The sequence below is a fragment of the Lentibacillus jeotgali genome (genome assembly GCF_000224785.1).
GTDB classification, from domain to species: Bacteria; Bacillota; Bacilli; order Bacillales; family Amphibacillaceae; genus Lentibacillus; species Lentibacillus jeotgali.
Map to the genome: position 1 here is coordinate 288,358 of NZ_AGAV01000005.1, position 115,343 is coordinate 403,700.

114 protein-coding genes, 1 tRNA gene, 1 other RNA gene and 1 riboswitch (2 of these 117 only partly in view) are annotated in these 115,343 nt (G+C 42.6%); of the genes, 80 read left to right on the plus strand and 36 right to left on the minus strand.

From position 1 onward, the window contains the following. Positions 1-548: the 3' portion of a cytochrome c oxidase assembly protein gene (locus ON01_RS04200; RefSeq protein ID WP_010529748.1), read on the plus strand. 331 nt of this gene lie to the left of the window's left edge; only the last 548 of its 879 coding nucleotides appear in the window; the start codon falls outside the window, past its left edge; it ends in the stop codon at positions 546-548. 49 nt (positions 549-597) lie between these two features. On the opposite strand, the gene ON01_RS04205 is transcribed toward ON01_RS04200, so the two are convergent. Beyond that, positions 598-1,704, minus strand: a complete 1,107-nt coding sequence (locus ON01_RS04205) for a 5-methyltetrahydropteroyltriglutamate--homocysteine S-methyltransferase (RefSeq protein ID WP_010529749.1) — start codon at positions 1,702-1,704, stop codon at positions 598-600. A gap of 104 nt (positions 1,705-1,808) precedes the next feature. Continuing rightward, positions 1,809-1,909, minus strand: a riboswitch (SAM riboswitch). A gap of 193 nt (positions 1,910-2,102) precedes the next feature. Between ON01_RS04205 and ON01_RS04210 the strand changes: the two genes are divergently transcribed. Beyond that, positions 2,103-3,029: a DMT family transporter gene (locus ON01_RS04210; protein ID WP_010529750.1), complete on the plus strand. Its 927-nt coding sequence runs from the start codon at positions 2,103-2,105 to the stop codon at positions 3,027-3,029. A 57-nt stretch (positions 3,030-3,086) separates the two neighbouring features. Further along, positions 3,087-3,356, plus strand: a complete 270-nt coding sequence (locus ON01_RS04215) for a hypothetical protein (RefSeq protein WP_010529751.1) — start codon at positions 3,087-3,089, stop codon at positions 3,354-3,356. Positions 3,357-3,364: 8 nt separating this feature from the next. Here the strand turns inward: ON01_RS04215 and ON01_RS19840 are convergent, their stop codons facing one another. After that, complete coding sequence (locus tag ON01_RS19840) at positions 3,365-3,697, minus strand: aspartyl-phosphate phosphatase Spo0E family protein (RefSeq protein ID WP_245544974.1); 333 nt, start codon at positions 3,695-3,697, stop codon at positions 3,365-3,367. A 34-nt stretch (positions 3,698-3,731) separates the two neighbouring features. Continuing rightward, positions 3,732-4,433, minus strand: a complete 702-nt coding sequence (locus tag ON01_RS04225; protein WP_010529753.1) for an NAD-dependent protein deacylase — start codon at positions 4,431-4,433, stop codon at positions 3,732-3,734. A gap of 194 nt (positions 4,434-4,627) precedes the next feature. Between ON01_RS04225 and ON01_RS20025 the strand changes: the two genes are divergently transcribed. Further along, on the plus strand, positions 4,628-4,762 hold the full coding sequence (locus tag ON01_RS20025) for a hypothetical protein (RefSeq protein WP_280990976.1): 135 nt from the start codon (positions 4,628-4,630) through the stop codon (positions 4,760-4,762). Positions 4,763-4,894: 132 nt separating this feature from the next. Here ON01_RS20025 and ON01_RS19450 read toward each other — a convergent pair whose 3' ends face one another. Together ON01_RS19450 and ON01_RS04230 are read right to left on the minus strand one after the other, a co-directional pair. Beyond that, a complete protein-coding gene (locus ON01_RS19450; RefSeq protein WP_175284926.1) occupies positions 4,895-5,056 on the minus strand; it encodes a hypothetical protein in 162 nt (53 codons plus the stop codon). Between the two features lie 505 nt (positions 5,057-5,561). Then, entirely contained in the window at positions 5,562-6,749 is a 1,188-nt protein-coding gene (locus ON01_RS04230; RefSeq protein ID WP_010529754.1) for a cation:proton antiporter, read from the minus strand. Positions 6,750-6,937: 188 nt separating this feature from the next. On the opposite strand from ON01_RS04230, the gene ON01_RS04235 reads away from it, so the two are divergent. From ON01_RS04235 to ON01_RS04245, 3 genes are all read left to right on the plus strand, one after another. Continuing rightward, on the plus strand, positions 6,938-8,347 hold the full coding sequence (locus ON01_RS04235) for a hypothetical protein (RefSeq protein ID WP_010529755.1): 1,410 nt from the start codon (positions 6,938-6,940) through the stop codon (positions 8,345-8,347). A gap of 40 nt (positions 8,348-8,387) precedes the next feature. Beyond that, positions 8,388-8,879: a metallophosphoesterase family protein gene (locus ON01_RS04240; RefSeq protein WP_010529756.1), complete on the plus strand. Its 492-nt coding sequence runs from the start codon at positions 8,388-8,390 to the stop codon at positions 8,877-8,879. Positions 8,880-9,052: 173 nt separating this feature from the next. Then, on the plus strand, positions 9,053-9,343 hold the full coding sequence (locus ON01_RS04245) for a hypothetical protein (RefSeq protein WP_010529757.1): 291 nt from the start codon (positions 9,053-9,055) through the stop codon (positions 9,341-9,343). Between the two features lie 62 nt (positions 9,344-9,405). Here ON01_RS04245 and qoxD read toward each other — a convergent pair whose 3' ends face one another. From qoxD to ON01_RS04285, 8 genes are all read right to left on the minus strand, one after another. Next, on the minus strand, positions 9,406-9,768 hold the full coding sequence (gene qoxD, locus ON01_RS04250) for a cytochrome aa3 quinol oxidase subunit IV (RefSeq protein ID WP_010529758.1): 363 nt from the start codon (positions 9,766-9,768) through the stop codon (positions 9,406-9,408). A gap of 1 nt (position 9,769) precedes the next feature. Continuing rightward, positions 9,770-10,375, minus strand: a complete 606-nt coding sequence (gene qoxC, locus ON01_RS04255) for a cytochrome aa3 quinol oxidase subunit III (protein WP_010529759.1) — start codon at positions 10,373-10,375, stop codon at positions 9,770-9,772. A gap of 1 nt (position 10,376) precedes the next feature. Then, the gene (gene qoxB / locus ON01_RS04260) at positions 10,377-12,311 is read right to left on the minus strand and encodes a cytochrome aa3 quinol oxidase subunit I (protein WP_010529760.1); all 1,935 of its coding nucleotides are present in this window, start codon (positions 12,309-12,311) and stop codon (positions 10,377-10,379) included. Between the two features lie 22 nt (positions 12,312-12,333). After that, positions 12,334-13,266, minus strand: coding sequence for a cytochrome aa3 quinol oxidase subunit II (qoxA, locus tag ON01_RS04265; RefSeq protein ID WP_010529761.1), 933 nt, complete (start codon positions 13,264-13,266; stop codon positions 12,334-12,336). A gap of 311 nt (positions 13,267-13,577) precedes the next feature. Beyond that, positions 13,578-14,273 carry an ABC transporter permease gene (locus ON01_RS04270; protein ID WP_010529762.1) on the minus strand — a complete coding sequence of 232 codons (696 nt, stop codon included), beginning with the start codon at positions 14,271-14,273 and terminating at the stop codon, positions 13,578-13,580. Further along, the gene (locus ON01_RS04275; RefSeq protein WP_010529763.1) at positions 14,273-15,121 is read right to left on the minus strand and encodes an ABC transporter ATP-binding protein; all 849 of its coding nucleotides are present in this window, start codon (positions 15,119-15,121) and stop codon (positions 14,273-14,275) included. Before ON01_RS04275 ends, ON01_RS04270 begins: the two co-directional genes overlap by 1 nt. Before the next feature lie 254 nt (positions 15,122-15,375). Then, positions 15,376-16,326 (minus strand): response regulator transcription factor, encoded by a 951-nt coding sequence (locus ON01_RS04280; RefSeq protein WP_010529764.1) that lies wholly within the window; start codon positions 16,324-16,326, stop codon positions 15,376-15,378. 265 nt (positions 16,327-16,591) lie between these two features. Further along, positions 16,592-17,212: a DUF3298 and DUF4163 domain-containing protein gene (locus ON01_RS04285; RefSeq protein WP_010529765.1), complete on the minus strand. Its 621-nt coding sequence runs from the start codon at positions 17,210-17,212 to the stop codon at positions 16,592-16,594. Positions 17,213-17,435: 223 nt separating this feature from the next. On the opposite strand from ON01_RS04285, the gene ON01_RS04290 reads away from it, so the two are divergent. Further along, a complete protein-coding gene (locus ON01_RS04290) occupies positions 17,436-17,741 on the plus strand; it encodes a PadR family transcriptional regulator (RefSeq protein ID WP_010529766.1) in 306 nt (101 codons plus the stop codon). Between the two features lie 12 nt (positions 17,742-17,753). Next, positions 17,754-18,944, plus strand: coding sequence for a chromate efflux transporter (chrA, locus tag ON01_RS04295; protein ID WP_010529767.1), 1,191 nt, complete (start codon positions 17,754-17,756; stop codon positions 18,942-18,944). A gap of 200 nt (positions 18,945-19,144) precedes the next feature. On the opposite strand, the gene ON01_RS04300 is transcribed toward chrA, so the two are convergent. Further along, a complete protein-coding gene (locus ON01_RS04300; protein WP_010529768.1) occupies positions 19,145-19,918 on the minus strand; it encodes a FixH family protein in 774 nt (257 codons plus the stop codon). A gap of 279 nt (positions 19,919-20,197) precedes the next feature. Between ON01_RS04300 and ON01_RS04305 the strand changes: the two genes are divergently transcribed. Continuing rightward, entirely contained in the window at positions 20,198-21,184 is a 987-nt protein-coding gene (locus ON01_RS04305) for an acrylyl-CoA reductase family protein (protein ID WP_010529769.1), read from the plus strand. A 142-nt stretch (positions 21,185-21,326) separates the two neighbouring features. Here ON01_RS04305 and ON01_RS04310 read toward each other — a convergent pair whose 3' ends face one another. Further along, positions 21,327-21,554: a YuzC family spore coat inner layer protein gene (locus ON01_RS04310; protein WP_050901098.1), complete on the minus strand. Its 228-nt coding sequence runs from the start codon at positions 21,552-21,554 to the stop codon at positions 21,327-21,329. A 38-nt stretch (positions 21,555-21,592) separates the two neighbouring features. On the opposite strand from ON01_RS04310, the gene ON01_RS20030 reads away from it, so the two are divergent. Further along, positions 21,593-21,721, plus strand: coding sequence for a hypothetical protein (locus ON01_RS20030; RefSeq protein ID WP_280990977.1), 129 nt, complete (start codon positions 21,593-21,595; stop codon positions 21,719-21,721). Positions 21,722-21,868: 147 nt separating this feature from the next. Here ON01_RS20030 and ON01_RS04315 read toward each other — a convergent pair whose 3' ends face one another. Continuing rightward, positions 21,869-23,287 (minus strand): dipeptidase, encoded by a 1,419-nt coding sequence (locus tag ON01_RS04315; protein WP_010529771.1) that lies wholly within the window; start codon positions 23,285-23,287, stop codon positions 21,869-21,871. A 377-nt stretch (positions 23,288-23,664) separates the two neighbouring features. Between ON01_RS04315 and ON01_RS04320 the strand changes: the two genes are divergently transcribed. The 3 genes from ON01_RS04320 (at position 23,665) to ON01_RS04330 (ending at position 26,248) form a co-directional block, all read left to right on the plus strand. After that, on the plus strand, positions 23,665-25,239 hold the full coding sequence (locus ON01_RS04320) for a BCCT family transporter (protein ID WP_010529772.1): 1,575 nt from the start codon (positions 23,665-23,667) through the stop codon (positions 25,237-25,239). Positions 25,240-25,427: 188 nt separating this feature from the next. Continuing rightward, the gene (locus tag ON01_RS04325; RefSeq protein WP_010529773.1) at positions 25,428-25,631 is read left to right on the plus strand and encodes a YwbE family protein; all 204 of its coding nucleotides are present in this window, start codon (positions 25,428-25,430) and stop codon (positions 25,629-25,631) included. A gap of 101 nt (positions 25,632-25,732) precedes the next feature. Further along, positions 25,733-26,248 carry a MerR family transcriptional regulator gene (locus tag ON01_RS04330; protein ID WP_010529774.1) on the plus strand — a complete coding sequence of 172 codons (516 nt, stop codon included), beginning with the start codon at positions 25,733-25,735 and terminating at the stop codon, positions 26,246-26,248. Positions 26,249-26,486: 238 nt separating this feature from the next. Here ON01_RS04330 and ON01_RS04335 read toward each other — a convergent pair whose 3' ends face one another. Together ON01_RS04335 and ON01_RS04340 are read right to left on the minus strand one after the other, a co-directional pair. Then, positions 26,487-27,419, minus strand: a complete 933-nt coding sequence (locus tag ON01_RS04335; RefSeq protein ID WP_010529775.1) for a glycine betaine ABC transporter substrate-binding protein — start codon at positions 27,417-27,419, stop codon at positions 26,487-26,489. 336 nt (positions 27,420-27,755) lie between these two features. Then, positions 27,756-28,616, minus strand: coding sequence for an SDR family oxidoreductase (locus tag ON01_RS04340; protein WP_010529776.1), 861 nt, complete (start codon positions 28,614-28,616; stop codon positions 27,756-27,758). Between the two features lie 580 nt (positions 28,617-29,196). Here ON01_RS04340 and ON01_RS04345 point away from each other — a divergent pair. The 4 genes from ON01_RS04345 to ON01_RS04355 all read left to right on the plus strand — a co-directional run bounded on the left by ON01_RS04345 (position 29,197) and on the right by ON01_RS04355 (position 32,493). Then, positions 29,197-29,613, plus strand: coding sequence for a helix-turn-helix domain-containing protein (locus ON01_RS04345; protein WP_010529777.1), 417 nt, complete (start codon positions 29,197-29,199; stop codon positions 29,611-29,613). A 192-nt stretch (positions 29,614-29,805) separates the two neighbouring features. Further along, complete coding sequence (locus ON01_RS20180) at positions 29,806-29,886, plus strand: putative holin-like toxin (RefSeq protein WP_425357498.1); 81 nt, start codon at positions 29,806-29,808, stop codon at positions 29,884-29,886. Positions 29,887-29,996: 110 nt separating this feature from the next. After that, positions 29,997-30,674, plus strand: coding sequence for a serine/threonine protein kinase (locus ON01_RS04350; RefSeq protein WP_010529778.1), 678 nt, complete (start codon positions 29,997-29,999; stop codon positions 30,672-30,674). A gap of 238 nt (positions 30,675-30,912) precedes the next feature. Continuing rightward, complete coding sequence (locus tag ON01_RS04355; protein ID WP_010529779.1) at positions 30,913-32,493, plus strand: BCCT family transporter; 1,581 nt, start codon at positions 30,913-30,915, stop codon at positions 32,491-32,493. Between the two features lie 59 nt (positions 32,494-32,552). Here the strand turns inward: ON01_RS04355 and ON01_RS04360 are convergent, their stop codons facing one another. Beyond that, the gene (locus tag ON01_RS04360; protein WP_010529780.1) at positions 32,553-33,956 is read right to left on the minus strand and encodes a sodium/glutamate symporter; all 1,404 of its coding nucleotides are present in this window, start codon (positions 33,954-33,956) and stop codon (positions 32,553-32,555) included. 487 nt (positions 33,957-34,443) lie between these two features. Here ON01_RS04360 and ON01_RS04370 point away from each other — a divergent pair, with 487 nt between their 5' ends. From ON01_RS04370 to ON01_RS20185, 11 genes are all read left to right on the plus strand, one after another. Further along, complete coding sequence (locus ON01_RS04370) at positions 34,444-34,878, plus strand: universal stress protein (RefSeq protein WP_010529782.1); 435 nt, start codon at positions 34,444-34,446, stop codon at positions 34,876-34,878. Then, entirely contained in the window at positions 34,854-35,117 is a 264-nt protein-coding gene (locus ON01_RS20035; protein ID WP_083838343.1) for a DUF3231 family protein, read from the plus strand. Before ON01_RS04370 ends, ON01_RS20035 begins: the two co-directional genes overlap by 25 nt. A gap of 79 nt (positions 35,118-35,196) precedes the next feature. Continuing rightward, positions 35,197-35,586 (plus strand): hypothetical protein, encoded by a 390-nt coding sequence (locus ON01_RS04375; RefSeq protein ID WP_010529784.1) that lies wholly within the window; start codon positions 35,197-35,199, stop codon positions 35,584-35,586. Positions 35,587-35,751: 165 nt separating this feature from the next. Beyond that, positions 35,752-36,735, plus strand: coding sequence for a ring-cleaving dioxygenase (locus ON01_RS04380; protein ID WP_010529785.1), 984 nt, complete (start codon positions 35,752-35,754; stop codon positions 36,733-36,735). Between the two features lie 418 nt (positions 36,736-37,153). Beyond that, positions 37,154-38,749 carry an ATP-binding protein gene (locus ON01_RS04385; RefSeq protein WP_010529786.1) on the plus strand — a complete coding sequence of 532 codons (1,596 nt, stop codon included), beginning with the start codon at positions 37,154-37,156 and terminating at the stop codon, positions 38,747-38,749. Between the two features lie 12 nt (positions 38,750-38,761). Beyond that, the gene (locus tag ON01_RS04390; RefSeq protein WP_010529787.1) at positions 38,762-39,439 is read left to right on the plus strand and encodes a response regulator; all 678 of its coding nucleotides are present in this window, start codon (positions 38,762-38,764) and stop codon (positions 39,437-39,439) included. Positions 39,440-39,566: 127 nt separating this feature from the next. Beyond that, entirely contained in the window at positions 39,567-40,547 is a 981-nt protein-coding gene (locus tag ON01_RS04395; protein ID WP_010529788.1) for a tripartite tricarboxylate transporter substrate binding protein, read from the plus strand. 64 nt (positions 40,548-40,611) lie between these two features. Further along, positions 40,612-41,055, plus strand: a complete 444-nt coding sequence (locus ON01_RS04400; protein WP_010529789.1) for a tripartite tricarboxylate transporter TctB family protein — start codon at positions 40,612-40,614, stop codon at positions 41,053-41,055. Between the two features lie 15 nt (positions 41,056-41,070). Next, positions 41,071-42,570: a tripartite tricarboxylate transporter permease gene (locus ON01_RS04405; protein ID WP_010529790.1), complete on the plus strand. Its 1,500-nt coding sequence runs from the start codon at positions 41,071-41,073 to the stop codon at positions 42,568-42,570. A 32-nt stretch (positions 42,571-42,602) separates the two neighbouring features. Further along, entirely contained in the window at positions 42,603-43,973 is a 1,371-nt protein-coding gene (locus ON01_RS04410) for an SLC13 family permease (RefSeq protein WP_010529791.1), read from the plus strand. Between the two features lie 220 nt (positions 43,974-44,193). Further along, complete coding sequence (locus tag ON01_RS20185; protein ID WP_425357499.1) at positions 44,194-44,607, plus strand: helix-turn-helix domain-containing protein; 414 nt, start codon at positions 44,194-44,196, stop codon at positions 44,605-44,607. Here ON01_RS20185 and ON01_RS04415 read toward each other — a convergent pair. Then, positions 44,521-45,486, minus strand: a complete 966-nt coding sequence (locus tag ON01_RS04415) for a S8 family peptidase (RefSeq protein WP_010529792.1) — start codon at positions 45,484-45,486, stop codon at positions 44,521-44,523. The genes ON01_RS20185 and ON01_RS04415 overlap by 87 nt on opposite strands. 364 nt (positions 45,487-45,850) lie before the next feature. Between ON01_RS04415 and ON01_RS04420 the strand changes: the two genes are divergently transcribed. The 3 genes from ON01_RS04420 to nagE all read left to right on the plus strand — a co-directional run bounded on the left by ON01_RS04420 (position 45,851) and on the right by nagE (position 48,775). Then, on the plus strand, positions 45,851-46,345 hold the full coding sequence (locus tag ON01_RS04420; RefSeq protein ID WP_010529793.1) for a PTS sugar transporter subunit IIA: 495 nt from the start codon (positions 45,851-45,853) through the stop codon (positions 46,343-46,345). Between the two features lie 29 nt (positions 46,346-46,374). Beyond that, positions 46,375-47,196: a PRD domain-containing protein gene (locus ON01_RS04425; protein ID WP_010529794.1), complete on the plus strand. Its 822-nt coding sequence runs from the start codon at positions 46,375-46,377 to the stop codon at positions 47,194-47,196. 100 nt (positions 47,197-47,296) lie between these two features. Continuing rightward, the gene (gene nagE, locus ON01_RS04430; RefSeq protein WP_010529795.1) at positions 47,297-48,775 is read left to right on the plus strand and encodes an N-acetylglucosamine-specific PTS transporter subunit IIBC; all 1,479 of its coding nucleotides are present in this window, start codon (positions 47,297-47,299) and stop codon (positions 48,773-48,775) included. A 71-nt stretch (positions 48,776-48,846) separates the two neighbouring features. On the opposite strand, the gene ON01_RS04435 is transcribed toward nagE, so the two are convergent. Both ON01_RS04435 and ON01_RS04440 read right to left on the minus strand, forming a co-directional pair. Then, complete coding sequence (locus ON01_RS04435; RefSeq protein WP_010529796.1) at positions 48,847-49,617, minus strand: NRDE family protein; 771 nt, start codon at positions 49,615-49,617, stop codon at positions 48,847-48,849. A gap of 276 nt (positions 49,618-49,893) precedes the next feature. Beyond that, positions 49,894-50,319 (minus strand): general stress protein, encoded by a 426-nt coding sequence (locus ON01_RS04440; protein ID WP_010529797.1) that lies wholly within the window; start codon positions 50,317-50,319, stop codon positions 49,894-49,896. 351 nt (positions 50,320-50,670) lie between these two features. On the opposite strand from ON01_RS04440, the gene ON01_RS04445 reads away from it, so the two are divergent. The 6 genes from ON01_RS04445 to ON01_RS04470 all read left to right on the plus strand — a co-directional run bounded on the left by ON01_RS04445 (position 50,671) and on the right by ON01_RS04470 (position 55,334). Then, complete coding sequence (locus tag ON01_RS04445) at positions 50,671-52,092, plus strand: MDR family MFS transporter (protein WP_010529798.1); 1,422 nt, start codon at positions 50,671-50,673, stop codon at positions 52,090-52,092. 150 nt (positions 52,093-52,242) lie between these two features. After that, positions 52,243-52,857 carry a 3'-5' exonuclease gene (locus ON01_RS04450; RefSeq protein WP_029328983.1) on the plus strand — a complete coding sequence of 205 codons (615 nt, stop codon included), beginning with the start codon at positions 52,243-52,245 and terminating at the stop codon, positions 52,855-52,857. Between the two features lie 24 nt (positions 52,858-52,881). Beyond that, on the plus strand, positions 52,882-53,481 hold the full coding sequence (locus tag ON01_RS04455) for a short chain dehydrogenase (RefSeq protein WP_010529800.1): 600 nt from the start codon (positions 52,882-52,884) through the stop codon (positions 53,479-53,481). Between the two features lie 58 nt (positions 53,482-53,539). After that, the gene (locus ON01_RS04460; RefSeq protein WP_010529801.1) at positions 53,540-53,761 is read left to right on the plus strand and encodes a YdbC family protein; all 222 of its coding nucleotides are present in this window, start codon (positions 53,540-53,542) and stop codon (positions 53,759-53,761) included. Between the two features lie 94 nt (positions 53,762-53,855). Beyond that, on the plus strand, positions 53,856-54,851 hold the full coding sequence (gene sppA / locus ON01_RS04465; protein ID WP_010529802.1) for a signal peptide peptidase SppA: 996 nt from the start codon (positions 53,856-53,858) through the stop codon (positions 54,849-54,851). A gap of 12 nt (positions 54,852-54,863) precedes the next feature. After that, positions 54,864-55,334, plus strand: a complete 471-nt coding sequence (locus ON01_RS04470) for an RDD family protein (protein ID WP_010529803.1) — start codon at positions 54,864-54,866, stop codon at positions 55,332-55,334. 249 nt (positions 55,335-55,583) lie between these two features. Here ON01_RS04470 and ON01_RS04475 read toward each other — a convergent pair whose 3' ends face one another. Next, positions 55,584-56,675, minus strand: a complete 1,092-nt coding sequence (locus ON01_RS04475; protein WP_010529804.1) for an NADH:flavin oxidoreductase — start codon at positions 56,673-56,675, stop codon at positions 55,584-55,586. A gap of 212 nt (positions 56,676-56,887) precedes the next feature. On the opposite strand from ON01_RS04475, the gene ON01_RS19160 reads away from it, so the two are divergent. The 5 genes from ON01_RS19160 to ON01_RS04490 all read left to right on the plus strand — a co-directional run bounded on the left by ON01_RS19160 (position 56,888) and on the right by ON01_RS04490 (position 59,996). Then, a complete protein-coding gene (locus tag ON01_RS19160) occupies positions 56,888-57,028 on the plus strand; it encodes a small, acid-soluble spore protein L (protein WP_138919725.1) in 141 nt (46 codons plus the stop codon). A gap of 25 nt (positions 57,029-57,053) precedes the next feature. Continuing rightward, on the plus strand, positions 57,054-57,311 hold the full coding sequence (locus ON01_RS04480) for a sporulation protein (protein WP_280990978.1): 258 nt from the start codon (positions 57,054-57,056) through the stop codon (positions 57,309-57,311). Between the two features lie 81 nt (positions 57,312-57,392). Next, positions 57,393-57,579, plus strand: a non-coding RNA gene (ssrS, locus tag ON01_RS18805) — 6S RNA. 138 nt (positions 57,580-57,717) lie between these two features. Beyond that, positions 57,718-58,863, plus strand: coding sequence for an AI-2E family transporter (locus ON01_RS04485; RefSeq protein ID WP_010529806.1), 1,146 nt, complete (start codon positions 57,718-57,720; stop codon positions 58,861-58,863). A gap of 128 nt (positions 58,864-58,991) precedes the next feature. Next, a complete protein-coding gene (locus ON01_RS04490; RefSeq protein WP_010529807.1) occupies positions 58,992-59,996 on the plus strand; it encodes a phosphotransferase enzyme family protein in 1,005 nt (334 codons plus the stop codon). 97 nt (positions 59,997-60,093) lie between these two features. Here ON01_RS04490 and ON01_RS04495 read toward each other — a convergent pair whose 3' ends face one another. After that, complete coding sequence (locus ON01_RS04495; RefSeq protein WP_010529808.1) at positions 60,094-61,029, minus strand: NADP-dependent oxidoreductase; 936 nt, start codon at positions 61,027-61,029, stop codon at positions 60,094-60,096. 168 nt (positions 61,030-61,197) lie between these two features. Here ON01_RS04495 and ON01_RS04500 point away from each other — a divergent pair, with 168 nt between their 5' ends. Next, entirely contained in the window at positions 61,198-61,692 is a 495-nt protein-coding gene (locus tag ON01_RS04500; RefSeq protein WP_010529809.1) for a DNA-deoxyinosine glycosylase, read from the plus strand. A gap of 747 nt (positions 61,693-62,439) precedes the next feature. Continuing rightward, the gene (locus ON01_RS04505; protein WP_010529810.1) at positions 62,440-63,399 is read left to right on the plus strand and encodes an alpha/beta hydrolase; all 960 of its coding nucleotides are present in this window, start codon (positions 62,440-62,442) and stop codon (positions 63,397-63,399) included. 130 nt (positions 63,400-63,529) lie between these two features. On the opposite strand, the gene ON01_RS04510 is transcribed toward ON01_RS04505, so the two are convergent. Both ON01_RS04510 and dat read right to left on the minus strand, forming a co-directional pair. Next, positions 63,530-65,527: a S9 family peptidase gene (locus tag ON01_RS04510; protein ID WP_010529811.1), complete on the minus strand. Its 1,998-nt coding sequence runs from the start codon at positions 65,525-65,527 to the stop codon at positions 63,530-63,532. A 110-nt stretch (positions 65,528-65,637) separates the two neighbouring features. Then, the gene (gene dat / locus ON01_RS04515; RefSeq protein WP_010529812.1) at positions 65,638-66,501 is read right to left on the minus strand and encodes a D-amino-acid transaminase; all 864 of its coding nucleotides are present in this window, start codon (positions 66,499-66,501) and stop codon (positions 65,638-65,640) included. A 137-nt stretch (positions 66,502-66,638) separates the two neighbouring features. On the opposite strand from dat, the gene ON01_RS04520 reads away from it, so the two are divergent. The 9 genes from ON01_RS04520 to odhB all read left to right on the plus strand — a co-directional run bounded on the left by ON01_RS04520 (position 66,639) and on the right by odhB (position 78,235). Further along, positions 66,639-67,328 (plus strand): Crp/Fnr family transcriptional regulator, encoded by a 690-nt coding sequence (locus ON01_RS04520; protein WP_010529813.1) that lies wholly within the window; start codon positions 66,639-66,641, stop codon positions 67,326-67,328. Positions 67,329-67,547: 219 nt separating this feature from the next. Continuing rightward, a tRNA-Gly gene (locus tag ON01_RS04525) sits at positions 67,548-67,621 on the plus strand. Positions 67,622-68,004: 383 nt separating this feature from the next. Further along, positions 68,005-69,711: an ABC-ATPase domain-containing protein gene (locus ON01_RS04530; protein ID WP_010529814.1), complete on the plus strand. Its 1,707-nt coding sequence runs from the start codon at positions 68,005-68,007 to the stop codon at positions 69,709-69,711. Between the two features lie 21 nt (positions 69,712-69,732). After that, a complete protein-coding gene (queG, locus tag ON01_RS04535) occupies positions 69,733-70,872 on the plus strand; it encodes a tRNA epoxyqueuosine(34) reductase QueG (protein WP_010529815.1) in 1,140 nt (379 codons plus the stop codon). Between the two features lie 503 nt (positions 70,873-71,375). Then, on the plus strand, positions 71,376-71,882 hold the full coding sequence (locus ON01_RS04540; protein WP_010529816.1) for a methylated-DNA--[protein]-cysteine S-methyltransferase: 507 nt from the start codon (positions 71,376-71,378) through the stop codon (positions 71,880-71,882). A gap of 52 nt (positions 71,883-71,934) precedes the next feature. Then, on the plus strand, positions 71,935-72,780 hold the full coding sequence (locus tag ON01_RS04545; RefSeq protein ID WP_010529817.1) for an amidase domain-containing protein: 846 nt from the start codon (positions 71,935-71,937) through the stop codon (positions 72,778-72,780). A gap of 234 nt (positions 72,781-73,014) precedes the next feature. Beyond that, complete coding sequence (locus tag ON01_RS04550) at positions 73,015-73,488, plus strand: tRNA (cytidine(34)-2'-O)-methyltransferase (protein ID WP_010529818.1); 474 nt, start codon at positions 73,015-73,017, stop codon at positions 73,486-73,488. A 594-nt stretch (positions 73,489-74,082) separates the two neighbouring features. Continuing rightward, positions 74,083-76,944: a 2-oxoglutarate dehydrogenase E1 component gene (locus ON01_RS04555; protein ID WP_010529820.1), complete on the plus strand. Its 2,862-nt coding sequence runs from the start codon at positions 74,083-74,085 to the stop codon at positions 76,942-76,944. Beyond that, on the plus strand, positions 76,937-78,235 hold the full coding sequence (gene odhB, locus ON01_RS04560) for a 2-oxoglutarate dehydrogenase complex dihydrolipoyllysine-residue succinyltransferase (RefSeq protein ID WP_010529821.1): 1,299 nt from the start codon (positions 76,937-76,939) through the stop codon (positions 78,233-78,235). The genes ON01_RS04555 and odhB overlap by 8 nt, the downstream gene beginning before the upstream one ends. A 101-nt stretch (positions 78,236-78,336) precedes the next feature. Here odhB and ON01_RS18505 read toward each other — a convergent pair whose 3' ends face one another. Further along, the gene (locus ON01_RS18505; protein WP_010529822.1) at positions 78,337-78,834 is read right to left on the minus strand and encodes a hypothetical protein; all 498 of its coding nucleotides are present in this window, start codon (positions 78,832-78,834) and stop codon (positions 78,337-78,339) included. A gap of 345 nt (positions 78,835-79,179) precedes the next feature. Between ON01_RS18505 and ON01_RS04570 the strand changes: the two genes are divergently transcribed. The 3 genes from ON01_RS04570 to ON01_RS04580 all read left to right on the plus strand — a co-directional run bounded on the left by ON01_RS04570 (position 79,180) and on the right by ON01_RS04580 (position 83,995). Further along, positions 79,180-80,370, plus strand: coding sequence for a NupC/NupG family nucleoside CNT transporter (locus tag ON01_RS04570; RefSeq protein WP_010529823.1), 1,191 nt, complete (start codon positions 79,180-79,182; stop codon positions 80,368-80,370). 304 nt (positions 80,371-80,674) lie between these two features. Next, positions 80,675-81,757, plus strand: coding sequence for an undecaprenyldiphospho-muramoylpentapeptide beta-N-acetylglucosaminyltransferase (locus tag ON01_RS04575; RefSeq protein WP_010529824.1), 1,083 nt, complete (start codon positions 80,675-80,677; stop codon positions 81,755-81,757). A gap of 624 nt (positions 81,758-82,381) precedes the next feature. Continuing rightward, on the plus strand, positions 82,382-83,995 hold the full coding sequence (locus ON01_RS04580) for a BCCT family transporter (protein WP_010529825.1): 1,614 nt from the start codon (positions 82,382-82,384) through the stop codon (positions 83,993-83,995). Between the two features lie 173 nt (positions 83,996-84,168). Here ON01_RS04580 and ON01_RS04585 read toward each other — a convergent pair whose 3' ends face one another. Then, positions 84,169-84,720 carry a beta-class carbonic anhydrase gene (locus ON01_RS04585; protein ID WP_029328985.1) on the minus strand — a complete coding sequence of 184 codons (552 nt, stop codon included), beginning with the start codon at positions 84,718-84,720 and terminating at the stop codon, positions 84,169-84,171. Positions 84,721-84,726: 6 nt separating this feature from the next. Then, complete coding sequence (locus ON01_RS04590) at positions 84,727-85,788, minus strand: TDT family transporter (protein WP_010529827.1); 1,062 nt, start codon at positions 85,786-85,788, stop codon at positions 84,727-84,729. A gap of 246 nt (positions 85,789-86,034) precedes the next feature. Between ON01_RS04590 and ON01_RS04595 the strand changes: the two genes are divergently transcribed. The 4 genes from ON01_RS04595 (at position 86,035) to ON01_RS04610 (ending at position 89,959) form a co-directional block, all read left to right on the plus strand. After that, positions 86,035-86,850, plus strand: a complete 816-nt coding sequence (locus ON01_RS04595; protein WP_010529828.1) for a S1C family serine protease — start codon at positions 86,035-86,037, stop codon at positions 86,848-86,850. Between the two features lie 82 nt (positions 86,851-86,932). Continuing rightward, on the plus strand, positions 86,933-87,637 hold the full coding sequence (locus ON01_RS04600; protein ID WP_010529829.1) for a PRC-barrel domain-containing protein: 705 nt from the start codon (positions 86,933-86,935) through the stop codon (positions 87,635-87,637). Between the two features lie 325 nt (positions 87,638-87,962). After that, positions 87,963-88,691 carry an RNA polymerase sigma factor SigI gene (gene sigI, locus ON01_RS04605; protein WP_010529830.1) on the plus strand — a complete coding sequence of 243 codons (729 nt, stop codon included), beginning with the start codon at positions 87,963-87,965 and terminating at the stop codon, positions 88,689-88,691. Beyond that, positions 88,691-89,959 carry an anti-sigma-I factor RsgI family protein gene (locus ON01_RS04610; protein ID WP_010529831.1) on the plus strand — a complete coding sequence of 423 codons (1,269 nt, stop codon included), beginning with the start codon at positions 88,691-88,693 and terminating at the stop codon, positions 89,957-89,959. Before sigI ends, ON01_RS04610 begins: the two co-directional genes overlap by 1 nt. Before the next feature lie 54 nt (positions 89,960-90,013). Here the strand turns inward: ON01_RS04610 and ON01_RS04615 are convergent, their stop codons facing one another. After that, positions 90,014-90,250, minus strand: a complete 237-nt coding sequence (locus ON01_RS04615) for a YhdB family protein (RefSeq protein ID WP_010529832.1) — start codon at positions 90,248-90,250, stop codon at positions 90,014-90,016. A 163-nt stretch (positions 90,251-90,413) separates the two neighbouring features. Between ON01_RS04615 and ON01_RS04620 the strand changes: the two genes are divergently transcribed. The 6 genes from ON01_RS04620 to ON01_RS04645 all read left to right on the plus strand — a co-directional run bounded on the left by ON01_RS04620 (position 90,414) and on the right by ON01_RS04645 (position 95,965). After that, a complete protein-coding gene (locus ON01_RS04620; RefSeq protein ID WP_010529833.1) occupies positions 90,414-91,097 on the plus strand; it encodes a YhcN/YlaJ family sporulation lipoprotein in 684 nt (227 codons plus the stop codon). Between the two features lie 221 nt (positions 91,098-91,318). Continuing rightward, on the plus strand, positions 91,319-91,786 hold the full coding sequence (locus ON01_RS04625; protein WP_010529834.1) for an S-ribosylhomocysteine lyase: 468 nt from the start codon (positions 91,319-91,321) through the stop codon (positions 91,784-91,786). A gap of 198 nt (positions 91,787-91,984) precedes the next feature. Beyond that, a complete protein-coding gene (locus ON01_RS04630) occupies positions 91,985-93,352 on the plus strand; it encodes a dipeptidase (protein WP_010529835.1) in 1,368 nt (455 codons plus the stop codon). Positions 93,353-93,486: 134 nt separating this feature from the next. Next, positions 93,487-94,245, plus strand: a complete 759-nt coding sequence (locus tag ON01_RS04635) for a (S)-benzoin forming benzil reductase (RefSeq protein ID WP_010529836.1) — start codon at positions 93,487-93,489, stop codon at positions 94,243-94,245. Between the two features lie 155 nt (positions 94,246-94,400). Next, complete coding sequence (gene map, locus ON01_RS04640) at positions 94,401-95,159, plus strand: type I methionyl aminopeptidase (RefSeq protein WP_010529837.1); 759 nt, start codon at positions 94,401-94,403, stop codon at positions 95,157-95,159. Positions 95,160-95,200: 41 nt separating this feature from the next. Next, positions 95,201-95,965, plus strand: coding sequence for a cobalamin-binding protein (locus ON01_RS04645; protein ID WP_010529838.1), 765 nt, complete (start codon positions 95,201-95,203; stop codon positions 95,963-95,965). Between the two features lie 190 nt (positions 95,966-96,155). Here the strand turns inward: ON01_RS04645 and nhaC are convergent, their stop codons facing one another. After that, on the minus strand, positions 96,156-97,520 hold the full coding sequence (nhaC, locus tag ON01_RS04650; protein ID WP_010529839.1) for a Na+/H+ antiporter NhaC: 1,365 nt from the start codon (positions 97,518-97,520) through the stop codon (positions 96,156-96,158). Between the two features lie 425 nt (positions 97,521-97,945). Between nhaC and ON01_RS04655 the strand changes: the two genes are divergently transcribed. Then, a complete protein-coding gene (locus tag ON01_RS04655; protein WP_010529840.1) occupies positions 97,946-98,674 on the plus strand; it encodes an AzlC family ABC transporter permease in 729 nt (242 codons plus the stop codon). Next, the gene (locus ON01_RS04660; RefSeq protein ID WP_010529841.1) at positions 98,671-98,964 is read left to right on the plus strand and encodes an AzlD domain-containing protein; all 294 of its coding nucleotides are present in this window, start codon (positions 98,671-98,673) and stop codon (positions 98,962-98,964) included. The genes ON01_RS04655 and ON01_RS04660 overlap by 4 nt, the downstream gene beginning before the upstream one ends. Positions 98,965-99,061: 97 nt before the next feature. Here the strand turns inward: ON01_RS04660 and ON01_RS04665 are convergent, their stop codons facing one another. Then, positions 99,062-99,928: a cation diffusion facilitator family transporter gene (locus ON01_RS04665; RefSeq protein WP_010529842.1), complete on the minus strand. Its 867-nt coding sequence runs from the start codon at positions 99,926-99,928 to the stop codon at positions 99,062-99,064. Between the two features lie 224 nt (positions 99,929-100,152). Between ON01_RS04665 and ON01_RS04670 the strand changes: the two genes are divergently transcribed. The 3 genes from ON01_RS04670 (at position 100,153) to ON01_RS04680 (ending at position 103,175) form a co-directional block, all read left to right on the plus strand. Then, the gene (locus ON01_RS04670; protein ID WP_010529843.1) at positions 100,153-101,352 is read left to right on the plus strand and encodes an MFS transporter; all 1,200 of its coding nucleotides are present in this window, start codon (positions 100,153-100,155) and stop codon (positions 101,350-101,352) included. Positions 101,353-101,450: 98 nt separating this feature from the next. Next, positions 101,451-101,684 (plus strand): IDEAL domain-containing protein, encoded by a 234-nt coding sequence (locus ON01_RS04675; RefSeq protein WP_010529844.1) that lies wholly within the window; start codon positions 101,451-101,453, stop codon positions 101,682-101,684. 219 nt (positions 101,685-101,903) lie between these two features. Beyond that, the gene (locus ON01_RS04680) at positions 101,904-103,175 is read left to right on the plus strand and encodes an MFS transporter (protein WP_010529845.1); all 1,272 of its coding nucleotides are present in this window, start codon (positions 101,904-101,906) and stop codon (positions 103,173-103,175) included. A gap of 255 nt (positions 103,176-103,430) precedes the next feature. On the opposite strand, the gene ON01_RS04685 is transcribed toward ON01_RS04680, so the two are convergent. After that, positions 103,431-104,345 (minus strand): zinc dependent phospholipase C family protein, encoded by a 915-nt coding sequence (locus ON01_RS04685; RefSeq protein ID WP_010529846.1) that lies wholly within the window; start codon positions 104,343-104,345, stop codon positions 103,431-103,433. Positions 104,346-104,527: 182 nt separating this feature from the next. On the opposite strand from ON01_RS04685, the gene ON01_RS04690 reads away from it, so the two are divergent. From ON01_RS04690 to ON01_RS04715, 6 genes are all read left to right on the plus strand, one after another. Beyond that, positions 104,528-105,235: a response regulator transcription factor gene (locus ON01_RS04690; RefSeq protein WP_010529847.1), complete on the plus strand. Its 708-nt coding sequence runs from the start codon at positions 104,528-104,530 to the stop codon at positions 105,233-105,235. Beyond that, positions 105,232-106,233, plus strand: a complete 1,002-nt coding sequence (locus tag ON01_RS04695) for a sensor histidine kinase (protein WP_010529848.1) — start codon at positions 105,232-105,234, stop codon at positions 106,231-106,233. The genes ON01_RS04690 and ON01_RS04695 overlap by 4 nt, the downstream gene beginning before the upstream one ends. Before the next feature lie 105 nt (positions 106,234-106,338). Beyond that, entirely contained in the window at positions 106,339-107,103 is a 765-nt protein-coding gene (locus ON01_RS04700; protein ID WP_010529849.1) for an ABC transporter ATP-binding protein, read from the plus strand. Further along, the gene (locus ON01_RS04705; RefSeq protein WP_010529850.1) at positions 107,078-108,973 is read left to right on the plus strand and encodes an FtsX-like permease family protein; all 1,896 of its coding nucleotides are present in this window, start codon (positions 107,078-107,080) and stop codon (positions 108,971-108,973) included. Before ON01_RS04700 ends, ON01_RS04705 begins: the two co-directional genes overlap by 26 nt. Before the next feature lie 552 nt (positions 108,974-109,525). Further along, a complete protein-coding gene (gene fumC, locus ON01_RS04710; protein ID WP_010529851.1) occupies positions 109,526-110,911 on the plus strand; it encodes a class II fumarate hydratase in 1,386 nt (461 codons plus the stop codon). A 143-nt stretch (positions 110,912-111,054) separates the two neighbouring features. Continuing rightward, entirely contained in the window at positions 111,055-111,258 is a 204-nt protein-coding gene (locus ON01_RS04715) for an alpha/beta-type small acid-soluble spore protein (RefSeq protein WP_010529852.1), read from the plus strand. 137 nt (positions 111,259-111,395) lie between these two features. Here ON01_RS04715 and ON01_RS04720 read toward each other — a convergent pair whose 3' ends face one another. Both ON01_RS04720 and ON01_RS04725 read right to left on the minus strand, forming a co-directional pair. Continuing rightward, a complete protein-coding gene (locus ON01_RS04720; protein ID WP_010529853.1) occupies positions 111,396-112,493 on the minus strand; it encodes an ABC transporter ATP-binding protein in 1,098 nt (365 codons plus the stop codon). Positions 112,494-112,616: 123 nt separating this feature from the next. Then, on the minus strand, positions 112,617-113,489 hold the full coding sequence (locus ON01_RS04725) for a PucR family transcriptional regulator (protein WP_029328986.1): 873 nt from the start codon (positions 113,487-113,489) through the stop codon (positions 112,617-112,619). A gap of 155 nt (positions 113,490-113,644) precedes the next feature. Between ON01_RS04725 and ON01_RS04730 the strand changes: the two genes are divergently transcribed. Continuing rightward, positions 113,645-114,007, plus strand: coding sequence for a YlbF/YmcA family competence regulator (locus ON01_RS04730; RefSeq protein WP_010529855.1), 363 nt, complete (start codon positions 113,645-113,647; stop codon positions 114,005-114,007). Positions 114,008-114,315: 308 nt separating this feature from the next. Here ON01_RS04730 and ON01_RS04735 read toward each other — a convergent pair whose 3' ends face one another. Then, complete coding sequence (locus ON01_RS04735) at positions 114,316-114,501, minus strand: YhzD family protein (RefSeq protein WP_010529857.1); 186 nt, start codon at positions 114,499-114,501, stop codon at positions 114,316-114,318. Between the two features lie 160 nt (positions 114,502-114,661). On the opposite strand from ON01_RS04735, the gene ON01_RS04740 reads away from it, so the two are divergent. Continuing rightward, a protein-coding gene (locus tag ON01_RS04740) for a metallophosphoesterase family protein (protein ID WP_010529858.1) crosses the window boundary here: on the plus strand, positions 114,662-115,343 show its 5' portion. 548 nt of this gene lie beyond the right edge of the window; 682 of the gene's 1,230 nt are visible here — the first part of the coding sequence; it begins with the start codon at positions 114,662-114,664; its stop codon lies off the right edge, out of view.

Below are 115,343 nucleotides of genomic sequence, written 5' to 3' on the forward strand. Positions count from 1 at the left end.
TAGTTGCCAGATTTCTGTTTGCGCATCCATGGCCGCTGGCAGTCATCTTTAATGGCCTGGTCACGGTTTTCCTTATCCCATCAGTTTTTAATGTCATTACCGGAAATGCGCTGTTGCAGTTTCTTTATGAAGTGCTACTGGTGATGTTCGCCCTTCTCACATGGTGGATAATCATTCAGCCGTCCAGGGAAATAGCCGATCACAGCTATTTCTTGCGCGTTGCCTATGTATTTTTTACTGCATTGTTTTTGATGCCGATTGGTATTTTTATGCTGGTCATACAGGATCCGATGTATACTTCCTACACAGCTGCTTCAGGCGAGCTGATTCCTGTGCTGACGGCTGTTTATGACCAGCAGCTGGCAGGAGGCGTTCTGAAATTCGTGCAGTTGTCCAGCTACTCGGTCGCTCTGTTTTATCTACTTAAAATGTGGGGATTGCATGAGGAAGAAAATGAAGGCAAAGTTGATGATAATACGCGGGTGGTTCAAGGTGTTGTCATTAAATTGAATGAGCACAATAGACGAAATAAAGGAAAAAAACGATAAAGCAAACAAAAAAAGCTTGCAGAACAATCATCTGCAAGCTGTTTTGTCATTATCCCCAGACTTCTTTTGCCGTATCTACTACGAATTTCAGTTTACTCCATTGCTGTTCTTCAGTGAGCTCGTTACCGTGATGAGTGGAAGCGAATCCGCATTGCGGGCTCAGGCACAGCTGATTAAGCGGAACATATTCTGATGCCTTGTTGATGCGGGCCACCACGTCATTTTTGTTTTCCAATTTACCCGATTTAGATGTTACCACACCGAGTACAACGCGCGGTCCATCTTCCGGTATGTAATTGAGTGGATTGAATCCGCCTGAACGCTCATCATCATACTCTAGGAAAAATCCATCCACATTCCCTTTGGCAAACAGTTTTGGGGCAATACGATCGTAACTGCCCTCAAATGCCCAGGTCGAGCGGTAGTTGCCGCGGCATAGGTGCACTGTAATAGTTAGATCGTCCGGTTTCTTTGCCAGGCTCTCATTCAGGACACGGACGGCCAGATCAATCAGATAATCACGTTCATCACCTGTGTCTTCATTCCACGGGACACTGTCGGCTGCAAGCCCTGCAATGTATACATCATCAAACTGCAGATAGCGCAGGCCCGCGTCGTAAAATGCCTGGACTGCTTCTTGGTATGTTTGAATAATATCTTCTGCATACTTCTCCAGGTCCTGGTAAATGTCAGGGTTTCTAATTCCATCATTAAAAAACATATTCGGACTTGGGATGGCAAATTTTATGGCAGATCGTCCGTCCACGATATCAATCAGATCTTTAACATCCTTGAGAAACGGATGGTCCGAATTAAAGGAAATGTCACCTGAATTCCTGACGTTATATTTTTCCGCCTCTCTGCCTTTAAAGGCATAACCATGTTCAGGGACATAGCCTTCAAACCCATTCAGATGCTCCATGAAATCAAGATGGAACCATGTGCGGCGAAACTCACCATCCGAAACTGCCTGCAGGCCCGCTTCAATCTGCTTGTCGACAATCCGTTTGATTTCTTCATTTTCCACGTCACGTAACTGGTCAGCAGAAATAGTGCCATTTTTAAATTCATCTATCGTCTCATGCAGCCGGTCAGGACGCAGCAGGCTTCCAACGTGGTCGGCGCGAAATGGTGCTTTTGTTACAGTTTTAGTCATTTTCATTCCCTCTTTCTTTTAAAATTTCAAGATTACTGAATCAATACCAGAACGTAAAAAACCTCTTCATATAAGAAGAGGTTTGAAATTCACGCTCATCGCTCTTCTTATCTGTAAGCATTATGCTTTCTGGAATTAGCACAGCCAGTCATAGACCGATGCTGAGGCTTCTAAGGGCCAGTCCCTCCACCTCTCTGGATAAGAATGTTTTAATTCAGTTTATGAGTTTAGTATATAGAATACACTTTTTATTATTGAATGTCAAGGGGGAATTTTCAAAAAAGTAAGTTGGGTTGTTATGTTACAATAATTGAGACTACTTTCGATACAAATGAGTGGATACATTTAATTTAAAATTGTTCATGTGTTTTGAGTGTTATAAAAAAAGGGGGGGTTCCATGTTCTATGCTTACATCATGATGCTTTTCGTGGTGATTTTTTATGCGGGGAATATTCTGACTGGAAGGGCTATTAATGAATTGCCGCCATTCACGATTGCGTTTTTCCGTCTCGTGGTGGCGTTTATTGTAATGCTACCTTTTGGGCTGCGTAGCGGGTGGCAATATCGCCATAAGTTTTTGGAATATAAAAAGCCGTTTATGATTATGACATTGACGGGGATTACGTTTTTCAACACGTTTATTTATGGTGCACTACAGTTTACAACGTCAACGAATGTGTCGGTACTTGAAACAGTTATTCCCGTTGTGACAGTTGTGCTAAGTGCCATCCTTTTAAAAGAGAGACTCCGAAACGTGCAATTACTCGGCGTGCTCATATCGCTATTGGGAGCTGTCTGGGTCGTTCTGGGCGGCAACGTTTTTTCGCTTGCCAGCATGGACTGGAATATTGGTGATGCCATTATGATTGGTGCAATCGGATCGTGGGCGGTTTATTCAATTTTGGTGAAAAAATATATGCATTTGTTTCCGCAATTTGGGGCTCTTTTCGTGATGAGCGGAATTTCCGTTGCCATGCTGCTTCCTATTGTGATAGTGGAATGGTTCATCACAGGAATGCCGAATGAACTAGCCACATTGGGGAACTTGGCAGGAATTGCTTATCTCGGAATTTTCCCATCGTTTATCGCGCTTATTTTTTATAATCGTGCTGTCGGGGAGCTGGGTGCTTCGCAAACTTCAATATTTTTAAACCTCCTGCCAGTGGTTACGATGATCGGAGCATACTTTTGGCTTGATGAAACCATCACACTGATGAAAATTGGCGGGGCTTTGGCTGTCATTTTTGGAGTCATACTGACAACAAAAAAGCGTAGAGCATCTGCCGTGACAAACATGCGGCAAACCGCTGAAAATGTGGATTAGATCTGTCCAAATTGCTTAAACTATTAGAACGATTATGAGTGACAGAGGAGTGAAATCATGGCGTTAAATGGACAGATTTTAAGTGGTGAGTTTGACCCGAAAGCTGAAGCATTTATATTGCAAAAGGTGAAGCATTTATCTACCGAAACGATCCTTAACGAAAACCAGCTGAACGCGCTTCTCGATTATTTGACTAAAAGTAGACGAGAAAAAGATGGACAAGTCCTGACATTATATGATCAAGTACTTGTCCGTTTAAATCGTAACGAAGTTGAGCAATTTATAAGTGATCTTGATACAATCAAGTCCCGGCTTCAGTATGTCTGATTCAATTATCACCCGGTAAGCTTAAAATCTCCGGTGCTTTTATACATGTTTAAAAGTTTGTCAAGTTGTTGACTGCACTTTATTGTCTTTTGATCTGTTAATCCATATGTCAATCCCGTTTCAATCATTTCTCTTTTTTTGATAAGTATTGCCATTTCCAACCCCGATTGTTTTGCTTCAAAAGCTTCCATCCTACTATTTCCACCTTTCAAAAAATGTAAAATTATCGGGACCTTTGACTTAAAACGCGCACAAAAACTATTATGCCCATTGCTGATATGAAACGCAACAGTTTCTACAAAGAAAGTCATAATATTACATAATACGACATAACTTATCATCGGGGGAAAGCCCCCCACTGATAAAAGCTTCATTTCAGGTGTCCCACTCCTCCAGTACGCCACCGATTTCTCTTGAATGGATGACCTCATCAGCAAATTTGTCAGATTCAGTCGGATCTCGGTTGACAATTACCAGCCTGGCGCCATTTTCCTTGGCAATCAGCGGGAATTGATTGGCCGGTGTGACACTTAATGAAGACCCCAATACAATAAACAGGTCGGCTTTCTCGGACTCGGCAAGTGCCAATTGGAAAGCATCCTGTGGCAGCATTTCTCCGAACAGTGTGATGGAAGGCCGTAAAATACCGCCGCATGCGCAGTAGTATTCCTGATCCACATATTCTTCGCTCCTATATTCGTCCCCGCACGATTGGCAGTGTAATTTTGTCAATGTACCATGAAGTTCGGCAACATTTTGACTGCCAGCCTCCTGATGAAAACCATCGACATTTTGCGTAATGATCGACTGGATGAGCCCTTGGTTTTCCCAATCTGCTAAAATATGGTGTCCTTTATGCGGTTTATAATCCTTTACATTAAGTACTCGCGTCCGGTAAAACTCGATAAATTCATCTACATTATTGTTTAAAGCCTCAGTGCTGGCAATCTTGCTTGGATCTTTTTGGTTCCACAATCCCTGGTTGGCTGAGCGAAAATCGGGTAGACCGCTTTCCGTCGACATGCCTGCACCGGTGAAAACAACCGCATGATTCGATTCGTTTAGCCAATGTTTCATGATCGTCATACCTCCTTCATTGACCCTTATGGAAAATGTATCACTTGTTTCGATCGTTCACAATTGATTTATCCCTGGTTAGGCTGACGATGTAATTTTCGACGTGCAGCGTTTAGCTTCTCTTTATACCTGTAATCGTAACAAATCCCGTTTTGGAGGCATGGTAAAAAATATTTTTTCAGGGTGTCCCCTTTTTGAATATTGATACGATTATAATAGTAGAAGGAGTATTAATCGAAGGCGACCCGCAGCTGACATTCCAGTCCTCACCGGATGGTCAAGAATTCGCTAACGATCATGATGATCTTATCTATTTTAATGTGCTGTAATTGCATGTAGTTGACATAATCTTTAGCGGATTTATTGAGAACTTTAGCGAAACCAATGTGAACTTTATCATTTCCGCACTAAACTTCATCAAATTCATTGTGAACTTTAGCATTTTGTTAAGAACGAGCCCACTACTCATCATCATGTTTCCAATACGTTTCCTTGTTGCTGACAGGGCAAACAGGGAAATCATCCTTTTCACTCAGCTTCGCCTTTGCACCTGATTGACAGATGTATGTTCCTTCTGCAGGTACGCCCTGTCCTGTTCTGTACTCACGATAATCTTTACTCAATTTAATGCACCTCCATTTAAATTCCGTGTTTATCCTGCATTAACTGGCATTCATCCATGAATTTAAGGTGAAAACAGCTTTTCATGGCAGTAAGACTCCGCTTCTGGATTGAAGTTTCACTTTATTGTTGCCTTGTTTTGTTTGCTTCATTCAATTCAGTCTGAAGTGTCAGATCGGGGCGGTTATGTTGTTAAAAGCTCAACTTCATTGATGAAAATAATATAGCTAACTCAAGCGAGGAAGATTTAAACACGTGGAATCAGCAGTGGAAGTTCTCCAGTTCTGTTGATATTAGCTGTGATTGGTGCCGCAGTTTTCTGTATGAGCAGAAGGCGGGGGAAGGACGGACTAGTAAAGTTATGTCTTCCGCTCTAACTGGCTATAATGAAGTTTCCTTTTGACTATAGCGATTCCGACGTCATCTGTAGCGCTTAATACCAAATAATGTAAGACACCCATCTACCATCCTTTGCCTCCCACCTGATTCACAATCAGGGCGCTGCAGTCATTTAGCAAGCCACTTAGAAAGCGGGGAAACGCCGAGGCTCTGAATTACAAGTGAAATCAGCACAGCTGCGAATGATAACGATATGATCATGTTGTGGTCGCCGGAACTTTTGGCTTGCAGTTCCAGAATCAGGTAAAAGGACATTGAGCCTTTTAAGCCGGACCACGAAATCAGCCCTGATTCGCGCCAGTTTATCCGTTGGCGCCACTCTTTGAAAACCTGTGTCGTTCCCATAATGATGGCAAAGCGTACAGCTAATGAAAGAATGAAAATAACGAACGCGAAGACCCAAGCATTAAATTGCAAAAATTTGGCTGCTTCAATTCCGATTAATAAAAACAGCAGCGACAATAAAGAAAGTTCAGCTATGCTCCAGAAGCCATTCAATGTATCTTTAAAATGTTCTTCCCGAACGCTTCGGCCGTATTCAAAGGAAAGCATAATACCGGCAAAAACAGTCGCCAATACGCCCGATACGCCAATAAGCTCAGCCAGATTGAACGAACCGTAAGCAATCACGATACTCAGCATGACCTGGTACTCTCTATGATGCGTGTAATGGACCGCTTTGCTCATTAACCAGCCAAAAGCGACCCCAAGTGCTGCACCGCCAAAAGAAACGACCAGGAAATCAGTTATAAAATTCATGACAGTGAAGGACTTGCTTTGGGTCAGCATACCGGCAAGAAATGAAAAAATCACAATACTTGTCCCGTCATTGATCAGCGATTCACCTTCGACAACGCTGGAGATTTTTTTGCTGTCGGCGGATTCCTCAAGTATCGACACAACTGACACAGGATCGGTTGGCGTCAAAATTGAGGCAATGGTCAGCGCTCCGATAAACGATATTGATACAAACGGACCACTCACAGTAAAAATCACCGAGCCAAGGATAACGACAGTCACCATAATCCCAATCGTAGCCAGGAAAGTGATGATGCCAGCGTTTTTCCTGAAATTGTCCGATGAAAAGCTGTAAGCGGATGTGAAAAGGATCGCCGGCAGAAAGGCATGATAAATCATTTTGGCTGTTACATTAATGGACGAAAAGTAGGGGATAAATGACAGACCGATTCCAAGCACCACAAGCAAAACAGGAACCGGCAAATAACCTTGTTTTTTGTCAAATGTAAACATGAGATAGCCGATTAACAGCAATAAAATAACCTGAGTTGAAGACATAATGATTCTCCTTGTTCATTACTCCTTAGCAATTCCCCTGTAGGTGGAAAAATAAACGCTGTAGGGGGCCTGAGCGGGCGTCATCAATCAGCGATTCTGTTCGATCCATCATGTGTTGTTCTATTGTCTTTTATCCTCGTCTATGCTTAAAATGAGTAATAGACTAATATTTTGAGAGGAACATCATAATGAGTGTCACCACAAAGGCACTAAGGTTTGTCATCTTTCTTTATGCCCTGCTGTATTTCATTACATATTTTCTGGAAATTGAACTATTAATGGGATTACATGCAATTCTTGGTTTATTCATGCTGCTGTTGGCAGTGATCCAATTAAAAATACATCGTTTCAAACTTCCGCTGTTTCTTTTCTTGACCGGATTAGCGGTTATGCTGCTGTTTGCAGACGGATCTTTTTTTGAAAATATGCAAAGCGGTCTGCTGCAAATGAGTAATATTATTGGCCTTTTGGCTGTTGTCCCAATGATCAGCTGGGTATTGCGGTCTGAACCATATATTGAGGAAATCATTGGTTTTGCACATAATTTTCTTGATACGAGTCGCAAATTTTATACCGGTGTCATGTTCTTTACACATATCATTTCATATTTCTTGCTGTTTGGTGCCATTCCAATGATGTATCACTTTGTTAATGATATATTAAAAAATCAACAGGGAGAGGAATGGGAAAAATATAAAGGAACGGCATTGTTGCGTGCGTTTGCACTCTCGACCTTATGGGTGATCAGCATACCGAGCTTTGCGTTTGCAGTGGAGGCATTGAATGCCTCACTTTCTGCCACGATTTTACAAGGCTTTATAGTGACAGTAGCAGCGATGGTTGTGGCAATTATTTTTTCTTATTTTGAAGAAAAACGTTACAGTATTGATCTGACAGCTGAAATCAAAACGGAAATCGATACAGTGCTTGAGAAGTCATCAAACAAGAAGCAACAGAAGCGTAAGACGCTGGAATTTGGTTTTCTGTTCATCACATTGTTCGGGACGATTTTTCTGGTGTATGAAGTGCTTAATGTTAAACTGATGATACTGATCCCAATTGTCATAATCATCTGGTCCGGCATTTATTTTCTGGTCAAGAAACGACCCAAAAGGCTGCTTTCGGAAATGCAAGAATACTATCTGAATGGGCTGTCATCACGGGCTTATCAATTCAGTGTGCTGACATCGGCGGGTGTCATGATATTCAGCTTAAATCAGACGGGGATTGGAACAGTGATTGTCGAGGGCATTTATTCGCTTCAGGATATTGTACCATTCATCAACATATTATACTTTCTGCCACTGATTGTTATTGTGCTTGGCTTTATGGGGCTTGGGCCGCTTACGGTAATGGTTCTCGTGGCCGGTATTTTTGAAAGTATTTCATTGCCTTATCCGCCTGAACTTATTGTTTTGGCGGTAACATCCGGAAGTGCCATTTCGATTCTTCTGTCACCGCTGATCATGCCAGTCATTGTACTGAGCGGCACGAACGGATTGAGTCCATTAAAAAACGGCCTCAAATTCAATTATAAGTATGCGGTTGTCCTGTACGTAATGGTTCAGGTTTATGTCCAGTGGATGGTTTATGTTTAAAAAGTTAGCATAAACATGCTTAATAAAGGGGATTCTATACATGAAAATCGTTGTAATAGCGGACACGCATTTAAAAGAAGGAAAGCTGCCATCCAGGCTCACTGACGAACTTCAAGCGGCTGATTTAGTCGTTCATGCCGGGGATTGGAAGACGGAAAGCGTCTATAAGGATCTTGGCCAATATGGAAAGGTGGCAGGCGTCTATGGAAATATTGACGGGGAGGAGATACGGAAGCTATTGCCGGCGAAGGAAGTCCTAAACGTGCAAGGCTTCACAATTGGTGTAGTCCATGGACACGGTGATAAAAAGTCGACCGAAAAGCGGGCCATCGAAGCGTTCAGCGATGATCAGCCGGATGTCATCATTTTTGGCCATTCGCACATTCCCATGATCCAGTATTTCAAAAAACAGCTGCTGATCAATCCGGGCTCACCGACAGACAAACGAACACTTCCATATTATTCATTTGCAATACTTGAAATCGGCGAAGAAATCCATGCAGAGCTTATATTTTTTAGTGATAAAAACTGAACTTCATGTTGAGTGGTTGGCTGTCATAACATTGAACATCCAAAGAAAATAGTGGCATAAATCCGATGTCAAAATTTTTTTAGCAAAAATGTGAACTATGTGTGACAAAAATGAGGAGAATTTGTTACAATATAAGTAAGAATCCGTTTACATTTTAATTGGAGATGATTGAAATGGGTATTACCTTAATGTTTATGTTGCTGTCAACGGTCACACCATTTATTTTCTTTCGTTTGGAAAAGAAAATTTTTGCGGGTGTGCAGTCAGTGCTTATTTTAGGTATGTGGGTTTATTTTATACAAGTCATGTTTGTTGCAGTACCAGCTATCTTTTCGATTACCTGGCTAATGTTCTATGGAAGTCTGATTTTAGCTGAAGTGGCATGGATAATGCTTATAATTGATGCAGTAAAAATCGCGGATAAGTATAGAAAAAGCTACTTGAAAAAAGAAATTTTCAACTGATTTGAACGTAAATTTTAGCAAAAAACCTCTTTCCATAGTGGGAAAGAGGTTTTTTAATGGCTTTAATTATCGTGCTGCTGTTCATGCTGTTCCTGCTGGTGCTGTCCGTGACTGCCTCCGCCATGATCATGGCTAAACCCGAATGACATGGTGAACAGCGAACCGGCGACCAGAATTACAGCGACTACAGCTCCGTGGAACATCATGTTCCATGGGGCGTTTCCAGCTCCTCGTTCAGTGATATGCATGAACATAAACAACTGGATAGCCGCCTGAATAACGGCCATGGCGAGGATTGCGATTATAATCCACATGACCGGCAGGTTGGAACGGATGGCCGTCCATGCCGCCAGCAATGTCAAAGTAATCGACAGAATAAAGCCTATAATGTGTTGATACGGAATTTTTTTGGATTGATTTGCCATATTATAACACCATCCCAATCAGATAGACGCCTGTGAAAATAAAGATCCAGACGACGTCTAAAAAGTGCCAGTACAAACCAAAGATAAAGATTTTCCTGCTTGTGATGGGCGTGATTCCCCGCTGCGCTGTCTGAATCAAAAGCAGGATTGCCCAGCCGATACCGAGTGACACGTGTACGCCATGTGTCCCCGCCAGCACAAAGAAGGCTGACCAGAATGCACTCGATTGAAGAGTTGCACCTTCATGCGCGTAATGTATAAACTCATAGATCTCCAGGCTGATAAAGCTTAGGCCGAGGGCGAGCGTGATAATCAGCCAGGTCATGACACCTTTTACCGAGCCGCGGCGCATCTCATGAATGGCAATCCCGCATGTAAAACTGCTTGTCAGTAGGATAAAGGTCATGATTAGCACAGTGCCCGGTTCGAACAGTTCAGCGGGAGCCGGTGCATCTGCTGTACGACCGAACAAGACAGCATATGTGGCAAACAGTGTGCCAAATAATGCGATTTCTGCTGCCAGAAAGACCCAGAAGCCGATAATGCTCATTTCACCTTGCTCTGTCTGGTATTCGAGCGGTTTAGCGTTTGATTCTTCTGTACTCATGCTATAACCCCCTTGCTGAGCGTTCAGTCTCTATGATTTCCTCCGAGCTGATATGATAACCCTCGTCATAATCAAATGAACGGATGATCATCATAACTATGCCGCCAATCAGACCAGCTAGTGCAAGCCATATCCACTCAAAGACAAGGAAGAAGCTGGCTAGCGTGAATATTCCCATCATGATGAATGGTTGGCTGGTATTATTCGGCATGTGAATCGGTTCGACCTTGGATTCATCATATGGTGATTCACCGCGCTCTTTCATGGCCCAGAAGGCATCAAGTGAATCAACATGTGGCACGACGGCAAAATTGTACTCAGGAACAGGAATCGGTGTTGCCCACTCAAGCGTCCTGGCATTCCATGGATCACCGGTTGTTTCACGTTCGCTGTACCGGTAGCTGTAATAAATGTTGTAAACAAACACAGCGAAGCCAATTCCCATGCCAAATGCGCCGACAGTTGAAATGACGTTCAGGTTAAACCATTCAGGAACGATATGGAATACCCGGCGTGGCATGCCGTCCAGTCCCAGGAAGTATTGCGGAAAGAAACAGACGTGAAAACCGATAACGAAAAACCAGAAAGCGATTTTTCCAATCCGCTCATTCATTCTGTGACCAAACATTTTTGGATACCAGAATATTAGACCTGCAAATGAGGCAAATACGGTTCCTGCAATCAGCACATAGTGGAAGTGCGCAATCAGGAAGTATGAGTTATGGAATTGATAATCGGCTGCGGCCATGCCCAGCATGACACCTGTGACACCGCCAATTACAAAACTTGGAATAAACGCCAGTGACCACATCATCGGTACGGTAATCTGTATTTTCGACTTATAAAGTGTTGCCAGCCAGTTAAATATTTTCACACCTGTTGGAATAGCGATCGCCATTGTCGAAACCGAAAAGACGGAGTTGACGAACGCTCCAGCACCCATCGTAAAGAAGTGGTGCACCCAGACAAGAAAGCTCAGCCCGGCAATTAAAATGATTGACCAGACCATGACACTGTAGCCGAATAGTTGCTTCCGCGCGAATGTCGCGATGATTTCGGAAAAAATCCCGAATGCCGGAAGGATAACGATGTACACTTCAGGATGTCCCCACATCCAGAATAGGTTTGCCCACATCATCGGAAGCCCCTCACCGGTTAATGTGAAGAACTGTGATCCAAATATCCGGTCGATCGTCAACAATGCCAGTGCAACAGTCAGTATCGGAAAGGCAAACACGATGATGAACATGGTAATTAGCGAGGACCAGGTGAAAATCGGCATTTTAAACAATGTCATGCCTGGAGCACGCATTTTCAAGATCGTGACCATTAAGTTGACCCCTGTTGCCAGGGTTCCAATCCCGGATAACTGGAGACCCATCAGGTAAAAGTTTTGTCCGGGCCCTGGACTCATCGCGGCGCCGGCAAGCGGTGTGTAGCTCGTCCATCCTGCATCGGGAGAGCCCCCGATGACGAACGAGATGTTAAATAACATCGCCCCGAAAAAGAACGCCCAAAAACTTAAGGCATTTACGAATGGAAACGCAAAGTCGCGTGCCCCGATCTGCTGTGGAACAACGATGTTCATAAGGCCTATTAGAAACGGCATCGCCATAAAAATAATCATGACGGTTCCGTGTGTTGTAAAAATTTCATTATAGTGTTGTGCGTTAAGAAAGTTCATATCCGGAAAGGCAAGCTGTGTCCGCATCATCAATGCGTCGGCACCCCCGCGGAACAGCATCGCCAATGCACTCAGAATATACATAATACCAATTTTTTTATGATCAACAGTTGTCAACCATTCACGCCACAGCCATGTCCACTTTTTAAAGTAAGTGAGCAGGAAAATGATGGCACTTGTTACGAGTACAATGGCAACCATGCCTGCGTATATGAGTGGTTCCCCGGTTACAAAAAATTCATCTAGCTGCATATTGTCCACCCTCTTTCCTCATTCAATCGTGACTATGGTTCTTGCCATTTTTGAGATGGAGTTTATCGCCGTAATCATCCCAGAAGCGGTTGATGGCGTAATCCATACCATTGCTGGTGCCATGGTTGACCCATTGCAGATGTGTGGATGAAAACTCCTTAGTGCTGTTTAAAATGCCTGGTTTCAATAAACTGTCATATTTACTCTGTGTCAGCTTAGGCGCAGTATTTTGGGTTTGTTCTACCCAATTGTTGAACTCACTGCTGGATTCAGCATAAACCTCGAAGGTTTGTGCCGCAAAACCTTCCCCGTTAAAGTTCGAATTGCGCCCCTCGTATACGCCGGTTTCATCTGCTTGCAGGTAGAGCGTTGTCTGCATGCCGGCCATATTGTATTTTTGCCCCCCAAGTGCAGGGATCCAGAGGGCCGACATCGAATCCGCCGATGACAGACGGAATTCTACTGCACGGTCAGTTGGAATATGCAGGTAGTCCACCGTTTCAATTCCCTGTTCCGGATAGCTGAAAAACCATTTCCAGTCAGCTGCCGTCGCATAAATCACAAGCGGCTCTTGTTCAGCAGATGATTCCGGCGGTTTTTCCAGGTCAAATAGTGTGTTGACCGTCGGGATGGAAAGACATATAACAATAATGACCGGAATGATGGTCCAAATTGTCTCAATGGTTTTATTTCCATGCATGTTGGGTTTGTAATCTTTCGGGTCCCGGCCTGGTTTGTCACGGTATTTGATTACCATAAAGGCAAATAGGACAAAAACGACTACGATGATGCCCAGCATAAAGTAAAGTGAGTAAACGATCAGATCTTTTTGCTGCTCCCCGACCGGTCCTTTAGGATCCATGACGGTCAGTTCACTGCATCCGGTGAGCAGCAATATAAGTCCAATGAGTATAAAGACAAGCCATTTGCTCAGATGCTTCCGTGTATGTCTCATGAAGCAACACCTCTGCTATTCGTAAGTGATATGTTTTTACTATGAAGCTAGTGCAAACCTATGAACAATTGTAACAGAAGGTTTCCCATTTTTTTAGCTTGTCAATCATTCGTTGAAAATTGGTCAAGAAATTGTGATATTTTGTTTGAAAAATACTACTATTAAAGGGTTGACAAAGAGAAAAGGAGAAGGGGCGAGAGCCGATAAACTTCAGTCGAGAGTAGAAACTTCAGTCCCGATAAACTCATCACACGGGTTGAATCAGGACATAAAAAAGCCGCATCCCTATTAGAAATGCGGCAACAATGAAATTAGTCGTCGGTCATGGTCTTTTTAAAACAAACGTACATAAAAATTGCTGCTGCAAGAACCCAAATTGTGATAATGCCGAGCGGGAGCCAGGAGGCTGAATCGTGCATTTCGATTGCCTGCATAATCGGAAATGTGTCAGCAATTGTAATGGCTATACTGTCTTCAGCTAACCCGAGCAATCGAATCATTGGTGTGAAACCAAAAAGAAACATGACTGGCATCAGGTAAGCAGATGTTGCAGCAATCGAATTTGAAAACAGACCGATACCGATGCCAAGGAACAGAAAGAACAAGAACATCAAAACGAGTCCAAGGATAGCCCTGATGCTAAAGAACGGCTCAATCCCTATGATAACCAGCGACACTGCAAGTGATATTAGGGTTATGAGCCCGGTTACCAGGCTTTTTCCGACCATGATATCCAGAAAGGAGGCTGGTGACAGAATCAGTCCGCGCAGTGTTTTCTTTTCATTTTCTTCAGCCATCATTGTCATCATACAGCTTGACGTTACCGCTGAAAACGTAACGCCGACTACCAAATAAATGAGAAATATGGGAAGCTCTTCATCTCCGCCAATTCGGGTGTACATGAGTGATAATACGATTGGAATCAGCGGCATCATCAAAAGCATCATATTTTTCATGAAGTCTTTTATGTCTTTTTCAAAAATGGCACTTATACGCTGAACATTCATTATACCAGCTCCTTCCCGGTCACTTTTAAAAAGATTTGGCCAAGCGTTGGATTGTCCGTGTGGATGGCTTTTACCTGACCGTTTCCAATAAGCTCTTTGATTTGATCGGCATTTTCCGGTTCATTGTCAATGACCAGCCGGTCGCCGGCAAATGTCTCGACATGAAATGCATGGGTGGAGTATTTGTAGCGTAGCGCAGCCGGGCTGTCCAGCTCCTGCAGCTCACCATTATGCAGAAACGCCACACGGTCACACAGTTCAGTCGCTTCTTCCATATTATGGGTTGTTAAGAAAATCGTTGTTCCAGCTTCATTGAGTTTTTGCAGCCCGCGGTGGATCTGTGCCATATTACCCGGATCCAGAGCAGATGTCGGTTCATCCAGAAAGACGAGATCAGGTTTATGCATGAGCGCCTTTGCCAGCAAAACGCGCTGCTTCATCCCTTTTGATAGTTTTGAGACGGTTTTGTTCCGCTCGCTTTCCATATTCACTTCCCGGAGTATCGCGTCAAGATGATCCAGAGGTGCACCATAAAGCCTGCAGAACAGTTTTAAATTGTCATAGACACTCAGCCGTTCGTAGAGTGAACTATTATCGGATAATATCCCGATTCTGGATTTGAAATCAGCCGTTCCAAACCGCTCCGAGTCAATCCCAAGCACGTTCACCTCGCCGGCTGTCTGTCCAAGCTCTCCGGTGAGAATTTTAATAGTAGTTGTTTTGCCAGATCCGCTTGGTCCAAGCAGTCCGAAAATCTCACCCTTTTTTACGTTGAAACTGGCATCCTTGATCGCTGGATTTTGGCCAAAAACTTTTCGCATTCCCTTTACCTCAATTGTATTTTCCAACTGAAAACCTCCCCGCAGATTCTGCATTTATCGTACTCATTTTGACAAATGGATGCAGTCATATTTGACCGGAATGTACCGTCGGGAGGGTGGAATGTACCGGATCAACGGTGGAACAATACTTGCCAAAAGCTGCTTGCCGGAGCGGTTTTCAATGGCAGTTAAGAAAGTATAAATACTTTCTTACTGCATAAGGGCAACTAAGGCTTTCGCCATAAAAGCTTGGCGATAAGCCAAGTTTTCTAAAAATGTACCTATTTCAGGCTGAATTTTTCCTGGATATCCTGAATTTTGGTCCGTGACAGTGGGATGGTCGACTGCGATTTATTGTCTATTCTGAGAGAGTAGGTGTTTTTCGACCATGTGATGATTTCGCGCACCTTTTGCAGGTTCACGATGTAGGACCGATGGCAGCGGTAAAATCCATAAACTTCCAATCGCTTTTCGATTTCCGCAAGGGTCGAATCCATTGCGTATGACTCGTCATTGATGACAATCATGGCTTTTCCATCCTGACTTTCTATGTAATCAATTTCAGGGGGATCAAACAAAATCATTTTGTCATCCACTTTTGCAGGAATCTTAAATAATTTTGCGGTTGTTGGTGCGCCAGGAGTTTCAACTTCAGGTGTTTCGTCTTCACTGTCATCGACTTCAATTGGTTCCAGGCCTTTTTCCTGGAGTTTGTACGCGACATCACCAAGAAGCAGCGCGTGCTCCATGTTGGAAACTAAGACGAGAACCGGTATATGATGATCCTTGAGTTTTTGCATCATATTGATAAACGTATTGATTGTCCTGATATCTACACCATGAATGGGCTCACGGAATAACATTGGATTTACGCCACTCATAAAATATTTGGCAAAATGGACCCGGCGGAATTCAGAGGCCGAGCACTTATGCAGCGGGGTTTTGGCACAGCCTTGCAGTTCAAACAGCACAAGAATCTCAGGCGTCGGTATTGGACAGCCGAACCATTTATGGTAAAAGGCGACATTGGCTTCTACTGTCAATCGCTGATACAAGCCATCTTCCAAATCGAAAACAGGAGTCCTACTATTGTTTTGCAGGACCCTCACCACTTCAGCCTGAATATCTGTATCACTGTATATAGCTGCGGCATACAAATCTTCGACGGTAAGGGAAAACGCAGGAAGCAACTCGCTATCTATAAAGTTATTGTCAATTTTAAAATGTGTCATTCGTCCGTTCTCCTGTTCAGATAAATCGTTAAACTTAGATTAGTATAACATGAAGAGGTTCGTCCGGTATTTAATAGTGAAAAATTTTTAGGTTATGTCTACAGCCCAAATTTACATTTTTACAAATAACAGCCGTTTATCCACCCGGGGGACAAGCCCGGGCTGAACGAGGGCCATGATTATCCCTCTCCGGAACAGGCTGCAAAAAAGCATTAGAATGGATTAGACAGCAATTAAATCAAATATCGCGGGTAAAGTTGGTCTGTCAATCATTCACCGCCATCCGGCCAAGCGGTCCATCTTCATTGATTATATCCGCAATATCATAGACGGATATCGGAAACATCGGAAACCCAAACACATACGGCGTTATGTCGTACAATTGAAAATAAATGACGAGCGCTTTATCAGCGATATAAAAATCCTGTTCAGCCTGAATCCCAACATGTTCATCGAAAGTCTGTATATCGCGCTGTTCAATCTGCTCATTAACCAGCTCATTCAGCCGTTCGATATAATTGCTCCCCGGTTTAAACAGGTCACTCAAACTGCACCGCTTTTGGTTCTGGAGATCGAATGTTAACGAACGGATATAGGTCATGCCATGGGCAGCCTGGTAATGATAGGCATAATTGGACAGCGACAAACTGAGAACGTTCCGCTGGTTGTTTTTGATTTCAAATGAGCCATCCATTTCGATGAGGGAACTAGGCATCTCATCGATTTGCATATTGATAAGCTGCTGTGTTTCATGGGCGATTGACTGGTTGATGAATTGTTCCATTTCCTGGAGTCGCATACCGAATACTACGGGATAGATAACGTTTAATTCCGGCCTGCCGCTGATTCTAGCTGGCTCAATCTTTACAGGCAATGGTTTCGGCATATTTGTCACCTTCTTCTGGTTTTGTGTCTAGTGTATTCAACGAGAATAAAGATTGTGCCTTCTGAAAAGGGATCTATAAAGCTGTTCTGTCTTTTAAATGCTCTCTTTATTATGAGAAGTTAATTCACCTGTTGTATTCACTATTAGAATAGTATACAATCAAAATAGAAATTCGATATCGTTATTCGATATTGTATATCGATTATGGAAGAGGGGGCTGTCATTGGATAATAAAGTGTTACGAAAGCTTTTTCTCGGCTTTATACAGATTCACATCCTGTATCACGCCAAGGAAGAACCGATATATGGGTCATGGATGCTGGAAGAGTTGCACGAGCACGGCTATGAAATCAGTGCCGGAACGCTTTATCCGATTCTTCATGGAATGCAGGAAGATGAACTGCTCGAGAAAAAAGACGTGAATGTTAATGGCAAGGTCAGGAAGTATTATCGGATTACGGATAAAGGTGACGAGGTACTTAATGAAGCAAGAGCAAAAGCTTATGAACTGTTTAAAGAGATCAAATAGGGAGGTTATGCTGTGCCTGGAAAAAATAAAATCCGGACGCTCATCGAAATTTTATTAACATCAACCAAATTGGGCCTGACGTCATTCGGTGGGCCGGTTGCGCATCTTGCTTATTTTAAAGACGAATACATTGACCGCCGCAAATGGCTTGACGACAAGACATATGCAGATATCATCGCGCTATGCCAATTCTTGCCCGGCCCGGCAAGCAGTCAGGTAGGCATATCAATCGGAATCATGCGTGGCGGTTTGCTCGGCGGACTCATTTCGTGGTTCGGTTTTACCATTCCGTCGGTTATTGTGCTCGTTGTATTCGCGATGATGTATCAGGCATTTTCACTGGCCGATGCAGGGTTCATACATAGCTTAAAAATCGTTGCAGCAGCGGTAGTCCTGCATGCGCTGATAGGTCTGGGTAAAAAGCTGACACCCGATAAATCGCGGCTGGCGATAGCTGTCGCAGCGGCTGCTGTCATGTTATTGTATCCGTCTGCCTGGATGCAGATTTTAATCATTTTAGTGGCTGGTCTATTGGGTCTAACTTTCTTTAAAGATAAAGCCGAGTCAAACGTTCAGCCATTCTCAATCAATATTTCAAAAAAGCTTGGTTTGACGTCTTTAGGCATTTTAATCAGTATGCTTATTATATTGCCGCTGTTAAACAGCACTTCCAATAATCCGCTGCTTAACATTTTTGATATCTTTTTCAGGGTTGGTTCGCTGGTATTTGGCGGTGGCCATGTTGTATTGCCGATGATTGAGCGGGAAGTCGTCCCCACAGGCTTATTGTCAGCAAATGAATTTTTAGCCGGTTATGGTATGGCACAAGCTGTACCGGGACCGCTATTTACATTCTCCAGTTACCTTGGCACGATGATGGAAGGCATCATTGGAGCTGTTGTTGCTACACTCGGGATCTTCCTTCCTTCATTTCTGTTCATTATTGCAGCGCTGCCGTTTTTGAACGAACTGCGTAAAAGGGCCTCTTTTCAAGGTGTATTAATGGGTGTGAATGCGAGTGTGGTCGGAATTTTACTGGCTGCCTTCTATGATCCGGTGATTAGTAGCTCGATTGCCAGTACGACTGATTTTGCCCTGGGTGTCATCTTATTTGCACTGGTAAATATATGGAAAGTTCCAGCCTGGTTAATTGTTATCATAGGTGTTTTAGGCGGTTATGTTTTACAGTTTATAACGTTCTAGGTCCATTTCTTACTATAAAAAACGCTTGAAGGCTTAGCTCCAAGCGTTTTTTATTCGGATAACCATACGAAAATCGATCGACCTCAAGCTTGCGAGGTAAAGCCAAAGGGGATAGTCGCGAACCAATTTGCCAGTAAAATGTTCGACTGACATCAGCCGAAACTGAATTGGGAGTTTCACTAACAGGCAAATTGGAACACTCAGTTAACCTCAACTTCATGCTCTTCATGCTCATGCAATCCGTCCTTATTTTTAACATGAACCGTAATCGTATATGTTCCGGCTTCATCAAAGGTGTGAGAGGCATTGTATTCACCAGCTTCACTTTCCTCTGTCTCAACCCATTCGGTATTTCCTGAATCACTCTTAACTTCATATTGAACATTGGCCGATTCAAGCGGCTTTTCGTCCATCTGCAGTTGAACTGTTAAATTGGTTTCCTGACCTGTTTTCATATTATCGAGCTGAGCAAAATCCATGCTGAAGCCGTCCGCGCTGCCATGTTTATGACTGCTTTCATCCTGGCTCTCATCACCATTTTCCGTTTCCTGGTTGCCGCCGTCACCAACGGTTATAGACTTTTTGGGCATTGTGTGCATACCCCGGGCTGTTGTATGGGCATACAGTTCATATACACCATCGTTATCAAATGAAATTTCCGCAGTGTAGGTACCATCACCATTATTATCCGCTTCAACCTTTGTACTGTTGTCTTCATTTCCTTTTTTCCAGTACTCAAATGTGACTTCATCGGCGTCACTGACCAGTTCATCACCGTATGTAACGGTTGCCTTTGGTTCAATTGTTTCACCGGCATTAGCTGTTTCAGGCAAATCAAATTCAACTTCAAGCACGGCTGGTTCTTCATTTCCGGAATTCTCCCCTGCAGTTCCTTCATTGTTACTACTGCCGCATGCACTGATAAATAATAGCATGGCGCCAACAATCAGAACGATCCAAACGCGTTTTCTCATTTTATGCCTCCATTTATTGGAAAATCTCTAAATTCCATTATAATATTAAATTGCCCATTTAACTTTATCGTATAGAATGTCCATTTGGATATCAATTGATTTTGTGTGAACTAAATGTGAATTGTTTGTGACTATCAAAGTCATCGGCTAAAAAGCCAGTAATATCGCTATGAGACTGACAATCTCTAACATTTTGATAAAATAGCAGTGATGGTTTTATGAACAGTATTCCAGGTAATAATCTGTATAAATACTTCATGAAAGGAGTTTCTATAACTCATGGATACATTTCAGGCGTTGGTACTTGAAAAAACGGAAGATGAAGCTGATTTAAACATCAAACAATTGCACATGGAGGATTTGCCGGAAGGGGACTTGACGATTCGTGTTGCTTATTCCAGTGTGAATTTCAAGGATGGTATGGTGGCTATTAATCACCAGCTTGTCGAATCTTTTCCTTTAATACCGGGCATCGATTTAGCCGGCACAGTTATTGATTCACAGGACGATCGGTTTGAAGCGGGTGATGAGATCATTGTGACAAGCTACCAATTAGGCACCGGCCATTCCGGGGGATTTAGCGAAGTGGCGCGCGTACCTGCAGATTGGGCGGTTCCTCTTCCGGAAGGCTTATCTCTAAAAGAAGCGATGATTCTCGGGACAGCAGGCTTCACCGCAGGATTATCCGTGAAAAGGCTTGAAGATAACGGTTTAGAACCAGACAAAGGTCCTGTCCTGGTGGCAGGTGCTACAGGCGGTGTGGGCAGTCTTGCCGTCAATATGTTGGCCAAGCGAGGCTACGATGTTACAGCCAGTACAGGCAAATCCAGTGAAATGGACTATTTAAAACGGCTAGGGGCAAAAGATGTCATTGACCGCGGTGAGGTCGAGGATACTGAACACAAACCAGTTCGCCGTAAAATGTGGGCCGGTGCTGTTGATCCCGTAGGCGGGATGACACTCCAATATATTTTGAGTACGTTAAAGTATGATGGATCTGTTGCAACGAGCGGCCTCACAGGTGGTACAGAGGTTGCAACATCCGTACTTCCTTTCATTTCAAGAGGGATTAACTGGCTTGGTATCGACTCAGTTAAATGTCCGATGGAAAAAAGATTGAAAGTCTGGGAACGTCTAACGGCCGATTTTAAACCGGACATGCATGAAGAGCTGGTTAATGAGATTTCATTGGAAGAGCTGCCGGATGTCCTAAAAGATATCCTGGATAGCAAAGTGCGCGGCAGGACGATTGTCAAGCTTTCCTAGGCAGTTAAGAAAGTATAAATTCTTTCTTACTGCATAAGTGCAACTAAGGCTTTCGCCATTAATGCTAGGCGATAAGCCAAGTTTTCTAACTTATTTTTCAGCCCTGGTTCAAAGAGCAGGACCTCATCCTGCTCTTACAACATCACATTCCCCATTTAAGTGTCATCGTTAAGTTACAGCAATTAGCGCCTTGATTTGCAGCAGGTGATTCAAGGTCAAAAATAACGCCTGTTGGTGTATAGGTTGTTTGAGTCGATACGTATAACCCATTGATTGAATGAACTAAACGATCTACCTCAGACTGGTTTCCTTGCTGTGCAGCCTGCATGAGCTTTCGGGAAAATTCGGTGTCATCCAATTTATTTAACAACACTCCCCCTTGCTGGATTAAAATCTGAAATTCATGAAGTGATTGAGAAAGTATTTCTGTATCTACCGGGGGATATTGGCGTGCAGGCGGAAAATGGCTATAGAAATCATTCGGATGATATTGATTTTGATGATATGCGGGAGGTTTATATGGGCGGAAGAACATGACTTAAGCACCCTTTCTTTTATTAACGATTACATATCATCATATGCCTAAAGGTCTAAAAAGTTTGTTTGTTCATTAGAATTACTATGTTAAGGCAAAAAAAGAGCAGGATTTTCGGCTCAATCCTGCTCTTTTTTCGTTTTAAACTTTTACGAATCACCAATATAAAATATCCGTGTCTCCCTAGTGATTTTTCCCGCTTTATTTGCTACTTCAAAAGTAACCACATGGAAACGTTCCTGCAGTTCCTCGTTAAGCTGTAATGACAATGTTGATGTTTCTTCATCATACTCAGGTTCGTAGGTGACACCATTTACAATAATCTTGAAACTGTCTTCATCAACAGCAGGGCCTCTTTTTGTTTCGATGTCCGCCTCAAGAAGTGGTGTTCTGCTGTCAATGATTTCACCCATTTCATAATCCGGCTCTACAACAGGGCTTACGCCACGCTTGGAAGAGTCGTTTTCTGCAGCTTTTGCGACTTCTTCAAGAACACGCAGCGCATTTCCTCCAAGTAGTTTTTCAATTTCCTGCTTCGAATAGCCTCTGCTTGCTAATTCCTTGGTAATATTCGGCATTTCTGATGCATTTGGCAGGTCTTCAGGCATGGAAGCACCGTCAAAATCAGAGCCCAACCCGACATGATCAATACCGATCAGATCAACGGCATATTCAATATGATCAATAACATCTTCAACATAACCTTTCTCGTCGTCTGTCAAAAATGCAGGATAGAAAACGATATTGATCAGCCCGCCATTTTCTTCAAGTGCCAGCAGCTGTTCATCCGTCAAATTTCGCTGGTGTTCTTTCATACCACTCACACCCGAATGCGAGGCTATGACGGGAGCTTCAGTGATATTCATGACTTCCCAGAATGTATTTCGGGACATATGCGAGACATCAATCGCCATACCAATATCATTCATTTCCCGCGCGACCTCAGCACCTAATTCTGTCAGACCACCTTCAGAAGGCGTTCTTTCCGGATCGCCATATACGCGATCAGCACCTTCACCCAGGGCATTCGAATAATTCCAGTTAAAGCCAAGAACTTTAACACCAAGGTCATGGTATTGGTGGAGGAGGCCCTTTGCATTATGCTCCTGCAAAGAATAGGCACCTTCAATAGTCGGGATAGCTGCAATTTTATTATTTTTCACAGTCTGTCTGATTTCTTTGGTCGTGGAAGAGATCTTGAACTCGTCCGGATTTTGGTCTTCCGTCCAGTAGAGAGCATTAATCAAAGCTAGTGTTCTGCTTATACTGCGCGGGTTATTGTCGTAATACCCCGACGTATAGGCTGCAAAGAAAGGCGCGTCGATACCGCCTTCCTGGAGTTTGGGAATATCAAGCTGAAACGAAGTCTCTTCACCGATGTCGGTTTCAGGAAGCCATGTTTCTTCATCAATCACCTTCATCATCGTGTCATTGTGGCCGTCGACAACGGTCGAATTGAAGTGAATAGATTCGGCGTCCTGTACTTGAACAGGTTTAGCCAGGACTGAAGTAGAGGTGAAGGCCAGGAATAGAATAGTTACTACTAGATACAAGAAGTTCCTCTGCACAAAAATTCCTCCCCATAATAGTGTTAAGAATTATTTTACTATTTAGTGTGATATAGACAATAGAGCAAATGTAGCGTTTTCATTCTAGTCCAAAAGAGTGATGTATCTAAAAACATGGTTCGAAAATTGTACGATTCCGAAATAATTTGTCTAGGATAATATAAATGACCCATATAAAAATAACGGGGCAGAAAACGGGGAGGAGATTCATGTTGAGTGACCGCAGCATGTTGTTAATGTGCGTTGTCAAAAAGTTAAGTTGCCACAGAACTGACTAAGTGAGTAATCAAAGCTAAGGTTAATTTTTTATTGATGTATTATTGTGATAAAATAACAACGTCTTTTAAAAATAACACAAAAGAGGATGAAACTTTATCATGCATCAGACGAACAAGAAATTCTCCAGTGTATTCACTTACGCGTCATTAATAGTCGGAATACTAGTACTTCTTGGATCTGTGTTTCCTGATCAATTTGGCAAGACTTCAAGTGCTATTGGTGCATGGATTACGGAAGCTTTCGGCTGGTATTATATGACGATATTTACTTTGATTTTATTTTTCTGTATATTTCTAGGGGTTAGTCCAATAGGTAAACTCAAACTGGGAAAACCAACTGAAAAACCTGAATTTAAAACGATATCATGGTTAGCAATGCTGTTTAGTGCTGGTATGGGGATTGGTTTAGTGTTTTATGGCTCGTCTGAACCAATATCACATTATTTAGCTCCTCCTACTGCCGATCCTGAAACGAAAGCTGCTCTGGCTGAAGCAATGCGATCAACATTCCTGCATTATGGGTTTCATCCATGGGCTGTCTACGGTATTGTGGCAATGGCGTTAGCCTATTCACAGTTTAGAAAAAATGAAGTTGGTTTGATATCAAAAACATTGCGTCCCATTTTAGGAGACAAGGTAGATGGCCCTGTCGGTAATGTCGTTGATGTTTTATCAGTATTTGCAACAATTATCGGTGTTGCAGTGTCTTTAGGTGTTGGAGCAATGCAGATCAATGGCGGGTTAAACTATCTCTTTGACATCCCCAACAACAAGCTGGTCCAAGGGATTATTATCGCTATCGTTACCGTATTGTTCCTATATAGCGCCTGGAGTGGATTAAGCAAAGGAATTCAGTATTTGAGTAATTTAAATATGGCATTAGCGGGCTTATTGTTCATTGCAATCTTAATTCTGGGCCCAACTTTATTCATTCTCAATATGATGACGAGCAGCACTGGCGATTACTTAAATTCATTGCTATACAATAGCTTGGATGTAGCTCCATTAAACCAACAAAAACATGAATGGATGCAATCCTGGACGATATATTATTGGGGCTGGTGGATGAGTTGGAGTCCATTTGTAGGTATATTTATCGCCAGAATTTCAAGAGGCCGGTCAATCCGAGAATTTGTCATTGCGGTATTACTTGTGCCAACCATCGTCAGTATCCTTTGGTTCAGTGCTTTTGGTCTGACAGGTGTGGAAGTGGGACAAAATGTACCGCAAATTTTTGAAATGTCGTCTGAAACCCAGTTGTTTGGTATATTCAATGAACTGCCAATGGGTGCTGTCTTATCTATTATTGCGTTGATGCTCATTTCGTCTTTTTTCATTACTTCAGCCGATTCTGCAACATTTGTGTTAGGAATGCAAACTGCTTTTGGAACATTGCGCCCGGCAGGTTTTGTGAAAGTCGTATGGGGACTGGCATTATCAGCAATTGCATATGTGTTGCTTTTATCGGGCGGAGAAACCGGGTTAAATGCATTGCAATCTGCAGCGATTATATCAGCACTGCCATTTAGTATAGTCGTCATATTGATGACGGTGTCGTTCTACAAAGACGCAAATAATGAAAGAAAGTATTTAGGTTTGACACTTACACCCAATAAGAAAAGAATGAAAGAGTATATGGAGAAAACTGAGCGTGATCAAGATGAAAAAATCTAGGAGTTAAGTCCAGTGGTTTTTCCTTACAGTGAGGGTTTAAATTATTCAGAACCTGATCGACTGGACGCAACATCTTAATCATGATGCTTTACCCAGAAAAAATAGCGGCTAAGTTTCTTTCAACAAGGATAGCGTCATTTACACAAAATTATTGACACACCCAAGCTAACAAAGGAGTTAAATTCAATATGACCAGAATCAGAAGAGAAGATATAAAGTTTGGACAAAAAGTGCGTGTTGTACAGAAAAAGGATCAGCGCTCCGGAAAATTGACGGAAGGTATCGTGTCAAAAGTACTGACGAATTCTGCTGCACATCCTCATGGCATCAAGGTCATGTTGGAAGATGGCATTGTAGGCAGGGTGAAAGAAATAGTGAAGGCAAAACAGTAATTCATCACTCATTTTTTCTACATTTATTACATATTTGTTCCAAATTCATTTTTTACCATGAGTATGAAAAGGATAAATGGTAAAAGGGAGACGATGAAACATTGGAATTTTTAAGCAAAGATAGTTTGAGCCACATTATTGGGGTTCAGAAAAACACGCTGGAACAATGGATTGAAGATTTTAATGTTTATATCTCGAAAACAAAACTGAATAATGTCACGTATTACCGACCGGATGGAATTGATGTGTTGAAGTTCATTAAGGAATGCAGTGATCAAGATTATGATAGACAGCAAATCAGGGAAATGTTAGCAACGAGTACCTTTCCCGTAAGATTGGAGAATATGCAACGTGTTTCTCGACAGTCTCACAGTGAGAGCTATAAAGAAAATGTGGTGACGATGATGCAGACAATTGGAAAAGTCGTCAGCAATGTTGAGAATCAGCAGCAACTTGTTGAAATCATAAAAGAAAAGCAAAAAAATCAAAACAAGTTAATCAGGGATATAAAGAAACAGACAGATGAAATCGGTCACCTGAAACAGGAAGTAAATATATTAAAGCAGCAGCTTGCCTCTGTAACAAACGGTGGTTTAAAACGAAAAGCTAATCGGTAAAGCAGAATAATAGATGAAACATGGTGCATAACATCCAATTTAAGGTGTTATGCGCCAGTTTTTTATTTAGCGTTTTTTCCCATAGCAATGTCTAAGAGGTGTTTTAGTCCATAAAGCCAAGTTTTTCCTATCATTGCATAATACAGTGTCACAGGACAAGCTATGACTGCAATTTCACCAAAACAATGAAAACAACCAACCCTCCTGTTCGCCAGGAAAGTTGGCTGCTATGGAGGTATTATTCAAAACCCTTCAGCCATTCCTCTTTTAGATCGGGATGGTTATCAATAAATTTCTGCGCGGCAGCTTCCTCATCCATGCCATTTTTAATATCAACCATCATCTCTTGGGTACTTTCTTTCGTAATTGAAAATTGTTCAAGGAACTTATATGCTGCTGGTGATTGTTCTTTAAAATCTTTTCCGGCGACGGAGAATACGTCATCCGGTTCGCCAAATGTTCCTTTCGGGTCGTCCAGGATTTTTAAGTCAAATTCATTGAATGTCCAGTGCGGTGTCCACAACGTGACAACAATCGGTTCATTTTGATCGATTGCATCTGATAAAGCTGCGGACATAGCTGCACCGGAGCTTTCAAGCAGTTCCCAATTTTCATTCAAACCGTATCCGGGCATGACTTCACTTTCCATAAGTTTCATTTCACCTGCTCCGGGACTGATGCCAGTGATTGTCCATCCCAGCTTTTCTCCAATATTATTCGTATTATTTGCCAAGTCCTCAATCGAATTAATGTCCTCCATATATGCTGGAACGGCTAAACCGAGTTCCACTTTTTCGGTAACGGTGTTTATTTTTTCAAGGCTACCTTTATATTCCTCCCAGTAACTTCCATGTGTTGTTGGGAGCCACGCACCAACAATCGCATCTGTTGATCCATCACTCAGGCCAGTATATTCAACACCGACGTCTGTTTGATTTATTTCGACGTCATACCCAATTTCTCCCAGCATTAGTTTGGCTACATAGGTATTTGATGTGTTGGACACATAACTATCGGTTCCTAATGTAATGCTTTTTTCTCCGATTTCGTTGGCATTAGAATCAGCAGCATTATTACTTTCGTTTTCTTGATTGGCATTGCCGCATGCTGCTAACACCATGCACACCAGGAAAATAACAACCATGCCTAAAAAACGGTATGTTTTCCACATATACGAGTCAACAACTCCTTTTTTAAAGTCAATGAATAACATTATAAAAAAAGAGTATGGAAAAGCCAAATTCCGTTTTGTCCTAGATTTGCGTGAATATGGACGTTAGTGATGCCTTATCAGTGTTTAGAATGCTTGTTCTTAAAATATGTTCATATTCCTCATAAATAAACCAATTTCATATAAAATGAAATTGGGCTGCACGCAAACAAAACATAACGCTAAGGGTTAATTATTTCTGTAGATGTTATTTCTAAATCTTTTCGTTGTTGTTTGTAGAGTATGACGAAACTTCCAACAAACATATTGTAACACCTTTTGCACTAAAGTTACTCTCTATTTACGAGGGCTGATTTTCTTCAAAATCACACGCTCGATCCATCTCCATGGCAGCAGCTTTTTCAGCCGTGTCATGGTTCTGACATTTTTGCCAATGGGGTAACGGAGATCAGGGTTTTCTTCTTGAGCCACCTTGACAATCAGCCGTGCCACTTCTTCGGGATTGTCGGCTGTTTTAGCGATATGATTGACGATTTTCAACAATGATTCGTTTTTGTCTCTATATGGAGACTCAGGGTAAGAATTGAAATGGTCCATTCCCTTTGACCAAATATCCGTCTGGTAGGAACCCGGCTCAACTAATACAACATGAACTCCATAAGGCAGCATTTCGAGCCTGAGCGCTTCACTGAATCCTTCAAGAGCATATTTGGAAGCAGAATATGGAGCGAGACCGGGGAGTGCCATTTTGCCGCTAATGCTGGACAAATTAATGATTGTTCCGCGCTGGTGTTTTCTCATATAAGGAAGAACAGCTTTGGTGACAGCAATCAAGCCAAAGAAATTTGTTTCAAACTGCTGCCGCCACTCCTCAAGTGGCAGTTCCTCCGTAAAGCCGCCAGCCGCATAGCCCGCATTGTTGACTAATACATCAATATTCCCGAAATGTTCGATGATATCTGGTATTTCTGAATCAATATCATCCTGCTTGGTGACGTCTAAGCAGACGCATTCGATGTTGGCTTCAACACCCTGCTTGCGTGCTTTTTCCAGCAATGTTTCTTTTTTTGCTAAATCTCGCATTGATGCCAGAACGAAATAGCCTGATTCAGCAAATGCCAGGCTTGTTAGCAGGCCGAATCCTCCTGAGGCCCCTGTAATGAAAACAACAGACCGGTGCTGCTCGGAGACTTTCATGTATCGTCACTCCTCTAGGATTCATTTTAGCAATTACTTGAGGGGCAGGCAATGGGACATCCAGTGCGCAAGACAGCCGGGTTCTCTCGCGCGAAATTCGGGCAGAGTCACGCGATTTCGAGCCGCCCTCGCGCGAATTTCAGGAAGACTCGCGCGATTTCGGGTTACTCTCGCGCGAAATCCAGAAAGAGTCGCGCGAATTTCAGAACGCCGCACGACCTTGAGTCACCGGGCCAGCAAAAAGGACGATACGGCGCTGTATAAGCACTAATGATAGAAAAAACCGGGCTGAAATTGGCCCGGTTTTCCTAAGATGCTTAAAAAGCGGCTCCCAACAAGAAGGATTATAATTAAATGTATTTTCCTTAAAGCAAGTGAATATATCATTAACAGGTATATTTTATCATGCCGAATATTACAGCCAGCTGTTTATCCATTCCTGCCTTTATCGAATGTCTCGTGCAGCGTTTCAATGACATCTTCCTCTTTGTCATTCCGGTTCAACATGTAAAGGTTTATCATTTTCATCATCCTTTATTTGTTTGACATTAGTCTTGTCCAATCCTGAGGTGATTTATACATGAAGGAAATAACCATTCAGATCAAAGACGACACGTATTATCAACTGAAAGAACTGACTGAACTTGAAAATTTAATTAACCGTCATCGGGATACAAACCGGGATGACAATTACCGGATTGAAGATTTTGTAGTTGGCTCCATCATCGATAAAATGGAGCAGATCAGTCATTTTAATCAAATCAATCCTTTTATCGAAAATGATCATCAGCCGGTCGTTAAGAATCGTTTTAAAGACATTGCAAAGCAAAAGGGTATATACATCAAGGATATTGCTGATCAATTGAACATGAAGTCGCCCAATATCAGTAAAATATTCAACAACGCCTCACAGCCCAGGTTAGAATTGTTCATCAAAATTTGGATAGTACTCGGCTGTCCGCCATTACATGAGTGCCTGTACCTTGAAGAAGATTAAGTTTCTGCTTGATCTTCTTTTCCTTTCTGAATGGGTCATAGGACAAGCCGTGTCTTACATATTCTTAAACATAATAAAATGAATAACCATTTATCAAAAACATTATGGCTTCGTCTCAGAGATTGAATACGGCGTGGACCTGGCAACAGAAATCTGCAGCGTTTCCTGATTTAAAAGGGAAGGTGATGCTATATGACAGTGTTTGAATCACTGATTCTGATGCTTACGTTTGGGTCATTAGTAGCTACGATCGTATCGAATCAGAAAAAGTAAGTCCAATTGACCGGTCTGACGGGAGTAATTCCCTAAATAGGCATTAGAATCGTTAGGTGTAGTATAATGTCTATAGGAATTATTTATCCCGTACTGATTGGAGAGTTGAAATGAAAAATGAATGGGCCAAAGCACATGACGCGCTTTCCCAAATAACCGTTTATTCAAATCCGAACAATGAACCTGTAACGATATCTGGCCACTCGGATGATCTGAAGTGTGTTGGAGTAGGGACGGATGCGGCTGTTTTTCAATACCGGTTCGCCCCTTCATATGCATTTAAGATTTATGCCGTGGGCAAGACAGATAAGATAAAAACTGAGCAAAACATTTATAATCGACTGGGGGAGTCCGCTTATTTCCCGGCATGTTTTGCTGCTGAGGAACAGTATCTTGTTTTAAGTTATGAGGGTGGGATAACACTCCAGGACTGTCTCCTGCAAGGCATTCATATCCCTGAACAGATTGTATGGGACGTGGAGGCTGCGAGAGCGTACGTGCGCGAAAAAGGGTTGAACCCACGTGATATGCATTTAAAAAATATTTTGCTGCAAAATGGCAGAGCAAAAATAATTGATGTGTCTGAATATATATTGTCGGGGAATGACTACCGATGGGAGCATTTAAAAAGTGCTTATGAAGCATATTATCATTTGATTGATGAAAGATCTATTCCGTTTTGGCTGCTTGAAACGGTTCGAAAGTGGTACAATCAGCGCAAAAAATACTTTTCATCATTCGATGAGTTTATGAAGGCCGTTTTGAAGCTCACAACATTCCGAAAGTAGAAGGGCCAGGGGGCAGACTCTGGCTCGTTTTCTGATTGAGTGACAGAGAATGATATGAAAAAATAAAATGTGAAATCCTAGCAATTCTGGCATGAATCCTGTCTGTATAATTTTTCGCCACCCATCTAAGTTTATAATTATAATCACGTGGTAATAGGTACAATATATTTATTTTTTAATTGTATTTAATGGGATAAGGAACGGTTATTATCCCTGATTTTCGATTGGAGGTATCTGGATGAAAGGAAATGGTGGTAAGGGGCTGAGCACCAGGCTTATTGACCATAGAATTTTTGCTCCGTCCTTAATCATTATGATTCTTATTTGTGTTCCTTTTGCGATGTATGAGAAAGAATCGTTGGAACTCTTAAACAGCATTTTTGATCAGATTGTGAGCGTGTTTACCTGGGGCTATATATGGTATGCAATCATTCTGGTTATAGCCGGGTTATACCTGTCATTTTCTAAATACGGTAATGTTGTCCTGGGTGATCCGAATGAAAAACCGCGTTTCAATTTGTTTGAATATGCGTCAATTTTGATTGCCATGGGGCTTGGCTCGACTATCATGCGTACTGGTATGACTGAGTGGGCAAACGTGGCGGTCAATCCGCCGTTCGGTGCTGAATCCGGGTCACCGGAAGCATTACTGTGGGGGAATGCCTACAGTATGTTTATGTGGAGCGTTCAAGTGTTTGCCATCTTTGTCATGGCGGCACCTGCCATGGGCTATATTTTGCATGTCCGTAAAAAACCGTTTATGCGGATATCGGAAGCGTGTCGCGATGTTTTTGGCGATAAATTTGTCAATGGCATTGGCGGCAAAATACTGGACATTATCTTTCTTATCAGTATTCTTTCAGGTGCAGCCGTTACGTTAGGCCTGGGTGCTCCGATTGTCACTTATAATCTGGCTGAACTGCTAAATATTGGACAGTCGTTTACCTTAACCCTGATTGTGACAATTATCTGGGTATTTTTATTCTCCATAAGTGCCTATTTGGGCATTGAAAAGGGGATTAAACGTTTAAGTACTCTAAATATGTATCTTGCTGCTGCGTTTGCTTTATTTGTCATGATCATTGGCCCAGGTGTTTTTATCCTGAACTTTTTCACTGACAGTGTCGGTCATTTACTGGCAAACTATGTTGATATATCACTTTATACGGATTCAACCAATATGAATGGATCCACATACATTGTTAGCAACACGGTGTTCTGGTTTGCATACAGTGCCACATGGGCAATGCTGCACAGTGTGTTTGCTGCCAAGATATCCAGAGGACGCACCATCAAAGAGATGATCCTGACTTACTTGTTCGCACCAACACTTCTTTCCTGGGTCGCGACGGGTGTCCTGGGCGGTCTTGGTGCACATCAGTATCTTACCGGACAGACTCCTGTACTGGATATTGTGCAGGAAGATGCAATGGCAGCTATACCGGCAATTTTGTCGAACTTGCCTCTGGGATCGGTTGTTCTCGTTATTTTTATCATCATTGCAACTATCTTTTTGACGACAACATTGGATTCGACAACGTATACGATTGCATCATATACAGGCACTGAGAACATGAGTCAGGCCGAACCATCAAGAGCGCTGAGAATTATCGTGGCGGCCATCATTACAGTTCTGGCATTGCTTTTGATGCGGATCGGCGGTCTGGCACCGCTGGAAGTTCTTTCAGGTCTGATGGGCATACCGATTATCGCCATCCAGTTCCTGACGATCTATGCGGCTAAGAAAATGATGGATAATGACAGAGCTTGGGTTCATAACGTTAAGAAAAAGTATAAGCAACAGAAGAGTAAATCTTAAGTGATAGCATAAAAAAGAGCATGACTGCCGATTTTAAGGCAGCCATGCTCTTTTAATGATTAGCTCTTCATTCGCCCGAAATAAACCAGGCCGACTACTAAACCGATTGCAAGCATGACAGCTGCAAAAATGAGGAATGGTATCGGGCCGAATTGAAAGACGAGTGGTGCAGATAGTGCTGTAACAAGTCCTCCGCCGAGAAACGGTTCAAAGACAAGCTGTTTATATCCGAAACCCTCATATGCCGGTGATTTCATGTCCGGATCGGCCACACGCATTAACAACAGTCCCGTTGCTGTAATACCCATGGACTGGCCAAAATCACCAATACTTCTTTCAAACCAATATGTTGGAATCATCCTTGGTCCAAGGAAAAACAGACCGAACACATTCCATGCAATACCAACAAGTGAAAGCAATAAGAACGGAACAAGATATTGCCCGATGACATCAAGTGAGACTGTTGCGATTGCGGCCAGTATCAGAACATCGAGCGCAAAGCCCTGTATCCGCATGACCATTTGCCGGTCCAGAATTTCGGTTTTATCAAATTTAGTCGCAATCAGCTGCACGATGATACCGCCGATCATTGCCAGCGGAAAGAGCGGTACATATGTCATGAATTCGGATCCGATTATTGTTCTTTCAAGCCATGTGATGCCCTGCAGGATGCCATAGCCAACCAGGATGGCAACCCCAATCATTGCAAAATGCAGGGAGAGTGGTTCGATTGATTCTGGACGGACAGTCATTTTTGCTGCTGCTTCCCGGTTTTCGAATTCCATAATACCTGCTTTTTTTAACTCAGATGATTCTTTGATGTCACCGATAACTTTTGCCTTATTTTTTCGCACTGCCCAGTTGATGGCGGCAATCCCTATGATCACGCCTGATAAAATACCAACGGTGGCAAGGCCAATAGTCAGATCATATGCTTCGGCAAATCCAAGTTCTTCAAATGTTCCCTGTAGACCTGCTGCAGTTCCGTGCCCGCCTTCAAAACCCATTTCAATAAGAGTGCCTATAAACGGCGGCATGTCATAGAACGGGACTAATATCAATATAGCCAGCAGCAAACCAAAAACGTATTGCCCCCAGCCGAGTGTCCAGCCGAATGCGAGCTGCGGCCCCCCGATATGCCAGACTTTTTTCAAGTTTGGAAGCACGGTGCCTAAAAATAATGTGGCAAAGACAACATTTATCATTAACCCTGCCAATGGGCTCCATACATCCATGACCTCAGGAGTCAGAAGCCCTGTGGCCCAGAATGAATTTTCACCCGCGATTGGTGTCAATATTTTTCCGAGTACTTGCGGACCCAAAATCAGAGCTAGAAACCCGCCGATAACAGACGAGGGCAGGAATAAATTCTGCATCCACTTCACACGCACTCTGATCCATTTGCCAATTAATAGAAATAAACCAAGATATAATAATGCGAATCCTATTTGATTGGGTGTCATGTATTGTCTCCTTTCCTGATTTAGATAAAAATATAGTTGTAATCAATTCCCTCCTGCAAAGAGGAATAAACAGTGCTGGAATGATGATTTTTATGGAAAAGCGAGCATCAAATGGTCATTTCCGCGGGGCAAGGTTTGAGAACAGAAAACAGATTACACTTAGTGCAATTAATATAATATGTGTATCGCGCGGCAGCATATCAGGGCTGCCGGTTATGGCAAAAATCAGCCCGATAAAGAATGGGACGCCAGTGGTGATTAAGAGCCGCCTTTCGTAAACATTCCTGAACCTCCCTATGTAATTGCAGAAAATAGAAAACTGATATTAACATCATAGCATGAAAATTGGTGTCGGTTAAGCTCATATTTTGTCATTTTTAATCTTCAAAAAGTAATTGCAAGCATATTCTGATTTTCTGTGCACCATGCTATAATGAAAGCAAGAAAAATTTTATTGTTTTCTAATCCTCATAAGGGAGTGCTTACGGTGAAACGAAATATTTTAGTGGCTTATGATGGCTCGAAATTGAGTGAAAAAGCGCTTCAGGAAGCTAAATTGCAGGCTGCAGGGGTTCCGGAAACAGAAGTACACGTCGTGTCAATTGTGACACAGACAGGGCCGAACACAAATGTAACGATTGCAAAAGGCATTCAGTATGAAATGGCTGATGAGATTCGCCCCGATATGGAACGGATTAATCGGGAGTTCGATACAGAGTCGATACCAATTTATACAGATATCGTCATTGCAGATAGCACCCAGAATGCAGGGGCTAAAGTTTGTGAATATGCGGATGAACATGACATTGATTTGATTATTGCCGGCAATCGCGGGTTTGGCGCTGTGAAGAAATGGCTGAGAAAGAGTGTCAGTTATCAAATTGTCCAGGGAGCCAAATGCCCCGTGCTGACCATCAAGTAAATAAAGGTTTTTCTACGTGTCGGTCCCTAGCGGATCGTCTTTTTTATGGGCAGAGTTTTTCTGCAAAACATACATACGCAGAGGATGGTACCAATATCATGATCAAACATGGCTGGATGGAAGAACCGCCATGGGCACTGGATCGTGATGAGCTTGCAAATAAAAAAGGTAGAAGCTGGGACAATCTCTTACAGAATGATTACAACACTGCCGCAAATTTTCCATTAAATTCTCAGTGATTTCTAATGCTTCTCCAATCCTTTTATCAAAAAGCTTCACTATGATGGTGATAACCCGAAAAAGGAAAGGGGACTGGAAATGAGAACATTATTTTTGAGTACTGCGGCCGGAGCGATGTTGTTTGCTTCAGCAGCGTGTACAGATTCTGCACAAGTTACTGGAAAAGCAGAAGCCTCTAATTCGGGGGAAAAAGTAAAAGCGGTTGAGGCAGAGAAGAAACATGTGAACGAAGAATCCGAAAATGTCGCATACGGAATGTATCCTGAAAGTGACATACTCGATGAGCAGGTGGATGCAGACGATTATCAAATGCAGGTTGTGGAAAATAATCAGAACATACGAATTATCATTTTGAAAGATGCACAAGGACATCCGAAATATAAAAGTGTTTTTGTAAAAGATAAAAATATGGTCAAAGTGATCAGTTATGAAGATGGCCTTGTTTTCCAGGGTGTCATCGGGTTTTAGAAATTAAGTGTACAAGCACAGCTGTGGAGCTGTGCTTGTTTTTTGATTGGACGGAAACTTAAAAACATAAAAATTGACATAAACAGGATAAGTGTATTATATTTAGTTTGAATTAAAGATAAATAAATTCAAACTAAATAGATATTAAAACTTGGAGGAATTTGCATGAATGACATAAAAGGGATGCACCATGTCACTGCCATCACAAGCAGTGCTGAAAAGAATTATGAATTTTTTACGTATACACTGGGCATGCGACTAGTAAAAAAGACAGTCAACCAGGATGATATCCGGACATATCATTTGTTCTTTGCCGATGACAAGGGCAACCCGGGCACAGACATGACGTTTTTTGATTTTCCGGGAATCCCTCAAGGAAAGCATGGAACGAATGAGATTGCCAAAACAGCATTCCGTGTACCAAGTGATGCGGCGCTTGAATATTGGGTCAAACGGTTTGACCGATTGGAAGTCCAGCATGACGGGATCAAGGAAGAATTCGGTGTTAAAACACTGTCATTTTCCGATTTCGATGACCAGAAATATCAATTGGTTTCGGATGAAAATAATGAAGGGGTGGAAGCGGGAACCCCTTGGCAGGACGGGCCGATTCCGCTTGAGTATGCGATTACCGGACTCGGCCCGATTCATGTAAGGATTGCAAACTTCGATTATTTTAAAGAAGTGATGGAAAAAGTTCTGCAGTTCAAAGAGATCGATCAGGAAGGTGACCGCCATCTGTTTGAAGTCGGCAAAGGCGGTAATGGCGCACGGGTTATTGTTGAATTTAATACTATCATGCCTAACGCACAGCAGGGTTATGGTACTGTTCACCATTCAGCTTTCCGTGTTGAAGACCGCTCTGTTCTGGAAGAGTGGATTAAGCGGATGGACGATTTCGGATTCCGCACTTCCGGCTATGTGAACCGCTTCTATTTTGAATCGCTGTATGTACCGGTCGCACCGCAAATTTTATTTGAATTTGCAACAGATGGCCCAGGATTTATGGGTGATGAACCGTATGAAACTCTGGGTGAGAATCTGGCACTGCCACCAATGCTGGAACCGAAGCGTGAGCAAATTGAACAATTTGTCCGCCCAATCGATACGGTAAGAAGCACAAAGACATTTGAAAAAGAATATGAGTAAGTAAAAAGTGAATGAAGGAGGCTGACCATGAAGCGGTTGGCCTCTTTTGTTATGTAGAAAAAACTGACTCCGGCTGCATTTGCCGAATCTTCAATGATGAAGGAAAGGTCGATCGTGTATAATAGGGAAAAGATGTATGACCGTTTAAGGAGCATATCCATGAAAGAATACTATTATGACAAACTGTTTAACATTAAAACCCGTGGAACTCAGAAGGGCTATTCTGATTCCACGCAACATAACCCTTATCAGCGAGATTAGCTTGTCAGAGATATTCCAGGATGATCCGTATGACCGATTTTTGATTTATCGTTTGGAAGGTTGAGGTATTCATGGACTGCTATTCTAAAGTATCTTAAGAATATGATAGAATCTGAAGAGTATTAAATACCCAGAGTGTTGAAAGGGGGCTTAAGTGTTGTTCAAAAATATAACGAATGTTTCTTTACAAACCAAAATCACTGGTTTACTTTTAGCTGTCATTATAGGACTGATACTTATTCTTTCAGGTCTTTTTACTTATTCCAAAATTGAACAAATCATTTCAAATAAATATAATTTGAGTATGCAAACCGCTAGAACTGTATCCTTGCTCCCGTCAGTCACAGAGGGTTTGGAGGAAGAGGAAACCAGACAATCGTTACAATTTCTAACAGATCAATACAGCATGGAAAATGATGCGGACTTTATAATCGTACAAGATAAGGATGGACGAATCTTAACGCACCCTAATGATGATTATCTTGGCAGGGTGCATGAATTTAAATCCGGATATAGAGCTCGAGTGTTCGGTGGTTATTATAATATGGAAACAGAAGAGTTTATAGGTCCCTCGATAGTGGGTGTTGCTCCTATTATGTCTTCAACTGGGAGCGTTCGGGGGGTCGTTACGGTTGGGTACTTAAAGGAAAATCTGTGGTCTCTTATTTATGATAGAGTGGAAATTATTTTATATGTTTCGATGGCTGTGATTGTTATTGGCATCTTGCTGGGTTATTTCCTTGCTCGTCATATCAGGAAAGAAATTTTCGGGTATGAACCACGGGAAATAGCTCAATTATATTGTAACAGAGATACATTACTTTCTTCACTAAATGAAGGTGTCATCGCGACTGATAAAGATAGTATGGTAACACTGATTAATGAATCAGCAAAAAAATTGCTTGATGTAGGAGATTCCTATGTTAATAAGCCAATTACTTCTTTGTTGCCTAACCTTGATTACCAAGGTGTATATGAAACTAAGGAAGGTAAATTAAATCAGGAGCTTTTTATAAATAATAAGACACTGATTGTTAATTTACTGCCGTTACTTGCAAACAGTACGGTTACAGGGGTGGTAGTATCATTCAGAGATAAAACAGAAATTACCGAGATGTTAAATATGTTATCTGAGGTGAAGCAGTATTCGGATGACTTGCGTGCTCAAACTCATGAGTATTCCAATCAAATGCACCTTATGTATGGTTTGCTGCAGTTAGGGAAGTATGATGAAGTTCTGGCGCTGATTGATCGGGAAATTAATAATCTTGATAAAATAAACCGGAGTATTTTTGATCAGATAGAAGATACAAATGTGCAAGCTATTCTAATAGGTAAAGTAGGCAAGGCATCTGAAAAGAAGATTGATTTTGATATTGATGAAGACAGTTATCTAAGCCCATTACCTTCTCATATCGAAGTTAGCGACCTGATGATTATAATCGGTAATTTAATAGATAATGCAGTGGAAGAAGTGTCTGCCAAGCTAAATCCTCGCGTTTCTTTTTCAACGATTGACCTTGGAAACGATATTATTTTTGAGATTACAGACAATGGGGAGGGTATTGATAAAGAAGAAGTAGAGAAAGTCTTTTGGGCTGGGTACTCAACGAAGAAGGAAGGCCTTGAAGGGAAAAAAGGTTTTGGTTTGGCAAATGTTAAATCATCTGTAGAGAAATTAAACGGCGTAATAGAAGTAGAATCAACTTCAGACGGAACAATCGTTACGGTGTATATCCCTAAAAAAGAATGAGGAGGTTGCAGAATGATTAACATCGTTATCGCAGAGGATGATTTTAGAATAGCAAATATACATGAAGAATTTTTGGTAAAAATGAAAAACGTAAATGTAATCGGTAAAGCGATTAGCGGTGAGGAGACATTATCTTTGATTAAGCAGCAGAAACCGGATTTATTGCTTTTGGATATATATTTGCCTGATTATCTTGGAACGAATTTAATTCAAGTCGCACGCGAAATTTATCCTGAGCTTGATGTAATTATCATTACAGCTGCGACAGAAAAAAAGCTGCTTGAGAAAAGTGTTCGTCAGGGCATTTTTAATTATTTGATTAAACCAGTCAGTTTGGAAAAGTTTAATACTGTGATAAATAAATATAAACAACAGAGAGACTTATTGAAAGAAAAAGACCATTTGGATCAGGAAATTGTTGACGAACTGCTCTCGTCTTCTCCTACAACAAAACAATCAAAAGAGGAATCGTTACCAAAGGGCATAGACAGAGTTACTTTATCAAAAGTTCAACACTATATGGAAAGCGATAATAAATCATGGTCGGCAGAAGAAATGGGAAAACAGATAGGGTCTTCCCGAACCACTGCCCGCCGTTATTTGGAGTACTTGGTTCAGACAGGGAATGCAAGGGTGGAACAAGATTATGGAGTTGTGGGGAGACCTGAGCGCCGCTATTATTCCAATTAAGTATGTGTATGAACAAAATGAATAAAACTTACTTTATATACTTTATTTCACTTTCTTTGAAAACGTATACATAGGAAAAAATTCAGTATATTATCTTAATTAGATCTTATTAATAAGGGGGAGAACAATGAAAAAGTATATAGGGGCCATATTAGTTCTTTTGGCAGTATTTATTGCTGGCTGTTCAGATGAAAGCAGCGGGTCTGCACAAAATTTTCCTAATGGGAACATTGAGATTATAGCACCGGCTACTCCAGGAGGTGGTTGGGATGCAACAGCTAGAGCAATGCAGAAAATCTTTGATGATGAAGGACTTATAGAAGAAAACATAAATGTATCGAATAAACCAGGGGGTGGAGGAGAAGTAGGCTGGCAATACTTAAAAAACCAGGATGCTCATACTATCTCTATAAACTCCAGTCTGGTTATTACGAATAACTTGCTTGGACAAAGTGATTTAACGTATGAAGATTTTACACCACTAGGCATTTTGAGTACTGAATGGATATCTGTTGCTGTACCACCCGATTCTTCTTTTGGATCAGGTAAAGAAATAATGCAGCAGTTAAAAAAGGATCCGACTTCGCTGAAAATTGGCGTCGCTCCAAGTCTGGGAAACAACGATCATTTGTCCTTTGTACAGGCAGCCAAGGAGTTCGGGGTAGATGTCTCGAAACTAGAATTTATGGTTTATGAAAGCGGCGGGGATGTACTAACGGCATTATTAGGTGGTCACGTGGATGTAGCATCAATGTCAGTATCCGAATCAAAAGAACAACACTTGGCAGGCGAGCTTGAAATTTTAGCAGTCAGCTCGGAAGAAAGGATAGAAGGACTGGAAGAAGTAAAAACCTGGAAGGAGCAGGGAGTAGACATGGTCTTTCCACATTGGAGAGGTATTATGGGGCCTCCAGATATGACTGAAGAAGAAATTGCATATTGGGATGAGAAGATAGGTAAGATGGTAGAATCCGAAGCTTGGCAAGAGGTTATGAAAAATAACGAGTGGGAACCGTATTACCATAATAGCGAGGAATCAAAGAAATTTTTGGCAGAACAAACAGAAAAGTATCAAGAGTTACTGCAGCAAGCAGGATTAACAGAATAAAGATACAAAGGGGGTATCTTAGAAGATGCCCCCGTCTACATTAGACTTGTAAGGAGGGGTGATGATGGCCAGATTAATTGTGCCCTCATTTTTCATAACAATTGGAATCGTTTATTTGGTATTAACCTTCAATTTACCCCGATCTCGTACGGGAGATCCAACTGCACCGCTTTACTTTCCCCTTTTAATAGGCGGGATATTAGTACTGTTCAGTATTATATATTTTGTTCAGGAATGGCGGAAACGGGATGAGAAATTTGAAGCATTCAAAGCGCTTTTTGTCGGCAGGACACCTTTTATTATCGTGTCTACGCTAATTATGATTTTTGTATATACGTTCCTGTTTGAACGGATAGGATTTTTGTTTTCAACGATTATTTTTTTAACAGCATTGTTATTTATCGTGAATGGAAGAAAGCCTTGGATAAAAAATATATTAATATCCGTTTTATTTTCGGTAGTTTTTTGGTATGCATTCTCTGAACTGCTAAATGTAAGTCTGCCATAGAAAGGAGAGAAAATTATGGGGGTGGATTTCCAGAGTTTCATAGAAGGTCTGACAACGGCAATTCAGCCGATGAATTTATTGTGGGTTCTCATTGGAGGATTCCTTGGAACAGTGGTTGGAATGCTACCGGGATTGGGACCGGCAACGGCCGTTGCGGTGCTGATACCGATTACTTTTGGAATGGATTCAACCAGTGCATTGGTTCTTATGGCGGCTATTTACTATGGGGCCATGTACGGTGGTTCACGAAGCTCAATCTTACTTAATACCCCGGGTGATGGATCAGCTATTGCAGCCACATTCGATGGCTATCCGATGACACAACAAGGGCGGGCCGGACAGGCTTTGACTATTTCAGCGATCGCTTCATTGATCGGGGGGACTGTGGCGATTATAGGATTTATCCTGCTCGCCAAACCTTTGGCATCCTTTGCACTGGACTTTGGACCGGCTGAGTATTTCCTGTTGCTGGTGTTTACATTATCAGCTATTGTGTCCTTGTCAAAAGGAAACATGGTAAAAGGCTTCATATCAATGAGTATCGGTCTATTGCTGAGCACGGTCGGGATTGACCTTCAAACTGGGGTTTACCGTTTTACTTTTGATATCCCACAGTTAAGTGAAGGTATTGATTTTCTAGTGGTCATTATCGGTGTATATGCAGTAGGCGAAGTTTTATACAACTTTTTGAACATTGATGACATAAAGAAAGAAAAAAGCAAAGTTGGAAAAAAAGGTATTACCAGAGAGCAATGGAAGTCTTCAAAGTGGCCGATGTTCCGGCAAGGGCCGATTGGTTTTCTTATCGGTGTTCTTCCAGGTGCAGGAGGTTCGATTGCCTCCATGCTGAGTTATACAACAGAACAACAGTTATCTAAAAATCCAGATAAATTCGGAAAAGGGGCAATTGAAGGTGTTGCGGCTCCGGAATCATCCAACAATGCTGCATCTGTTGGTGCATTTATACCTTTACTTACAATGGGGATACCCGGCTCAGGAACAACAGCTGTTATTCTGGGTGCTTTAATCATGCTGGGTCTGCAGCCTGGCCCACTCTTGTTTGAAAACAACCCGGACACAGTATGGACATTAGTCAATAGTATGTTTATAGGAAATTTATTCTTGGTGGTCATTAATATTCTACTGATCGGACTGCTGGTCAGAATACTGGATACACCGCCGAAAATTCTTTATCCATTAATATTAGTGCTGGCGTTTATCGGAACATACACATTAAGTTACAGTATTATAGATTTCTATATCTTAGTGATTTTTGGAGTGATTGGAGTTGTTATGAAGCTACTCAAGTTTCCTGTTGCACCGCTGATTCTAGGTGTCATTGTAGGATCGGATATGGAGCAGAATTTCAGAAAGAGTATAGTAGCACATGATAATTTCATTAATATTCTATTTGCTTCTCCTATAACGATTACTTTGCTGATTATGACAGTGTTGTCAATTGCTTATCCGTTTATTGTTGAGTGGGTAAAAAAGCTTAAACAAGGAAGAGCATAATTGGGCCTTTCCTTTCACGGGAGGGACAGCGTGTGAAAAATAAAATATTACTTGGTGTATCCGCAAGTCTTTATATCCTATTTTTTTGGATAGGGAGTTGGGCACCGGAGCTAAAAGCTGGAGGGGCATTGCTGCTTATCCAGGTATTATGGATAGGCAGAGTATTTCCTCTTGCTTATAGCTCGGTGCTCCTTATATTAATCCTTTCGTTTCATCTTACATCCTATGAAAATGTCTTAAGTTATTTAGGTTCCAGTCTGGTGTGGCTGTTATTTTCCACATTTATACTGGCACATGCTTTTGTAAGTACAGGTTTAGCCAGCAGGGTTGCTCTTTCGATATTGAATTTAGCTAAAGGGTCAGGAAAATTACTACTTTTGCTGTCTTATATGATGATGTTTGTTTTAACTATATTTATACCTTCCAATATTGGAAAAGGAAAATTAATCAGTGACATATTGGATAATCTAATTGACAAATTGCAGAAGGTTCAATTGACCACCAACCTAGGGAAATCCTTTTTTATTGGTGTGGCATATGTCAGTGCAATCTCAGCAGCTTTTGTCCCAACTGGTGCCAGTTCTACTATCTATGCATTCGGTATGTTTTCTTCAATTTCAGACGAGATGAGTTATATCAATTGGCTGATATATTTTAGCTTTCCAATGATAACTTTTGTATTGATCTTATGGTTAATACTCCAGATCATTTTTCCCAGCGAAAGTGTCGATAAAGAAACGGTTAAGAATCTATTATATTCCCGGAAACAAGAATTGGGAAAGTGGAAGCCACAAGAAGTAAAGATGGCTTTTATCATAACCGGTACATTAATCTTATGGCTTACGCAAGCATGGCATGGTTATTCAATACCTTTGATAGGCATGCTGGGGGCCGCTGCTGTTCTATTCCCCTATATTGGTGTACTGGATTGGAATGAGGCAAGATCTGCGATTAATTGGGATATGATGATTTTTTTTGCAGCTACCTTGATGTTATCGAATATATTGATTGATACGGGGGCAATGGACGTCTTTGCGGGATTGTTAGTCAGTTCATTTGAAAACCTCCATCCAATAATAGTTGTGATTGCTTTATTTGTATTGATAGCAGCAGCCAGAATTTTATTTGTAAATGTGCTGGGATTCTTAACCATTGTGTTACCTTTAGCTATCATTTTGGGTGAAAAAATTGCTATGTTCAGTTCACTTGAAATAGCCATGGGTGTTTACTTAATAGGGATACCAGGCTTTTTATTAATAACTCAGTCCCCTGTACATTTGATAAGTTATTCTTATGGCTACTTCACTCAACGGGACTTACTGCGGGTTGGTATGGTGGCGATGTCTGCATGGTTGACCATTGTTTTTATCAGTATCTTTTTTTATTGGAAATTAATAATATGAGGAGGAACTCATTATGACCTGGTTGGTCTCCAATCAAATATCACAAGAAACTTTAGCCAATAATTTTAAAAAGTCTGTGTAAAATAGCTGGCGTCGATGATGGCATGGTAGGGCTTTATCCAGCGTGTACGTAAACTCGGCAATGAGGGAGGCTGGCCGCGAATGGTCGGCCTCTTTAGTTATGCGCTCGAGAAAATCTAAAGATCATCTGAATCGGCGAATGGCGGGGGAATATTGTACAACAAGGGGGCTAATAACGAACCTTAAAGATTGGGAAATTTTATCAGTGATAAAAAAAGAAGGTAACATAACGAAAGCATCCAGGAAGCTGTTTATGACTCAACCAGCTATCACCTTGAGGGTTAAAAACATAGAAAAAGAGTTGGGTATAGCAATACTTTATAGAACGAATTGTGGTACTCAATTAAATCGTCAAGGAGAATATTTAGCGAGTCAAGCTGATAATCTCCAGCTTAAACTTGTGCGGCAGAAACACAAAACGAAGCGGGATCCTGTGACCAGAACAGGATCCCGCTTCCAAACTCTATTATTTAAAAGCCGTGTTAAACGTCTGAAACAAGTTTTCGAATCGATTCAGAATATCGAGTGCGACCAGTCCGTTGCCTTCTGCTGATTTTGGATAGCCCAGTGGAACGGTGCGTCTGACCAGCTGGGCATACAATTCTGCTTCTGTCAGTTTCCGGTCGAATTGCGTCTCAGCGATGCTTATGACCAGGGCGAGTGCGCCTGATACATGTGGTGTCGCCATTGATGTACCGGAGAGCCGTGCATATTTTTGATCTGTGTAAGTCGACAGGATATCTACGCCGGGAGCGACGATGTCAATTTCGTCATTCGTGTTACTGAATGGGGCGATGTCGCGGTCATAATTAATAGCACCGACCTGAATCACCTCATTATAAGCACCTGGAAAGGCCGTTTCATCTGTATCATGGCGGTCGTCCCCTTGATTTCCTGCGGCACAAACAACAGGAATCCCAGAATTAATCGCCCGTTTAACTGCTTCATATAACTCCGGTAAATCTTGCGGGCCACCGAGTGACATAGAAATTGCGCGCACTTTTTCACCATTTGGGCCTTCCCAGTCTGTTGCATAATTGATACCGTCAATAATCCATTGATAATCCCCACTTCCATTTTCATCCAGTACTTTGACAACCAGCAACTTGGCATTTGGCGCGACTCCCGCGATTCCTTCTTCCTTTGCTGCTGCGGCAGCCGTACCTGCTACATGAGTGCCGTGTCCATTACCGTCGCTATAGTCGGTCTCCTCACCATCACTCGTGAAGTTTTTGCCGTCAACGACTTGTCCCTTTAAGTCCGGATGGTTCGTGTCACAGCCCGTATCAATGATGGCAATGACATTACCGTCGCCTTCATTCGCCTGTTCCCATACGTCCGGAGCCTGAATCATTTGAATACCTCGAGGGATTTCTTTAGCTGTATCCTCAATTTCTTCCACCTGGTAAGGAATCAGATGCATTTTAGCCATTTTTACTTTCCCTCCTAAAGATTTTGTTATATTCATTATAGTATATATATTCTATTTCCGAAGGGCTTTTGTATAAAACGGGTCAAATTACCTGAAAAAACAGGTATAAAGATTCAAATATAATCTGGTTAAAAGATTCATACTAAATGGTGGCATATATATGTGTTGTTTAGGGGCCTATGAGATGGTAGTATAAAGCTAGATTAGTTGAATAGGCATCACATGTTACTGACTTGATTAGGCATGGTGGTATTTTTTAAAGGAGACACGCTTCTCCTATATACCGCTATGCTTTTTTATTTGGAAAGGTTTGGTGCATACTAATGCGTACAGTAGACTTATCATCGAAAGGGAGTGTTGCATCATGTTTAAAAATTTGTTTAAGAAAGGCGATTCAAAGACGGAGATATACACACCGGTCAACGGGGAGATTGTTCAGCTTGAAGAGGTACCTGATCCGGTCTTTAGTCAAAAAATGATGGGAGACGGCGTTGCTGTCAAACCTGCTGAAGGAAAAATTTATGCACCGATTGACGGCGAAATTATTCAAATCCCGGAGACGAAGCATGCAATTGGGCTGCGTGCCAAAGATGGCACTGAGGTGCTGGTGCACATAGGCCTTGAGACGGTCTCGCTGGAAGGGAAAGGCTTTACTGCTTCTGTCAGTATTGGTGATCAAGTCTCTATTGGCCAGCCGTTGATGGATTTTGACCTGGAATATATTCGAAACAACGCTTCAAGTGATATGACACCAATTGTGATCACAAATGCGCAGGAAACCGGAAAGCAATACACGATGACGGAGGAAAAAGAAGGCAAGGCAAGCGAAACCGTGATCATTACCGCTTCGGATAAATGACTTCCGGTGTGTGAAAGGAGTGCTTTCTGATGAAAATCAGGAAGATATTGAATAATAATGCTGTCATTGTGATGGATGACGGAGAGGAAAAGATAGCGATCGGTGCGGGGGTTGGCTTTGACAAGCAGAAAAATGACGTGATTAATCCGCAAAAGATTGAGAAACTATTCGTTTTAAAGGAAAATGAAAAACTGCAACAGCTTCTGCTCCGGGTTCCGGAAGAGCATTTTACCCTGTCTGAGGAAATTATCAGACATGCTGAGGAACAGTTGAATACAGAACTGAATGAACACATCCGGGTTCAGTTGGCCGATCATATTTCGTTTGCCATTGAACGTGAACAAAACGGCATTCAGCTAAAAAATGCGCTGTTACGTGAAATTAAAGTGCTGTACCGGCAGGAGTTTGACATCGGATTGTGGGCTATTGAACGCATTAAAAATGTTATCGGTGTGGCAATGCCTGTGGATGAAGCGGCGTTTATAGCGTTGTATGTCCACACGATGAAAGTTCGAGGAGGTGATATCCACGAAACGGTCCGGCAGACAACAATGGTGCAAACGATGGTGAAGCGGATCAGGGAGTATCTGAACATTAGAATTGATGAAGCTGATATTTCGTATGAGCGGCTGGTCACCCATCTTCAGTTTGCTTTAACACGGGCAAAGCATCAGAACAGTCATGTCATGGATAAAGACATGTTTGAAATGATCAAGCAGAAATACGGTGTTTCTTATCAGTGCGCCAGACAGCTGGCAGAAGAAGCATCGAAAGCATATGGCATTAACTTGCCGGAAGAAGAGCTGGGATACATTACACTTCATATTGAGAGGTTAAGATCACACTTATAAGAAATTATAATTTAGGATTTATTTTGTAAACGGTTCAGTGCGTCTTACCTTATGAGGCAATGGATCCTTGTTATTATTTTCAACTTGGAGGGAAAAAACAATGATGAAATATTTGCAGAATCTCGGCCGTTCTTTGATGCTGCCGGTTGCAGTATTGCCGGCTGCCGCGATTCTGGTTGGTATCAGTAAATACATCGAGAAAATTGATGGCACAACTGCAGGTACGATTGCGACGTTTTTGAATAGCGGTGGTTTGGCCATCCTTGATAATCTTGGTATATTGTTTGCGGTTGGTGTTGCCATCGGTATGTCAAAAGAGCAGGATGGTGCTGCCGGCTTAAGTGGTCTTGTTGCCTGGCTGGTTGCGACTACCGTTCTTAGTGTCAGTGGGGTCGCCGGGCTTCAAGGTATCGAGGAAAGTGCGGTGAATCCAGCCTTTGAGAATATTCAAAACGTCTTTATCGGTATCCTATCAGGTATTGTTGCATCGATTATGTATAACCGGTTCAGTCATGTGCGATTACCGGATGCACTCGCTTTCTTCAGCGGAAAACGACTCGTACCGATCATGAGTGCGGCGTCCATGATGGTTGTATCAGTGTTGCTGTTGTTTGTTTGGCCAGTTGTCTATAATGCGCTGGTTTCGTTTGGTGAAGCGATCATTAGTCTGGAAGCTGTTGGCGCAGGTATATACGGTTTCCTTAACCGATTGCTCATACCAACCGGTTTGCATCACGCGTTGAACTCGGTTTTCTGGTTTGATGTTGCTGGCATCGATGACATTGCCAGCTTCTGGGCAAGCGAAGGTGAAAAAGGTGTGACAGGTCGCTATCTGGCCGGCTTTTTCCCAATTATGATGTTTGGTCTGCCAGCAGCGGCTTTAGCGATGTATCATACAGCTAAAACGAAACGGAAAAAACAGGCTGCATCCCTGTTAATGGCGGCGGCCTTTGCATCGTTCTTCACTGGTGTAACCGAAGCGCTTGAATTCTCGTTCATGTTCGTGGCACCTGTATTGTACGTTGTCCACGCAGCATTGACAGGGCTGTCACTCGCGGTCGCGGCCATGTTTGAATGGACTGCCGGCTTCAGTTTCAGTGCCGGTCTGGTTGACTATACCTTAAGCTTGGGCATACCCATTGCCAATCAGCCATATATGCTGATTCTGCAAGGTTTGGTATTTGCGGTTCTTTACTATTTCTTGTTCCGCTTCCTGATTGTGAAACTTGATTTAAATACACCTGGTCGGGAAAGTGATGAGCCGGGAGAAGGCGAAGTGGATGAAAGCTACAATGTTGAGGAAGGTACACTCGCTTCTGAAAAGGACGAAACAGCTGTAATGGCTGAGGAGATTTATCAAGGTCTTGGCGGAGATGAGAACGTCCGGACAGTTGATAATTGTGTATCCCGTCTCAGGCTGGAAGTGGATGATATGGATAAAGTTGATCAGGATAAAATTAAAGCAACCGGTGTACCGGGGGTCAATGTCGTCGGTAAGCATAATGTCCAAGTTGTTGTCGGTACACAGGTGCAGTTCGTTGCTGATGAAATCCGGAAGATCCGGAAAAGAGATGAATAATGATGGAAAGCGAACAGCTCCTATGTGGGCTGTTCGCTTTTAGGCTGTAAGATTTCTCAAAATCAGCAACTTTACGCTTCATTCAGCTGGAAAGTAAACCGGCTTTCATTCTCAAAATGACCTTTATTAAACCGTCGTTCAATGAATGTCACCTGATTATTTCGATCAACCAGAAGAACTGTTGAGCAGCGGGTGCCGTATTCGGGTGTTTTGATGAATAAGGGTGATAGTTTCCGTTCAAAATCCAGACCGACCCCCGTGTCCGGCAGAAGCTCATCCGGCGCCTGTTCGGCATCGGAAATAATGTCAAAAAGCGGGTCTGTCTCAATTGTCGCATTCTGCCTGAGATATGACGCAAGCCGTTCTTTACCTTTCATGACTTTCGGCCAAGGGGTGTCTAGAAACTCATTGCTTAACCCATGGGTGCCCGGGGAAACCATGGATATACTATCCTCGATATTGCTGTAATAATATAATTGCTCCGGGTTCCCGGCGATAAAGTTAAATCCGCCGTACACATTTTTTTCATGTTTTAGACCGGTAAAGAAACCGGCTACCGGCATGCTACTTTCTAAAAAGTCCTTGACAATATGTCCGCGTGACTTTTTGTTTTGCTGATCTTCATTCGGATCGCGATAGTTGGTCAATGCTGCAATCCGGCCGCTTTTTGTAATACCGAGCCAGGTGCCCATTCCAACCAGATCTCTCCCCGCCAGGATATCAGAGTTATCTTCCCAGAACTGAGCGGGGGCAGTTGGGCGTTTATAAAATTCATCCCGGTTAGCAGCGATGATTAATTTGTAATTCGGGTGATCGTGAAACTGAAAATTGATAAGACACATGATTAACAATCCTTTTTCCTTTCATTATAGCTTCCAGGCTGCATCAGCTCCAAATAAATGGTTTGCGGGCTGAGTATAGTTAGAGCTAAGTAAAAGCGGAAATATCGCCAGAAGGTAGGCGGGTATCGGCAGAAGAGCAGAAATATCTGCAGAAGAAAAACAATATCAACATAAGAATGTAAAGTATCCCCAGAATAGTAAGCCAGTACTTAAGGACGTAAGAATCACGTAAAAAAGGTAATCGGCGCAATACCGATTACCATCATTTAAATTGTATTACTTCTGTACGTGACTGATGCTTTCTTTCATGTTCGTTTCATTCATTTCCTCTGTGGGGTCGTTGCCCATTTTTAATGCTCTGTCTGCTGTGACAAGAATATTGCCGGATTTAATCTGTTCGGCATACTGTGCTGCCTGTTTGTCTGATAATCCTTTATCGAGTAATTTTTCATGAATGTCAGTTGTTTCCTCAACGCCACTGAAAATGACATTGGAGATTTTGTCCATGAATGACTGTTCACGGTTACTGGAAGTTTCTGTGCTTGTAATAGTAACGTCGGCATTTCTATTAAGTTTATCCGCATGTTTTCCGTGTGAAAAAATGGTGATGTTTTCTTTGAAATATCCTTCCAATTCCAGAACATTGACCGTTTTTACTGCCTCCTCAACTGATGAATATGGCCCATAAATTTCTTCTGCCAATTGGAGCACCTCCATTTTGAAAAAGTATATAATTCTTTTCCCTGAGAAGGTTCTGTCTGAAACATTAAACGTGAGACCTTTATCAACAGGTTAGCTGAACAGTGAAGCCTGCTGGCAGTTATATGCGAAGACTTATCCAAAGATCCGGTGGCGAAAGTCTTTCATGCCCGTGTTAAAGTTAGATGGTTCAGACACTGCTATGACAGGGTTTTGCTGATTTTTTAAACATGAGATAAAAAAACCTGCAAAATGGTTTCGAATGCGAAAGATTTATGCTAAACTTTGATAATATGTCTCAAAGGGAAAAGTCCATATTAGAGGCTTTCGATAAAATAGAAAGAAGGATTATTGATGGCGGAAAGTCAGGAAAATCAACAAACATTAAGTAAAGCTAAACGAACAACGCTCATGCTCGTATTGATATCAGGGGCGTTTGTCGCTATACTAAATCAAACGTTATTAGCAACCGCACTGCCGAAAATTATGGCTGATATGAATCTGGGGGAAAGTACTGCTCAATGGTTGACATCTATTTTCATGCTTGTCAATGGCATTATGATTCCAATAACAGCCTTGCTGATTAATCGTTTTACAACCAGAGGGCTATTCCTCACAGCAATGGGGCTGTTTGGGGCAGGGACCGTTATTTGTGCATTCGCCCCAAATTTTCCGCTGCTTATGGTGGGAAGAATCATCCAAGCTTCCGGTGCAGGGATTATCATGCCGCTGATGCAGACGATTTTGATGCTTGTTTATCCAATCGATAAACGAGGCTCTGCCATGGGCATGTTTGGCCTGGTCATTGCCTTTGCCCCGGCAATTGGCCCGACATTGTCCGGCTATCTGGTTGAGCATTTTCCTTGGAGAAGTTTATTCTATGTTGTCTTTCCTATCATTGTTATTGATATCACCATTGCATACTTTTTGCTGCGAAACGTTACGGAGCGGACGTTCCCGAGAGTGGATGTGCCGTCAATCATTTTGTCGACATTCGGTTTTGGCGGTCTGCTGTATGGGTTCAGTGTCGCCGGCTCAGCTGCGGGCGGCTGGGGCAGTAATCAAGTGATAATTTCCATGCTTGTAGGTGCTGTGTCGCTGACGTGCTTTATTCTCAGGCAACTGAGGCTTACACAGCCGATTCTGGAATTCAGGATTTTCAAATATAAAATGTTTACCCTGGCAACAGTGCTTGGCATGGTTGTCTTTATAGCCATGATTGGCGCAGCAACTGTTTTACCTATCCTGATGCAGGATTATCTTGGCTTTAGTGCACTCGAATCGGGATTGGCGCTTATGCCTGGTGCGGCCATCATGGGGATAATGAGTCCAATAACAGGCAGATTATTTGATAGATTCGGTGCTAGATACCTTGCGATTATCGGTCTGACAATCGTTACTGTAACAACCTTTATGCTGGCTGTATTGACGACTGAAACAACATTCACCTACATTGCGACAGTGAACGCTGTCCGGATGTTCGGTGTGGCTATGGTCATGATGCCGATCACGACCGCCGGACTGAATGAATTGCCGAACGAGATGATGCCTCATGGTACGGCGATGAACAATACTATGCGCCAGGTAGCTGGAGCAGTCGGAACAGCATTACTTGTAACAGTTATGTCCAATGCTGCTGTTCCGGAAGAAGGGAAACAGGGCTTAGTGCATGGCTCTAACGTGTCATTTGTTGTCGCAGGCATTGCAGCAGTTATTGGTATAATCTTGGCGTTTTTCGTGAAAAATCCAAAACAACATAACAGAAACGCTGTTTAGAAGATAACAGAGGGAGGCTATCGTCAGTCCGGCTGGCGCTGGCCTCTTTTTTGCTAAAAGTCCGAATTATTGCGGTGAAGCACAGCGATGAAAAAGTTTGAAACGTTCCGCATCAGTTTTACGTATTACACGTGGAATGGGGGAGGAATCATGCAATTTGTATCAATCGACTTTGAAACGGCAAACGAAAAGCGCAGCAGTCCATGTGCGATTGGAATTGCTGTTGTGAAGGGAAACGAGATTGTTGAAGAGTATTACAGTCTGATCAATCCGTTGACCCATTTCAGTTCGTTCAATACACGTATCCATGGTATTACAGCGGGTGATGTAGCAGACGCACCGACGTTTGCAGAACTGTGGCCGACATTAAACAGTTATTTATCGAATCATTTAGTTGTTGCCCACAACGCCAGTTTCGACATGAGTGTTATCCGTCATACACTTGATCAATTTAATCTTACATATCCGGAGATGGACTATCTTTGTACAGCGAATATTTCCAGGCGTGTCTGGCCGGAACTCACAAATCATAAGCTGAACACAGTTGCCTCTCGTCATGGCATTCAATTTGAGCATCATCATGCGCTGGAGGATGCTCGGGTCGCAGCCAAAATTTTAATCGAAGCTTTTAAGACATATGAAACGGATGAGATGGATATATTTCTAAGGAAGTGCCATATGTCAAAAGGCAGGATTTATGAACGGGGGTACTCCCCGCCTAAAGGGAAGAAGCGTGCGAGACAGAGCACGAAACTTTATTTCTGATTCATAGAAGGGAAGGCGATTCGAATGCGTGTAATTGTTGTAGGTGCAAGCGGTACGATCGGGCAAAAAATATCGGAAGCTCTTGAGCCGAATCATGAGGTTCTCCGTGCGGGGAGACACGGTGTGGATGTCTCGGTTGATATTATGTCACCGGACAGTATAGCTGATATGTACAAAATGACCGGCCGCGTTGATGCCGTTATTAATGCCTCGGGAGGCGCTAATTTCAAGGCGGTTTCGGACCTGACACCTGAGCTTAATGAAAAAGGGATTGAGAGCAAGCTCAAAGGTCAGATAAATCTGGTGCTGCTTGGGCAGGAATATCTGAATGACGGTGGCAGCTTCACGTTAACGACCGGCGTCATGATGGATGATCCCATCCCATTGGGCGCTTCAGCTGCCATGGCAAATGGCGGTGTTAAAGCATTCGTGAAATCGGCAGCGATTGAAGTGCCACGCGGAATCCGGATTAACTGTGTCAGTCCCAATATCGTTCAGGAATCCTGGGATAGAATTGGTGGTTTATTTGCTGGATTTACACCAGTACCCGCAGACCGTGTGGCAAGGGCTTATGTTAAAAGTGTGGAAGGCGCCCAAACCGGGCAGAATTATGAAGTGTATTGAAAAATGAGTTATCGCTGAAAAATGAAGTACAATTTTTAACGATGATGGAGGAATCGATATGGCTGATATCAAATATGAAATCGTTGAACATATTGCGACACTGTCCGAATCACCAAAAGGCTGGACAAAAGAACTGAATTTAGTAAGCTGGAACGAACGCGATCCGAAATACGATCTTCGGGACTGGTCCCCAGATAAAACGAAAATGGGTAAAGGCGTTACACTGACAGAAACGGATCTGACCAATTTGAAGGCCGCACTGGAGGAACTTGATCTATAGCAGCGCTGTTTGTACATCTTCCCATTATGATTTGGCAAAAAATGTAGTATCATGGTCGTATACATATTTATACAACAGAATGGAGGACATCGAATTGAATAAGACACGTTGGTTTGCACTAGGGATTGCAGTCATTTTACTTGTGGCTTCAATTGGCATCAGGTTCATGAGCAGTTTATTCTCAACTGATGTGGAAGCTCTGTTCGACACGCCCAATCAGCCATTTCAGGAAAAGGTTGTTGAAGAAGGCACCGGTAAGAAAATTGCGGTTGTTGAACTTGATGGGGTTATCCAGGATACGTCCACATCTTCCGTCCTAAATTCGGGTGGCTACAACCATGACCGGTTCCTGAAAAAGCTGGAATATGTTGGAGAAGATCGGTCCGTCTCAGGCGTTATATTGCGCGTCAATACACCAGGCGGCGGGGTTGTAGAAAGTGATGAGATTCATGATAAGATTGTTGAGATAAGGGAAGAACATAACAAACCAGTCTATGTTTCAATGGGTAACACGGCAGCTTCAGGCGGCTATTATGTATCGGCCCCTGCAGATAAAATTATCGCGCATCCGGCAACATTGACCGGATCGATTGGTGTTATCATGCAAAGCTATAACTTTACAGAGCTTGCTGATCAGCTCGGAATTGATATGAATACAATCAAAAGTGGCGAATTTAAAGATATCATGTCCCCAACGAGGGAAATGACCGATGAAGAGCGTGATATACTGCAGACAATGATTGATGACATGTATGCCGATTTTGTTCAGGTCATTATGGATGGCCGTGATATGTCAGAGTCCAAAGTACGTGATCTGGGAGACGGCCGTGTGTATACCGGACAGCAGGCGGCTGACAACGGGCTGGTTGATGGACTCGGCAACCTGGAAGATACCATAGCCATGATGAAAGAAGACTATGAGTGGGCGAATGCGCAAGTTGTTGAATATCAAGGTGGTTACGCCTGGGAAACGTTCCTTGGCGGCCAGGTAAAAAGCCTGTTCAGCAATGAAGATCAGAGTCTGATGGCTATTCAGGAGCTGTTACAGCAAACGGATGGCCCGCGTGCCATGTACTTATATTCGAAATAAGGAGGTGCCGTTATGAGTGAGAATCAGGAAACATATGAAGCACAAACCACCGAAGCCGTAAATCATCGTTATGCTGGGTTCTGGATGCGCTTCTGGGCGTATCTGGCTGATTTGATTATTGTGTTCAGCATTAACGGCATCTTACTTAGCCCGTTTAAATTTATGAATGATGGCAACGGAATCGATATCGGACTTTGGACAGCAGGTGGAATCATTGGAGCCATTGTGCTTTATTTGTATTTTCTGCTGATGACAAAATTTTTCAGAAAAACACTTGGTAAAATGATTTTTGGTCTGCGCGTTGTCCGCGAAGACAGGGCGCCATTGGAATGGAGCGATCTGATTTTCAGGGAAGTAATCGGACGTTTTATTCACCGTGTGTTCTGGTTTACAAACCTGTTATATTTGTTTGTTGCATTCGGTACGCAAAAACAGGGAATCCATGACATGTTCGGGAACACACGCGTTGTGTTTGACCGATAAAGTGAAACGAAAGTATTTACGGGTACTAATCACAAATAGATTAGTACCCTATTTTTTATGATGAAAAATTGGTGTTTATCTCTGTTTAACGTTTTAAATATCGATGAAATAGCAATTATCCTAGATAAAATTTTTATACTGCCTTCTGCCTGATGTGTAAAACAGTTGTGAAAAAGTTGTTGATTATTATTTTAAAGAATGTGTTTGAAAAGAACTGAAGGGCTTCTGATCTTCAGTTCTTTGCTTCAACTACATTTCTAATTCGAAATCCTTCACGTACGCTTGCGGCGTCATAATCGCTTTGCCGTCGAATGTATTGAGCGGCTCGCCATTTTGAACGCAGTTTGGTGTATTCGGTTGTGCGAGTGCCTGGCGGGCAACCCCAACAAAGTCAGCTTGGTTTTGCTTCAAGACATTTGCGGCTTTTGAGGGATCACTTAACTCCCCGCATGCAATAACAGGCTTGTTCGTAAACTTCTTGGCTGCTTCTGTCATCGTCATTGTACCTTCTCCGAACCCTGGTGTGGTTGCGTCATCATCTGAGATGTGAATATAGTCGATACTCGTTTTTCCGAGCTCTGAGAAGATAATTTCTGCATCCGCTTCACCGCCCGGCCATTTGTAGTTGCCGTTTGTTGCTTTCAGCTGGGAGATCCGAATGCCAAGAATCATGTCACCCCCAATTGCCTCCCTTACTTCCTCGGTCACTTCTTTAAGAAGACGGACGCGATTTTCTACACTGCCGCCATATTGATCCGTTCGATGATTGCTGACCTCCGATAAAAATTCGTCGAGTAGGTAACCGTTCGCTCCGTGTAATTCAACGCCGCTGAAACCTGCTTGATTCGCAAGTTCTGCTGATCGAACGAAGCCTTGTTTCACTTCTTCAATTTCTTCTAAGGTTAACGCTTTTGCGGTGGAGAATGGACCGCTACCGTAATATACTTCTACCTTATCCGCCGGCGGAGAAAACTCAGATGGTGCAACCGTAACATCTGTATAAACATTCCCTTGTGTTTGGGCTCCTCCATGCATAAGTTGCGCAATCATTAACGCCCCGTGGGACTTCACGCTTCTCACAATGGGCTCCCAAGCTTTCGCGTGCTTTTCAGTCGCGAGGCCGCCTTGATACTTGTATGCTTGGCTATGCTGTGTATCTGGATATACTCCTTCAGTGATGACCGCCGCAAATCCTCCTTTTGCAAAACGTTCGTAGTATTTGTGCATGCGCTCATTCGGCGTACCATCTTCTTCTGAACTGACGCGTGTCATCGGCGCGACAATATATCGATTTCGTAATATATGCTTTCCTATGTTGCCTTGATTAAATAGTTCTTCCACAATGACCACCTTGCTTTCATTAACTTCTAAAGTGTTTATTCCTGTTCAGCCGCAAGTTTAAACCACTTTAAACCCGAGTGGCAAGTTGCTGAAACGAACATTGCGAGATAAGTATGTATAGCACTTAGTGAGAGGTATCGAGGTGAGAAGCCAGGTTGGGATCAGCATAAAACACATTAAATTCAGAAACACTACATTCTGGAGGTGTTTTTATGGCTGATAAAAAGGATAACAGAAGTAAGACACAGGTCAAATCAAGTGTCAACAAACAAGGGCTTAGTGAGGACGCAGCAGATCAGCAGCCGGATAGCCAGCTTGAGCAGCGTGCCAAAAAGAGAAACACGAAAATCTAGCTGAGGCACCATTTAAAAGATAAGGGTGAGAACAATCGATAACACTTTGAACTATCTGCGTGAAGCACTGGCTAACCATCAGGACGATGCTGTGCTGAAACAAATTATAGGCAAACTTAAGCATAATGACTTTAAAAATGAAGAGGAATTTGTGCGAGTTCTTGATGAGGAGGAAATGGCATTTCTTGATTCGGTCGTTGAGAAAGAATTGAATTATGCCAAGAATGCGGAAGATGATGTACGCGCCAGCCAATTAAGAGACGTGTATGAATTGCTTTTTTGAAGGCAATTAGCTCATAATTGCACCAAATTTTCAGGTGAAATTTACCATTGATTTTAACTGGTTTAAAGGTTATTATATAAATACAGGCTGCAATGTTCGTATTTAAATAAGTTTTAACCTCTAACAGATGAATAGGGAGTTTTATATCGGGACTCAAATGTCGAGCCTCCTTTGAGTGGAAGACAGGAAGGTTCCTGCAAACACCCACTTGGCGAAGTGGTGGTTTTAAAACTTTTTATTTAAAGAATACGGCAATTGTGGCTGCATACCACTAAAGTAATAAGCCGGTTTCCGTCAGGGAGCCGGCTTTTGTGTGTCACTAAAAAATGATAGCTCCTTCTTAATCAGTCATGGAAATTTTTCGTAATATCGTCTATAATTTGTATATTAAGGAGGAGCGTTTGTTATGAAAACAAGCCGGTTCATGAGATTTTTAGGCGGCCGTGATTTGGTCTTCGGTGTGGCTCTGTTAATTTTAATCGGAATCACCATTTTTATTTATACAAAAGTTTCGTTTATTTTTAATCCGGTTCTGACCATACTGTCGACTGTACTGCCGCCGGTTATCCTAGCCTTTATTGCCTATTATTTGCTGAATCCGATTGTTAATCTTCTGGAGCGTGTACATATTAACCGTATCTGGGGTATTATTATCATTATCCTCGGTATCAGCGGGCTGCTGACCGGACTGATTTTACTGACGGCGCCTGCTATTGAGACGCAGGTAAAGGAATTGGCATCCAAATTTCCGACCTACCTGCAGCAAATGGGCGAGGGGATTGACACCTGGATTCAGAATTCTTTCCTCGCACCTTACTATGAACAGGGTTATGCCTGGTTCACGTCCAACTTAAGTAATGTAACGAGCAGAATCACCGAGCACCTCGGCGGGGCAGTCGAAGGGGTGCAGAATGTTGCCAGCACCATCACCAGTGTTGTGGTTGCCATTATCACATTCCCATTTATTTTGTTCTTTTTATTAAAAGATGGGGACCATTTCAAACGTTTTTGCCTGAAATTGCTCCCACCTAGATACAGGGATGAAGCGAATCAGATTCTGCACAATATGGATATCCAAGTCGGCTCCTATATCCAAGGGCAGATTATTGTCGCTTCGTGCATTGGAATTTTATTGTACATCGGCTATTTAATCATTGGTCTTGATTACGCAATCACGCTTGCCATTATCGCTGGTATCACAAGTGTCGTACCTTATTTGGGACCAATGGTTGCGATAACGCCGGCTATTATCATTGCGATCGTAAATTCCCCGATTATGCTGTTGAAATTAGGCATTGTCTGGGCCGCTGTTCAATTTCTGGAAGGGAATTTTGTTTCACCGAACGTTATGGGTAAGACAATGCAGATCCATCCGCTAACCATTATCATCGTATTATTGGTGGCAGGGAATCTGTTCGGCATTGTCGGTGTCATTCTCGGCATCCCGGGCTACGCGATACTAAAAGTCATTGCAGTTTTCTTCTTTGAAAAATTCAAAGCACGCTATAACCGGTATTATGGGGAAGACTATGGTGCTTATGAAGAAAAATGAGGATAATCAATTGGAAATATGAGCAAGTGTATAGAATATGGGCGCGTGCGCTTAAACATGAGCGCGAGAATAGAAACATGAGCGTGAAACCAGAAACATGGGCATAAAGATATTGGGGGATTCCTGTTTTGCAACTTAACGTCAAGCATTCATTAATTGATACGGAAACGATAAAGCAACTAGCCGGAATGTATGATTTGCCGAATGACGTGCAATGTGAATTACTCACCAGCGGAAAGAATGATACATATCTCTTAACGGACCAGAACGAAGCGAAATATATTTTCAGGCTTTACCGGGCCGGACATCGGGATAAAGAAGCAATTTTGTTTGAACTGGATGCAGTCAATTATTTGCATACACAGGGGTTCCGCGCATCATATCCGATTAAGAAGCCAGACGATGATTATTTAACAGAAATTGCAGCGCCCGAGGGCTTGCGATATGGTGTTCTGTTCAATTATTCGGAAGGGGAACGGCCGCAAATCAACGAGAAACATTCAGGATTGATAGGTGCAGCTCTTGGCGAGTTGCATGAGCGGACCTTAGGATTCCTCTCAAGTCATGATCGCGGTTTTGAGCTGGACACCAGTCATTTGCTCGATGAACCGGCAGCGGTTATTTCGCCGGTGATCGAGAGGTATCTTGGCGGCCAGTCTGTGACGATTTTACATACCGTTGTGGAAAATACGAAAGCTGACTTGAAGGAATACAATCTCGAAAAAGGATTCTGTCACGGTAATTTTTATAATCATAATATGCATATTCATGATGGCAAGATTGACGTGTTCGATTTTGACGACTGTGCGGTCGGATATCGCGCTTATGATATTGCCGTTTCTTGGTGGGATCTGAAAAACAACTATAAAAATTTGGAAGAGGAATACTGGAATGCATTTCTAAAAGGATATTTGACTGAAAAGCATCTGGCAGCAGATGATGTTCGCAGCCTCCCACTGTTTATTACAGCTAGGCGGATTTGGCTGATGGGGACAATGATTACCAATGATGATGTGTGGGGGACGAATTGGATTAACGAACAGACTTTGTCATTGTTTATCGGTCAGCTGAGGACCGACCGACTTGGTGATGCGGACTTGAGGGAACTTGATGAAAACCAGGCGCGATTATAAAAAAACCTGCGATTCACCCGCAGGTTTTTCCAGGCAGTTACGAAAGTACAGATAATTTCTTAACTGCATAAGTGCAACTAAAGTTTTCTAACGGTGTCTACTTCATATTGATAACAATTTTTCCTTTTGCATGGTGTGTTTCACTCAGTTGATGCGCTTCGCGGATTCTTTCTTCGTTGAATGGAAAGCTTTTCCCTATATAAGCTTTCACGTCACCTTTTTCCATTAATTTACCCAGTCTGGTCAGCTGTTGGCCGTCCGGTTCAAGCCATAAGAACCCGGCTTTAGCATTTTTGGAGGCAGCGGTTTCTTCATCTGGCGGCTGGGCAATGGAAACAAGCTTACCGCCTTCTTTCAGTACATTGAAACTCTTCTCCTGGATTTCGCCGCCCATCGTGTCAACGACAATGTCAAAGTCATCCAGTTTCTGCTCAAAATCTTCTGTCTGATAATCAATAAATTGATCGACACCCATCTCTTTCAGGAACTCCTCATTTTTGGCGCTCGCTGTTGATGCGACATGGGCACCGAAACTTTTGGCAATTTGGATGGCAAAGCTTCCAACACCGCCTGAACCGGCATGGATCAGGACTTTATCATCCCTTTTTATATCGGAAAAGTCGACCAGACACTGCCATGCAGTAAGGCCTGTCAGTGGTGTTGCGGCAGCTTCTTCAAATGAGATATTATCAGGAATTTTTGCTAATAGCTCTTTATCGACTGCTGTATACTCAGCATAGGTTCCTTTTTCTGTTGTATCAGGCCTGGCGAATACTTTATCGCCGGCTGTAAATCCGGAAACATTATCTCCGGTCTCTGCAATTACTCCTGCGGCATCCCAGCCCAGAATGATTGGAAATTCGAAAGGGAGCCGTTCCTGCAGATAGCCTTCCCGCACTTTCCAGTCGATCGGGTTAATCGATGTTGTATAAAGCTCCACCAGTACCTGATTATCTGTTATGACAGGTTTGGGAACTTCCTCTTCACTAAGTTGATCGGTGCTTCCGTATTCATGAATAACAACCGCTCTCAAATTGAACCCTTCTTCCATAATATATTTTGTGTTAGTTTACCCTTCTTGTCATATTTTAAATCTTTTATCCTGCATGTACCTGGCAGTAAAATCTCCATTGATTGAAGTTTCACTTTAAGGGGTTGAATTAGATTAAAAACGGTAATAAGAAAAAAGGGTGATTTGTTTATGGTTGAACGATTAATTTCATTTGATCCGGTTCTGCCGGAGATACCAAAAGTGCTTATTCTTGGATCAATGCCAGGTGGTGTTTCATTGGAGAAAAAAGAATATTACGGTAATCCCCGCAACCATTTTTGGCGAATTATTTACGGATTATTTGATGAGGAACCGGATTCGCAATATGAAGACAAAATGGCATTTGTCAAAACGCGTCATATCGCTTTATGGGATACAATCGGTACGTGCTACCGAGAGGGAAGCCTGGACAAAAATATCGTGGATGAACAACCGAATGATATTTGGGGATTGTTAGAGAGCCATCCGTCCATCCAGCTGGTTGCCTGCAATGGAACAAAGTCGTATGAAACGTTTAAGCGACATTTTAAATTAAACCGGGTCAATGTCATTAAATTGCCATCGACCAGTCCAATTCCAGGACGTTATACGAAGAATTTTAATGAGAAGTTTGAAGAATGGAAGCAAATCTTGGATTATCTTTGATGAATTTCGGTATCAGTCATGATACAATGGGATTAAGACAAAAGTCTTACTTTGGCTTGTGTTACAAGACTTAAAGTATTTTGATGGGGCAGATTGTCCCAAATATGAGAAATTTATAATGAATAATTGCTGTTACACATAAATAGAATGGAATTGGCTGTTTTTTAAAGGACCGTAAACGAGCCGCAAGCTGCAACTTGCGACTCGCGACAGTTATTTGGTGAGAATGGCGGCCTTGATCAACGTTCGAAAAAAGTAATGCACCTGAATTCGCAAAGGAATCGGCGGTGTATTACTTTTTTTCATTTGAACCGGCAATTAACAATACGAGCGTCCCAAACATCAACATTAACTCGAGAGTCTTGTCAATTGGGATCACTTAATTCAGCCCCTTTCATATTAAGGGATGTGAGGCCGCCAGTTAAGAAATGATTATCTTCACTGCTTTCGTTCAAAAGCATCCTCTCAATAAGCTGTCCATTTCATTATACTATAGAAAATCTGGAAAAGCTTGTCATTTTCGAAAAATAGTAAAATATTCTTATAACTTTGCTGACAATGGATGTTTGACAGTTTTTGTCGAGTTTATAGCAATCGATGCACTGGCTTGGCGGGTCAACATTTCCCTTTGCATGGCTTCAGTATTTTCCGCCGTTTCCATGAGGTACCATAGCTAAATAGGCGAAATCGCTTGCCATGTTTTGTATAATAAAGATAGAGTGATAGATGTTAGAGAGGAGATGTGTCGTGAAACGGAAGACATGGCTGAAAATTGGTATCGGGGTCTTGAGTGTCCTGTTAATTATAGATGTTGTCGCAAGTTTCTACTTTTATAATTTGGCAATTGACCGTGGCGAAAAGGACTTTCTCCAGGGAAATGAGGACCTGGAGGCATCCGCGGAAACGATGGAAGTGCTGCGTGAAGGCGACTGGCGTAAATGGGTTGACGAGCAAGATTTCGACGAATGGACGATGACCTCGAGGGATGGTCTGGAATTGAAAGGTTACTTTCTTGAAGCGGAAGAGCCGTCCAATAAAGTCGTTGTGATGGCGCATGGTTATCTGGGAAATGCGATGAATATGGGGTTATATGGCCAATACTATTACGAACAAAAAGGCTATAACATATTTACAGCCGATGCACGCGGACATGGCGCTAGCGGCGGAGACTATATTGGCTTCGGATGGCATGATCGAAAGGATTATGTGGATTGGATTGACCGGATTATTAAAAGGTACGGAGAAGATACCGAGATCATTCTGCATGGTGTTTCAATGGGGGCTGCAACAGTACTGATGACAGCCGGAGAGGAACTGCCTGACAATGTGAAGGCTGTAATTGCGGACAGCCCATATACGAGTGTGTACGATATGTTCTCCTATCAGATGGGCCGGATGTTCAATTTGCCGTCATTCCCGTTTCTGCCATCGACAAGTGTTGTAACGAATATCCGGGCAGGTTATTCTTTGCAAGAAGCATCAGCCCTTGAACAGGTTAAAAAAGCGGACGTTCCAATTCTTTATATCCATGGGACCGATGATACATTTGTGCCCGCCAGGATGTCGCAAACACTATATGAAAATACGAAAAGTGAAGCTGAACTCATGACAGTGGACAATGCCGGTCACGGTGAGCCGTATGTGGTGGCTAAGGAAAAGTATATTGATAAGGTCAATGCGTTTCTGGATAAACACACAGACTGGTAATAATAGACTTCTTGGTATATATTATTGATTCAAATATATTAACCGAATTTAAGGTTCGGCGTTTTCCGTGGAAAATTGCAAACAAAAACGGAAGTCCTCGTTAGGAGGGCGTCCGTTTTATTAATCGATTCTAAAGATATTCGTCAAACCAGCGTGTGATATGATTCAACCGTTCGATGCGCATTTCCGGTTTGCCGCTCCGGCTTAATTCATGGTTGGCGCCCGGGAAACGGACAAATTCGACTTCCTTCCGTAGATGCTTTAATGCCACAAACATTTGCTCACTTTGTTCGATCGGGCAACGGAAATCTTTTTCCCCGTGCACGAGCAGTAGGGGCGTCTCAATATTTTCTGCATATTTCAGTGGCGAGAAGTCCCAGAGCTTTGCCGGGTCTTCCAGCAGATTATTCCCTAACTCCCATTTGGTGAAGAAATATCCGATATCGCTCACACCATAGAAACTGAGCCAGTTGCTGATGCAGCGCTGTGTAACGGCTGCCTTGAACCGTTTGGTATGGCTGACAACCCAATTTGTCATAAAGCCGCCATAGCTACCGCCTGTGACGCCAAGCCGGTCCTGGTCAATGAAATCATATTTATCCAGCACATAATCAACCGCACTCATCAAATCAGAATAGTCTTTTCCACCATAGTCTTCACGGCAGGCGTTGACAAACGTCTGACCATAGCCATGACTTCCACGCGGGTTCGTGTACAAAACTACATAGCCTTTGGCAGCAAGCAATTGCAATTCGTGGAAAAATGTCTGCCCGTACATGGCATGCGGTCCGCCATGTACTTCCAACACAAATGGATATTTTTTGCTTTCTTCAAACCCATATGGGCACAACAGCCAGCCCTGAATTTCCCAGCCGTCGTCCGCTTTAAGCGATAGCATCTCCGGCTCGCTGAGTTCAATATTATCCAATAGCACTCGATTGGCATCGGTTAACCGGTTCGGCTGCCCCTTACTGTCCATGTGATAGAAATTGCCTGGATTAAGCGGTGTGCTGATGCCGAGGATAAATGCTCCATCACGGTGCGAAAAGCCAAAGACATGATTATTGTCTTTGTACAGTGTTTTCAGTTCACCATTCATGTCGGCTTGGTATAACCCGGTTGCACCATGATCGGTCCCAATGAAAAATAAACGCTGTTCATCATTGCTCCAGAGAGGGCCGTTTTCAGATTCACCCATTCGCGTGTCGCCAATCATGGTATCACCTAACTGGAAGTCCCAGCCATTGCTCAGGCAGGTTCTGTCACCAGTGGGGGCTTCGAAAATGAATAGGTCATTTAATGTGGCGCCCTGATAGGCAAACTCATGACCAAGGCAGGCAATTTTTGATCCGCTTGGTGAAAAATGTGCATTGCCGTATTGGCCATTTCCATCGGTTAGCGTTATTGTTACCTTTGTTTCAAGGTTTAACATATGAAGATCATGAACTAACTCATAATCTCTGTCCTTATCAAGGTTGGCACTGAATAACATATATTTTCCATCAGGTGATATGTCCTCGATGTTATGATCAGTATCAGCCGTGGTCAGCTGTTTAAATGTCATATTCTCCAAATTCAGCCGGACAATCTGCATGTGTTTGTCGTCGTGGAATCCGTTTGCGTCTGACTTGTATTTTAGACGGGTGACCACAAGAGGCTGCCTGCTTTTTTCTTCCTGTTCCCTCTGTCGTTCTTCTTTAGTTGGTTCCCGCTGGTCTGTTACGTCATCGTTATTTTCCAGCAGAGCATTGAAAATAACGTATCTGCCGTCTTGGGACCATTCGGGGTTGAAGGCGCCATTTCTGAACGTTGTTAGCTGTCTCGCTTCACCGCCGTTGGTATGTAATAGCCATAGTTGCGGAACCCCGCTCCTGGTTGATTGGAAAACAAGTTTTTTGCTATCTGGTGAAAACCGCGGGTGACTGTTTTGGGCATTATCAAATGTCCACTGCCTTGGTTTCTGTTCATTGATAGGCTGAAAAAAGATTTGTGAGGCATAGTCGTTTTCATCATTCGCAGCAGTTGATACAAATGCATAGGCATTTCCGTCCGGTGTCAATTGCGGATCACTGTAGACATCAATATGCTTCAGGTCTTCTGCCGTTAAAGCACGTTTCGCAGTACTCATAAAGATCCCTCCTAGTAAGGCTTTATTAAGCGTACGGGTCATGTTAAGCTCACACGCTCATGTCCTCCGGGCCTGATTTTAGAAAAGCCTTTTGTGCATGTGACAAAAGGCTAGATTCGTTGCTTAACAAGACCGGCATCCACTTCATAAGCTTCCTGCAGCATTTGGGTTGTTTTCCCTGGTATCCCCTCAGCAATCTTCTTGCCGTCAACTTCAACGATCGGCATGACTTCTGATGTACTGCTTGACAGGAAGACTTCATCGGCATCTGCAATATCTTCAATTGAAAAAGCCTGCTCGACAAATGGGATATTCAAACCAGCAGCAAACTGTTCAACGCGCATCCGCACGCAGCCGTGAAGAATACGGTTTGTAGCAGGGTGTGTATAGATTTTGCCATCTTTTACAAGATAAACATTCGATGAACTGCATTCAGTCACTTTGCCGTCACGCTCCAGAATTGCTTCATAAGAGCCGTTTTCCTGGGCTGCCTGTTTTGCGAGCACATTTGGAAGCAGGTTTAAACTCTTAATATAGCAATTTTCCCAGCGTGTATCGCGCTTTGTGATAGCCGATACGCCGTTTGTCAGATTCTTCGTTTTACGCGGCATATCCTGGACATAGGCGTAAACGTTTGCCGGGGTATCTACCGGAAAAGCATGATTACGCGGTGCGGAACCACGAGTCGCCTGCAGGTAAACAATGCCGTCAGATGTCATCTCATTCTGCGACAGCAGGTCATGCAGCAGGCTAGTGATCTCTTGTCTGGAAAATGGGAGATCAATCTTAATCGCCTCAGCAGACCGGAATAGCCTGTTGACATGTTCAGTTATCAGATAGTATGCCCCTTGATAAATACGAATCACTTCATAAATACCATCGCCAAACTGCAATCCCCGCTCTTCAAACGGGTATGTCAGGCTGTCACGATTGGTGAAATCAGCTTGAGATAGTATAATAGGATATACGGACAATACATTCGCCTCCTTAAAATAACTTCATTTTATAATGGTACGCTTTTTCTGTAAAGAGTGACAAATATCACAGGATAATGGTTTGAATTTCCTTATAATGTCATATACAAATATAATAAGGAAAAGGGGGAAGCACTATGGAACCAATTTTGGAACGTTTGAGCCCACAGGAATACGATATACTGATAGATGCTTCAAATGAGATACATATACCAAAAAACTCATTTGTCTTTAGAGAAGGAACGTCTGCTGAACATATATATTTTCTGATTCAGGGAAAAGTACGTGTTTATAAAAAAATTGAATCAAACAAAGAACTGACCATTTTTACACGTGGTATGTATGATGGCATCGGTGAAATAGGCGTTTTTGGCGGTGTTAACTATTCGAATTCTGCAAAGGCGCTTCAGGATAGTGTTTTATATGTGATTGACCGAAAGACCATAGAAGAAATTTTATCGCAAAATGGCCGTATAAGCCTTCACTTCACCCGCTGGATAGCTGAATCACTTGAAGCAAGCAAAGCAAAAATCCGTGATTATATTGCGTTTGGCTCAGAAGGGGCAGTTGCCTCCGTGTTTGTCCGTTTCTCGAATATGTACGGTGTTGTTACCCCTGATGGTGTTCGGATTACCGAACCTGTCATGATTCAGGATATCAGCAAGCATATTGCCATTTCCAGAGAAACGGTCAGCCGGATCGTGAATAAATGGAAAGAGCAAGACATCGTTGACAATGAAAATAAATTCTTTTTGATTAAAAATATGGCTTACCTTAAAAACCTGCTTATGTGCGATCATTGCAGTGTTGAAAATTGTGTCCTGTAGCAGGGGGGTTCATATATATAATCGAAATGAAATGGGAAAAAGGTGCATGAAAAAATAAAACTCTCTTTTTTTCCGATATCTTATCAGGGGCCCACTCGAGGAAAGTAATGAAGAGGTCTTTCGGTAAAAAAATTGTCAAAAACGGTTGATTCCATTTAGCAAGGTTGGTATAATAAAAATATTCTACAAAAAAACACAAGTTTTGCAGATGCAAGACGTGCGGGTGTAGTTTAGTGGTAAAACCTCAGCCTTCCAAGCTGATGTCGTGGGTTCGATTCCCATCACCCGCTCCATACATAAGTAAGTCATAACGCAGTGTTTCGCCATATTCCGAAGCATTGCGTTTTTTCATAGCACCAGCCTTTCCGCTTTACTTGAATATGCCATTTTCACCATGTATTCTATGCATAAAGTGAAACTTCGTTTAGCGGGACGCTTTTTCCCCCTGAACGTTAGTCGAACAGAATCGGGCATTTAGGGTCAGTTACCCGCCGTCATTTGGCGGATTACTGACCATTACATGCGGGATAAAGTGAAACTTCGTTTAGTGGGACGCTTTTCCCACTGAACGTTAGTCGAACAGAATCGGGCATTTAGGGTCAGTTACCCGTCGTCATTTGGCGGATTACTGACCATTACATGCGGGATAAAACCACAATAAATTGAGGGATACGTTATGAAACAACTTTTGCAGACACTGAAGCAGATTGATGGAAAAGGCTATAAAGCATATAAGAGTGTGCAAGGACACTACAAATTTTCCGATTTTGATTTATATATAGATTATGTTCAGGGTGATCCATTTGCAACACCATCTAAGATCCGAGCAGTTGTCCCGGCGAAAAAACGTGCACTGGATGACAGCTGGCTTGAGTCGTACAGACGCAGAGTTGCAACAGAGGACATTATTGCGCGCAAGGTTGGCGCCGCCATTACGAAAGGCAATTTTTCTATAAAAGGATCTGGGAAAAGCGGCAGCATCCAATTTGACCGCCCGGGCCAGGAAGTACTTGAACGCAGCGCTGTGCAGGCAGACGCCAGTTCAATCACTGTTTGTATTTCAATCGGCTTGCCGGCAAATGGACGCAAAATTAATGGCAGAGAGGCAGAAAAATTGTTTGCCGATGCGATCCCTGCTATTTTAAAAAATTCTGTTTTTTCGATTAGTGACAAGGAAATTGAAGACGCTGTCCAGCTGGCTGATCAGCAGGAAGCGATCAGAGCGGAAATGCGCAAAAACAATTGGATTTCATTTGTTGCCAACGGGTCTGTTCTTCCGAGAGGGAGCGGTGTTAGCAACCGGCCGCTGAAAGATGCGGTGCCGTTTCAGAGCCCAAAAGAAAATGAGGTTACCATTGAAATTCCACATCAGACAGGGCCGGTTAAAGGCATGGCAATTGAGAAAGGGATAACCCTGATTGTCGGCGGCGGTTACCATGGTAAAAGCACAATCCTGGAGGCGATTGAACGCGGCATTTATTCTCATACACAAGGGGATGGACGTGAATATGTGCTCACAGATCCGGATGCGGTGAAAATCCGCGCTGAAGATGGCCGGCAAGTAACAGGTGTTAATATTTCGCCGTTCATCAATAATTTGCCGCACAAACAGGATACGACGTTTTTTTCAACGGAAAATGCCAGTGGGAGTACATCACAGGCAGCCAATGTGATGGAGGCTCTAGAAGCTGGTGCAAGCACCTTGCTGATTGATGAGGATACAAGTGCGACCAACTTTATGATCCGTGACCAGCGGATGCAGCAGCTCGTTCATAAGGATAAAGAACCGATCACCCCGTTCATTGATAAAATCAAACAGATGCGTGACCAGCTTGAAGTGTCAACGCTATTGGTAATGGGCGGTTCCGGCGATTACTTTGACGTTGCCGATTCGGTCATTATGATGGAAGCTTATGTACCATATAATGTCACTGATGAGGCAAAAGCAATCATATCGACAAATCCGGTTGTACGGTCATCAGAAAAAGAAGAGACATTTGGCAGCATCAGTGAGCGGTATTTTCAGCAGAATTCCCTGCAGACCAGAAAAGGCAAAAAATCCAAAACGCAGGCTAAAGGGCTTACTAAAATACTGATGGGCCAAATAGATATTTCGTTTGCAGCGACAGAACAGCTTGTTGATACGTCACAGACAAACATGATTGCTGAAATCATTCAATATTTGGACCGTACCAATGCGCTCGGAAACAAAACATTGCATGAACTGCTCACTGATATCGAGCGGCAAATGGATCAAAAAGGACTTGCTTCCTTTACGATATTTAAAGACCAGCACCCGGGCGATATTGCGCGTCCAAGACGGTACGAAATTGCAGCTGTGCTGAACAGAATGCGTACAGCAAAGATTCAACAAAAACGGTAAAACGAAAAGGAGGCAGCCCGAATGAAAACAGAGCAGCTCAAGCAGGAAATTATTGCATACAGCGAAGAAATCGGCATCGACAAAATCGGGTTTGCTTCTGCAGATGTATTTGAAGGATTGAAAGAACGGCTGAAGCGTCAGCAGGAACTCGGTTACCAGTCGGGTTTCGAAAAAGGTTCGATTGAGGAGCGGACAGAACCTGACAGGCTGCTTCCGGAAGCACAATCGATCATTTCCATTGCGCTTGCGTATCCATCGCGTATCAAAGATGCTCCGAAAAGTACAAAAGAAGAGCGCCGCGGCGTATTTTGCCGTGCTTCGTGGGGTGTGGATTATCACGACGTATTAAAGGAAAAACTCAGCAAACTCTCAGCCTTTATCAAAGAAAAGGTACCTGAAGCGTCGATGAAAGAAATGGTTGATACAGGCGAACTGTCCGACAGGGCTGTTGCTGAACGGGCGGGGATCGGATTCAGCGGCAAGAACACCGCGATGATCACACCCGAATTCGGCTCGTATGTTTATCTGGGTGAACTGATCACAAATCTTTCATTTATTCCGGATACCCCGCTAGAGGATGGCTGCGGCTCGTGTACAAAATGTCTGGACGCCTGCCCGACCGGTGCGCTTGTTCAGGGCGGACAGCTGAATGCCCAGCGATGCCTTGCATTTTTAACCCAAACGAAAGATTTCATGCCTGATGAATTCCGTCCGAAAATCGGTAATTTCATTTATGGTTTTGACACGTGTCAGGTCGTCTGCCCGTATAATAAGAAAATTGACTTTCATCACCATCCTGAGTTTGAGCCGGAGCCGGATGTGGCTAAGCCAAAATTGAAGCCGCTGCTCAGGATATCCAACCGCGAATTTAAAAATATATTCGGGCACATAGCCGGTTCATGGCGCGGGAAAAAACCGCTGCAGCGCAATGCCCTGATTGCCCTTGGTCACTATAAGGACGAGACGGCTGTTCAGGATATGATTGCCGTTATGAAGAATGATCCGCGGCCGGTTATCCGTGGTACGGCGGCCTGGTCGCTTGGAAAAATCGGTACACGTGAAGCATTTTTGGCGATTGAATCAGCAATTGAAAAGGAACGTGATGAACAAGTCCTTGCTGAAATGGAAAAAGGCCTGGCGTTTAAAAAAGGTGTTCTCTAAAATATTAATGTTTTGACACAGAATCTATAAACTGCGACGTAATGACAGTGTATTTTTTGTTCACGATTTCTGAGTACGAGGAATGCTCTCGCGCGAAATCTGGAGGGTGTCACGCGATTTCGTGCCACCCTCACGCGAAATTCAGAGAGTGTCGCGCGATTCTGTGCCACTCTCGCGCTAAATTCAGAGCGCCACACGACCTTATGCCAGCTTCACGCGATCGAACAACACAAAACTTCGATTGGAAAAAAAGCGAGTCATTCAGGCAGCAAAAGTATTCCTGCTAGGTTAATGGTTGAGAAATCGGGGCTTTGTCCGTCGTAAAATATAAAGTCCGTAAACAAAACTTAGCGAAGTGTATTTCCGAAGCGGTATTATCGCACACAAATTTTTCACTATGTCGCAACTTATCTCAACTATGAGGGAAAAGAGCAACGATATTTACAAAAAAGGAAAAGGGCATCGGACACCTAATTGAAACTACTCGAAAAGAGGCGTTAATGATGGAGATGTACTACGGTGAAATGGACTCCCCGGTTGGTATGCTGACGATTGTCAGTGATGGGGAAAAGATTGTCAGAATCGATTATGGATCGTTTGCCGATGTTGAAGGTAAGCTGCAGCAATGGAGTAAACGTTATTTTGATAATCCAGTATTTGTTCGGCGTTCTGAAAAAACTACCCATGCTGCAAACGAACTGAATGAATACTTCCAGGGCAAACGGCAGGACTTTACATTTGATTTTTCTTTTTATGGTACTCCGTTTCAGCAGAAGGTATGGCAGGCATTGTATGATACAATTCCATACGGCGGAACGAAGACATATAAAGATATCGCGGAAACGATTGATAATCCGAAAGCCGTCCGTGCAGTCGGCGGGGCGGTTAATAAAAATCCGTTTTCGATCGTAGTGCCCTGTCACCGTGTTCTTGGAGCCGATGGCAAATTGGTCGGCTACGGCGGCGGTTTGGACAAAAAAGAGTTCCTCCTGACACATGAGTCTGAATAACGTGGTTTGGACAATCATTCTCTCCATATACTAGTGATGGAGGGGATTTTTTATGGAAACATTACAAGACAGCTGGCTTGACTTTTTCCGGTCCAGTCTGCAAGAAGATGACTGGTGGCGACGCAAGCAAAATTTATATCGTGAACGCGAGGCCGAAATTGTCCGCATCAGCGGTCAGGGACATGTGTATGAAGAACTCCGGCATTCCGGTCTAGCGATATACCGGTATTTATTGCATATAACATTCTTAGTCAAGCAGCAAAGTCTTTTTTTTAGGGAAGAACAGGTGATTCCGTTTCAATTCAGGTGGGCGAATGGGAAAATAATGGAACATAAGCCGGTGAAAGTTCCATTTAAAATGGGAAACAAAGCCACTCTTGAGCCCGTTTCTCTCAGGGAGCTGTCAGGCGACCGATTTTCCTATGACAGACGGGTAGCCGTTCAGTATGCTGAGCGATGGTGGAACAGTTATAATCCAGCATATAGGAAGTTTGATGTCGATTGTACCAATTACGTCTCGCAATGTATGCACGCTGGAGGAGCCCCGATGCGGGGGGCACCTGACCGGGGGAGCGGCTGGTGGTATCAGAATGACAATTGGAGCTATAGCTGGGCCGTCGCGCATTCATTGCGCTGGTATTTAAGCGGCTCGACGTCGGGGTTAAAAGGAAAAGAAATGGAGTCGGCCCGCGATCTTATTCCTGGTGATATTATATGCTATGATTTTGAAGGTGATGGCAACTGGAATCACAATACAATTGTTGTTTCCAAGGATGCCGATGAAATGCCGCTGGTTAATGCTCATACCGATAACAGCCGAAATCGCTATTGGTCATATGAAGATTCCACAGCCTGGACCCCGGATATTCAATATAAGTTTTTCCGAATTGGCGAGTAGTGATATAATAATGAAGTTGTTATAAGGAAAACATCGCCAGAAGGAGCGCGAACATGAGCAGAAGAGCACAAACATCGGCAATACGAAGCAGTCTTTCTCAAAATGTTGTTTGCCTTGCTGCTATCTGCGAGAGTGTATGTTTCGTAGAGAAGACTTCAACGTGAATGTCATCTGCGGTGTTCAAAAAGTGTCATTAAAATAGCTGATGTAAATTTGGAAGAGGAGAATGGAACAGTGAGTTTGCATGTCGTATTATTTCAACCTGAAATCCCTGCCAATACAGGTAATATTGCCAGAACTTGTCTGTCAGCAAACGCAACGTTGCACTTAATACGCCCGCTGGGATTTTCCACTGATGATAAAATGGTTCGCCGGGCAGGGCTGGACTACTGGCCGTATGTAGACGTCCGGGAATATGATTCTATTGAGGACTTATACAAAGCACATCCTGATGGGGAATATTACTACATTGAAAACGTCGGTTCAAATTATTACAATAATTATGATTTCACTGATACAAGTCAGGATTTGTTTTTTGTGTTTGGTCGCGAAGGCAGCGGCTTTCCGGAGGAGTTTTTGAAAGGGAAGGAAGATCAATGCCTGCGGGTGCATATGGGTGATAAGGTACGTTCGCTGAATTTGGCAAACACGGCAGCGATTATTGTGTACGAAGCCTTGAGGCAACAAGGGTTTCCGGGGATGGCATAGTGTTCATAATGTCATAAAAGCATCGGCTTAGCTGCCGATGCTTTTACTGTTTAACTAACATTCGGTGGTAAAAGCACCCACTGAATGAAGTTTCTTTTTATTGGTCATTTTTTGGTACACCGGGTTTGGCATCGTATCCCGCTGTAAAGCAGGAAACAACAAAGGTTACGGTAACACCCAATATCAGTAACAGTTTCATGATATTGCCTCCTCGTATAGACATATGTATACAACGTATTGATTATATTATGTCCTTATTATATAGGATAATTCCTCTAATGTGAACCATTAGCTCATTTTACCGAAATCGTATCACCTTTCGTTAATTTCCATTGATTAAACAGTAAGCGTTCAGGGAATAACTGCCAATGATGCCATTTCACTTATTTCGTAATCACCGGTATGAATACCCGTGTGACAGAATTCAATACGTTCGAATTATTTCATTTTTTGAATACCGGATTCGCTGTTGTTTCCTTGTCGAAAATAGGGTATATTAGTTGATGAAACTGACGCTAAAGATCTATAATAGCAACAGAGTTTGAAAAGCCGTTTAGCAACGGGATAAAGTTAACTTCTAATGGGGGTATAGACGTGGCACAAAATGAAGAAACTCATGAAAGTTTCTGGGGCAGTTTTCATGGGCCAAACATGGGTTACATTGAGGAACAATATGAGTTATATAAGGAAGACCGTGATGCAGTTGATCCATCATTAGTAGAACTTTTCGACAAGCATGGTGCCCCTGACTGGACAAGACCTGCGCAAAGCTCAAGCCAGACAGCAGTATCTGAGCCAGTATCATCTACCACTAATATTAAAAAACTGACCTCAGCAATGAGACTTGTTGAGGCTATTCGTCGTTTTGGACATCTTGAGGCGGATATTTATCCGGTTGGCCGCGACGAACGCAGTACAGATATGGTTGATCCGGACACATACGGATTATCTGTGGGAGATTTACGCAATATACCGGCCAACTTACTGTGGGAAAAAGCTCCGGATAGCGTGGATGACGGGTTTGAGGTTATCCAGGAGCTGAAAAAGTTGTATTCCGGCACCATTACGTTTGAATATGATCATGTGAACAGTGATGATGAACGGGCATGGCTGCTCAATTATATCGAATCAGGCAGATACCATTCAGCTAGTTCAGCAGAAAACAAAAAAAGTCTGCTTGAGCGTATGGCTCAAGTGGAAGGATTTGAGGAGTTTCTGCAAAAAACGTTTGTCGGTCAAAAACGTTTTTCCATTGAAGGCCTTGAATCCATGATTCCGATGCTTGATCGAGTGGTTAAAAATTCAATCGAGGATAAGATTGAGCACATCATGATGGGTATGGCGCACCGAGGCCGTCTCAGTGTATTGGCACACGTTCTAGGTAAGCCGTTTGATAAGATATTCTCCGAGTTTCACCATTCGCCTGATAAGGAATTGATCCCTTCCGAAGGCTCTTCCGGCATTAATTCCGGATGGACAGGCGATGTGAAATATCACTTTGGAGCGACGAAAGATGTCCAGGAAGATGACGGAACATCAACACGTATTACACTCGCCAATAACCCATCACACCTGGAATTCGTGAACCCCGTTGCCGAAGGGTTTGCGCGTGCAGGTCAGGACAGCCGCTTCCAAAAAGGCTATCCTGAGCAGGATTTCAATAAAGCATTACCTTTATTGATTCATGGCGATGCGTCGTTTATCGGTGAGGGTGTTGTTGCTGAAACGCTGAACTTCAAAGGGCTGCCAGGCTATCAGACAGGCGGAACCCTCCATATCATTGCGAACAACCTTCTCGGGTATACGACGAACCAGGAAGATGGCAGATCAACACATTATGCAAGTGATTTGGCAAAAGGATTTGAAATTCCAATTGTTCACGTGAATGCTGATGATCCGGTTGCCTGTGTTGTTGCTATGAAAATGGCGTATGAATACCGTCAAAAATTCCATAAAGACTTTCTGATTGATCTTGTTGGCTACCGTCGCTACGGTCATAATGAAATGGATGAACCGCGGGCGACACAGCCTTATCTGTATCACGATATTGATAATCATCCTACAGCAGCAAATGTTTTTGCTGAAAAACTGCAACAACAGGGGATTGTTGAAGAAGGCAAGTTAAACGATCTTAAAAATCAAACCGAGTCGAACCTGCGTGAGATTTATGAAAATATGAAAGAAGATGACGCGGCTGAAACGGAAGTCAAAAGTATGCCGCAAGCTTTGACAAATGGTCTTGATCGGTTTGACACAGCCGTATCTCTGGAAACATTAAAAAAGCTGAATAAAGACTTGCAATCACGCCCGGAAGGTTTTACTGTTTTCCGCAAGTTAAAACGGATCCTGAGCCGGCGCGATAATGTCCTGGAAGAGGGGAATAAAGCAGACTGGGGTGCAGGCGAGGCATTGACCTATGCATCCATTCTGAACGACGGCATTCCAATTCGGTTAACCGGACAGGATACAGAGCGCGGAACGTTCGCCCACAGACATCTAGTTCTGCATGATGCCGAAACAGGTGAAACATACTGCCCAATGCATGGACTTGAAGGTGTGGATGTATCATTTGATATCCGCAACAGCCCATTGTCAGAAGCTGGTGTTTTAGGGTTTGAATATGGTTACAGTGTTCAAGCGCCGAACACACTTGTCATTTGGGAAGCGCAGTTTGGTGATTTCTCCAATGCTGCTCAGGTTATTTTTGATCAGTTTATTTCAGCAGCACGGGCAAAATGGGGCGATAAGTCCAATATGGTCATGCTGTTGCCGCATGGATATGAAGGTCAGGGGCCTGAACATTCCAGTGCACGTCTGGAACGCTTTTTGCAGCTGGCGGCGGAAAACAACTGGATTGTTGCCAATGTCACATCGTCGGCACAGTATTTCCATTTGATTCGCCGACAGGCAGCTATGCGCGGAAGGGAAGAAGCGCGTCCGTTAATCTTAATGTCGCCAAAGAGTTTATTGCGTAATCAGCGTGTCGCTTCAAGCCCTGAAAAATTTTCAGAAGGCAAGTTCGAACCATTAAGACAGCAACCAAGCCTGAAAGTGAGCAAGAAAAATGCAAAAAGACTGCTAATTGGCAGTGGTAAGGTTATGGTTGATATTGAAGATGCCATTGAAAATTCGGATGAAAAATTTGAGTGGCTGCGTGCACTCAGACTGGAGCAGATTTATCCGTTCCCGAAAAAACAGCTTGAAAAAGAATTAAAAGAGCTGCCTAATTTGGAAGAGATCGTCTGGGTACAGGAAGAACCTCAGAACATGGGAAGCTGGGATTTTGTTGATGACTATCTGAGAGAATTATTGAGTGAAGGTCAGACACTAAGATATATAGGCCGACCACACCGTGCATCACCGGCGGTAGGAGAACCAAACGTAGACAAAGCAGAACAGCGGCAAATCATTGAACAAGCAATTAACCCGTCAGAAGGAGGAGATTCCAGTGAGTGAAATTAAAGTACCGGAACTTGCCGAGTCGATTACAGAAGGAACCATATCCGAATGGCTCGTCAAAAAGGGTGACAAAGTTGAAAAAGGCGAAGCGGTTGTCGAATTGGAAACTGATAAAGTCAATGTCGAAGTGAACACGGATTATGCAGGTGTTATAACCGAAATTGTTGCCGAAGAAGGCGATGATGTGGAAGTCGGCGAAGTGATTGCCAAGCTGGATGAAAATGGGGAAGCAAGCGGAAGCGATTCAGACGAAGGCAAAAAAGAAGAATCCCCTGAACCCGAAAAATCTGAGCCAACAGAAGAGAAATCCCAAGAGCCTGAAAAAGAAGACAAACAGGAAAAGCAGGATAAAGAAGACAAACAGGATGATTCATCCGACAGCAACCAAGATGTCATTGCATCACCTGCAGCACGGAAGCGTGCCCGTGAGCTTGGCATTGACCTGAGCGATGTTCAGCCGCGAGACCCATTGGGGCGTATCCGTCCGGAAGATGTTGATTCTGCAGCTAAAGGCGGAAGCGATCAGAAGGAATCCAAGCCGGCTAAAAAAGAAGAGCCAAAACAATCTGAGAAAACAGAGTTCGATAAGCCAGTTGAAAGAATTAAGATGTCCCGCCGTCGTCAGACCATAGCCAATCATCTTGTAGGGGTGCAGCAGGAAGCGGCTATGCTGACGACGTTTAATGAAGTCGATATGTCAGCTATTATGGAATTGCGTAATAAGCGTAAAGAGGACTTCAAAGAAAAACACGGCGTCAAATTAGGCTTCATGTCCTTCTTTACCAAAGCAGTTATCGGCGCGTTAAAAGACTTCCCGCTTCTGAATGCAGAAATTCAGGGCAAAGAAATTGTTAAGAAAAAATTCTATGATATCGGGATTGCCGTCTCCACTGACGAAGGACTTGTTGTACCAGTTGTGCGTGATGCAGACAAACTGGACTTCGCAGGTGTTGAAAAAGAGATCGGTGATTTAGGTAAAAAGGCAATCAATAAGGAATTGGCGCTGAATGATCTACAGGGCGGGACCTTCACCATTACAAACGGAGGTACCTTTGGATCAATGCTATCAACGCCTATCCTGAATTCTCCACAGGTTGGAATACTTGGTATGCACAATATTCAAAAACGCCCTGTGGTTATGCCGGACGATTCAATTGAAGTGCGTCCAATGATGTATCTGGCAGTATCATACGACCACCGGATCGTTGATGGTAAGGAAGCTGTACAGTTCCTTGTACGTATAAAAGAACTGCTGGAAGATCCTTATGATTTATTGCTGGAAGGCTAGTTAACATGAATAAACCCTCGCTCTGATGAAAAATCGTGGCGAGGGTTTTATATGGAAAATTATTGAGATCTGCTTTGAATGGGGTGATCTTTGGGGGCTGTTCAGCTGGTGACTGCTTTTTTTAACAGTTTAATGTCGGATTCCATGTCCATTACTTTTTCGTTTATTGTGTGTTCCATTATTATCTGAAATTCATAATTCTTGGCAGTTTGTTCTCTGATAATTCGAAGCTGATCTTCGACATTTATGAGTCTGCCATTCATGTCGTTAAACGTTACATCCATGGTATCGAATCTTTCATTGAACGCTTTGAATTGTCCATCCACAGTATTGAATCTTTCATCGAACGTTTTGAGTTGTCCATCCACGGTATTGAATCTTTCATCGATCGCTTTAAGTTGTCCATCCACGGTATTGAATCTTTCATCGAACGTTTTGAGTTGTCCATCCACGGTATTGAATCTTTCATCGATCGCTTTAAGTTGTCCATCCATGGTATTGAATCTTTCGTCGAACGTTTTGAGTTGTCGATCTGTGGCATCAAATCGGCTATTTAGTTTTTGAATTTCAGTTAGCACCATTTTCATATCTTCGCTCATCTTTTCACCTCCCTAATAGGTATTATACCATGTTTACAAACAAACGCATCTGCTAAAAATCTGATTTTAAACAGAAAATAATCGTCAAACGTTCCAAAATCGATAATACCAAATGTTCAATTTGGTATGCATTATGACATGAGGAAATCACTTTTAGTCTAAAACGAAATGTTCCAGATCATGTTAATATTTGCCTTTACAGGGAATAACTAATATAGCCGTATAAAAAATTAATATTGCCAGACGTCTGACAAGCTGGTAAAATCATATTTGGAAAAAAGCGAAATTGTAAGCAGTTTCAGTATCTGTGCATGGGTTCGCTTAACATAAGAGGGAGGTACATCAGTGGATATTTTGCTTGGTATTTTAGCAATTATAATTGTATTGGGACTGGCCTATTTAATGTCCAATGATAAGAAAAATATAAATTATAAGGGCCTCGGTATCATGTTGCTTGCCCAGCTTATCATTGCCTGGTTCATGTTATATACATCGGTAGGCCGTACAGTCATCGAGTGGATTTCGGCCGGATTTAATAAGTTAATTGAATTCGGTACAGCCGGTGTTAATTTCGTTGTGGGCGGCATTCAGATTGCAGAAGGAGGAAGTGTATTCTTCTTTAATGTTCTTCTTCTGATTATCTTTTTCGCAACCCTTCTTTCCGTTTTGACATATTTAAGAATTTTGCCCCCGATTATTAAATATTTGGGCGGATTATTATCAAAGATAACCGGATTGCCAAGGGTAGAATCATTTAATGCAGTAAACAGTATTTTTTTCGGACAGTCTGAAGCATTGCTCGCGATCAAAACACAATTTCATCATTTGGATAACAATCGGCTTTACATTGTGAGTGCATCCGCCATGGGATCGGTTTCTGCGTCAATTGTGGGAGCGTACCTGCAAATTCTGCCGCCTGAATATGTACTGGCAGCGTTGCCACTTAACATGTTCAGTGCGTTAATTTTATCTTCAGTTATTGCTCCGGTGAATATTCCAGAAGAGGAAGATAAGGTTGACGTACAAGAAGTTTCCCATGATAAAAGTATTTTTGAAGCAATGAGTAATGGGGCCCTGGACGGCGGTAAAATTGCTTTGATTGTTGCCGCGATGCTGATTGCATTTATTGCATCCTTGGAGTTGGTTAATTGGCTGATCCAATTAGTCTTTGCGGGCGTTACGCTACAGGAAATCCTCGGTTACATTATCGCACCGATCGGTATTCTAATGGGTATTTCTCCAGCGGAAGTAATTGAGGCAGGCGGTGTTATGGGTACGAAAATTGTTACCAACGAATTTGTCGCCATGCTTGAATTTGAACAAATGCTGGGCTCCATGTCGGAAAAAACAATTGGAATTGTTACGGTATTTCTGACAAGCTTTGCCAATTTCTCATCGATTGGCATTATTGCAGGAACAGTACAGGGAATAGACAGCAAGAAAGCTGTACAAGTTTCCGGATTTGGAATGAAGCTGCTCATCGGTGCAACATTGGCATCGATTCTGTCGGCTACTATGGCAGGTCTGTTTCTATAAACCTTTTTAGTTAATTCGTTGCCCGGATACACGTTGTTACCGCCAATTATATGCGGGATAAAAGGCAGGTACTGATCTAAGAGCGATTAGTGCCTGCTTTTATATTTTGTCAGTGCAGTTTGTTCAGGCAGGATTCGGGCTATCTTTGCTATTGATTTCGATATATATCATTTTGACTGTGGATGTTTCATATATATGCTCTTTCTTTTTAATCATTTTTCCCTTAGGATAGAAGAAGTTATTTTAAATGCAAGAATGATTAAATCGTCTTGTGCGGGATTGCGAAATAAGGAGTGCATTGTTTATGAGTGCAAAAAGAATTTTATTTACTGGCGGCGGTACAGCCGGTCATGTGATTGTGAACCTTGCCCTTATCCCTGTTTTTCAGAAAGAAGGATGGGAGATTGATTATATCGGTTCCAAAGACGGGATAGAACGCAGGCTGATTGAATCACTGGAAGGTGTCACATACCATCCAATTTCCACCGGTAAATTGCGCCGCTACATATCAAAGGAGAATATCAAAGATCCGTTTAAAGTGCTGAAAGGAACCATGCAGGCGTGGCATATCATTGGCAAGCGGAAACCTGCTGTTGTATTTTCCAAGGGCGGCTTCGTGTCCGTACCTGTCATAATGGCGGCAAAACTCCGCGGTGTGCCGGCAGTCATTCACGAATCTGATTTCACACCGGGTCTTGCCAACAAAATTGCGATGCCGTTTGCCAAGAAAGTATTGGCTACCTTTCCGGAGACAATCGACTATCTGCCTGAGAAGAAAGCTGAATATGTCGGGGCAGTCATCCGTGATGAACTTTTCGAGGGTGATAAGGAGAAAGGGCTGGAATTGTGTGGTTTTACCAAAGAGAAACCGGTATTGCTCATTATGGGTGGCAGCGGCGGAGCGGAAAAAATCAATCAGATGGTGCGCGCGAGTCTTGATCAGCTTTTGCCGGAGTTCCAGATTGCCCATATATGCGGCCAGGGAAAAATTGATCCGGCCGTAAATAATAATGGGTATGCCCAGTTTGAATATGTTAATGAAGCGTTGAAGGATCTGTTTGCAGCAACCGACTTTGTGCTGTCACGTGCCGGTGCTAACGCGATTTTCGAATTTCTAGCACTTCATAAACCGATGCTGCTGATTCCGCTGTCAAGATCGGCAAGCAGGGGGGATCAGATCATAAACGCCAATTCATTCAAGGACAAGGATTATGCACGTGTTATGGAAGAGGAGAATTTAACGGAAGCGTCATTGACCGACGAATTGTTCAAACTGAAAAAGCAGGCACCGATCATGATTGACCATATGAAGAAATACAAGAGCGAGAAAGCACGCGAGCGGGTGATTGAAATTATTAAGACCATCGGAGAGGAAACGGCTGGATAAAGTGAAACTTCATTCAGTGGGGCGCTTTACCCCACTGAATGTTAGTTGAACAGAATCGGGCATTTAAGGCCAGTTACCCGACGTTTTTTTGGCTGGTTACTGACCATTATATGCGGGGAAAAGTGAAACTTCATTAAGCACCACTGAAATATTGAAGTGGTGTCCTGCTGCCCGTTAAGACGAGAAATCAGTTAATTTGGATAAAACCGCCTCCAATGCATTGGAGACGGTTTTATTTTTTGGTCCATGACTATGTTGATAAATGTCGTATTTTGGCCTATATATCTGATTTTGGCATTTTTTTATTAGATATTCTCATTATACACATTTTTATCGGATTATTTCAGTTTACGTGCCATTTGATAAAAATGTGAATATTTATTATGGTGGAAGATGTTTGCAATTGACAAACCCGCACGAATGCTTCTTTTCCTTTGTCCATGCTGACTGGACTCCTGCAAAAAAATCCCATTTCATTATGCTGAATAATCATTAGTTTTGAAATGTTTGCCCTAAAATAGAACGACTCCTTGCTTTTGGTGGTATTGGAAGGTTAGCACACCAAACTAAAAAATGAATACCCGCAAGTATTCAGAAAAACTGGCTTAAGAAAGGATGAACATCATGAACAAAAAATTAATCGATTGGCCTACTTTTATAGCTGCTTTAATTCTCTTACTGGCTGTATCAATACCTTTGGCTGTTTTTCCGGAGGCAGGCAATGAAATTGTCAATATGGCAAACAGCTTTATGACCGGAAATTTTGGAGTTATGTACTTAGTCTTTGGTTTGGCTGCTTTTGCCTTTTTGTTATTTGTTGCATTCAGCAAAAATGGCCATATAAAACTTGGAGATAAAAATGAAGATAAGGAATTTGGCACGTTTTCCTGGGCAGCCATGCTATTTGCTGCTGGCATCGGTTCGAGTATCCTTTATTGGGGAATGATCGAGTGGGCCTTTTATTACGAGGGGCCGCCTTTTGGTATTGAAGGTGGGTCACAGGAAGCTATTAAATGGGCACCGGCATATGGTATTTTCCATTGGGGGCCGATTGCCTGGGCAATCTACACATTGCCGGCATTGCCAATAGCTTATTTTTACTATGTCCGAAAAAAACCTGTTCTGAAAATAAGTGAGGCGGTTCGGCCGGTTCTTGGCAAAGTCGTCGATACGCCACTTGGCAATACCATTGATGTGCTGTTCATGTTCGGGCTTATGGGAGGCGCCGGGACAACACTTGCCTTAGGCACACCGATGATAGCACAAGGTGTTAATAATATCACGGGACTTCCAACCAACATGGCAACTAACACTGTTATCATGCTTCTATGTACGACTATTTTTGCGATTAGTGCCTATTCGGGGCTCCGGCGCGGTATAAAAGTACTGAGTGATATAAATTTATGGCTCGCTATTTTTGTTCTTGCTTTTATATTTGTTATGGGGCCGACTGTGTTCATTAGTGAGACAACCTTTACAAGCTTGGGACTCATTTTAAATAACTTTTTCGAAATGGCGACATGGCTTGAACCCCTTGCTAATGTAGAGGGCTTTACGGAAACTGGTTTCCCGGAAGCATGGACCGTCTTCTATTGGGCGTGGTGGGTTGTGTATGCACCGTTTGTTGGTTTATTCGTAGCACGTATTTCCCGTGGACGTACTATTCAAGAAATGATTATTGGCACGATTTTGTACGGCACGATTGGCAGTGTCCTCTTTTTCGGGATCATGGGTAACTACGGACTGCACCTGCAGCTTTCCGGAACTTTTGACGTTATCGGGTACATGAACGAAACGAGCCCGGAAGCTGCAATCATTGCTATATTGGATCAGTTGCCTATGGCCGGGATCATGGTGACCCTATTTACTGTACTGGCCATCGTATTTCTGGCAACAACGTTTGATTCCTCTTCCTATATTCTTGCAGCGGTTGTTCAAAGGAAAGTTCAAAAAGAACCATTGCGCTGGAACCGTCTGTTTTGGGCTTTTACACTTTGCCTGATGCCACTGGTACTTATGTATGTTGGTGATTTACAGACATTGCAGACAGCTAGTATTGTCGCCGGGTTCCCGGTTCTGTTTATTATGGGGCTTCTGGCCTGGTCCTTCATAAGGGCTTCCAATGAAGATATTCGTGCTAGCAAGGGTTACCAGCCGCCTACCATTCATATTGTACAGAGAGAAAAGCGAAAGAAACAAAGGGATGAAACTTTACAAGATAAAAATCAGAATGACTAAGCATCCTTCAAAAATATGGTGACGGGCGTATTGAAATATCATGATCCAAATGATGAGACGAGGGTAGAGAGTGAGTATCCATGTCCTGTCCGGATTGGCAGAGAACTTGGAAGAAAGCGATGAATATCATACTTGATATAAGAAAAAACCGGCGAAAATACGCCGGTTTTTCCTTATCCTCTTGTTACCAAATCGAGCTTGCCTGTTGCAGGGTCGATGACCAGACCGTGAACATTTACATATGACGGTAACAGCGGATGATTACGGACGACCGAAACACTTTCTTTGACGGAATCTTCAACAGAGTCAAACCCGCTGAATTCATTATCCAAATCAATACCGCTATGTTCCAGTGTATTGAGAGCATCTTCTGTAATGCCATTTTCCATCAGGCTCTGTTTAAATGCTGCCGGATCCGTGTGCGACATGCCGCAATCATGGTGACCGATTACCATAACCTGTTCAGCCTTTAATTCGTAAATGGCAACAAGAATGCCTTTCATGATGCTGTCAAAAGGATCACGGAGAATTGCACCAGCATTTTTAACCATTTTGACATCGCCATTCCTGATGTCCAATGCTTTTGGAAGCAGTTCAACCAACCGTGTGTCCATACATGTGAAGATGACCGTCCGCTTATTGGGTATGTTATCGGTCCGAAGTGGTTCATACTCTTTTTCGTTCACAAATTCTTTATTGTACGCAAGTATTTCATCGAGTAGCACTTTCAATCATCCTTCCTTTTGTGTTGTATCATTAAGAATCAGCTTTTCATTGTAGATTTCGATAAGTCTTGCCTTGATGAAAATAGCAATTTCCCACAGTATAGCCAGGAGCACGATCCATGCCCAATAATCCAAAAATGCCCGTTGAAAATTATAAAGCGGCTCAGAAACCGAATAAAATGGGTTCTCCTGCATAACCAATGTGAATGTGTAAAACATGCCAAAAGTAAAGTTTCGGGACCATTGGGTGACATGATACGTAAAAATCGCCTTATTCCACCCATATTGATTGACTCGTTTAACGATGCGGACCACTTCAACTGCTTCTACAATAATTAATAAAGCAAACACAAAAAACCAAAAATATGTGACAAATTCAGATGTGAATGTATTCGTTGTGACAATGGCAAGACCGGTAATGGACAGGGCCCCGTGGATAATGCAGTTTGTATTAGCCCAATCATCGCTAAGTGTCCAGTTATGGTGTCTGACATATCTGTTAAAAATCAGCGTTACACCAGCAAGGTAAAAGACAAGCCCCAGTATGATAATCGCTTCAGAAAAGTAAACGGGAAACTGGAAAAAGACATTATTCAATAAAATAATGATTGATTGGGTTCCAACAGTTGAGAGCAAAATGGCGCCGTGAACTGGAAAATCCCTATAATCAAATAATAATTGTTTAAAATTATAAAAGCAATTAATCAAAAAGAAAAGCCATAAAAATGTATTGAAAATGGCCATTGCCTGTGTCAGTAATAAAATTTCAGGAAAATATCTCAAGAACACATTGCACAGCACGGAGACGCCAGCAATCCATGTTCCAATGACAAACGAGTTGACCGGATTTTGAATGAATGGAATCAGAAAATCCCGGTGAAAAAACTGTATCGACAAATCTTTGTAAATAATCACCCAAGCGACAAGCAGAAAAAATGCCAGGTATTTGCCATATTCAGCATCAAGTATCGGAAACGCTTCAACAGCCCCAATCAGAAAAATGCCGCATGCCATGATGATAGCTCCTGAAGCCGGTTCAATCTTATTGTAATGTCCTTTAAGCAACATATGCACCCACGCCCATATTCAGTTTCTCTTAAAATTATATCATTTTTATGGTTTTTTTCATTACAATAATGTAAAAATGTGATAATTATCACACATAAATATGGCGAAATAATGGACAAACTGCCTTGTTATTCATATGGTTACAGATTCAATCTTTTTGCCTGAAAATGGTATAATAGAAGTATAAAAAAATTAGGCATTAAGGTCATTCATTGAGAATAATCAAGGGCTTACGGGCGGTGTTTTATGGATAACGATCAGAGAAATCGTGATAGTATTGATGATGATTTGTACGAAGAGCTTGATGAGGAAGAACTGTACGAACTTGTGGAACAGGAAAGGGAGAAAGCACTAGCAAGAGCACGCGAGAACAAAAACCGAAAGCCTCGGCCTCCTTTTCCAAAGTGGGTGTTCTGGCTGATTGCCGCTGCCATGCTGTTAAATGTTATCTCACTTATTCCGAGAACATTTTCCATACCTGCAATTGATTTTCTGATCTCATCTGCCCAGCTGTCGACACAGGATGACATTCAGGCATATAAAGAGTCGGTGGTCGTTATTGAAACGGAGGATTCAAGAGGAACCGGTTTTTCAATATCGGCTGACGGGACGATTATAACCAATCACCATGTGGTGGAGGATGAAGAATCTGTGACAGTGGCTTATCCGGAAGAAGGATTGTTTTCCGGTGATGTTGTGGCATCATACCCATCGGTGGATCTGGCCGTATTGGATGTCAGCGGAGAACAGATGCCACACCTGGAGCTTGCGGATAAAGCGACGTTTGAACCGGGAGATGAACAGGTTTATTTCATCGGTAATCCGATCAGGTTCAGCGGCATAGCCAATAAAGGGAGAGTCCTTGATAGACTTGAGTTAAGCGGCTGGGAAAAACCGGTTGTTATGATGGAGGCGCCGGTTTACCGGGGGAGCAGCGGCAGTCCAGTGATCAATCAGAATGGCAAGGTGATCGGTATTGTGTTTGCAACGCTGCATCACGATACACATGGGCGCGTCGGTTTATTTATTCCGATTGAGTACTATCATAACCAACACGGCTGACCGCACTGTTTAGTTCACACTTTCTCAGGGAAAAGCATTGTAAAGACACATTGCACGTTATAAACACAGGAGGTGAGTTGCAATGCTTTATTTTACGACAGACTTTAACACATATCACATTGAAGCGTCTGATGGATCAATGGGAAAAATTCAGGATTTGTATTTTGATGATAACAAATGGGTTGTTCGTTATGCGGTATTGGATTCACGGAGGTGGCTGCCGTCAAGACGAATTATGTTGTCACCGGCCGCTTTTAGATCGATTGATACGCAAAATCAGCGTGTCGATGTTGAATATGATAAAGAAACCGTCCGAAATAGCCCGTCAATACCAGTAGATGCGACACTTTCCAAGGATATGGAGATGGCTCTGACAGGGTACTATGGCTGGAGCAGGTATTGGCTTGGCGGTATGTTATGGGGTGTTGAAGACACACCGCTTGCACATTTTGAGGATCGTGCAGCACATGAGGATCAGACACCGAACGAATGGGAGCATAACTTACGCAGCTCTGAGGAAGCGGCTGGATACAGAGTTCATGCAAATAACGGCAAAATCGGCGAATTAACTGAGTTCATTATCGATGATTCCTACTGGAAGATTCGTTATCTTGTTGTCAGAAGTGATGATGTGGCTGCTGGCAATCCACTCTATCTGATTAGGCCTGAAGCTATCCAATCCGCCGACTGGGTTGAAGGCGATTTATATGTTGATATGAATTTGGAAAAGTTGAAAGACAAAGCAAGCTATGGCTCAAAAGAATCGATAATACGCGAGCTACAGTGATCTACAGGGAGGAAGGATGTCTATAGAAGGCATCTTTTTTCAATTGATGCCGATTTTTGTAAAACACCTCCCTTTTCACTCCGAATACTGCTATAGTGGGGTGGTAACGGATTTTTAAAACAAATGTAATAAACCTGTTGTCGAAACCATACGTCCGGTACGGTACGATGATAAGTGCTGCAAATATTTTTATTGAAGATGGTGGATAGATCATGAACGTTAATGATATAAAGGTAAACATCTTAATTGAACATGATTCACTGAAAACCACACCCAAAAAGTATGCTTATATAACGAATTTTTTAATAGCTGGGGGTGCTGCACGTTGCCAAGCAATCAACCATTAAAGGAAAGCCCCCTTGAAGATATGATCATCCTGGCGCAGCAGGGTGATCAAAATATACAAAATCATCTCCTGAAAAATTACCAACCGTTTATTGCCAGATGTGTTTCTGAGGTATGCAAACGTTATATTGATCCACAGGCAGATGATGAATTCAGTATTGGCCTAAGTGCCTTCAATGAGGCCATTATGTCTTACTCCCCGGAAAAAGGCAGTTCATTCCTGACTTTCGCCAGACTTGTCGTGAAGCGGAAAGTCATTGATTACATCCGCTACGTGCAAAAAACGCCGATCGCCATGTCACTGGACGATAGTTATGATGAGGAACATATGGAAAACCCAGTTGAAGTTCTCGCAGTAAAAGAATCGTACCGTGAAGAGCAGGATGCCAAGTATCTCAGGGAGGAGATTATGGATTTTAAAGAAAAACTCAGCACTTATAAATTGTCGCTGGTTCAGTTAACGGATGTCTCTCCAAAACATAGAGATGCACGAGAAACAGCAATTGCGGTGGCACGTACATTGTATAATAATACTGATTTAAGAAAACATGTGAAAAAGAAGAAGAAACTTCCGCTTAAAAATCTGGCCAAACTGGTGAATGTCAGTAAGAAAACGTTGGAACGAAATCGTAAATTTATCCTGGCCATTTTCATTATTATGGATGAGGATTACACATATCTTAAGGAGTATTTGAAGGGGGTGGGGTAGTGAATAAGGGCATTGTAATGGAAAAGCATCGCAATTACATAATTGTCATGCTAAAGGATGGCACATTCCAAAAAGCACGCCCGCTGGAAAATGCAGGTGTCGGCACAGAAGTCAGCTATCAACCATATAAAGACAAACGCCCTCTGGTAGTTCATTACATATCAGAAAGACCGTTTAAAATAGCTGCCATCGCATGCGTATTGCTTTTATTGATGCCTGGATATATTATGATGGACAGCGATAAGACATATGCTTATGTTAATATAACCATCAATCCTAGCGTGGAATTGCAAATAGATGATCATTTAAACGTGAAGTCAATTGTTCCTTTAAACGAAGACGCTGAAACGTTTGAAAAGCAGCTTAATGCATATGAAGGTGAGCAGCTGACAGACGTCATCGAAAAACTTATCTCCGAAAGTGAAAAAGCGGACCTGTTGCGTAACGGAAAAAACATGCTTGCCGGTGTGAGCTATGTCCCTGATACACATCAGATATCCGTCATTGAAGCGATCGAAGACCATTTCCTGAAAGATGGCCAGGGATGGGAAGTAGTGACTATGCAAATTCCAAAAGAAGTTCGGGAGCAGGCGCAGGATAAGACAGAATCGATGAACCAATTGATGGCAATCAGTCTTGTCGAATCAGGCTTTTCCACTGGATCAGACGAAGACAATTCAGCCGCAGCGCCGTCCGTGGATGAAGATGATAGAGAAATTTTACATTCATTTTATAACAATATTAACAATCATTCCGGGGATGCTGCTGATAAAAAACAGCCGGTCAAATCCGATAGTGGTGTATCGCCTGAGGAAAAAGAAACCGATAAGACCGAGCAGCCTGACAAACAGACAGATAAGTATGACAATGATAAATCTGACCATTCAAAGGGAGCAAAACATCCAAAGTCTAAAAATGCCGAAAGAAATGATAATGAAAATAATTTAAATAAAAAAATGTCTGATAACAACACCAAAAATAAAGTGAAGCAGAATGGCAATAACGGTAAAGCAAAAGGTCATGAAAAAGCAAAGCAAAGTAATGGCAGAGCCAAGGGCCATGATAAGGCAATTCAAAATAAAGGAAAAGGCCACGATAATCCTGAACAAAACAGTGGAAACGAAAAAGGACATGACAAGGAAAAATATAACAATGGCAAAGCAAAAGAAAACGACAAACCCAAGCGCCACAACGACAAGGCGAAAGGTCATCAAAAAAGAAGCAATGGAAACAAAAATTCAGGCAATAATGAAACAGGGCCCAAATAAAAATGCACTATTGAAAGACACGGGGTTTAATCACACCCCGTGTCCTTATTGTGTTTACACTTCCATAGCAACAGGTGGCGTATATTTCATGGCATGGTCAATATAGTACAGCAGCTCATCGTGTGTTTCGATGATTTTAGTTTGCTCAGGCGCGTAATGGTAAGCATGCAGGAAGAGCTGGATTTTTTTGGACAGCATATCGTCATTTGTGCGAACCATCAGCACAAGCAATTCATCCCACTGTCCCCATAAGGTATAGTACAACGCTTTGTCGTAATCTGGAATTTCCATTTCTTGCCCTCCTTCATGTTGAAAAGGATCAGTTATTAGTGTCCCCGAATATTATATATATTGTCTAAAACAAAAATGGTGTGCCTGCCAATTTCTGTGAATGTATAAATTCCTTTTACTGTTACATACTAAATTCAAAACAGTAAGGAGGGCTTTAAATACAATGAAATGGAAACTTTTAAGTATCATACTTGCAGCAACTTTTGTACTTGCTGCATGTAATGGTGGAACCAATGATAATGGAAATGGCGGTAATGAAGAAGGTCAGAACGGAGATAACAATGTCGAGCAGACGCGTTTTGATGGTGACGACGACAATACGGATAACATGAACAATGGCAACCGTACACCAAATAACGATGGTAATAACGGAAATAACGAGAACCAATATGAAATGGCAGATGAAGCTGCTGAACGTATAGCTGATCAGGTTGACAGTATCGATAATGCCTATGTCATCAAAACAGACAATAACGCTTATGTGGCTGCAGAATTGGACAGAGATAACAATAATGGTGATAACAACAATAATAATAACGGCAATAACAATGGAAACAACAATGACAATAACGGAAATAACAACGCAAACATTGATGGGATAACCAACAATAATAATAATAACAACGAAGGCGGCGAAATAACGGATGCCGTAAAAGAAGAAATCTCTGGTATCGTCAGAACAGTGGACCCAGATGTTGATAATGTGTATGTGTCGACAAACCCTGATTTCTTTGACTTGGCAGGCAACTATGCCAATGATGCTGACAGCGGAGAACCTGTTGAAGGGTTATTCGATCAGATGGGCAACATGATTGAACGTGTTTTCCCACAGCAGAATAATAACTAAATAACATAACTTAAAAATGGGTGTACACAGATGAGGTGTACACCCATTTTTGTTTTAACGTCAGACCTCGCTACTCGCTGTAAGACGAGCCGAATATTGAGTTTTCCTAATCGGCAAAACCAGTGAATAACCGTTCTATGTACAGAAATTTTTACAGATATTGAATTTAATGTTACGTTTGAAATAGAGAAATATGCGTTTAGGCTAAAGGAGCGATATTCATGGCAGAAAAAATGAATGTGGAAAGTTTCAACCTTGACCATACAAAAGTTGCAGCCCCTTACGTTCGTCTGACTGGTGTTACGACTGGTGTAAGCGGTGATAAAGTATATAAATACGATATCCGGTTTAAACAGCCGAATAAGGAACATATGGACATGCCGGGTCTGCACTCTATTGAGCACTTAATGGCAGAAAATATCCGCAATCATATGGAAAATGTTTTGGACATTGGACCGATGGGGTGTCAGACAGGTTTTTATCTGCAAATCCTCAACAATGATAACTATGAAGATGTCGTGGATGCACTTGAAAAAACGTTCAAAGACGTGCTGGCAGCGGATGAAGTACCAGCATGCAATGAATTCCAATGCGGCTGGGCAGCCAACCATAGCCTAGAAGGTGCTAAGACAATTGCTGAAGATATGCTGGCTAAAAAAGATGAGTGGGATCAAGTTTTTGCAAGGTAAGTATTTAAATGCACCATTTCGTGGGACAGTCTTTCAAAAGGCTGTCTTTTTTGCTGGAAAAAGTTAAGGTATCAGCAGAAGAGGGAAATCATGAGCGGAAGAAAAGATTATCAGCCAGATGTACCGTACTGAATGTCTGAACCGTTTTTCTGTTATAATATATGCTAAAATGAAACAAAACGAATGGAGGAATGACTAATGAGTAAGCAGGCGTTGCAATACTTATCTGAAAATCGCGAACAGCTGCTTGAAAAGTTAAAAACGTTTTTATCAATTCCAAGTGTCAGCACGGACAGTGTACATAAACAAGATATTAAGGCTGCTGCAGACTATTTGGAGAAATATTTAAATGATATTGGTTTTGACAAGGTAGAACAGCAGGACACTGGCGGACATCCGCTTATTTTTGCTGAGTATAGTCAGGCCGGATCTGATGCGCCGACAGCATTGTTTTACGGGCATTACGATGTTCAGCCGGTTGATCCGATTGATCAGTGGAAGAGTGATCCGTTCCAGCCGGAAATTAGGGACGGTCGCTTATATGCACGCGGGTCGAGTGATGACAAAGGGCAAGTGTTCATGCATCTGGCTGTTTTTGAAGCGTATATGAATTCAGAAGGGAAATTACCAATAAATCTTAAAGTCTGTATAGAAGGTGAAGAGGAAATCGGCAGTGAAAATCTTTATACAGTACTGCATGACAAAAAAGAACAATTCGATGCTGATTTTGCCGTCATTTCAGACTCGGGAATGGTTGCTGAAAACCAGCCAACCATCTTATATGGGCTGAAAGGATTCACAGGGATCGAAATCAATGTGAACGGCCCTGACCATGATCTCCATTCAGGCATGTACGGTGGAGCAGTTCGGAATCCGATTATGGCGTTAAACCATATTTTGACGTCGATGAAAAATGAAGATGAGGTTGTCACGGTTGACGGATTTTATGACGGTGTTGAGCCACTCTCTGAAAATGAGCGGAAATTAATTAAAAATGTGCAGGGTGAAAATTATGAGGAATCAACCGGTGTGAAAGAAACGGTATCTGAAAAGGGCTACACCGCTAAAGAACATACAATGGGACGGCCGACATTCGAGATAAATGGCATGTACGGCGGTTATCAGGGTGAAGGGACAAAAACAATCATTCCATCAACGGCAACAGCCAAAATTACCTGCCGCCTCGTTCCCGGCCAGGATCCCGAAACGATTCAGGAACTTCTTGAGAAACATATTCATCAAGCTGCACCATCAGGTGTTACGGTTGATGTAAAGAAAGAAAAATTGTCCGCTAAAGCTTATAAGGTGGAACCAGATAACCCGCTTATCAAAAAAGCTGCTGAAAGCTACACAAAAGCATTTGGCAAGGAAACTGTATACGTGCGCATGGGCGGATCAATTCCGGTAGTTGAGTGGATTGAAGATATTTATAATATTCCAATTGTTCTGCTCGGATTTGGCACGCCAGACGATCGTCTGCATTCACCAAATGAAAGTTTTCCATTGGATAGTTTTGATAAAGGGATGGAAACACTCGTCCATTACTGGGCTGATATTAAAAAATAAGGCGACATCACAATCATTATATGTGATCTGAAAATGGAAAGCCAGGCGATTGTCACTACAGAATAGCATTGTTTTCGATTGTCTGAATGCGGGTATTATACATCATATAAGGTGAAATAGAGGGGGGTTATTTTATGCGGTATGCTGTCGTGACGGGTGTATCAAAAGGATTAGGGGAGTCAATTGCCCAGCTTTTAATGGAGTCAGGCATTCATGTGACGGGAATATCCCGATACAAGAACGATAAACTTAATGAGGTAGCATCGGCAAACAGTGTGACCTATCAGCATTTTTCCTGTGATTTGAGTCATATGGAGGAAACGGAAAAAACATTTCAGCAAATCAGTGAAGACATATTTTCACAGGAGCCTGATACAGTTTATCTGATTAACAATGCAGGGGTACTGGAGCCAATTGATAAATCAATGAATACACAAAGTGCTGATGTCGCACATCACATTCAGGTGAATGCAACCAGCCCAATCATACTGACAAATTTATTTCTGAAAAAAGCTGCTGAGCGGGATGTCCGGTTTATCAGCACCATGATTACTTCTGGCGCTGCGGAAAGACCTGTATACGGCTGGAGTGCTTATTGCTCATCGAAGGCGGGCATTAATATGTTTACAAAAACAGCCGCCCTGGAACAGGATGAACTGAAGACCCAAAACAAAGTAATCGCATTCAGTCCGGGGATTATGGACACCGATATGCAGGAAAAAATCCGTCAGAGTGATAAGGATGCATTTATCGAAGTTGATCAATTCCGCGGATATAAGCAAAATAATCAGTTGAAAGATCCAGATACAGTTGGTGGTATTCTGGTAGATATTTTGACTGATGAAACAAGTGTGGTGAATGGAAAAATATATTCTGTTACCGATTACCTGTAGCTTCGTGATGAAGTGTTGAAACCAGTGGTTAAATCATAGCATATTTATAATGCAGGGGATTGTTATTTCCTCTGCATTTTCTTGTGTTAGATGGTACAATTATTAAAGTGGATGGCAAAGGTTTATGTGCAATTTTGCAGGAAAGGACGAACGGTATGATAACACGTAAAAGTAAACGGGAAATTGAAAAGATGCAGGCGGCAGGTGATGTGCTTGTCAAATGCCATAAAGAGATAGCTAAAATGATTAAAACGGGCATTACAACGATGGAAATTGATGCATTTACGGAAAAGTTTTTGGCTCAGCATGGGGCAACCCCTGAACAGAAAGGATTCAGCGGTTATCCATATGCAACGTGTGCTTCAGTTAACGATGAAATATGTCACGGTTTTCCGCGCGAAGAAAAGCTTGTTGAAGGCGATATTGTCACGATTGATATGGTCGTCAATCTCAATGGCGGACTAGCGGATTCCGCATGGACCTACAAAGTTGGAAAGCTTGATGAAAAAGGTGAAAAACTGCTGGATGTTACGAAAACATCACTTTATAAAGGAATTGAACAGGCTCAGGCAGGTAATCGGATTGGTAATATTGGACATGCGATCCAAACATATGCTGAAGGTGAAGGATTTTCAGTCGTTCGTGATTTCACTGGGCACGGTATCGGACCGACATTGCATGAAGAACCGCACATTCCGCATTTTGGCCTGCCGAACAAAGGAACACGGCTGAAAGAAGGCATGGTAATTACGATCGAGCCTATGATTAATGAAGGCAGCTGGCAAAGCAAAATGGATACGAACAACTGGACGGCCCGTACAGTGGACCAAGGGCGTTCCGCGCAGTATGAACATACAGTTGTTATTACGAAAGATGGCCCGATGTTGACAACCGATCAAGACAAAATAATATAAGATTGAGTGTTCATGTGTTTTTTGCGAAGGGAGAGCAGTTTATGCGAATTGTTTCGATTTGTCCCAGCAATACAGAAATTGTGGAATACCTTGGAAGAACTGACTTGCTCGCAGGTGTTGACAACTTCTCCGACTGGCCTTTGGAAGTGTTGCAATTGCCGAAAGTTGGTCCGGATCTGTCGATTGATATGGATAAAGTAGAGGCATTAAATCCTGATTTAGTGCTGGCCTCGATGAGTGTCCCCGGTATGGAGAAAAATATTGAAGCACTCGATGAACGAAAGCTGCCTTATATCATATTGAATCCCAATTCACTGGAAGAGATTGCAGATGATATCGAAACGGTCGGCAATGCGTTGGGAGAAAAACAGCTTGGTGCGGAAAAAGCGGCCGCTTTCCGTGAAGAGGTACAACAATTCCGTGAGCGGGCCGCGGAAAAAGCACATCGGCCTTCCTTATATTGGGAATGGTGGCCAAAGCCTGTTTTCACACCTGGGAGCGTTAACTGGCTGACGGAAATTAGTCGTCTGGCAGGTGCTCGAAATATTTTTGAGAATGAAGAGGAAGCAAGTATTCAGACAGACTGGGAGGATGTTAAAGCACGTGAACCCGACCACATTTGCATGGTGTGGGTAGGGGTGAAGGAGTCCAAAATGCGTCCTGAACTTGTGCGTAGACGGCCTGGTTGGGAGGAGATGCAAGCTGTCCGGGAAAATAACATTCACGTTCTCGAAGAATCACTTTTTTGCCGGCCATCACCAAGACTTCTTGAAGGATTGCGTAAATTAAAGGAAATACTGAAATGAAGTCCCCCTTGACAGAAGGGGGTTATTATTGTCTGGGCTGGAAGCAATACTTCAGCTTAAGAACAAGAACTTCTTCCCGAGAGTGAGAACTTCAGTCGGAAATGGGGGGACTCCTCCCGGAGAATGAAAACTTCGGCTCGAAAAAGAATTCTTCTACCAGAAGATGAAGCTCCATTTGATGTCTGTCTGGTTATCTTTTCAGTGAACGTCCGCCAAACAATACCGTGATAACTGGACTAAGCAGACAGAAGAATGCAAACGGCAAGTAAGTCAGTACCGGGACACCGAGAACGTCAGCTATAAATACGCCACAGACACTCCAGGGAACGAGCGGGTTGATGACGGTCCCGGCATCTTCCAGCGTACGCGAAAGAACCTTGTTGGATAACCCTGCCTGCTGATAGACGCCTTTGAAAGTTTCGCCTGTCAGCATAACGGAAAGATACTGTTCACCGATCAGCACATTGACACCGAGTGCTGTTGCTGCGGTAGATGCGATAATCGCACGTACCTTTCGCAGCTTTTCCTTGAAGGATGACAATATGGTTGGAATGATCCCGGTGACAAACAGTAAACCGCCAAATCCGAGTGCCAGAATGACAAGGGAAATGGTAAACAGCATGCTGTTGATGCCGCCTTTCGTTAATAAGTTGTCGACTGGATCAAAACCGGTTGAAGCGGTGTAGCCGTTGAACCAGATCCCCCATATGTCAGACCATGAAAGACTGCTGGTTATCCGGGCAAGCAGCGTTGCAATCACACTGCTGACAGCCAGTGAAATGAACGCCGGCACCCTGAAGACTGTTGCCAATACAAGGATTATGAGCGGTATCCATGATGTCCAGTACATCAGGCCGGTGCTCTCCAGGCTGGTCATATATGATTCAAGATTTTCAACGCTAATGGCTTCATTTGGTGACAGAAGCGCAAATAAAATAAATGAAATCAAAAATGCCGGAATAGTTGTCAGACTCATATGTTTGATGTGATCAAATAAATCCACTTTAACAATAGTGGAAGCCAGATTGGTTGTGTCTGACAGCGGCGACATTTTGTCACCGAAAAATGCCCCGGAAACAATCGCTCCTGCGGTTATCGCCATTGACGCATCCATGGCGTTCCCCATTCCGATAAAGGCGACACCAATTGTTGCGGTGGTTGTCAGTGAACTGCCAAGCGATACTCCAATAATAGCCGTAACGGCAAAGACAATTGCATAAAACCACGCACTGCCAATAAATGCAAAACCGGTACTTATTAAGACTGGGATTGTTCCGCTTATCATCCAGCTGCTGATTAACACCCCAATCAGCAGAAACACGAAAATGGCGGCCATACCGGATTTGGCACCTTCAATCATGCCTGCTTCAAGGTCTTTGAACGATATCTTGCGAATGAGTCCATACATAACGGTCAGGAACACGGCAATCAGGATAGGGATGTGCGGTGCTGTACCAAGGCCGATAAGAAAATAGCTGATCAGTGCAATGGTTAATATGAAAAATATGATCGATTCAATAAGTGCCGGATGATATTTCGGCTGGACCGTAAACATCTTGAACGCCTCCTTTTATCTAAATAAAAAAGGCCCATCCTCAAATAGGGACGAAGCCTGTTCTCCGCGTTACCACCCTGATTGATGAGCGTCATTTCATGAATACCAGACACCCCTGCCTGATTTCTCACGATGGCGTGATTTTTATTCAGAAAAACTCATCCACTCAAGAAAATATATCCGTTAAGTCTGAATGTGTAATTCGAATTTTTCCTGCCAGGGGTTTCACCAGCTCCCCCGTCTCTGCTAGCTGCCTGGAAAGTCTTCTACTTTGCATTCACGGATTTCACTATTCGATTAAAATATTACTATACATGGTATGTTGATGAGTTGTCAATGTGTATTTTTTCTGAATTCAATCTCTTTTTCTTTAAGATGAAATAGGTTATAATTGGTTTAATTTTTATGCGGGGGAGGGGACGGGAATGAATACAGACGTATTAGAAAAGCAAAAATCATCCCCAAGACTCTACATGATTCGAAAGGGAATGACAGTGGGTTTCCCAATCATGCTCGGGTATTTGCCAATCGCCATTACATATGGGGTGTTGGCAAAACAGGCCGGGATGACATTGACTGAATTAACTTTAATGAGCGTGATGGTTTTTGCAGGCGCCAGTCAATTTATGGGGGCGAATATGATTGCTGTTGGCGCCAGCGCAGTCGAAATTATTGTTGCAACATTTGTCCTCAATTTCCGTCATTTTGTGATGAGTTTATCATTCATGAACCGGCTGCGGAACCTTAACCTGAAGTGGAAAGTGCCTTTATCGCTGGGATTGACGGATGAAACATTTGCCGTTTCGTCTTTACATACAAAAGAAGCAAAAATGGAAAAAGGTGCTTATTTTTATGCTGCCCTGATTTTAACAGCGTATTTTTCATGGATTATGGGTTCTTTTTTAGGCGGTGTTTTAGGTGAAATCATTCCTGAGCAATTAAGTCAAAGCATGGGCATAGCGTTGTACGCCATGTTTATCGGTCTTCTTATCCCGCCGGTGAAAAAAGAATGGCGTGTTGGACTCGTTGCAGTTATCGCCATGCTGATTAACGTTATTTGCAGCCAATTTATGAGTGAAGGCTGGGCAATCGTGTTTGGAACTGTGTTTGGTGGGTTAAGCGGCGTATTTTTGCTGAAGGAGGATGCGTCATGATTTGGGCTATTATTATCGGTATGGCACTTGTAACCATGATTCCAAGAGCAATACCGGCATTCGTTGTGGATAAGCTGCAGTTCCGTGATTGGGTGAATCGCTGGCTGAATGCTGTTCCGTTTGCAGCGCTGGGGGCGCTTATTTTTCCCGGTATTCTAAGTGTAATACCTGATCATCCATTAATTGGCCTTGTGGGCGGAATCGCAGCTGTGGCTCTGGCTTATCTTGGTTTGAATGTTATTTTAGTCGTCATCGGTGCGATTTTGACAGTGTTTCTGCTGACGATGTGATGAAGGTGTAAATGAAGGGTAGGACCAATGCGGCCCCAGTCTCCGTATTTTATGTGAATGGTGTCCCAGCCTCTTAATTGTGTGAAATGGCCCAGCTTCATTCATAAGGCTCTATATGAATGTGGGCGTAGGTTATATTATGTTTTTCCTGAAGAAAGTTCTCGATTTTTTCTGTTATGGCATGGCTTTCTTTTACATTTAAATTAGGGTTAACGAGAATGGTGACTTCAATAAATGTCTGGTTACCATGGATTCTTCCTTTGACATCCACCACTTTTTTGACTTCAGGGACCTTTGCAATACTGGCTTTAATTTTCTTGATTTGTTTTTCATCAAAACCATCCGTCAGTGTATGTGTTGCCTCTCTGAAAATACCCCATGCGGTTTTGCAAATGATGATGCCAACGATCAGACCGGCCAGCGGATCGAGCCAAAAAAGACCGAATTGTGTGCCGGTAATGCCCACAAAAGCACCAATACTTACTAAAGCATCTGAACGGTTATCCTGGGCGGCAGCGTTGAGAGAACTGCTGCCTATTTTTTGGGCAAGGGCTGCATTGTAAACATATACGATAAACATAACGGCTGCTCCTCCGAGGGCAGTCCACGCTGTGAGCATGTCGGGTCTGGCAGTTTCTTCTGTAAACAGTTGGTCAAACGTGTCGATAATAACTTGGATACCAACTGTTACAATTATAAAAGCCGCAAACATTGAAGCAACGGTTTCTGCCCGGTAATGACCATAATGGTGATCATCATCAGGCGGTTTCCTCGAAATCTTGAGCCCTATCAACACAGCGATTGAAGCAACAATGTCTGTCGTGTTGTTCAAACCATCTGCACTTAGAGCTTCGGAATTTCCGATCGTCCCAACGATCAGTTTAGCTGCAGCTAAAACAACATAAGCACAAATGCTGATCCAGGCACCTTTTTCGCCTCTCTTCAAATTATCCGCCTGATCCATTGAAAAGCCTCCATTACTCTTGAGCTGACCCTCAGTTCCTGCTATAGCTATAACAGTCTAACAAAGTTGTATAAGATGAGTCCAGAGAAACTTAAGAGGAGAAGGTTATATATTTTGGGATGATGGAAGTAAGTTTCCCCAGGTCAAAAAACAAAAAGAATAAATCTTGTCCGTAAGTAAATAGTAAATTTAGTGTGATTATATAAATAAGAAGGAGAAATATTATGAAGCAGCAACTTACGGAACAGGAAAAACGCTGGGCGGTAATATCATTGGCATCAATCCCGCTAATTATGACACTGGGAAATTCGATGCTCATACCAATACTGCCGGTTATGGAACAGGAACTGGGCATTTCAAAGCTGCAATCCAGCTATATTATTACGTCATATTCGGTTATCGCTATTTTTTTAATTCCTGTTGCTGGATTTTTATCAGATCGATTCGGCAGGAAAAAGGTCATTATTCCGGCACTGATCATTACTGGTGCGGGTGGATTGGTGGCCGGGCTGGCATCTCAGATGATGGCTAATCCTTTTTTAGTTATTTTGGCCGGGAGAATACTGCAGGGGATCGGTTCATCGGGGGCGTTTCCAATTGTGTTGCCGCTTGTTGGAGATATGTTTAAGGATGATAAGGAAGCGAGCACAACCCTTGGTATCATCGAAACATCCAATACGGTCGGGAAAGTACTGAGTCCGATTCTTGGAGCAGCACTTGCCGCTTTGATCTGGTATATACCGTTTTATTCAATTCCGGTGTTTTGTGCTGCCTCTGTCTTATTGGTTGCCTTTATGATTAAAAATAAGGGAGGAGAAGAAAATCAAACAAAATTCAAAGAATATCTCGGGCTTGCAAAAGATATCCTGAAAGAGCATGGCAGGTGGCTGTTTGCCGTTTTTATAATTGGTGCCATTTTAATGTTTATTTTATTTGGCTTCTTGTTTTATTTATCAAGTATCCTTGAAGAACAGTATGATTATGAAGGCATATGGAAAGGGATATTACTTGCTGTACCATTATTGGCATTATCGATTGCTTCATTTATAACAGGGAGAAAGATAAAAGATAACTTGAATGTTATGAAATGGGTTACTTTTATTGGAATCATTCTGACCGGGGCATCGGTTGCTGTCATCCCTTTCACTGATCATCCTTTTTATCTTTTGGCCATTTTCCTTGTTTGCGGAACTGGGATCGGCATGGCACTTCCGTGTCTGGATGCTTTGATTACAGAAAGTCTGGAGAAGAGTGTACGTGGTGTGATTACCTCGATATACAGTGCTATGCGCTTTATCGGCGTTGCGGCCGGTCCGCCAGTGATTGCAATCATGATGAAAGGCAATATTAGCTGGATTGCGAGTCTCCTTGCTGCTTTCGCCCTTATCGCAGGATTTCTGGGGTATCGGAACATTAAACCGTAAAGGACGCCCTCTAAAAATCTCAATTATCCAAAAACTTTTACTTGCAAATATTTAAATTATTTAGGATAATGGAAAAAAGGAACAAGGGGGTATGTTCCATGAAAAAGCAAAAACTGATTTATCAACTTTATCGTTATGCGGGAAAACCAATGAAAGCCAAAAGGGATGTTCCGTTTGAATTGAAGCTATCAGCACAATTAGTGCTCGATGAGATGTGTTTTACCTGGAATAAACAGACATTGGAATCTGCTATCAACCAAGCCATTGATACAGGTGATAGAGAGAGATTTGCTCAGTTATCTAAGGAATACAGACATTATATCTGGGAGTAGTGATTGCGGTTCAACAAAAAGCCTTGCCTGTGTCAGGCAGGGCTTTTTTTGGCGGCTAAGAAGGTATTAATTCTTTTTTATCGCATAAGTACAATTAAGGCTATCGTCATTAAAGCCTGGAGATAAGCCATGTTTTCTATAAGTTGAGTTATTAAAACTTTACTGATTATTAATACTGTTGCCTGGATAATCTGATATGCTGGGGAAGGGGGAGATGTTATGAAGCGTAAGACGAATCTAAGCTGGATGTTATATGATTTTGGAAATTCCGCTTTTGCTACAACCATTATGGCTGCAGTTCTTCCGGTTTTTTATTATGATGTGGCTGCTGTCGGATTGGAAGAAAACCTGGCAGAAAGTTATTGGGGATACTCCCAGTCAATCGCTGTCCTAATCGTAGCCGTTTTAGCACCGATATTGGGCGCTATCAGCGACTATTCTGCAGCCAAAAAGAAGTTTTTGCGTTTCTTCGCCTACATGGGTATGATCGCCAGTATTCTGCTGGCATTTGTGGGAGAAGGGGAATACATATTTGCTTCTGTTTTACTGATTATCGGAAACATTGGTTTTTCAGGCGCGAATGTATTTTATGATGCATTTTTACCTGATATTGCAAAAGATGAAGATGAGATGGATAAATTATCAGCAAGCGGCTTTGCATTTGGTTACATCGGTGGCGGTATTTTACTCGCAATAAATATTGTGATGATAACCAACTATTCATTATTCGGCATTCCCGATGCAACAACTGCGAGCCAGCTCTCATTTGCTTCTGTCGGGATATGGTGGTTCGTCTTTTCCATACCGCTGTTTAAAAATATTCAGGAAGAGAAACAGGCCATGTTAAAACGGGATAAGTCATATGTGGTAATCGGGTTTTCACGGGTGGTTAACACGTTTAAAGAAATCAGGCAGTTTAAACATCTGCTGATTTTTCTTATTGCTTTTTGGATGTATAACGATGGCATTTCAACAATTATTAGAATGGCAACAATTTATGGCCGTGGCATTGGTATTGATTCGAACTCTTTGATTATAGCACTACTGATAACCCAATTTGTCGGGATTCCGTTTACATTTCTCTTCGGTTGGATCGCGACCAAAATAACAGCGAAACGAGCACTTTATATAACTTTATACGCTTATGTCGGGATTGTCGTCCTTGGTTATTTCATGACGTCCGCCCTGCATTTTTATCTGCTTGCTGTATGTGTCGGTATGGTCCAGGGCGGGGCGCAGTCATTGAGCAGATCTATATATGGACGGATGGTCCCTGTTAATAAGCAGGCGGAATTCTTTGGGTTTTACGGCATCTCCTCAAAGTTCGCAGCCATTTTTGGGCCATTCCTGTTTGGATTCATTGGTCAGTTGACTGGGTCGAGCAGACTCGGTATTGTTTCCTTGCTGGTATTTTTTATAGCGGGTATCATATTGCTAAGGTTTGTTCATATTGAAAAGGGCGTTGAGCAGGCGAAGCAGTATGCTAAATGATCGCTGATTCACGGAATGAGTGTTATTGAACTTTTTGCGGTTGATATAAACTGCGACACAAACCAGAAGTTAGCGAGAATCTCTAACGACGCAGCTGGAATATACTCGCTTTCCGTGGGCTCACCAGCCGCCCTAAGGCGCGCGAAGTGTATTTCCGAAGCGACGTTATTCCACTCAACCTTTACGTCGCAGTTTATGGACATTGATCCCTTAGAGAATAAAAAGGTACGTGAAAGCAAATTCCTGTTTATTTTTTCACACAATTGGTTCACTGTATTTATTATCCAGGTTTAATGCCAATGGTTTTCCGGTATCATATGAAATGTTTCCGATCAGCTCACGAAGGTGCGCTTTGCTGGTGTTGTCACGTATGTTCCAATACGTAATCACTTCGGACATGATTTCAACACCTTCCGTCCAGGCTTGATTGTACAGATCGATAAAACTCTTTGTACAAGGTTCATTTGTTGCCGGATGGTACCAGGTTGTATGTTCTAAATTTAAATAATCAACATTATCCTTAATCGGCTGGTGTGAATAGGGTGCTACAAGCGGCTTTAGTAGTGTGTTCTTCCATCCGTATGGGTCAGCCAGTAGCTTTAGGGCTAATTTCATGTCCCGGTAAGCTTTTTGAATATAATGATTAGAATGCAGTCTGTTTACGGTATAATGGTCTTTAATAGCTGTATGAAGCAAATTAACAATGCTCTTATCAAGTTTGGCTCCCACATTTATTTCATTTGCCACGTTTGCTTTCCACGTTTTCAAATGATGATATTTTTCCATCATCAGTGTGTCTATCAGTACTTCTAATTTTTGGTGTTTACTTTCTTCATACCCTGAACGGTAGTGTATATACGGATGTGCATTGCGATCCAATATGTGGTGCGTCACGAACCCGAATATATATGCTTGAACCTGGTCATTTAGGCCTTTTCCTTGATCAATCAAATCCATCAGGAAATTCCCGCATTTTTCCTGGTGCATTTTCAACCCCAAATCGTTCACAGGATTAACTTGAATCCACGGCCAAAAATTATGGAAGAAAAATGGATCAGGTCCCTGTGCCCCCAGTTTCATAAATGCTTCATAATGCAAAAATGAATTTGGATTTTCAATCGAATCCATGACATTTTCACAAAACAGCATATGTGTCCAAATATTAGGCATAATGAAAATCCTCCTGCCTATATTTTCTTTCATATAGTATAAAAGAAAAATATCTAAAAAAATATGGAAATACTTAATAATTTGTGACAAAGTGTATTATTGCCGCTAACACGTGTTGTTCTGATGAATTTTGTTTAAATGGTATAATCAAAACAGAACATCGTGTGAAATGAGGGATGGACGTGGAAAAGATCATGATTGTGGAAGACGATCCGAAAATAGCCGATTACTTGCGGACTTTCATCGAAAAATATGGGTATGATGTCTTAGCTGCTGATGGCTTTGAAAACTTGATGGATTCATTTCGCCGGTTCGGCCCTGATCTGGTGCTGCTGGATATTAATCTGCCTCGTTTTGATGGGTTTTACTGGTGTCGGCAGATTCGTCTGGAATCGATTTGTCCGGTTATTTTCATTTCCGCCCGAACCGGTGAGATGGATCAAGTAATGGCACTGGAAAATGGCGGGGATGATTTTATCACCAAACCGTTCCATCCGGATGTGGTGATGGCCAAAATCCGCAGTCAATTGCGCAGGGCTTACGGAGAATATGCGGCAGGACGTCAGGAACGTATCCTGCAAAAGGAAGGGCTGAAGCTGTTGCCGGAGCGGCTTGAGCTCCGGTTTGGAGCTGATACAACGATTCTTACCAAAAAAGAATCGGATATTATTGAAAGCCTGATGGACAGGTATCCCCGTGTTGCCGGTCGGGAAGATTTACTGGAAAAGCTATGGGATGATCAGGTTTACGTGGATGAAAACACGCTCAATGTAAATATGACGCGGGTCCGCAAAAAATTTGAGGAACTTGGAATTACGAACGCAGTTGAAACAGTCCGGGGAGCAGGGTACCGGTTACATGTGACATGGGATGGAGTAGAGGAATCATGAAGCTGTTCATCAAAGATCATCAATTATTGATCGGGTTACAGGTTGTACAGTTTGGACTTGTCTTTCTTATTCTCTGGCTGGATGGCTATCAGGATATTCGAACGGTGTTTTATACAATTTTTCTGGGGCTTTTTCTATTCAGCTGTTATCTTGTATACCGTTATGTCACACACCGCGCGTTTTATAATCGGCTTGAAAAACCAATGGAATCACTTGAAGAATCGTTGCAGCAAACGGAACAGGCACCAATTGCCGAAGCGCTTGACCAATTGCTCAAATCACAGTACAGATTGTACGAGCATCGGATTGGTGAAACAGAGGCACGGAAAGAGGAACATATGACGTTCATTGATCGCTGGGTCCATCAAATGAAAACACCGCTTTCGGTCATTGAACTGACAGCCCAGGATCTAGATGAGCCGGAATCATCGAATATACGCGAGGAAACCGAACGCATTAAAACGGGGTTGAGCACTGTTTTATACGTGGCGCGTCTTCGTACGATTGAGGAGGATTTCCGGATTAAACCGGTCAAATTGGAAGACCTTGTTAGAGACGTGAACAGGGATAACAAGCGTTTTTTTATCCGAAATGAAGTCTATCCCAAACTTGAAAATGAACGTCCCGCTATCACTGTTGAATCAGATGAAAAATGGCTGCTGTTCATCATAACACAGCTGATTCAAAATGCAGTAAAGTATTCGGCTGGGATAAGCGGACAAATGATTATTTCACTGTATGAACGTGACGCATCTGCCATTTTTGAGGTGACCGATTTTGGTGTCGGCATCCCTGAAGAAGACCAAAATCGAATTTTCAGTGCGTTCTACACTGGAGAAAACGGCCGTAAATATAGGGAATCGACGGGCATGGGGTTATTTCTCGTCAAAGAAGTAACCGATTATTTGGGGCACAAGATTGAAATGGAAAGTTTCGTCGGCAAGGGGACAACTTTCCGTATTGTTTTTTCCCCAGCTCAAAACATTACATCAATGTAAGGAAAATGAAAGCTCAATCGATCGTTTGTAAGCGTTAAGGGCGATAAACTATAGACAGAGATAATTCGGGTGGCACTGTACACCCGCTGAAAGGGGTATAAAACTATGCTGCAAGTAAAAAATGTAAGCAAAGTCTATGAAGGAAAAGTCGCCTATCGCGCTTTATCAAACGTCGATCTGGGAATTGAGAAGGGGGAATTTGCAGCCATAATGGGACCATCGGGGAGCGGTAAGACGACGCTTCTGAATATGGTGGCCACTATCGATGAACCGACAACCGGTGAAGTTCTGATTGAAGATTACAATCCGCACACCCTCAACCGGAATGAATTGGCGAAGTTCCGCCGTCGTGAACTGGGGTTTGTGTTTCAGGAATTCAACCTGCTTCACACGTTGACCGTAGAGGAAAATATGGTACTGCCGCTCACCTTGGATGGCAAGCGCGTCAAAGAGATGAAAGAGAAAGCTGAGGAGATTGCTGAAAAACTAAGCATTTCCGGTATCATGAGTAAGCGAATCCACGAGATCTCTGGCGGGCAGGCACAGCGGGCAGCGATTGCCAGAGCGATGATTCATCAGCCGAAACTGCTTCTTGCCGATGAGCCAACGGGAAACCTTGATTCCAAATCATCCAAAGATGTTATGGGCATGTTAGAGACGCTTAATAAAAAAGAAGATACAACGATGATGCTTGTGACGCATGATCCCCAGGCGGCAAGCTATGCAGACCGGGTCATTTTTATTCGGGACGGAAGATTCTATTCAGAAATCCACCGCGGTAAAAGCCGGCAGACGTTTTTCCAAAGCATCATTGACACGCTTTCTTTGATGGGAGGGGATGACAGTGACTTTTCGTCAGTTCGCCCTTAATAATGTCATCCGTAACAAGCGTTTATATGCTGCCTATTTTTTGAGTAGCCTGTTCACGGTAATGGTCTTTTTCACATTTGCCATCTTCGCCTTTCACCCTGCATTCTTTAATGGAGGAATAAGAGCTGAAGTATTGTACGGTATGGCTGTTGCCGGGGGGATTATTTATGTATTTTCTTTTTTCTTTGTGCTGTATTCAATGAGTTCATTTTTACAATCACGCAAGAAAGAATTTGGCCTTTTAATGATGCAGGGGATGTCCACGAGGCAGATCCGGCTGATGGTCTTTATGGAGAATATGTTGATCGGTTTATTTGCAACCTTGATCGGTGTTTTGTTAGGTCTTGTGTTTGCCAAGGCAATTCTCTTGCTTGCAGAAAATGCTCTGGTTATTGATGAAACGCTTAATTTTTATTTTCCATTATGGGCCATTCTTGTAACATTTGTCTCGTTTATTGGCCTCTTTTTGTTCATTTCTCTGTTCGTGTCGTTCATTCTCCGGACTCGGAAATTGGTTGATTTGATCAAAGCGGACAAACAGTCGAAAGGTGAGCCGAAAGCATCTGTCATTTTGGCGATTCTTGCTGTGGCGCTGCTTGTTGCCGGTTACGCAACGGCTTTATATGTAAAAGGACAAATGGTTGTAATGGCCATGTTGCCAGTCATCATTGTGGTGACAATCGGAACATATTTATTGTTTACCCAAGTGAGCGTTTATTTGATACGGCGCTTGAAAGGCAGTAAGGGTATCTTTTGGCGGAAAACAAACATGGTGCTTTTCTCGGATTTATCATTCCGGATGAAGGACAACGCTCGTACGTTTTTCATGGTAGCGATCATTTCCACCGTTGCTTTTAGTGCCATCGGGTCATTGTATGGGTTTCAATCCTATTTGACTGGCGGATTGAAAGAAGCGAACCCATTTTCATTTATGTATGCCTCCTCAGAGGATAATAAGGAAAATGATATGGAAGAAGATGTTCGTGCCATTGAAGAGAAGATGGATGAGTATGACATAGAGGGCGAGTCAGGTCAGGTTGATTTGACTTATTTCAACCGAAATGATGGAGAAGTCTTGATAACCAGTGAGTCCGACTATAATCGTTTTGCAGATATGCTCGGGGAAAGAAAGGTAAATCTAGATAACGATGAGGCAATTGTCATTGGAGACAGCAATAGAGTACTGGCGCCCCAAAGTGAAAAGGACAGGTTAATGGATAGTCCTGTTGAATTGGCGGATGGCACAACCATACAGCCTGATCGATTATTGGAATCATCGCATGTGTTACCAGAGATGTATTCATACTATATTGTCAGTGATACGGCGTACGAAAGACTGCCAGAGCCGGATACTGTGGAAACATCAACCGCTTGGATGGCGGATAAGGGCCAGGAAGATGCATTGATTCAGGCGGGTGAAGCGATATTTAACGAAATTGGCGGGTATAATCTTGTGGCTGTTGATTATAGCCTTTATCAGATCAATAAAGTTTACGGTCCAATTCTGTTTATCGGTTTGTTCATCGGTATTGTGTTTTTTGTATCGGCTGGAAGCTTCCTATACTTCCGTCTGTATTCTGATCTTGATCAGGACAAGGATAAATTCAAGTCGATTGCCAAAATGGGTTTGACTGATAACGAACTGAAAAAAGTTATCAATCGGCAGACGGCGCTCCTGTTTTTTACACCGATTGTTGTTGCTTTGGTTCACGGAGCTGTTGCCCTGACCGCCTTGTCGCACTTATTTGATTATAATCTTGTTAATGAAGCGGCATTGGTCCTTGGTACATTTGCTGTGATTCAGATTGTTTACTTTGCGATTGTCAGGTATTTCTATACGAAGCAGATTAAGCGCTCGGTTTATTATTAGACCGTTTTCTAAATAGAATGTTGTATTTGACACAAAATCCATAAACTGCGACGTAAAGTTTGAGTGGAATAACGTCGCTTCGGAAATACACTTCGCTTTCCGTGGGGGCTGGTGAGCCTCCGCGTGCTGACGCACTGCGGGGTCTCACCTATGCCTCTGCTCCCACAGAAGTCTCCGTGTATTTCCTCCGCTAAGTTTTGTTCACTATATCTTGGTAAAACAAAATATTTTAAGACAGATAAAACTGGATTGCTTAACGCTTAAAAGCAGCTGGAATATGCGAGACTCCTGTGGGACAGCGAGCCTAAGAGACCCCACAGCGAGCGTTCTTTGCGAGCGAGGAGGCTTGTGGTGAGCCCACGGAAAGCGAGTATATTCCAGCTGTGTCGTTAGAGATTCTCGCTAACTTCTGGTTTGTGTCGCATTTTATATCAACTGGGGTGTCAGCCGGCATTCTGTGACAAAATCTCGTATTTCCGTTAACACTCGCTGCCATTCTTTTGTTACAATAAAATAAGTTATATCATCTTTTTACATAAGGAGGCAGTAAATATGGATTACCGGATAGAAAAAGATACACTGGGCGAGATGAAAGTACCGGCAGATAAATATTGGGGAGCCCAAACGCAGCGAAGCAAGCAAAATTTCCCGATCGGCGGCGAAAAGATGCCGTCCGAGGTAGTTCAGGCGTTTGCGATTCTTAAGAAAAGTGCTGCCAAAGCAAATAATGGTCTTGGCTTATTAGATAAACAAAAAGCAGATGCGATTGGTTATGCTGCCGATCAGATTGTTGATGGGAAGCTCGATGATCACTTTCCACTAGTTGTTTGGCAGACCGGGAGTGGCACACAATCCAATATGAACGTCAACGAGGTCATAGCGTATGTCGGTACAGAATGGCTGAAAGAGCAAGGCAGTGATGTGATACTTCATCCGAATGATGATGTCAATAAATCCCAGAGCTCTAATGACACCTATCCGACAGCTATGCATATTGCATTCGTTTTAAAATTGGAGGATCATGTTCTGCCTGCTGTAAAGACACTGAAAGACACCATGAATGAAAAGATTGAAGCTTTTCAGGATGTGGTCAAGATTGGCCGCACACACCTGCAGGATGCCACACCTCTGACACTCGGGCAGGAAATCAGCGGCTGGCATCGCATGCTGGAAAAATCAGAGACGATGATTTCCGAAAGCCTCGACTATGTCAGGGACCTGGCTATCGGCGGTACAGCTGTCGGAACAGGCCTGAATGCCCATCCTGATTTTTCAGAAGCTGTTACGAAAGCAATCGTTGAAGAAACCGGCAAAACATTTAAATCTGCACCGAATAAATTTCATGCATTGACAAGTCATGATGACACGGTTCATGTTCATGGTGCGCTGAAGGGTCTCGCTGCTGATTTGATGAAAATTGCCAACGATGTGCGCTGGCTGGCAAGCGGACCACGCTCAGGCATCGGAGAAATCACTATTCCAGCAAATGAGCCCGGCAGTTCGATTATGCCCGGGAAAGTGAATCCGACACAGCCTGAAGCTGTTACAATGGCAGCGACTCAAGTGATGGGAAATGATGCGGCAATCGGGTTTGCAGCAAGTCAGGGCAATTTTGAGCTGAATGTTTTCAAGCCGGTTATAGCGTATAACTTCCTCCAATCATGCCAGCTGCTGGCGGACTGCATGCTGTCATTCGATGAGCGTTGCGTACAAGGTCTTGAACCAGAGCTTGAACAAATTGAAAAGTATTTGCGGGATTCCTTGATGCTGGTGACGGCGCTTAATCCGCATATTGGTTATGAGAATGCAGCAAAAATCGCCAAAAAAGCATTTGCAGACAACACAACCCTGAAAGAAGCTGCTGTTGAGCTGGAATTGCTCACTGAAGAGGAATTTGAAAAATACGTTGATCCGAAAGAAATGACATATCCGAAATAATGTTAAACAAGCTCACTATCATCACGATAGTGGGCTTTTTAATGGCACTTGCAACTTTGCTTTTATAAGCAACAATTACCAGCGATTTTTCATGATAAGTTTTTCGGATCTGTTAACAATAATGTTTACAGGAGGTGATAAACATGGCTAACAACAACAGCAACAATTCAAACCAGTTGGTTGTCCCTGGCGCTGAGCAAGCTCTTAACCAAATGAAAACTGAGATTGCATCAGAATTTGGTGTTAACCTGGGTGCTGACACAACTTCCCGTGCTAACGGTTCTGTCGGTGGTGAAATCACAAAGCGTCTGGTTCAATCAGCTCAATCTCAATTCAGCGGACAATAATAATATTGAAATGGCTTAAGGTAAGGGGTTGTCCCCTTATAAATGAGGGAAGTCCTTTTATAGGCTTCCCTCAAAATTATACAATCGTTTATTGGTATTTTTTACAACTAACGGAAAGATATACATTGAATACGTTGTTAACGTATGCGTGCTTCAGATTCTGCATCAAAGAAAAGGACTTTGTTCATATCAAAGGCAAGGTCTATTTTTTCGCCGCCGGTAATATCCGAACGGGAATCGACCCGAGCGATGAAGTCCTGTCCAGCTAATTTCGAATAAAGATAAGATTCTGCACCCATCAGCTCAGCGACATCAATCGTTACAGTGATCCTTGTCTCAGGTGTCGCTTCAATGAACGCGGGCTCATCATGAATGTCTTCCGGTCGGATTCCTAAAATAATTTCTTTATCGACGTAGCCCTTTTCGCGCAATGTTTTCATTTTGCCTTCAGGTATTTTTATAGTGGCGTCTTCATTTGCAAAATGGCCATCTTTCAGTGTGCCTGTCAAAAAGTTCATGGATGGTGACCCAATGAATCCGCCAACGAAAATGTTCTCAGGCTGGTCATACACTTCTTTCGGAGCACCTACCTGCTGAATGACGCCATCTTTCATAACTACAAGACGTGTCGCCATTGTCATCGCTTCTGTCTGATCGTGTGTTACATAAATTGTTGTTGTCTGCAGCCGCTGATGCAATTTTTGAATTTCAGCACGCATTTGAACACGTAATTTTGCATCAAGGTTAGATAATGGTTCGTCCATCAAGAACACTTTCGCATCACGGACAATTGCGCGCCCTAAAGCAACACGCTGTCGCTGCCCGCCGGATAAAGCTTTCGGCTTACGGTCCAGATAGTTTTCGAGTCCTAAGATATTGGCTGCGTTTTTAACGCGCCGGTCAATTTCATCTTTTTTAAATTTGCGCAGCTTCAGCCCAAATGCCATGTTATCGTAAACATTCATGTGGGGGTACAGGGCATAGTTCTGGAAAACCATTGCAATATCTCGATCTTTTGGAGCAATATCATTCATACGTTTATCGTCAATGTATAAATCTCCGCCTGTAATTTCCTCAAGGCCCGCGATCATTCGTAGTGTGGTTGATTTTCCGCACCCGGACGGTCCGACGAAGACAATAAATTCTTTGTCCTTAATGTCTAGATTGAAGTCATCGACAGCAAGAACATTTTTGTCATAGGTCTTATGAATTTGTTCCATTCGCATTTCAGCCATTTAATTTTGTCCTCCTCATATGTAAGCGGTTTATATGTTTATTCTAGCTAACTGGGGGGACCTCGTAAATGGCAAAAGTGAACAAAGAGATGAGGCTTGTTTGTGCATGTTGTCAATAAAGTTTCACTGTAATGATAATAGAGCAATATAAACTGAGACTGCCTGGCGGAAATCGCGAACATCGACGCCTGTTTTATCCTTGAATTTTTCAAGGCGGTATTGCAGGCTGTTGCGATGTAAATATAACTCTTTGGCTGTGACAGAAACATTTAAATTACAGGTAATAAAAGTTTCAATCGTTGTTAGAAGGTCATCATCACCTGCAGCGTCGGCCAGCACAGCATGAACATAATCAGCATGAATGTCGTCGCTGGACTGGTCTATAAGGATATAGGGAATAGCTTCAATATAAGTTATAACTGCCTTCTCAGAATATTTTCGTGCAATGTGAGTCCCTGTCAGCAGCATCTGATAGCCTTTTGCTGCTTCCCCCAGTGAATGCATAAAAGGTCCGACGAAAAAATGGATGTTCACGGACAGATCACTCATGAAAATATCAATAATGACTTCATATGAAATGAATTCATCCTCGTTTTCCTCAATAATGACTCCTTCGTGATCATTTTCCCATAGTACAGGCACTAGCTTTCCGAAGAATTCGTTCAGGGCTTCCTTAAATGACGAAGGATCCATTTGTTCACGCTTAAAGGAGAAATGGATGAAGCGATATGTTAGTGAAGTGGCATGTGACGTATTGTCACAATGAATGCAGTTATACCAGGATTCTTCTTCAAGTGTCATTGCTGGAACTGATAGGGTGTGAGGAATCAGGACACTTCCCAATAATTGGCTTTCTTTTGCCGTCAGTTCTTGCTCAGCGATGCCAATCAGGTTATTCTCTGCCGTCCAGAACCATTGATATTTCTCTTTCTCATCTTCTGCTGCATCCTGGTATAAGATAAGTGACGAAAAAATTTTGCGCAATTGTTCAATCATCATAACACCACTTTTCCCAGTCCTTTATTACATTATAGCAGTATATATGAATACTAAAAATGAATTTTGTTTTTTTTGGGCCATTTATGAAATGGTATACAGTGATTCTAACGTTTGTTATAGTATGTTTAGACAAAAATGAAGGAGGATCTATCGTGCCTAACATTTATGATAGTGCATATGATTTAGAAAAAGCAATTCGCAACAGCGATGAATTCACAAGGTTAAAGGATGCCTACGATGCTGTCATGGCTGATGAATCTGCTAAAAAGATGTTTGACAACTTTCGAAATACACAAATGGAACTTCAGGAAAAACAAATGCAGGGACAGGAGATTTCTGAAGAAGAAGTTGAAGAGGCCCGCAAGGTTGTTGAACTGGTGCAGCAGCATGAGGATATCTCCAAATTAATGGAAGAAGAGCAACGCTTAAATGTTGTTATCAATGATGTCAGCCGTATCATCACTAAACCGCTTGAGGAACTATACGGTAACCCTGAAGAAGAATCAAATGAATAAACAAAACATTCCCGCAGTGGTTATTGCTGCGGGATTTATTATGAGAGGCTACTCCAGCAAAAAGCAGGATTTTTGAACACCGTCACGAATAGATATTGTAATACGGCATAATAAACAGAGGTCAATAAGATGTGTAAGGATCAGCAGGAAGGTTTGCAAGCTTTTCAAGAAAACCGTAAAACTGTTTATTCAGGAGAGTGAGTATCCGGATAACATGAATCTTATAACAGCAAGAAGGCGGCATAAGGATTCATCCATTATGCCATCTTCAGCTGTTTAGATTCGATAGTATTTGCGAAAGGTAAGTACTAGCGATGAAATAAGACCAGTTTTGCTTCCGGTGATACGCAGCGGTGAGTATATTCGCCGTACCCCTCTTCGTCAAGGCGCTTGCTGCCGATATCCTTCGCTTCATCGTTGTTCGATGCCTCAAACGTCTCGTTAAGCAATCTTTCCCCGGATTTGTCAAAAACGGTTAAAAAATAAGTTCTCATATGCATCCTCCTAAAAAGTCCTGCTTATTTAAACGTACCACAAAGTGGATGAAGAGAGAAGATTTTATATTTGGAAACAGAAGTCCCCCTCTTGATCCGAACGTGCATTCGCTTGCTGGGTTTGCTACAATAGTGGCAGGAAGGAGGATGACCCGCACCCATGTCAGATATCTCGTTTATCCACGCAGCGGATTTGCATTTGGATAGTCCTTTTAAAGGGCTGTCACATCTCCCTGAGGCGATTTTCCAAAAAGTGAAAGATTCAACGTTTGAGGCACTGGACTTACTTGTTAAGAGAGCAATTGATAAACAAGTTGATTTCCTGCTGCTTGTCGGTGATCTGTTTGATAATGAAAAACAGAGTCTTAAAGCACAAGTCAGGCTGCGTAATGCATTTGAGGAACTGAAACGTCATGACATCAGTGTCTATTTATCGTACGGCAACCATGATTTCACTCGCGGCAACAGTCATCCGGTTACATATCCCGATAACGTATTTATTTTCCCGGATGAGCGTGTGACACATTTTATTTATCAAAAAAATGGGGTTGGAAAAACTGCCATTTATGGATTCAGCTATGAAAATCGTTCTGTAACTGAAAAAAAAGCTGACGAATACGAAATTATTTCTGGGGATATTCCGTATCACATTGCAATGCTTCATGGGAGTTTGTACAGCAACACAGAACATGATGTCTACGCACCATTCCGTTTATCGGATTTAACCGATAAGAGCTTTGACTATTGGGCGCTTGGCCATATCCATCAACGTGAAGTCATCAAAAAAGACCCGCCTGTCGTCTATCCAGGAAATATCCAGGGCAGGACCAGCAAAGAAGTAG

Coding starts and splice junctions, on each gene's coding strand:
- ON01_RS04205 (WP_010529749.1), bottom strand. CDS start 1,704: ATGACTAAAACTGTAACAAAAGCACCATTTCGCGCCGACCACGTTGGA.
- ON01_RS04210 (WP_010529750.1), top strand. CDS start 2,103: ATGTTCTATGCTTACATCATGATGCTTTTCGTGGTGATTTTTTATGCG.
- ON01_RS04215 (WP_010529751.1), top strand. CDS start 3,087: ATGGCGTTAAATGGACAGATTTTAAGTGGTGAGTTTGACCCGAAAGCT.
- ON01_RS19840 (WP_245544974.1), bottom strand. CDS start 3,697: ATGATAAGTTATGTCGTATTATGTAATATTATGACTTTCTTTGTAGAA.
- ON01_RS04225 (WP_010529753.1), bottom strand. CDS start 4,433: ATGAAACATTGGCTAAACGAATCGAATCATGCGGTTGTTTTCACCGGT.
- ON01_RS04230 (WP_010529754.1), bottom strand. CDS start 6,749: ATGTCTTCAACTCAGGTTATTTTATTGCTGTTAATCGGCTATCTCATG.
- ON01_RS04235 (WP_010529755.1), top strand. CDS start 6,938: ATGAGTGTCACCACAAAGGCACTAAGGTTTGTCATCTTTCTTTATGCC.
- ON01_RS04240 (WP_010529756.1), top strand. CDS start 8,388: ATGAAAATCGTTGTAATAGCGGACACGCATTTAAAAGAAGGAAAGCTG.
- ON01_RS04245 (WP_010529757.1), top strand. CDS start 9,053: ATGGGTATTACCTTAATGTTTATGTTGCTGTCAACGGTCACACCATTT.
- qoxD (WP_010529758.1), bottom strand. CDS start 9,768: ATGGCAAATCAATCCAAAAAAATTCCGTATCAACACATTATAGGCTTT.
- qoxC (WP_010529759.1), bottom strand. CDS start 10,375: ATGAGTACAGAAGAATCAAACGCTAAACCGCTCGAATACCAGACAGAG.
- qoxB (WP_010529760.1), bottom strand. CDS start 12,311: ATGCAGCTAGATGAATTTTTTGTAACCGGGGAACCACTCATATACGCA.
- qoxA (WP_010529761.1), bottom strand. CDS start 13,266: ATGAGACATACACGGAAGCATCTGAGCAAATGGCTTGTCTTTATACTC.
- ON01_RS04270 (WP_010529762.1), bottom strand. CDS start 14,273: ATGAATGTTCAGCGTATAAGTGCCATTTTTGAAAAAGACATAAAAGAC.
- ON01_RS04280 (WP_010529764.1), bottom strand. CDS start 16,326: ATGACACATTTTAAAATTGACAATAACTTTATAGATAGCGAGTTGCTT.
- ON01_RS04285 (WP_010529765.1), bottom strand. CDS start 17,212: ATGCCGAAACCATTGCCTGTAAAGATTGAGCCAGCTAGAATCAGCGGC.
- ON01_RS04300 (WP_010529768.1), bottom strand. CDS start 19,918: ATGAGAAAACGCGTTTGGATCGTTCTGATTGTTGGCGCCATGCTATTA.
- ON01_RS04305 (WP_010529769.1), top strand. CDS start 20,198: ATGGATACATTTCAGGCGTTGGTACTTGAAAAAACGGAAGATGAAGCT.
- ON01_RS04320 (WP_010529772.1), top strand. CDS start 23,665: ATGCATCAGACGAACAAGAAATTCTCCAGTGTATTCACTTACGCGTCA.
- ON01_RS04325 (WP_010529773.1), top strand. CDS start 25,428: ATGACCAGAATCAGAAGAGAAGATATAAAGTTTGGACAAAAAGTGCGT.
- ON01_RS04335 (WP_010529775.1), bottom strand. CDS start 27,419: ATGTGGAAAACATACCGTTTTTTAGGCATGGTTGTTATTTTCCTGGTG.
- ON01_RS04340 (WP_010529776.1), bottom strand. CDS start 28,616: ATGAAAGTCTCCGAGCAGCACCGGTCTGTTGTTTTCATTACAGGGGCC.
- ON01_RS04345 (WP_010529777.1), top strand. CDS start 29,197: ATGAAGGAAATAACCATTCAGATCAAAGACGACACGTATTATCAACTG.
- ON01_RS20180 (WP_425357498.1), top strand. CDS start 29,806: ATGACAGTGTTTGAATCACTGATTCTGATGCTTACGTTTGGGTCATTA.
- ON01_RS04350 (WP_010529778.1), top strand. CDS start 29,997: ATGAAAAATGAATGGGCCAAAGCACATGACGCGCTTTCCCAAATAACC.
- ON01_RS04355 (WP_010529779.1), top strand. CDS start 30,913: ATGAAAGGAAATGGTGGTAAGGGGCTGAGCACCAGGCTTATTGACCAT.
- ON01_RS04360 (WP_010529780.1), bottom strand. CDS start 33,956: ATGACACCCAATCAAATAGGATTCGCATTATTATATCTTGGTTTATTT.
- ON01_RS20035 (WP_083838343.1), top strand. CDS start 34,854: ATGCCCCGTGCTGACCATCAAGTAAATAAAGGTTTTTCTACGTGTCGG.
- ON01_RS04375 (WP_010529784.1), top strand. CDS start 35,197: ATGAGAACATTATTTTTGAGTACTGCGGCCGGAGCGATGTTGTTTGCT.
- ON01_RS04380 (WP_010529785.1), top strand. CDS start 35,752: ATGAATGACATAAAAGGGATGCACCATGTCACTGCCATCACAAGCAGT.
- ON01_RS04390 (WP_010529787.1), top strand. CDS start 38,762: ATGATTAACATCGTTATCGCAGAGGATGATTTTAGAATAGCAAATATA.
- ON01_RS04395 (WP_010529788.1), top strand. CDS start 39,567: ATGAAAAAGTATATAGGGGCCATATTAGTTCTTTTGGCAGTATTTATT.
- ON01_RS04400 (WP_010529789.1), top strand. CDS start 40,612: ATGGCCAGATTAATTGTGCCCTCATTTTTCATAACAATTGGAATCGTT.
- ON01_RS04405 (WP_010529790.1), top strand. CDS start 41,071: ATGGGGGTGGATTTCCAGAGTTTCATAGAAGGTCTGACAACGGCAATT.
- ON01_RS20185 (WP_425357499.1), top strand. CDS start 44,194: ATGGCGGGGGAATATTGTACAACAAGGGGGCTAATAACGAACCTTAAA.
- ON01_RS04415 (WP_010529792.1), bottom strand. CDS start 45,486: ATGGCTAAAATGCATCTGATTCCTTACCAGGTGGAAGAAATTGAGGAT.
- ON01_RS04420 (WP_010529793.1), top strand. CDS start 45,851: ATGTTTAAAAATTTGTTTAAGAAAGGCGATTCAAAGACGGAGATATAC.
- ON01_RS04425 (WP_010529794.1), top strand. CDS start 46,375: ATGAAAATCAGGAAGATATTGAATAATAATGCTGTCATTGTGATGGAT.
- nagE (WP_010529795.1), top strand. CDS start 47,297: ATGATGAAATATTTGCAGAATCTCGGCCGTTCTTTGATGCTGCCGGTT.
- ON01_RS04435 (WP_010529796.1), bottom strand. CDS start 49,617: ATGTGTCTTATCAATTTTCAGTTTCACGATCACCCGAATTACAAATTA.
- ON01_RS04445 (WP_010529798.1), top strand. CDS start 50,671: ATGGCGGAAAGTCAGGAAAATCAACAAACATTAAGTAAAGCTAAACGA.
- ON01_RS04450 (WP_029328983.1), top strand. CDS start 52,243: ATGCAATTTGTATCAATCGACTTTGAAACGGCAAACGAAAAGCGCAGC.
- ON01_RS04455 (WP_010529800.1), top strand. CDS start 52,882: ATGCGTGTAATTGTTGTAGGTGCAAGCGGTACGATCGGGCAAAAAATA.
- ON01_RS04460 (WP_010529801.1), top strand. CDS start 53,540: ATGGCTGATATCAAATATGAAATCGTTGAACATATTGCGACACTGTCC.
- ON01_RS04470 (WP_010529803.1), top strand. CDS start 54,864: ATGAGTGAGAATCAGGAAACATATGAAGCACAAACCACCGAAGCCGTA.
- ON01_RS19160 (WP_138919725.1), top strand. CDS start 56,888: ATGGCTGATAAAAAGGATAACAGAAGTAAGACACAGGTCAAATCAAGT.
- ON01_RS04485 (WP_010529806.1), top strand. CDS start 57,718: ATGAAAACAAGCCGGTTCATGAGATTTTTAGGCGGCCGTGATTTGGTC.
- ON01_RS04500 (WP_010529809.1), top strand. CDS start 61,198: ATGGTTGAACGATTAATTTCATTTGATCCGGTTCTGCCGGAGATACCA.
- ON01_RS04510 (WP_010529811.1), bottom strand. CDS start 65,527: ATGAGTACTGCGAAACGTGCTTTAACGGCAGAAGACCTGAAGCATATT.
- ON01_RS04520 (WP_010529813.1), top strand. CDS start 66,639: ATGGAACCAATTTTGGAACGTTTGAGCCCACAGGAATACGATATACTG.
- ON01_RS04530 (WP_010529814.1), top strand. CDS start 68,005: ATGAAACAACTTTTGCAGACACTGAAGCAGATTGATGGAAAAGGCTAT.
- queG (WP_010529815.1), top strand. CDS start 69,733: ATGAAAACAGAGCAGCTCAAGCAGGAAATTATTGCATACAGCGAAGAA.
- ON01_RS04540 (WP_010529816.1), top strand. CDS start 71,376: ATGGAGATGTACTACGGTGAAATGGACTCCCCGGTTGGTATGCTGACG.
- ON01_RS04545 (WP_010529817.1), top strand. CDS start 71,935: ATGGAAACATTACAAGACAGCTGGCTTGACTTTTTCCGGTCCAGTCTG.
- ON01_RS18505 (WP_010529822.1), bottom strand. CDS start 78,834: ATGAGCGAAGATATGAAAATGGTGCTAACTGAAATTCAAAAACTAAAT.
- ON01_RS04575 (WP_010529824.1), top strand. CDS start 80,675: ATGAGTGCAAAAAGAATTTTATTTACTGGCGGCGGTACAGCCGGTCAT.
- ON01_RS04580 (WP_010529825.1), top strand. CDS start 82,382: ATGAACAAAAAATTAATCGATTGGCCTACTTTTATAGCTGCTTTAATT.
- ON01_RS04590 (WP_010529827.1), bottom strand. CDS start 85,788: ATGTTGCTTAAAGGACATTACAATAAGATTGAACCGGCTTCAGGAGCT.
- ON01_RS04595 (WP_010529828.1), top strand. CDS start 86,035: ATGGATAACGATCAGAGAAATCGTGATAGTATTGATGATGATTTGTAC.
- ON01_RS04600 (WP_010529829.1), top strand. CDS start 86,933: ATGCTTTATTTTACGACAGACTTTAACACATATCACATTGAAGCGTCT.
- ON01_RS04615 (WP_010529832.1), bottom strand. CDS start 90,250: ATGGAAATTCCAGATTACGACAAAGCGTTGTACTATACCTTATGGGGA.
- ON01_RS04620 (WP_010529833.1), top strand. CDS start 90,414: ATGAAATGGAAACTTTTAAGTATCATACTTGCAGCAACTTTTGTACTT.
- ON01_RS04625 (WP_010529834.1), top strand. CDS start 91,319: ATGGCAGAAAAAATGAATGTGGAAAGTTTCAACCTTGACCATACAAAA.
- ON01_RS04630 (WP_010529835.1), top strand. CDS start 91,985: ATGAGTAAGCAGGCGTTGCAATACTTATCTGAAAATCGCGAACAGCTG.
- ON01_RS04635 (WP_010529836.1), top strand. CDS start 93,487: ATGCGGTATGCTGTCGTGACGGGTGTATCAAAAGGATTAGGGGAGTCA.
- map (WP_010529837.1), top strand. CDS start 94,401: ATGATAACACGTAAAAGTAAACGGGAAATTGAAAAGATGCAGGCGGCA.
- ON01_RS04645 (WP_010529838.1), top strand. CDS start 95,201: ATGCGAATTGTTTCGATTTGTCCCAGCAATACAGAAATTGTGGAATAC.
- nhaC (WP_010529839.1), bottom strand. CDS start 97,520: ATGTTTACGGTCCAGCCGAAATATCATCCGGCACTTATTGAATCGATC.
- ON01_RS04655 (WP_010529840.1), top strand. CDS start 97,946: ATGAATACAGACGTATTAGAAAAGCAAAAATCATCCCCAAGACTCTAC.
- ON01_RS04660 (WP_010529841.1), top strand. CDS start 98,671: ATGATTTGGGCTATTATTATCGGTATGGCACTTGTAACCATGATTCCA.
- ON01_RS04665 (WP_010529842.1), bottom strand. CDS start 99,928: ATGGATCAGGCGGATAATTTGAAGAGAGGCGAAAAAGGTGCCTGGATC.
- ON01_RS04670 (WP_010529843.1), top strand. CDS start 100,153: ATGAAGCAGCAACTTACGGAACAGGAAAAACGCTGGGCGGTAATATCA.
- ON01_RS04675 (WP_010529844.1), top strand. CDS start 101,451: ATGAAAAAGCAAAAACTGATTTATCAACTTTATCGTTATGCGGGAAAA.
- ON01_RS04680 (WP_010529845.1), top strand. CDS start 101,904: ATGAAGCGTAAGACGAATCTAAGCTGGATGTTATATGATTTTGGAAAT.
- ON01_RS04685 (WP_010529846.1), bottom strand. CDS start 104,345: ATGCCTAATATTTGGACACATATGCTGTTTTGTGAAAATGTCATGGAT.
- ON01_RS04695 (WP_010529848.1), top strand. CDS start 105,232: ATGAAGCTGTTCATCAAAGATCATCAATTATTGATCGGGTTACAGGTT.
- ON01_RS04700 (WP_010529849.1), top strand. CDS start 106,339: ATGCTGCAAGTAAAAAATGTAAGCAAAGTCTATGAAGGAAAAGTCGCC.
- fumC (WP_010529851.1), top strand. CDS start 109,526: ATGGATTACCGGATAGAAAAAGATACACTGGGCGAGATGAAAGTACCG.
- ON01_RS04715 (WP_010529852.1), top strand. CDS start 111,055: ATGGCTAACAACAACAGCAACAATTCAAACCAGTTGGTTGTCCCTGGC.
- ON01_RS04720 (WP_010529853.1), bottom strand. CDS start 112,493: ATGGCTGAAATGCGAATGGAACAAATTCATAAGACCTATGACAAAAAT.
- ON01_RS04725 (WP_029328986.1), bottom strand. CDS start 113,489: ATGATTGAACAATTGCGCAAAATTTTTTCGTCACTTATCTTATACCAG.
- ON01_RS04735 (WP_010529857.1), bottom strand. CDS start 114,501: ATGAGAACTTATTTTTTAACCGTTTTTGACAAATCCGGGGAAAGATTG.